The organism is Pseudomonas sp. zfem003, from assembly GCF_032621675.1.
In the GTDB taxonomy this organism is placed as follows: domain Bacteria; phylum Pseudomonadota; class Gammaproteobacteria; order Pseudomonadales; family Pseudomonadaceae; genus Metapseudomonas; species Metapseudomonas otitidis.
Map to the genome: position 1 here is coordinate 1 of NZ_JAVYJG010000004.1, position 106,491 is coordinate 106,491.

Here is a 106,491-nt window from a genome sequence, read left to right on the forward strand (position 1 = left end):
CGGAGCACTATCTACGGTGCAGGCTCGCGGCCTAAGGGTGGGCACGGCTTCCTATCCCTCCCCCGATGATCAGTCGGGGACTATGCCCCTGGGGAGGGGCAGTAGTCGAGATACAAGGGTGGGCTTCAGCCCACCGTCTTGAAGCCCGCGTCATACCAAGGGTCAGGAGCGTTTCAGGTAATAGAGGATGTACCCCGAGTACACCAATTCATCGCGCTCCACTGCCGCCTTGAAGCAGGCGATCAAGGCGCTTTCATCGTCGAATCCGTAATCCCGAAGCCGTGAGCCAGCAAAGCCCGCCAGACGCCACGCTTCTACACCGTCGATTTCACCGTTGTCGCCAAAATCGAAATCCACGGCGATTCCGGATGGCAGCCGAGCCGCGCAGCCGTACCCGTGTTTGAAGTAGGGAATGCCACCGGCCAATTCGCCCCGTTGCTCCATGTCGTTGCCGGCCCAGTCGTCATTGGAGGCTGGCAGTTGAAGGCCAGAGCGTTGCATCGCGTCGATCACTTCACGAACGGCGGCCTGGTAGTCGGCGATCAAGCGGGTAAGTCGAGTGTCCATGTGCTTCCGAGGCAGGAATGAAGGCGGAGCGGGAGTCTACCAATCAGTTGCCCGCCTGTATGGCGCTGACTGGCTGACTCCCATGGTTCAGCCAGTCGTTGCCATGTTCCTACGGCTTCACTCCGTCCCCGTCCTGTGCAACCCCATTCCGCTCATGCCGATACGCACTCACCGCCTCATACACCGCTTTGCGCAGGCGGTTGATGCCGCCGATGGGGCGGTGTTCGGGGAGGGCGTGCCAGGGGTTGAAGGAGAGGTTGTCGCAGAATTCGTTCTGCTCGCGGCTATCGAAGTCCTGGGCGGGGACCTTGATGGTGGCGACGGTCTGGAACGGGGAGATCTTCTCGCTCCATTCCACGCTGGTGTCCTCGATGGGCATGTAGTGCTGCGGGTTCTGCACCTGCACCTGGAGGGCGAAGCAGGCCGGTACGCGGTCGAGGGAGAGGCGCTGGTAGAGGGCGTTGCGCAGGAAGTTGGGCAGGTCGGTGTTCTGCTTGGGCAGGGTGTATTCGGGGCAGGCCTGCGGGTCGGGGATGACGCGGTACTTGATGTTGGCCTGGCCCAGCTTGTACGGGGAGACGGAGCTGTAGACGGTGTCGGTGGGGCTGTCCGGGGCCGGGGCGAGGGTCTGCAGGGCGATCAGCATGTGGCGGATCTCCCAGGTGCGCGGGTCGAGGCTGGGGAAGAAGGCGCCGACCTTCTGGCCGTTGGCCTGGGCTTCGAAGTTGCTGCGGTACTCGGCCACGTCGCGGATGAAGAACACCGGGTGGTTGAACATGACGAAGTCCTGCTCGTTGGCGTGGGCCGGGCTGGGCATGAGCTTCTGGCCGGGCACGTCGAGCAGCTTGATGGCCATGCCGCGTGCGTCGCGGGTGCTGTCGAACTGCGGGTAGGCGTTGCCGTTGGAGAGGCGCATCCAGGCCTGCCAGGTCTTGCCCGGTTCGGCGAGCACGCCGGCGCGCAGGTCGGCGGCCAGGTCGGGCACCACGGTGACCTCGGCCTTTACGCAGCCGTGGGCCTTGGCGTGGGCGTCCCGCAGGACGCGGGTGTTGTCGCGGTGCTGCTCCACCACGCGCATGGCGTCTTCGATGATGGCGCGGGCATCGGCCGCTTCGGTGGGCGGGATCTGCTCCTCGGTGGAGACGGGGCCGGAGAACTTCCAGCTGTAGTAGAGGCTGCCGATGCCCCAGCCGATGAGGCCGACGGCGGCGGTGATGAAGAGGAGCCTGCCGAGCAGGCGTCCGAGCCAGAGCCATAAACGTTTGAGCATGAGCGCTTGGTCCTTGTTGTTGGCTTGCCCGCAGGCGGGTGGTTCTGGGTGGGCGCAGGCCCGCCGGTGGCGGGCCCTGGCTCAGCCCTGGCAGTTCGGCCCGGGCGTCCAGGGGCGCACGGGCTCGGGGGGGAGCTGCGATTCGAGGCGTTCGTTGCCCAGCACCTTGAGGTATTCGATCAGCGCCAGGCGCTCGTCCGGCGAGAGGGCACGGCCGATCACCCCGTTGCCCCGGCAGCCGTCGCGGAATTCGTGGCCGCTGTTGTGGTTGCCGGTGATGCGGGTGTCGAAGAGGAAGCCGCCGGGGAAGGCTTCGGTGCGGAAGCCGGCGAACTGCGGGTCGTACTCGAAGTTGCCGACGTAGAAGGTGGTGGCGCGCTCGTACACCGGGGAGAGCAGCTGGAAGATCGTCGGCACCGAGCCGTTGTGCAGGAAGGGCGGGGTGGCCCAGATGCCGTCCAGCGGGCGGGCCTTGTAGGCGCGCAGCTCACGCACGCCGATGGGCAGGCCGTAGCCGTCCATCTGCTTGCGCTCCTCGCCGCTGATGCCGGCCTGTTCGTAGGCGCGGTTCTCGACGTAGGCGGTGAGGTAGGCCAGGCCCTTGGCGCTGGAGATCTTGGCGAAGTCGATGTCCTTGAGGTCGGCGCCGAACAGGCGCACGTCGAGTTGGGCGAGCTGCTCCTTGGTCCAGCCGAGCTTGGTGACGTCGAAGCGGTGGTCGGCGATGTTGTCGGCGGTGGTGGGGTCGGTGCCGATCTCCTGGGTGCTGATCATGCGCATCTTCCACTCCGGGTCACGGGCGGGGGCCAGGCGCTTGTCCTCCGGCTGCGGGTTGGGGGCGTGGCAGTAGGCGCAGTTCTCGGCGAACAGGGCGCGGCCCTTGCTGGCGCGGGGCAGGTCGATCTTGCCGAGCACTTCTTCCGGCCAGGTCGGCGGTTTGAGGCGCTTGAGGGTCTCCTCCAGGGTGTACAGGTCACGCACGCGGGTGCTGGAGCTGTAGCGCTGGTCGAGGGGCACGGGCTGGCCGTTCTCCTCGTGCAGGGTGAGGCTGGCGCCCACGCCGAGGGATTCGCCGATGTTGCGCGCCATGGGCTGCATGGCGGAGCCGTTCCACTGCACCCAGTCGAACTTCCAGATGTCCCACACCTGCGGGTAGCTCACCGGGGCGTTGGCGATGCGGTAGTTGGACGGGTCGATGGCGTCGCCGAACACGCTGTTGGCGATGCGGCCGAAGGCGTCGGTGCGGCCGAAGCCTTCCTGGGTGGGGTAGAGGCCGCGGTGGGTGTCGTTCCAGGCGGTGCCCAGCAGGCGGTCGAGCACGTCCTTGAAGTCGCGGCGCAGTTCGTCCTTGCCCTTGGGGTACTCCTCGCCGAGCACGGTCTTGGCGAAGCGGTTGAACTTGAGCGGGTTGTAGTAGGTGAAGGCCATGCTCATGCCCAGCGCCTGGCCGAAGCCGCCGCCCTTGAGGGTGGGCACGGTGGAGGCGAGGGAGTGCAGGGCGGCACCGCCGTCGATGCGGATGGCCTGGCCCTTGTAGTGCAGCTCGCCGGTGTGGCAGGCGGAGCAGGTGATGTCCAGGTACTGCTGGCCGGTGTCGTTGTCTTCATGCCGGGCGAAGCCCACGGGCAGGTTGCCGGGGTTCAGTTCGGTGGGCTGCTGCTGCGGGTCGACGAGGAAGCCGAAGCGGGCGAGGTAATCGGGGCGGGCGAACTTCTCGCTGGAGAAGGGCAGCTCCAGCGCGGTGAACCAGTCGTAGCGCAGGCCCTTAACCGTGGTGCCCTGGGGTGTGTAGTAGTAGGTCTGGCGGGATTGCGCGTCCCATTGGTCGAGGTAGTTGACCTTCTCCGGCGCCTGGTAGGCGGGGAGGTTGGGGTTGGCGATGTAATAGAGGACGACGGCGAGCCCCGCGAGCAGGAGCAGAACCAACAGGATCAGTGCACGGCGGAGAATGCGCATTCGATACTTCCTTGTACGCTTGTTGGAATTTCGTACGTTATGCCAATCAATTCCTAGGTTGGCAAGGTGCTATTACCTTCGTTTGTAAGGCCTATTTCCTGTGGGTATTCACGGCTCTTTCCTTCATAGCTTTTCGCGATAGCAGTTATGGAGAAGGGTTCCATGACGCGTCAAAGTTCTTGCTAGCGTTACGGATAGACGCGCCAACACGTTGTTTTTATTGAATAATTCAAAAAATTGGCGCCAAGGACGGGATATGTTGGAAAACATCACCCAGACCCCGAAACGCCTTCTCCTGATCGACCCCTGCGACGAGTGCCAACGGCTGATGCCCAGGCTCCAGGCCAGCGGCTGGACGGTGGAAAGCCGAGAGCTGCGCCAAGGCTCCGAGCCGGGCTGCGACGTGGGCCTGGTGCGCCTGCGCCGCGAGCACCTGGATCACCCGGAACGCATCCGGGCGCTCATCAGCCGCAGCGGCACCGAGTGGATCGGCCTGCTCGGGCCGGACATGGCCCGCCAGGAACAGGCCGAGGACTTCGCCGGGGAGTGGTTCTTCGACACCCTGCCGATGCCGGTGGATGCCGGCCGCTTGCAGGGCCTGCTGGGGCGGGCATTCGGCATTGCGCGGCTGCGCGGGCAGGTGGGGCGCCCGCGCGGCGAGCCGGAGCTGGTGGGCCAGAGCCGGCCCCTGCGGGAGCTGCGCAAGCAACTGGCGCGACTCGCCGGGCAGGAGCGCCCGGTGCTGGTGCTGGGGGAAAGCGGCACCGGCAAGGAGCTGGTGGCGCGCACGCTGCACCGCACCTCGCGGCGGGCCGAGGCGCCGTTCGTGGCCTTCAGTTGCGGGGTGCGCGGCGAGCCGGAGGAGGAGCGCGCGCTGCTGGGGGAGGGCGGCGCGGTGGAGGCGGCCAACGGCGGCTGCCTGTTTCTCGACTCGGTGGCGGAGCTGCCGCTGCTGACCCAGCAACGCCTGCTGCTGGCCCTGCGCAGCCATCGCCTGCGCCGGGCAGGCGGTTGGCTGAGCCTGGATGTGCGCCTGCTGGCGGCCACCGACCAGGACCTGGAGCTGCTGGCCGAACAGGGCCGCTTCCTGCCGGAGCTGTACCAGTGGCTGTCCAGCCACACGGTGCGGCTGACCCCGCTGCGCCGCCGCCAGGGGGACATCGCCCTGCTGGCCGAGCACTTCCTGGCGCAGTACGCCATGGCCACCCACGGCCGCCCCCGGCACTTCAGCGAGGAGGCGCTCACCGCGCTGGTGCGCCACCACTGGCCGGGCAATGTGCGTGAGCTGGCCGGGCGGGTGCGCCGGGGCTATGCACTGGCGGAGGGCGTGCAGGTGGAGGCGGCGGACCTGGGGCTGCACAGCGCGCCGGCCGATGGCGGGGTGATCGGCACGCTGGAAGACTACAAGCGCCGCGCGGAGTACCAGGCGCTGTGCGACGCCCTGGCGCGCTACGGCAACAACCTGAGCCTGGCGGCGCGTGTGCTGGGCATCTCCCGCCCGACCTTTTATCGGCTGCTGCACAAGCACCAGTTGCTGTAGGGCACTTCAGTCCAGCGGCAGCAGCTGCAACTCGCTCTCGAACTGCAGGTCGCGGCCGCTCAACGGATCGCGGAAGGCCAGGGCGCGGGCCAGCAGTTGCAGGGGGCGGGCGTGGTCGTCGTGCTGGTCACGGGCGTCCAGCAACTCGGGGTAGAACAGGTCATGGAGGATGCCGGCGCCCAGCCCGGCCATCTGCACCCGCAGCTGGTGCTTGCGCCCGGTGACCGGGTAGAGCGCATAGCGCCAGTGCCGGCTGCCGCGTTCGATCACTTCCAGGCGGGTTTCGCTGTTGGGCGGTCCGTCCGTTTCGCACATGCGGAAGAATGGCTCGCCCGGCTCCAGGCGCGTACGCCGCACCAGGGGGAAGTCCAGCTGCGGCAGGGGCGCGGCCACGGCCTCGTAGCGCTTGTGCACCTCGCGTTCGCGGAACAGCGCCTGGTAGGCGCCCCGCGTGCTCGGCTCGCAGGAGAACAGCACCAGCCCGGCGGTGTGTCGGTCGATGCGGTGGATGGGCACCAGGTGCGGGTTGCCCAGGCGCTTGGTGAGGCGCGCCTGGAGCGTCTGCTCGACGTATTCTCCGGCGGGCATCACCGGCAGGAAGTGCGGCTTGTCGGCCACCACCAGGTGATCGTCCTGGTAGAGCACGCGCTCCTCGAAGGGGATGTCGCGCTCCTGGGGCACCTCGCGGAAGTAGCGCACCAGCTCGCCGGCCCGGTATGGCGTATCGGCATCCAGCGCGTGGCCGTCGGCATCGGTCACCCGGCCCCGTGCCAGGCGGTCCAGCCAGGTGGCGCGGTCGATGGCGGGGAAGCGCGCGCACAGCCCGTCCAGCAGCGTCGACCAGGGGCCGGGCGGCAGGCGCAGGGTGCTGGGGCGTACGTTGGGGCTGGGCATGGCCGTCTCGGGGCGTCGGGGCGGGCGCGCATTAGGCCGCAGCCGCCGGCGCCGGTCAAACCCGGCGGACGGGCGCCGGGCGTGGGCTGCAGGGCGCGCCGGCCGTGGGCCGGGTGTGATGGGCTGCGGTATTTCGCCCAAGGGGCTCCCGGCAGGGCGCCGGGCTCAGGCTACAATGCCCGACCCGCCGGGGAACGGCGGCCGTCGCAGCAGGTCGGATGCTCGCGCTCGGCGCCCGTCCCGGCCACCCGGATTCGGCTTTGCCTTCAACAAGAGGAACGCAGTATGTCTCGCACTTCCATCACCCTCGGCCTGGCCCTGGCGGCGGCCCTGCTGGCCGGTTGCAGCTCCACCAGCGCCCCGACCGACAAACCTGCCGAGACCAAGGCCGCCCCGGCCACCACCCAGGCGGACCCGACCACTGACGGCCGCTGCTCCTCGGCCCCGGCCCGCGCCCTGATCGGCCAGGCCGCCACCCCGGAGCGCGTCGAAGAAGCCCGCCGTGCCGCCGGCGCCGCCGACGTTCGCGTGCTGAAGCCGGGCAGCGTGATGACCCTGGAGTACAACTCCCGTCGCCTGAACCTGGACACCGACGACGCCAACCTGATCAAGGGCGTCAGCTGCGGCTGACACCGGGTGGCCCTGCACTGCGGGGCCGCTACCCCAGCTTCATCACCACCACGCCCATCGCGATCACCCCGCACGCCAGCAGCCGTACCGGCGGCATCGGTTCCTTGAGGAACACCCGCCCGATCAGCAGGGCGAACACCACGCTGGTTTCCCGCAAGGCCGAGACCATCGCCACCGGCGCCAGGGTCATCGCCCAGATGACGATGCCGTAGGCCAGCAGCGACATCGCCCCGCCCGCCAGCCCGCTGCGCCAATAAGGCCCCAGCTGCCGCAACACCCCCGGCCCGCGCTGCACCACGATGGCCACCGCCATCACCGCCCCGTTCACCGCGAACAGCCACACCGCGTAGGACAGTGCATCGCCATTGCTGCGCGCGCCCTGGGCATCGGCCAGGGTGTAGCCGGCGATGAAGGCGGCGGTCAGCAGCGAGCAGGTCAGCATGCCCCGGCTCAACCCCACGCCGGTGCGCCCACCGCGCCAGGCCATCAGCCAGATGCCTGCTACCAGCGTCAGCAACCCGGCCAGCTCCGGCAGGCCGAGGCCATCGTTGAGGAACAGCAGCGAGAGCAGCGCCACCAGCAACGGCGAACTGCCCCGGGAGATGGGGTACACCTGGCCAAGGTCGCCGTATTGGTAGGCGCGGGCGAGGAAGTTGTTGTAGCCGATATGCAGCAACGCCGAGAGCGCGATCCACGGCCACGCCGCCGCCTGGGGCACGGCGACGAAGGGCAGGGCGCAGAGCGAGATCAGCCCGGCGGCGAGCTGGATCAGCGTGGCGGTGAGCAGGCGATCGAGGCCGATCTTCAGCAGCGCGTTCCAGCCCGCATGCAGCGCAGCGGCGGCCATCACCACCAGGAATACCGAGGTGTCCAAGCGCGATCTTCCTTGTACCGACGAAGACGCAACGCCCACCGGGGCGCCGCCAGGGAGGCGCGATAGTGACACAGCACCCCAGCCCCTGTGAAACCGCCCCCGGCCTGATGGGCACCCTCCGTAGGATGCGGTGAGCTCAGCGAACCGCATCGCGCCGATGCCCTGCGCTGGCACGCATGTCGCCTCGGAGCGTGGCGGGGCGCTCCCCGTAGCCCGGGCTTCAGCCCGGGAAATCGGCGTTAGACGGGGCCCCGATGGTGGATGGAAAGAGCGCTATCCACCCTACACCACGGTCGCGTCCGTAGGATGCGGTGAGCTCAGCGAACCGCATCGCGCCGATGCCCTGCGCTGGCAGCACTCGGAGTGCGGGGCGCTCCCCGTAGCCCGGGCTTCAGCCCGGGAAGTCGGCATCAGGCGGGGCCCCGATGGTGGATGGAAAAAGCGCCATCCCCCCTACCGGAGCGGGCCACGGCACCCGGCCTGATGGGTACGAACCGCATCACGTCCATGGCCCGGCATCCCGTCTACTTGATCGGCAGCGCCACCGGGCGGATCGGGGCGGCGTCGGCGCCGCGGAACTTCAGCGAGGCGCCGATGAAGGCGAATTCGTAGACCTTGTCCCGCGACAGGCCTTCCAGGTCCACCAGCTCCATGATCGGCGCGCCCTGCTGGGCCAGCAGGTAGGTGTGCACGGGGATGTAGTTGTCCGGCACCTCGGTGGGGAAGGTCTCGAAGCTGAGGTTGTCCGCCCCCACCACCATGGCGCCGCCGTCCTCGACGAGGAATTTCGCCGCGTCCAGGCTCAGGCCCGGCGGGTTGGTCATGTAGCGCTGGGCGTCCTCGTAGGCGCGCATGCGCCCGGTGCGGATCAGCACCACGTCGCCCTTCTGCAGGTGCACGCCCTGCTTGTTCAATGCCTGCTGCAGGTCCTGGCGGGTGACGCGGTAGCTGTCCGGCAGCAGCTCCACGCCCTTGGCGGCAGGGATGTCGATCAGTACGCCACGGGCGACGATGGGCGGCAGCTTCTCCGCGCCGGTCACGTTCCAGCCGCGGTCACCCAGGTGGTCGGCGGCGGCGTAGCCGTTCCAGATCTTGCCCTCCAGGCCGAAGTGGTTGAGCGCGTCGATGTGGGTGCCCATGTGGGCGTACATCGACACCGCCGAACCGGTGTAGCTGACGTGGCGGTTCATCGCCTCGCCGACGCCCATCGGGTCGGCCAGCAGGTTGCCGTGGGGCGTGTGGGTCATCCACATCTGGTATGGCGGGTCGCCCGCCGCCTGCCAGCTGGGCATGCCGATGAAGTACTCCACGGCCAGGTCGTAGGCCTTGCCGCCGCTGAGGCGGCCGAGGATGGCGGCGCGGGACTCGGGGGTGATCAGGTTGAGGCGGCCGATCTCGTCCTTCGGCCCCCAGGGGCTCTTGCCGACTTCCTCGGCGGCGAGGGCGCCCTGGGCCAGGGACAGCAGCAGGGGCAGAGCGGCGAGGCGGGAAAGGGGGAGTGGCAGGTGCATGGCGGTATTCCTTGTGGGTGATGGATGCCGCGATGGTATTTGTCAGCCCTGAAGAGATAATCTCCGCCTCCGCTGAAAGACATTCAACCCAAGGGAAAATATGGACCTGCTCGTTGCCATGCGGACCTTCCGCCGCGTCGTCGAACTCGATGGCTTCAGCAAGGCCGCCGTCGACCTGGGCCAGTCCACCGCTGCGGTGAGCAAGCAGGTGCGCCAGCTGGAGGCGCGCCTGGGCAGCCTGTTGCTGCAACGCACCACCCGGCGCATGAGCCTCACCGACACCGGGCGTGCCTACTTCGCCGAATGCTGCCGCCTGCTGGACGAGCTGGATGCCCTGGAGAACGCCACCGCCCTGGGCACCGGGGAGGTGAGCGGGCGCCTGCGGGTCAACGCGCCGCTGTCGTTCAGCCTCAAGGTGCTGTCGCCGCTGCTGGTGGAGTTCATGGCGCTGTACCCGCAACTGCACGTGGAGCTGACCCTGGACGACCACCTGCTGGACCCGGTCTCCGAAGGCTTCGACGTGTCACTGCGCATCCGCTCCAGCCTGCCCGACTCCAGCCTCATCGCCCGGCGCCTGGGCGAGGTGGAGCAGGTGATCTGCGCCGCCCCCGGCTACCTCGCGGCGCGGGGCACGCCCCAGCAGGTGGAGGACCTGTGCGGCCACGACTGCCTCGCCTACCGCCTGGCCGACAACCCCGGCGGCTGGCGCCTGGACGGCCCCAAGGGGCGCGGCGTGGAGCTGCGTACCCGGCTTTCGGCGGACAACAGCCTGATGCTCGGCGAGATGCTGGTGGCGGGCCTCGGCATCGGTGCGCTGCCGTCCTTCATCGCCAACCCGCTGCTTGCCAGCGGCCAGTTGCAGCGGGTGCTCCCGCAACAGCAACTGGCCCGGCGCACCATCTACGCCCTGTACGCCAGCAACCGCCACCTGCAGCAGAAGGTGCGGGTGTTCGTCGACTTCCTCGCCGAACGCCTGGCAGGCGAAACGTAGCCCGGGCTTCAGCCCGGGAAGTCGGCGTTAGACGGGGCCTCGATAGTGGATGGATAAAGCGCCATCCCCCCTACCGGAGCGGGCCACGGCACCCGCCTGATGGGCACGCCCCGTAGGATGCGGTGAGCTCGGCGAACCGCATCGCGCCCATGCCATGCGCTGGCACCGCATGTCGCCTCGGAGTGCGGGACGCTCCCCGTAGCCCGGGCTTCAGCCCGGGAAATCGGCGTTAGACGGGGCCTCAATGATGGATGGAAAAATCGCCTTCCACCTTACCGGAGCGGGCCACGGCACCCAGCCTGATGGGCACGCTCCGTAGGATGCGGTGAGCTCAGCGAACCGCATCGCGCGATGCCCTGCGCTGGCACCGCATGTCGCCTCGGAGCGTGGCGGGGCGCTCCTCGTAGCCCGGGCTTCAGCCCGGGAAATCGGCGTCAGGCGGGGCCTCGATGTACCGGTACAGGCGCCACGGCGCGATGCGGTGGTGTGCCGTCAGGCGTGACCGAGCAGGAGGAAGACGCCGAGGGCGAGCCCCAGCAGGGCGATGCCGAAGTTGATCAGCGGGCCGGAGTTGACGCTGTAGCCCTCGGGGATCTCGATGGGCCTGAGGGTGCGCAGCACCTTGCGGTACTGCAGCGAGGACCAGCAGGCGCACCAGGCGCCGAGCAGCAGCAGGGCCAGGCCGACCCAGTAGGACGCGCGGTTCTGCAGGCTTTGGGCGTGCTCGGGCTGCAGCAGGTGCAGCAGCAGGCCGGTGCGCTCGATGGCGAAACCGAAGGCCATCAACGCGAGGCTGGTGCGGTTCCAGGCGAGCAGGGTGCGCTCGGCGGCGAAGAAGACGCGGGGGTCGTTGAGGTCGGACATCGTCACTCCAGGGCAAGACGGGACCGGGCAAGCCTGCCATGTCCGGGCCGCCACGGCGACCCGGCCGGCTTCAGCGCCGGTGCAGCCAGCTGAGGAAGCCGCCCTTGCGGATGGCGGTGGGTTTCTCGGTCAGCAGGGACTGGCTGGCCTGGGTGCGGAAGGCCTGCAGCTTGTCGAGCGCGGTGCGCACTTCGCTGCGTTGCGCCAGGCAATCGCGGATCTCCGCTGCGTCGATGCGGTACAGCCGGCAGGAGGTGAGGGCGGTGAAGCGGGCGCTGGAGGGCGCGTCGCCGTTGATGCCTTCCTCGCCCATCACTTCGCCCGGGCCCATGCGCCCGGCCTCCAGCCAGCCGTCGCCGTCGGGCAGGGCGGCGGACACCACGCCGCTGCCGATCACCAGGAGCTGCCCGGCCACGTCGCCGCGCTCCAGCAGCACCTGGCCGGCGGGGTGGTCGCTGACGGTCATCAGCCGGGCCAGGCGCTCCTTCTCCTCGTCGCCCAGGGCGCGGAAGACCTTCACCTCGTCCAGCAGCAGGCGCTCGCGCGAGCGCGGGTGTTCGGCCGCTTCGCCCACCCGCTGCAGGCCGGCGGCCTCCAGGTTGCGGTGGGCCAGGTCGAACAGCAGGTTGCGCACGTCCACCTTGCTGGCGCCGGCGCCGATGAAGCCGCTGATCTCGTACTGGTTGACCTCCACGCCGGCGCTTTTCATCGCCACCTTGGGTGCGGGGGTGGCCAGCAGGTCGCGGCAGCCGCGCAGGGTGCGCTCCAGGGCGTCCAGCACCCGGCGCGGGCGGATGCTGGCGGGCACCTCCAGGGTGATGGCCACGCCATGGATCTCCCGGGGGCGGCTGTTGTTGATGATCTTCGCCTTGGCCGCCAGGGAGTTGGGGATCACGGCGGTGCTGCCCTGGCTGGTGAGCAGGTGGGTGGCGCGCCAGTCGATCTCGATGACCTTGCCTTCGAGGCCATCGATGGCGATGGAGTCGTCCAGTTGGTAGGGGCGGGTGGTGTTGAGGATGATCCCGGAGAACACATCCGCGAGGGTGCTTTGCAGCGCCAGGCCGACCACGATGGCCATGGCGCCGGAGGTGGCCAGCAGGCCCTTGACCGGCAGCTGCAGCACGTAGGCCGCCGCCGCCACCAGGGCGAGCAGGAAGATCAGCGCGCCGAGCACGTCCTGCAGCAGGCGCCCGGTGTGGCCGCTGCGGCCGATCAGCACCAGGCCCAGTACCACGGTGAGGGTGCGGGCGCCGTACAGCCACCAGAGGATTTCCAGCGCGGTGCCGGCCAGGCCTTCGGCGCTGTCGGCCCCCGGAGGCGGCAGCAGCGGGCTGAGGCCGGCGCTGATCAGCACCCAGCTGTAGAGCAGGAACAGCCCCAGCCGTGCGGCCACGCGCCAGGGGCGCGGGCTGGCCGGCAGCAGGCGCCAGGCGAGGATGTCGAGCAGCAACAGGGCGAGGCCGGCGATCAGCGGATGGCTGGCGATGAGGGTGGGCATGGAGGTCTCGGGGCGATGGCGGCGGTGCGCCAAGATAGCAAGGGCGCCGGGGGTGACGGCAAGGGGCCAGCGTTTGACGTTGCCGGTGGGCTCCCCCAAGCTGCGCGCTTCTTTTTGCCAGCCAGGAACCCGACGTTTGATCCAGTCCCTTTCCCGCCTGCGCCGCCTGTGGCCCTTCGCCCTGGCTCCCTTCCTGTTGCTCGCCGGTTGCGACGACACCCCGAAACCCGAAGCCCCGGCGCTGCCGCGCTACCAGGGCGTGGCCTGGAGCGATCTGCCGCCGGTGAGCGATGCCGACCTACTGGCCGGCTTCACTACCTGGCGCTCTGCGTGCGAGCGCCTGGCCCGCGACCCGGTATGGGGCCCGGTGTGTGCCGAGGCCGTGGGTGTCGCGGACGACCCGGCTGCGGTGCGCGCCTTTCTGCAGGCGCGCCTGTCGCTCTACAGCCTGCGCTCCGGCGAGGGCGAGCGCGGGCTGATCACCGGCTACTACGAGCCCGTCTACCCGGGCAGCCTGGCTCGCTCCGAGCAGATGACGGTGCCGGTGCTGGGCGTGCCGGACGACCTGATCGTGGTGGCGCTGGAGTCCCAGTACCCCGAGCTGAAGGGCAAGCGCCTGCGTGGCCGCCTGGAGGGGCGTGTGCTCAAGCCCTACGACGATGCCGCCACCCTGCGCGAGAAGCCCGATGCCGGCCCGGTGCTGGCCTGGCTGGGTGACCCGATGGATCTGCAGTTCCTGCAGATCCAGGGCTCCGGGCGCATCCGCCTGGAGGATGGCAGCCAGATCCGCGTCGCCTACGCCGACCAGAACGGCCACCCGTACCGCCCGGTGGGGCGCTGGCTGGTGGAGCAGGGCTACCTGAAGAAGGAAGAGGTGAACATGGGCGCCATCCGCGACTGGGCCCGTGCCAACCCGACGCGGGTGCCGGAGCTGCTGGCGAGCAACCCCAGCTACGTGTTCTTCGTCACCCGCCCGGACAGCCCCGAAGGCCCCCGTGGTTCGTTGAACGTGCCGCTGACCGCCGGCTACAGCGTGGCCATCGACCGCAAGGTGATTCCCCTCGGCAGCCTGATGTGGCTGGAGACCACCCGCCCGGACGGCACCCCGGTCATCCGCCCGGTGGCGGCCCAGGACACCGGCGGTGCCATCGTCGGGGAAGTGCGTGCCGACCTGTTCTGGGGCACGGGGGATGAGGCGGGCGAGCTGGCCGGCCACATGAAGCAGGACGGCCGCCTGTGGCTGCTCTGGCCCAACGGCGTGCCGTTGCCCGAGGTGAAATAGACGCGGTAGGTAGAGCGAGCGCCCCATCCCGCGCCAGGCAGGATGGGGCTGGTCTCAGAGGATGCGGCCGCGGCACTCGCCGAAGCCGATGCGGGGCAGGCCCTCGCGTTCACACCAGGCCTTGAGGATCACTTCGTCGCCTTCCTGCAGGAAGGTGCGCTGCTCGCCGCCGGGCAGGGTCAGCGGCTGCTTGCCGCCGAAGGTGCTCTCCAGGAGGCTGCCGAAGGCATCCGGCTCGGGGCCGGACAGGGTGCCGGAGCCGAACAGGTCGCCCGCTTGCAGCTTGCAGCCGCCCACAGCGTGGTGGGCCACCAGCTGCGCCACGGTCCAGTACATGTGCTGGGTGTTGGAGAGGGCCAGGCGCACCGGGTCGATGCCCTGCTCGCGCATGGCGGCGCTCTGCAGCAGCACTTCCAGCTTGATGTCGAAGGCGCCGTTGGCCTGGTCGGCCGCGTCCAGCAGGTAGGGCAGCGGCTGCGGGTCGCCGGCCGGGCGGGCCGGTTGCGGGGTGCGGAAGGGCTCGAGCGCCTCGGCGGTCACCACCCAGGGCGAAACCGTGGTGGCGAAGTTCTTCGCCAGGAAGGGTCCCAGCGGCTGGTATTCCCAGGCCTGCAGGTCACGGGCGGACCAGTCGTTGAGCAGGCAGAAGCCGGCGATGTGCTCGGCCGCGCGGCCGATCTCGATGGCCTCGCCCATGGCGTTGCCCTGGCCGATCCAGATGCCCAGCTCCAGTTCGTAGTCCAGGCGCTTGCTGGGGCCGAAGCTCGGCACTTCGGCGCCCGGTGGCAGGGTCTGGCCGTTGGGGCGGTGCACCGGGGTACCGGAGACGCACACGGTGGAGGCGCGGCCGTGGTAGCCGATGGGCACGTACTTGTAGTTGGGCAGCAGCGGGTTGTCCGGGCGGAACAGCCGGCCGACGTTGTTGGCGTGGTGGATGCCGACGTAGAAGTCGGTGTAGTCGCCGATGCGTGCCGGCAGGTGCAGCTGGCAGTCGGCGGCCAGCGGCAGCAGCTCGGCGCCGAGGGCCTCCAGGCGGGCCTGGGCGGGGCTGCCTGCGGCGAGCAGCTCCTGCAGCTGGCGGCGCAGGGCGCGGCGGGCGTTGGCGCCGAGGGCGAAGAAGGCGTTGAGGTCTTCGCCGGCGGCGACGCGGGCGGCTTCGGCGGCCTCACCGTCGAACAGGCCGGCCGTGCTGGCGATCTTCAGGTCGAAGATGTGCGCGCCGATGGCAACGCCGCCACGTGGGGTGCCGCCGGCCGGGCTGAAGATGCCCAGCGGCAGGTTCTGCAGGGGGAAGTCGGGGTGGCCGTTGGCCGATTCGATCCAGCTGGTGCGGGTGTCGTGTGAAGTCATCGATCAGATCCTGCCCTTGTCGAAGGTCTTGGCCATGCCGTCCCAGCAGGCATCGTAGTCGCTCTGCAGGGCGGCGCATTCGAGGGCGTAGCGGCTGGGGCGCAGCACGCGGCCGGTCTCGAACATGAAGGCCATGGTGTGGTCGAGCTTGTGGGGCTTGAGCTCGGCGGCGATGGCGGCGGCGGTGCTGGCGTTGTCAGGGCCGTGGGCGCTCATGCAGGTGTGCAGCGAGGCACCGCCGGGGGCGAAGCCGTCGGCCTTGGCATCGTACGCGCCCTGGATGAGCCCCATGAACTCGTTCATCAGGTTGCGGTGGAACCACGGCGGACGGAAGGTCTTCTCGGCCACCATCCAGCGCGGCGGGAAGATCACGAAGTCGACGTTGGCCATGCCGGGGGTGTCGCTGGGCGAGGTGAGCACGGTGAAGATCGACGGGTCCGGGTGGTCGTAGCTGACCGTGCCGATGGTGTTGAACAGGCGCAGGTCGTACTTGTAGGGCACGTTGTTGCCGTGCCAGGCGACCACGTCCAGCGGCGAGTGGCCGAGGGTGGTGGCCCAGAGTTCACCGAGGTACTTCTGCACCAGCACGGTGGGGGCTTCCAGGTCTTCGTAGCGGGCCACGGGGGCGAGGAAGTCGCGGGGGTTGGCCAGGCCGTTGCTGCCGATGGGGCCGAGGTCGGGGATGCGCAGGGCCGCGCCGTGGTTCTCGCAGATGTAGCCCCGGGCGCTGGCATCCAGCAGCTCGACGCGGAACTTCATGCCACGGGGGAGGACGGCGATCTCCAGCGGCTCCACTTCCAGCACGCCCAGTTCGGTGACCAGGCGCAGGCGGCCCTGCTCGGGGACGATCAGCCATTCGCCGTCGGCGTTGAAGAACACCCGCTCCATGGAGGCGTTGGCGCAATAGAGGTGCACGCTGACACCGCTGGCCTGCTCGGCATCGGCGGTGGCGACCAGGGTCAGCAGGCCGTCGAGGAAGTCGGTGCGGGCCTGGGGAATGGGGTGGGGGTTCCAGCGCAGGCGGTTGGGGTTGACCGGGCCCATCTCGCGGCCGGGAATCTGCCGCTCCAGGCGCTCGAAACGCGGGTGCGCGGCAGAAGGTCGGATGCGGTACAGCCAGGTGCGGCGGGCTTCGGCGCGCGGCACGGTGAAGGCGGTGCCGGAGAACTGCTCGGCATACAGGCCATAGGGCGCGCGCTGCGGGGAATTCTGGCCGACGGGCAGGGCGCCCGGCAGGGCCTCGCTGGCGAACTCGTTGTTGAAACCGCTCAGGTAGTGCAGGTCGGAGGAGGGCAGCGCGGATGACATGGATGGCCTCTGGTTTTTGTAATTTAATTACGGATAACGTAATTTGAAAGGCGGAAGGGGTCAAGCTATAACAGCGGCCTCCTAAGCGAAGCGGGGCAGTGCATGGCCATCCAGAAGGACGACGCCGAGGCGTCCAAGCGACAGAAGGTGCAGGCGGCGGAAGTCGGCACCGAGATCCTCAAGGGGCTGGCCCAGCTGGCGCCGGCCACGTCGCTGTCACGGCTGGCAGAGCACCTGGGCATGCCGGCGGCCAAGGTCCATCGCTACCTGCAGGCGCTGATCGCCAGCGGTTTCGCTGCCCAGGACGCCACCACCAACCACTACGGCCTGGGGCCCGAGGCCCTGTTCGTCGGCCTGGCCGCCATCGGCGGGCTGGATGTGGTGCGTGCGGCCACACCGACGTTGTCGGCCCTGCGCGATGAACTCAACGAGACCTGCTTCCTGGCCGTGTGGGGCAACAAGGGCCCGACGGTGGTGCATGTGGAGCAGCCGCTGCGCGCGGTGACCCTGGTGACCCGCGTGGGCTCGGTGCTGCCGCTGCTGGGCTCCTCCACCGGGCTGGTGTTCGCCAGCTACCTGCCGGAGGCGGAGTTCGCGCCGCTGCGGGACGAGGAAGCGCACCTGCCCGGCGTACCTGATGCCAAGGCCCTGGCGGCCCAGGTCGCGGAGATCCGCGCCAGCGGCCTGCACCACGTGCACGGTTTGCTGATGCCGGGGGTCAACGCGCTGTCCGCGCCGGTGTTCGCGGTCGGCGAGCAGATCGCCGGGGTGATCACGGTAGTGGGCGCCGCCAGCGGCTTCCATGCCGAGACCAGCGGCCGCGCGGCAGCGTTGCTGAAGCAGGAGGCCGAAACCATCACCGCGCGGATGGCGGGGTTTCGTCCGGCGTGAGCGAGAGCGCCGAGTAGGCCTCGTGCAGTTGTAAGAGCGAAGCGCTTTCGCGGTTGAAACCGCCCCCACAAACCGGCGCGGCGCCGTTCGGGGTGTAGGGGTTGTGCCTGGATGGCCGCCATGAAAAAGCCCGCTTGATGCGGGCTTTCTCGTTAGGGCGATGACTCACTCGGTGGTGAGCACGCCCCGGCGGATCTGGTCGCGTTCGATGGATTCGAACAGGGCCTTGAAGTTGCCCTCGCCGAAGCCGCTGTCGCCCTTGCGCTGGATGAACTCGAAGAACACCGGGCCGAGCAGGGTCTCCGAGAAGATCTGCAGCAGCAGCCGGCGTTCGCCGCCTTCGGAGGTGCCGTCCAGCAGGATGCCGCGTGACTGCAGGGCGTCTACCGGCTCGCCGTGGTTGGGCAGGCGGCCTTCGAGCATCTCGTAGTAGGTGGTGGGCGGTGCGGTCATGAAGCGCATGCCCAGGGCCTTGAGGTTGTCCCAGGTGCTGATCAGGTCGTCGGTGAGGAAGGCCACGTGCTGGATGCCCTCGCCGTTGAACTGCATCAGGAACTCTTCGATCTGCCCGGCGCCCTTGGAGGATTCCTCGTTGAGCGGGATGCGGATCATGCCGTCCGGCGCGGTCATGGCCTTGGAGGTCAGCCCGGTGTACTCGCCCTTGATGTCGAAGTAGCGGATCTCGCGGAAGTTGAACAGCTTCTCGTAGAAGTCCGCCCAGTAGGCCATGCGGCCGCGGTACACGTTGTGGGTGAGGTGGTCGATGATCTTCAGGCCCGCGCCCTTGGGGTTGCGGTCCACGCCTTCGATGAATTCGAAGTCGATGTCGTAGATCGACGAGCCTTCGCCGAAGCGGTCGATCAGGTACAGCGGCGCACCGCCGATGCCCTTGATCGCCGGCAGGCGCAGTTCCATCGGCCCGGTGGGAATCTCGATGGGCTGGGCGCCCAGGGCCAGTGCACGGGCATAGGCCTGGTGGGCGTTCTTCACGCGGAAGGCCATGCCGCACACGGAGGGCCCGTGTTCGGCGGCGAAGTAGGCGGCCTGGCTCTTGGGCTCGTTGTTGAGGATCAGGTTGATCTCACCCTGGCGATACAGGTGCACGTCCTTGGAACGGTGGGTGGCCACCTTGGTGAAGCCCATGGCGGCGAACACCGGCTCAAGGACGTTGGGGGTGGGGGAGGCGAGTTCGATGAACTCGAAACCCATCAGGCCCATGGGGTTTTCAAAGATGTCGGCCATGGCATGGCTCCTCGGATCAGGTTGCGGTCGCGCCGCGAAAGTTTGAAGGCGTCTGTCGGTCGATCAAACGCTTCGCGGCGGCGCGCAGGACACCCCGCGCACGCTGCGCGCGAGGTGGTCGCCGATGGTGACCTTGAAAGCGAGGCTCTGCATGGGTGCGCTCCTCAGGCCGGCTTGTCGGCCTGGGCGTCCGGGTGGGCGGCGCGGAAGGCGGGGTGCTCCAGCGCCAGGCGTTCGACCCTCAGGATACGCGGGTAGCCGGAGAGGTCCACGTTGAAGCGGCGGGCGGCGTACACCTGCGGCAGCAGGTAGACATCAGCCATGCCCGGTGCATCGCCGAAGCAGTAGCCGGTGTCGCCGATCAGCGCTTCCACCGCCGCCAGGCCCTCGCCGATCCAGTGGGCGATCCAGTCGTTGACGGTGGTTTCATCGGCGCCCATTTGCCGCAGGCGGTTGAGCACGGCCACGTTGTGCAACGGGTGGATGTCGCAGCCGATCAGCGCCGTGACCTGGCGCTGGCGGGCGCGCTGCAGCGCATCGCCGGGCAGCAGGGTGGGCTCGGGGTAGTGTTCGTCGAGGTATTCGAGGATGGCCGGGGACTGGATCAGCACCGCGCCTTCGTCGGTACGCAGCGCGGGCACGCGGCCCTGGGGGTTGATGGCGCGGTAGGCCGGCTGGCGGTGTTCGCCGCCGTCCTTGATCAGGTTGACCGGGAGCATGTGGACCTCCAGCCCCTTCAGTGCCAGGGCGATGCGTACCCGGTAGGAGGAGGTGGAGCGGTAATAGGTGTAGAGGTCCATGGCGGGCTCTCGCAAGGTCACGCGCCAGTCGGGGAGGCCGCCGACGCTGTTGTTTTCATAATCTATTTACACTCTGCGTAATTTTTCCCGTGACGGCAAGCCCGACGTTGCACCGATTGCCAGGCTTGCCGCCCCGTCCTCATTCGAGGTTCACGCGCTGGCGATGTTCCGCCACCGAGGCCGACCAGCCCAGCTCCTGGGAGATGCGCCGGCGCAGGCAGTCGGCGGCGTCCGGTTCACCGTGGACCACATAGGTGTGCTTCGGCGGCTTGGGCAACTGGCGCAGCCAGTCGAGGATCTCGTCGGCATCGGCGTGGGCGGAGAGGTTTTCCAGCTGGACCACCTCGGCGCGGATGGGCACGTCCACACCGTGGATGCGCACCTTGTCGGCGCCACCGGCGATCAGCGCGCCACGGGTGCCGCCGGCCTGGTAGCCGGACAGCAGGATGGTGTTGCGCGGGTCGGGCGCCAGGGACTTCAGGTGGTGCAGCACCCGCCCGCCGGTGGCCATGCCGCTGCCGGCGATGATCACCGAGGGCGCGCGCATGTCGTCCAGGCGCTTGGATTCGTCCACCGAACGCACGATGTGCGCCACCTTGCACATGCCCAGGCAGTCCTCGGCGTTGAGCCGGTGCAGGTCGCAATAGCGCTGGTAGAGCGCGGTCACGTCGGTGGCCATGGGGCTGTTGAGGTAGATCGGCAGATCGGGAATGCGCCCGGCGCGCTTGAGCTTGTCGATCAGGTGCAGCAACAGTTGCGCGCGGCCCACGGCGAAGGCCGGGACCACGGTGATGCCCCGGCGCAGGGCGGTGCGGGTGATGACCTCGGCCAACTGGTCCTCGGCCATCGTCGGGGTGTGGTGGCGGTTGCCGTAGGTGGACTCCACCAGCAGGTAGTCGGCGGCCTGCAGCGGCTGCGGGGGCAGCATCAGCGCATCGTCGGGGCGGCCGACATCGCCGGAGCAGCCCAAAGTGATGTCGCCGGCACGCAGCTCCACACTGGCCGCGCCGAGAATGTGGCCGGCCGGGCGCATGGTCACCCGCAGGTCGCCTAGGATGTCCACGCTGCGGTTGAAGGGCAGGGGGCGCAGCAGGCGCAGGGTGCGCTCGGCGTCCTCCTCGGTGTACAGCGGCAGCGCCGGGGCATGCCGGGAGAAGCCGTGGCGGTTGGCGAACTCGGCTTCCTCTTCCTGCAGCCGCCCGCTGTCCAGCAGGAGGATGCGCGCCAGCTCGCAGGTCGCCTCGGTGGCGTAGATCGGCCCCCGGTAGCCGGCCTTCACCAGCACCGGCAGGTAGCCGCTGTGGTCCAGGTGGGCGTGGGTCAGCACGATGGCGTCCAGGCGCTGCGGGCGCACCGGGAAGTGGTCCCAGTTGCGCTCGCGCAGCTGCTTGTAGCCCTGGAACAGCCCGCAGTCCACCAGCAGTCGCTTGCCGTTGTGGTCCAGCAGGTACTTGCTGCCGGTCACCGTCCCGGCTCCACCCAGAAAGAACAGGCGCATGGTTTGCCTCCTTGTCGTTGATGCGCTGATTCTGGGGAAGCATAGGTGCTGCGGCGCTGCGCTGGATCAAGGCCGGGCAATGCTTGAAGAGTTGAGTGGTTTGCTGCACGGTGCCGCCCACCGTCGGCCCGTTCGACGCCCCTGGCACCCCGGAGACCCCATGCTGACCCTCACCCTCGGGCCTTTCACCCTGGCGCTTTCGCACCTGCTGATCCTCGCCAGCCTGCTGCTGGCCACCGTCGTTGGCGGGTGGCTGGGGCGGCGCAGCGGGCACAACCCCGAAGCGGTGCTGTTCAACCTGCTGCTGGTGGCGCTGGTGGGCGCGCGCCTGGCGTTCGTCGTCGCCTATGCCGAGCACTTCCGCGAGGCCCCCTGGCAGGTGCTGGACATCCGCGACGGCGGCTTCATCGCCTGGCCCGGCGTGCTGGCGGCCCTGGTGCTGGCCGGCTGGCTGCTCTGGCGGCGCCCGCCGCTGCGCCGGCCCCTGGGCGTCGCGCTGCTCAGCGGGCTGCTGCTGTGGGGCATGGGGCAGGCGCTGATGCAGGCCCTGGAGCGCGGCACCCGCCTGCCGCCGGTTGCCCTGCAGGACCGCGACGGCCGGCCGGTGCGGCTGGAGGACTACCAGGGCCAGCCGCTGGTGGTGAACCTCTGGGCCACCTGGTGCCCGCCCTGTCGCCGCGAGATGCCGGTGCTCGCCAGCGCCGCGCAGCAGCATGCCGACGTGCTCTTCCTGTTCGTCAACCAGGGCGAGGACGCCGAAACGGTCCGCCACTACCTGGCCAAGGAGGGGCTCAGCCTCGGCCACGTGCTGCTGGACGGCGGCACCCGGCTGGGGCAGCGGGTCGGCTCCCGCGCGCTGCCCACCACGCTGTTCTTCGATGCCGAGGGGCGCCAGATCGGCAGCCACCTGGGCGAGTTGTCCCACGCCAGCCTGGTCCAGGCCCTGGGCGTGCTGAAGCGCGACATCCCCCCCGCCGACGCCGCGCCGTAGCGGCACAACGCCATTGAGTTTTGCGCCCTGAATCCGCACCATGCGCGCCGGGTTTTCAGGCCTGGTGGTCGGTGGCGATGGTGCAAGGCAGTGGACGGACCGAGGGCAGGGCAAGGGGGTGGCGCACGCTGGCGCTGGCCGCGCCATGCCTGCTGGCGTTGCTGGCCGGTGCGCTCCACGCCGATTGGGATTTCGCCCTCATCAGCCGCCGTGCCGAAGCCCTCTATGGCCCCCTCGGTCCCGGCAAGGCCCGGGTCGATGAATGGCAGGCCCTGCTGGGCCGCCTGGCCGGCGCCGACGAGAAGAAGCAGCTGGAAGAGGTGAACCGCTTCTTCAACGCCAGGCTGCGCTTCACCGACGACCTCGCCACCTGGGGCCAGGTGGACTACTGGGCCACCCCGGTGGAGGCGCTGCGCAAGGGCGCCGGCGATTGCGAGGACTACGCCATCGCCAAGTACATCAGCCTGCGCCACCTCGGCGTACCCAGCGAGAAATTGCGCATCACCTACGTCAAGGCCCTGCGCCTGAACCAGGCGCACATGGTGCTGACCTACTACGCCCGGCCCGACGCCGTGCCCCTGGTGCTGGACAACCTGGTGGGCGGCATCCTGCCGGCCAGCCAGCGCAGCGACCTGCTGCCGGTGTACGCCTTCAACGCCGAGGGCCTGTGGCTCGCCGGCAAGGGCGGCAAGCAGGTGGGTGATTCCAAGCGGCTGTCACGCTGGCAGGACCTTTTGAAGAAGATGAAAGCCGAAGGCTTTCCCACGAGCGAATAGCGGAGTCCGGATGTCCCTGTTCAAACAACTGTTGATCGCCATCTGCCTGTTTCTGGTCGTCGCCTTCAGCGGCAGCTTCATGGTCAGCCTGGAAAGCTCCCGGGAGCAGTACGAGAACCAGCTGCGTTCCCACGCCCAGGACGCCGCCACGGCGCTGGGCCTGTCGCTGACGCCGCACATCGACGACCCGGCGATGGTGGAGCTGATGGTCAGCTCGATCTTCGACAGCGGCTATTTCGAGCGCATCCGCGTGGTCGACACCGCCACCGGCCAGGTGATGGTGGAGCGCACCGGCGTGCCGGACGCGGTGGCGGCCAACGTCCCGCAGTGGTTCGTCGCCCTGGTGGGGCTGCAGTCCGCCGGGGGGGACGCCATCGTCAGCCGTGGCTGGACCCAGGCCGCACGGGTCGAGGTGCAGAGCCACCCGATGTTCGCCATCGCCAAGCTCTGGCAGACCGCCCTGGGCACCCTCGGCTGGCTGCTGGTCTGCGGCCTGGCCAGCGCCGGCCTGGGTGCCGTGCTGCTGCGTCGCCAGCTCAAGCCGCTGGACTACATGGTCGAGCAGTCCCACGCCATCGCCCGCCGCGAGTTCCTCAGCCTGCCGCAACTGCCGCGCACCCCCGAGCTGCGCCGGGTGGTGCAGGCCATGAACCAGATGGTGGAGAAGCTCAAGGCGCTGTTCCAGGAACAGGCCGAACGCAGCGAGCGGCTGCGCGACGAGGCCTACCAGGACAGCCTCACCGGCCTCGGCAACCGCCGCTATTTCGAACTGCAGCTGCAGGACCGCCTGGGCAGCGACGAGCGCGCCTGCAACGGCTACCTGCTGCTGCTGCGGGTCAACGACCTCGCCGGCCTCAACCAGCGCCTCGGCGGCCCACGCACCGACCAGTTGCTCAAGGCCGTGGCCGAACAGCTCAAGCGTGCCGGTGCCGGCTTCCCCCTGGCCCGCAGCCGGGGTGGCGAGTTCGTCCTGCTGGGCGCGGGGCTGACCCGCGAGGAGGCCGAGCACCTGGCCGAGCGCCTCGATGCCGCGCTGGTCAGCCTGGGCGAGACCGGCGCCACCGACAGCCTGCCGGTGGCCCACATCGGCCTCGCGCCCTTCGCCCCGGGCGAGGCCCAGGACGAGCTGATGCGCCTGGCCGACGAGGCCCTGGCCCGCGCCGAGCGCGAAGGCGGCCAGGCCTGGGCCTGCGTCGAGCACAGCGACGCGGCACAGGGCGGTGAAGACCGCCACACCTGGCACCGCCTGCTGGACGAGGCGCTGGCCGCCCGGCGTTTCGAGCTGTACTTCCAGCCGGTGGTGGACAGCCGCGATCCCCAGCGCGTGCTGCACCACAAGGTGCTCTCGCGCCTGCCGGACGGGCAGGGCGGCAGCATCGCCGCCGGCCGCTTCCTGCCCTGGCTGGAGCGCTTCGGCTGGTCCGCCCGGCTCGACCTGGTGATGCTGCAGCGGGTGCTGGAGCAGATGGCCGGGCATGATCGCCCGCTGGCCCTGAACCTCTCTGGCGCGCTGCTGCGCGACCGCGCCGCCCTGGAGCGCGCCTTCGAGCTGCTGCGCCAGCACCCGCAGCTGGGCCCGCGCCTGACCCTGGAGCTGGAAGAGGACCAACTGCCCGACCAGGCCGTGCTGGAAAGCCTCACCCGGCGCCTGCGCGAACTGGGCTTCGCCCTCAGCCTGCAGCACTTCGGTGGGCGCTTCAGCATGATCGGCAACCTCGCCCGCCTGGGCCTGGCCTACCTCAAGGTGGACGGCAGCCACATCCGCGCCATCGACCAGGAGAACGACAAGCGCCTGTTCATCGAGGCCATGCAGCGCGCGGCCAACAGCATCGACCTGCCGCTGATCGCCGAGCGCGTGGAAACCGAAGGGGAACTGGCGGTGCTGCGTGAAATGGGCATCCAGGGCGTGCAGGGCCGGCTCTTCGGCGAACCGGCGCCCTGGGCCTGACAGGGCTCAGGGCAGTTGCACCTGCCCCGGGCCCGTCACCTTCGCCTCCAGCGGCTTGCGGCTGGAGGTGTTGCGCAGCTTGATGCGCTCGCCCTGGCGGCCATCCTCCAGCGCCTCGGCCTCCACCGAGGCGTTCAGCCCGCCCACCGCCGCCGCCACCGTCACCCGCTGCCCACGGCGCACCAGCACCGGCGGCGCCAGGCTCGCCGGGCCGATCACCTGGCCCGCGCGCAGGCTGCGCCGGGCGCTCTGGCCGACCACCTCTGCCGGGGTCTGGTAGAAGCCCCGGCGCAGGCGCTCCAGCGGCATGACCTTGCGCTCCAGCTGGCGCGCCTCCAGCGTCGCGTTGCGCTCGATGGCGACGCGGCTGACCAGTACCGGCAGGCGCACGCTGGCCTGGCTCACCACCACCCGCTGCCAGCCTTCCGGGCATTTCACCCGGTAACGCTGGCGTGCCAGCGGGTCGGGCAGGGCCGCTTCCGCCGTCACTGACAGGGGCCCGCTGCAGGGCTTCAGCGACGCGGTTTCTCCCAGCACCTGGCTTTCCAAGGTGTGCTCCAGGCCTTGCCAGCCCTTGCTGAGTGCGAGCGCGTCGAGGCGCGCGTCCTGCTGCTGGGCGACCGCTTCCAGCACCTGGCTGGCGACCTTGGTGTCGGCCTGGGTACAGGGCGCGACCACGCCCGCGAGCACGAGGAAGAGGGCGGAAGCGAGCCTTCCCGCGCGGGCACGGGTGGCGTTCGAAAGCGGAAGCCCGGGACGATTCTGGTTGGCTGATGAATTCATTCAACTGACTGAAAAACAAGAGGATTTTAGGGTGTGCCCGAACCCGGCACGCTTCCTGCGATAGGGCATCCGTCCCCATCCGTGAGGAGGCCGAGGGCCCATGAGTATACGAATCGAAGACAGCCTGAGGGTTCACGCCCAGGCGCTGGAATTGCGCATGCAGCGCAGCGAAATCCTCTCGTCGAACCTGGCGAACGAGTCCACCCCCGGCTTCCGGGCCCGGGATTTCGACTTCGCCGAGCAGATGCGCCAGGGCGCCGAGTACCGCCTGCCGGGCCTGGAGGACCAGGCGCCGAGGTTGAAGTACCGCGTGCCGTTCAACCCCTCCCTGGATGGCAACAGCGTGGAGCAGGGCGTGGAGCAGGCGGAATTTTCCCGCAACGCCATGGATTTCCAGACGAGCCTGACCTTTCTCACCATGAAGTTCCGAGGCCTCAAGCAGGCCATCGAGGGCCGTTGACCATGTCCTTCGACGCCATCTACCGCATCGCCGGCTCGGCCATGAACGCCCAGACCGTGCGCCTCAACACCATCGCCAGCAACCTGGCCAACGTCGAATCCGCTGCTGGCAGCCGCGAGGCCGTGTACCGGCCGCGCAAGCCGCTGTTCGCCGCCATCTACGAGAACGGCGAGCTGTCCCGCCCGGCGGGCCTGGGCGGTGCCCGGGTGCAGGTGCTGGACGTGATCGCCAGCCAGGCCGAGCCGCGCCGGCGCTACGAGCCGGGCAGCCCGCTGGCCGACCGCGACGGCTACGTGTTCTACCCGGACGTGAACCCCATCGAGGAGATGACCGACATGCTCTCCGCCTCGCGCGGCTTCGAGACCAACGTCGAGGTCCTCAACCGCGTCAAGAGCATGCAGCAAGGCCTGTTGCGCCTGGGAGAAGCCTGATGAACCGCATCGACAACGAAACCGCCAGCCGTACCCCGGCCGGTCGCGAGGTGCAGGCCAACCCGGCCTTCGACCTGCGCGACGTGGCCCAGATGGAGAACACCTTCATCACCCTCATGAGCGCGCAGATCCAGAACCAGGACCCGACCAACCCCGCCGACAGCAGCCAGTACATCAACCAGTACGCCAACCTCGCCCAGGTGCGCAGCATGGCCAACCTGACCCGGGTCGCCCAGGGCAGCCTGGTGCTGGTGGACAACCTGCAGACCCTCACCGCCGCCGGGCTGGTGGGCCAGCAGGTCAAGGTCGCCAGCGACAGCGTGACCCTCGCCGGCCGCGTGATCGAAGGCGAAATACGCCTCACATCCCCCTCGGGCAGCACCCAGCTGGAGCTGGTCAGCGAGAGCGGCCGGCGCACCACGCTGCAGCTCGGCCCCCAGCAGCCCGGCCGCGTGCCCGTGCGCATCGACCCCGCCGCCCTCGGCCTGCCCGAGGGCCGCTACCGCCTGGAGGTGCGCACCGACAGCGGCGAGATGCCGCCGGTGGAGCTGGCCGGCCGCGTGGTGCAGGTCCGCACCAGCGCCACCGGACCAGTGCTGGAGGTGGCGGGCCTTGGCCAAGTGCCCTTCTACAACGTCGTCGAATTCGGCGGCGCCTGATCGTCCCTGTGAGGTAGACCATGAGCTTCAACATCGCCCTGACCGGGCTGAATGCGGTGAACCAGCACCTGAACGCCGTCAGCCACAACATCGCCAACTCCGCCACCACCGGCTTCAAGTCCTCCCGCGCCGAGTTCGCCAGCCTGTATTCCTCCGGCCAACCCATGGGCGTGGAGGTGCAGGCGGTGACCCAGAGCATCAGCCTGCGCGGCTCCATCAACGCCAGTGGCCGTGACCTGGACCTTGCCATCGGCGGGGGCGGCTTCTTCATCACCCGCAGCGCCGGTGGCGAGACCCGCTACACCCGCGCCGGCATGTTCGGTACCGACGAGCAGGGCTACCTGACGGCGGGCAGTGGCCGGCTGCAGGGCTACCCGGTGGATGCGGCCGGCGTGCTGCAGGCGGGTGTGCTCGGTGACCTGCAGCAGAAGACCGGCAACCTGCCGGCCCAGGCCAGCAACCGGGTGGACTTCGCCGCCAACCTCGACGCCAACGCCACCCCGCCCAAGGTCACCCCCTTCGACCCGAGCAACCCGGATACCTACACCTGCACCCAGACCACGCCGGTGTATGACTCCCAGGGGAAAAAGCACAGCCTCACGCAGTACTTCATCAACACCGGCAGCAACCAGTGGGACGTGCGCTATTTCATCGACGGTGCCGGTGTTGGTCCCGCCCAGCCCCTGAGCTTCAGCACCAGCGGCACCCTGGCCGCCCCCGTGGGGCCGGTGACCATCACCCACCCACTGCCCGGCGTCGAGCCGCTGAACCTGGCCCTCAGCTACGCCGGTTCCACCCAGTACGGCTCGCCCTTCGTCATCGGCACCAACCGTGCCAACGGCTATGCCACCGGCGAGCGCACCGGCATGGCGGTGGAGAAGGATGGACGCCTCTACGCCACCTTCAGCAACGGCCAGCGCCTGCTGGAAGGCCAACTGGTGCTGGCGGGCTTCACCAACCCCGGCGGGCTGGCCAACCAGAACGGCACCAGTTGGAGCGAGACCAGCGCCTCCGGCACGCCGCTGCTGGGCACGCCCAACAGCGGCCAGTTCGGCCCCGTTAGCAGCAAGGCCTTGGAGGGCTCCAACGTCGACCTCACCCGCGAGCTGGTGGGGCTGATGGAAGGGCAGCGCAACTACCAGGCCAACACCAAGGTGGTGAGCACCAACAAGGAACTCATCCAGGCGCTGTTCGCCGCCGTCTGAGGAATACGCCATGGACCGACTGGGCTACACCGCCATGACCGCCGCGTACCGCACCCAGGCCGCCCTGGACGTACGCGCCAACAACCTCGCCAACGTCAGCACCCCGGGGTTCCGCGCCGACCTGGAGCGGGCCGAGGCCGTGGAGGTGCCGGGCACCGGTTACGCCAGCCGCCACCTCGCCCGGCTGCAGCCGAGCGGCCTCGACCTCAACCCCGGCCCGCTGATGGCCACCGGGCGCGACCTGGACCTGGCCATCCGCGGCCCCGGCCTGATCGCCGTGCAACTGGAGGACGGCCGCGAGGCCTACACCCGCCAGGGCAGCCTGGCCGTGGACGCCGAAGGCCGCCTGAGCCTCGGCGGCCGGCCGGTGCTGGGGGACGGCGGCCCGCTGCAGCTGCCCCCCTACGACCGGCTGTCCATCGGCAGCGACGGCACCGTCTCGATCCAGCCGCGCGGCGACTACCTGATGGCCGAGGTCGGCCGCATCAAGCGTGTCGACATCCCCGCCGCCGGCCTGCGCAAGGACGCCACCGGCTTGCTGGTGACCGTCGACGGCACCCCGGCCGCCGACAGCGAGACGGTGCAACTGGCTGCCGGCTACCTGGAGGGCAGCAACGTCTCGGCCATCGAACAGCTCACCGGCACCCTCGGCCTCAGCCGCCTGTTCGAGACCCAGGTGAAGCTGCTCAAGGCCGCCGACGAGCTCGCCGCCAACGGCAACCGCATGATCCGCGGCGCCTGAGCGCGCCGCCCCCACACCAAGGAGAACCCCCATGAGTTCCGCCCTCTGGGTCAGCAAGACCGGGCTCGCCGCCCAGGACACCGCCCTGGCGGCGGTGGCCAACAACCTGGCCAACGTCAACACCGTCGGCTTCAAGAGCGACCGCGTGGTCTTCGAGGACCTGTTCTACGCCATCGAACTGCCCCCCGGCGCCCAGGCCGACCAGGTCAACACCGTGCCCTCGGGCATCCAGCTCGGCAGCGGGGTGCGCGTGGCCGGCACGCAGAAGGTGTTCACCGAAGGCAACATGCAGCCCACCGGCCAGCCGATGGACCTGGCCATCGTCGGGCCCGGCTTCTTCCAGGTGGAGTCGCCCAACGGCGAGACCTGGTACACCGAGAACGGCCAATTGCAGCTCAACGGCGAGGGCATGCTGGTGACCGCCCAGGGCCTGCCGCTGCTGCCGGCCATCCAGGTGCCCGCCGGGGCCACCCAGTTTACCGTCAGCCGCGACGGCCTGGTCACCGCCGTGCTCCCCGGGGCCGCCCAGCCCAGCGAGCTGGGGCAGATCATGCTCGCCAACTTCACCAACCCCGGCGGCCTGGAGGCCCTGGGCGGCAACCTCTACAAGGAAACGGTGGCCAGCGGCGAGGCGGTGGAGGGCGTGGCCGGCCAGGAGGGCCTTGGCGACATCAAGCAGAAGGTGCTCGAAGGCTCCAACGTGCAGGTGGTGGAGGCCATGGTCAGCATGATCGCCATCCAGCGTGCCTACGAGGCCAACGCCAAGGTGCTGGACGCCGCCTCCGGCATGCAGCAGTTCCTGAACCAGACCGTATGAGCACCGTGATGCGCGTCCTGCTGTTGTTGCTGCTGCTGATCGCGACGCTGGTCTCGGGCGGCTGCCAGAGCGCCCGCGAGCTGCTGCCCGACGAGGACTCCTCCGCCTTCCAGCCCCCGGAGCTGGACTACGCCCGGCAGCCGGCCACCTCCGGCGGGCTGTTCCGGTCCGGCTACGGCGGCTCGCTGCTGCGCGACAAGCGCGCCATCGGCGTCGGCGACATCGTCACCGTGGTGCTGGACGAGTCCACCCAGTCCAGCAAGAGCGCGGGCACCAGCTTCGACAAGAGTTCCTCGCTGAACATCCCCCTGCCGACCCTGCGCAACCGGCCCTACAACCGGCTGAACAACCAGGCCAGTGCCGAGCGCGACTTCTCCGGCTCGGCCAAGAGTTCCCAGCAGAACACCCTGCGCGGCGCCATCGCCGTGACCGTGCACCGGGTGCTGCCGGGCGGGGTGCTGCTGGTCAGGGGCGAGAAGGCCCTGCGGCTCAACCAGGGTGACGAGTACATCCGCCTCACCGGCCTGGTGCGCATCGACGACATCGACCGCGACAACCGTGTGTCCTCCCAGCAGGTGGCCAACGCGCGGATCTCCTACGCCGGGCGCGGCGTGCTCAACGACAGCAACAGCGCCGGCTGGCTGACCCGCTTCTTCACCTCCCCCCTGTTCCCCCTCTAACGGAGTGCCCCCATGCGCATCCCCGCCACCCTGTTGCTCGGCCTGCTCGGGCTCGCCTGGCAACCCGCCAGCCTCGGTGTCCCGCTGATGGACCTGGTGGACGTCGAAGGCGTCCGCGACAACCAGCTGCTCGGCTACGGCCTGGTGGTGGGGCTCGACGGCACCGGCGACAAGAACCAGGTGAAGTTCACCAACCAGTCGGTGGCCAACATGGTCAAGCAGTTCGGCGTCAACCTGCCGCCGGGCACCGACCCCAAGCTGAAGAACGCCGCTGCGGTGATGGTCACCGCCAGCGTGCCGCCCGGCTACGGGCCGGGGCAGACCCTGGACGTGACCGTGTCGTCCCTGGGGGATGCCAAGAGCCTGCGCGGCGGGCTGCTGCTGATGACGCCGCTGCAGGGCATCGACGGCGAGGTCTACGCCGTGGCCCAGGGCAACCTGCTGGTGGGCGGCGTCAAGGCCGAAGGCCAGAGCGGCTCCAGCGTTACCCTCAACAGCCCCACCTCCGGGCTGATCCCCAATGGCGCCAGCCTGGAGCGCAGCATCCCCAGCGACTTCGCCGAGCGCCCCGAGGTGCTGCTGAGCCTGCGCGAGCCCGGCTTCCAGAGCGTCAACCGGGTGGTGGAGTCGCTCAACCAGACGTTCGGCGACAACACCGCCAGCGCCCTGTCCTCGGCGCGGGTGGCCGTGCGTGCGCCGGTATCCGCCAGCGCCCGGATGGCTTTCATGGCCCAGCTCGAAGCGCTGGAGGTGGACCCCGGACGCATCCGGCCCAAGGTGGTCTTCAACAGCCGCACCGGTACCGTGGTGGTGGGGCAGGGTGTGCGGGTCAAGGCCGCCGCCGTGGCCCATGGCACCCTCAGCGTCACCATTACCGAGAACCCCCAGGTCAGCCAGCCGGCACCGCTCTCCGGCGGGCGGACCACGGTCACCCCCAACTCCGAGGTGGGTGTGGAGCAGCAGACCAATCCGATGTTCCAGTGGCCCGAAGGCACGAGCCTGGAAAGCATCATCGACACCGTCAACCGCCTGGGCGCCACACCCGACGACATCATGTCCATCCTCCAGGCGCTGCAGCGCGCGGGGGCCCTGAACGCCGAGCTGGTAGTGATCTGAGGAGGCCCCATGGCATCGACCCTTCCCCCTTCGCTGGCGCTGCGGGCCGGCCGGGACCTGAACCCGGCCCGTGCACCGCGCAGCCAACTGCAGGCCGCCTCGGAGGACTTCGAGGCGCTGTTCCTCCAGCAACTGCTCAAGGAGATGCGCAAGGCCGGCGATGTGCTGTCCGAAGGCAGCCCCCTGCGCAGCCGTCAACTCGACACCCTGCGCGACCTGCATGACGAGGCCCTGGCCCGGCACCTGGCCGGCAGCGGCCAGGCCGGTATCGCCGGGCTGCTGGTCAGCCAGCTCGGCGGCGAGCCGCCCGAGCCTGGCGCGGTGCCTGCTGCACCGGCCGGGCACCTGCCGCCCCCCATGCCGACCCCGGCGCAACCTGCCCGCAGCCGGGCCATGGGCACCTGGCTGGCGGGGGCCGCCGGGCTCGCCGCCAGCGCTGCCACGCCGCTGTCGACCCTGGCCCGGGGCAGCGCAGGGCTCCGCGCACTGGTGGGCAGCGTGGTCCGCCACGAGTCCGCCGGCGACGCGCGAGCGGTCTCGGCCAAGGGCGCCCTGGGCCTGATGCAGCTGATGCCGGACACCGCCCGGGACATGGCCCAGGCCCTGGGGCTGCCGTTCGACCCGCAGCGCCTGCTGGACGACCCCGGCTACAACCTGCGCCTGGGGCGCGCCTACCTGGAGCAGTTGCTGGCGCGCTACGACCAGCAGCCGGCCCTGGCCCTGGCCGCCTACAACGCCGGGCCCGGCCGGGTGGACGAGTGGCTGCAGCGCTTCGGCGACCCGCGCCTGGGCGAGGTGTCCACCGAGGCCTGGGTGGAGTCCATCCCCTTCGCCGAGACCCGCGCCTACACCCGCAGCATCCTCCGCGACCTTAACGGCCCGAGCCGGCCGGTCGCCCCTTCTCCCGTAAGGGGCAATCCGCCGGCCCACTCGGCGGCCTTCGCCCCTGGCATCCGAACCGGGCACGAGGAGAACGACGCGTGAGCCTGATCAGCCAGATCGCCCTGACCGGCCTGCAGGCGAGCCAGATCGCCCTGGCCGCCACGGCGCAGAACACCGCCAACCGCAACACCGCCGGCTACAGCCGCCTGGACCCGGTGCTGCAGTCGCGGGTCGGGCAGGGCACCTCTCCAGGTGCCGGCGTCGACGTGGCCGCCATCCGCCGCATTGCCGATGCCTTCCAGAATCGCCAGCTGTGGCGCGCTGGTGCCGAGCAGCAGCTGCAGGCGGGCGCACGGCCTTACTTCCAGGCCGTGGAAAGCCTCCTGGCAGGCGAGGGCTCCAACATCAGCAAGGGCCTCGACCAGTTCTTCGCCGCCGTCAGCGAGGCCAGCGCCACCCCGTCGTCCCAGGCCCTGCGCCAGCAGTTGCTGACCGAGGCGGGCAACCTCGCGCAGCGCTTCAACAGCCTTTCCAACGGGCTCCAGGCCCAGCTCGACGGTCTGGCTGCCCAGCGCGAGGCAGTGGTGGTGGACATCAACGCGCTCACCGCCAACCTGGCCCTGATGAATCGCCGCATCACCGAGGCGAAGGCCGTGGGCGGCGACATCGCCACCCTGCAGGACCACCGCGACGAGATGGTCAAGGCGCTCGGCCAGCATGTACGCCTGCAGGTCCGCGAGAGCGCCGAGGGTGCCTACGACATCGCCCTGGACAGCGGCCAGCCGCTGGTGATCGGCGGCACCCCCAGCCGGTTGGAGGTGGTGCGCGACGGTGGTGGCCGCCAGCGCATCGAACTGCAGTTCGCCACCACCCGTGCCGGCCTCTCTCCCAATGGCCTGGGCGGCACCCTGGGGGCGCTGCAGACCAGCGAAACGCAGCTGTTGCGGCCCAAGCAGGCGCTGCTGCGGGAAATGGCCGGAGCCTTCGCCAGCCGCGTCAACGACGTGCTCACCACCGGCTATGACCGCAACGGCGACCCGGGCCAGCCCCTGTTCCGCCACCAGCCGGGCAGCATCAGCCAGCTGCTGGTGCTGACCGGGATCACCCCTGACCAGTTGGCGTTCTCCGACACCCCCGGCGAGGCCGGCAACAACCGCACCCTGCTGGCGCTGTTCGAGGTGCGCCGCCAGCCGGTGCAGCTCGGTGGCTCGTCCACCACCTTCAACGAGGCCTACGCCGGCCTGCTCGGCCAGGTGGCCAGCGCCAGCCGGCAGAACCAGGACGACCTCGCCGCCGCCATCCAGGTCACCCGGCAGGCCCAGGCGCTGCGTGACGGCACCAGCGCGGTCAACGACGACGAGGAGGCCGCCAACCTGATCGCCTACCAGCAGGCCTACCAGGCCAACATGAAGGTGATCGCCACTGCCAACACCCTGTTCGACGCCATGCTGGCGAGCTTCTGAGGAGATCCCCATGCGTGTCACCAATGCCCAGACCCGCGCACTGATGGGCGAAGCGCTCAACCGCAATGGCCTGGAAGTGGGGCGGCTGATGCGGCAGGTCTCCAGCAACCGGCGCATCCTGCAGCCCTCCGACGACCTCATCGCCAGCGTCCGCCTGCTGCGCAACGCACGGGAGGAGGCGGGCCTGGCCCAGTACCGGCTCAACATCGGCAGCGTCTCCTCCAGCCTCGGCGCCCAGGAGACCCAGCTGCGCTCGACCTCGAATGCCTTGCTCAGCATCCGCGACATGCTGCTCTGGGCTCGCAACGGCACCCACTCCGAGCAGGACCTGGGCGCCATCGCCGCGGAGATGAAGACACTGGAAGGTCTGCTGGCCGGCCTGCTCAACAGCCGCGACGAGTCCGGGCGGTACCTGTTCTCCGGCACCCGCATCGACCAGCCGGCCCTGCTGCAGGACCCGGCCACCGGGCGCTACAGCCCCGGCGGCAATGCCGGCGTACGCCAGGCCGTGGTGGGCAGCGGCGTGTTGCTGGACGAGAACGTCACGCTGCTGGCCATGCTCGGTCCCGACCTGCCGGTGCTCAATGGCTTGCACGCGTTGCAGCAGGCCTTCCTCGCCCCCGGCATGCAGAGCGGTGACCCGGCCCTGGTGAAGCAGACCGGTGAGCTGCTGGATGTGCTCGACCGCAGCCTCGACGGCGTGCTCGCCGCCATCACCGAGCTGGGAGGGCGGCAGGGAACCCTGGACCTGCTCACCCAGGCCAACGAGGACCGCTCGCTGGTCAACCAGCGGCTCGAGTATGACCTTTCCCACCTGGACTACCCCAGCGCCACGCTTGACCTGGAGAACTACAAGCTGTCGATCAAGGCCAGCCAGAAGACCTACCTGGCGATCCAGGACCTGTCCCTGTTCAACCTGCTCTGACCGAGGCCGAACCATGAAGGTCGACCCCACCGCACTCTCACCCACCACATTGCCGCCCCCCCGTGAGCGGCAGCAGACGCCGGCAGCCCAGCCCACCAGCGCCCCGTCGCGCACGGTGGCGCCCGACCGTTCGACGCCGCGCAGCCCGGCCCAGCGCTCGCCCGGCAAACCGTCCAGCTTCAACCTGCAGCTCAACCAGCAACTGAGCCAGATGCAGGCCGCTGACCAGTACCTGGGCGAGCTGGCCGGACGCCTCGACCACCTCAAGCTCAACCTCGGCCGCGAACTGGCCGCCTCGCGCCCCGCCGACCGCGAAACCCTGCGCCAGGCCACCCGCGAGGTGAATGCCCTGCTGCAGCAACGCGGTGCGCGCACCGCGCAGTCCCTGGACGCCGACCTGCGGCTGCGCCTTGGCGAGCCCGTGCGCAGCCGCTTCCGCCTGGAGGGGCTGGACTCCCTGGAGGCCATCCGCGCCGCTGGCCGCGAAACCCTGGTGTTCAGCTTCACCCGTCAGCCGGGCGAAGCCCTGGCCGTGGCCCTGGATGAAGGGCTGGCCCCGGAACAGGTGCTGCGCCGCTTCAATCAGGGCCTCGGCGCCGCCGGCCTGCGCGCCGAGCTGGACAGCGACGGCGCCCTGCGCTTCAGCGCCCCCGAAGCCCAGTGGCGCACCCTGCAGGACCAGTTGCAGGTGCAAGGGGAGGGCGGCCTGTTCCCCCGCGAGCGGCGTGGCCTGGCCAGCCGTGAAGAGGGCCTGCAGGCCCTGTCCGAACCCCACGGGCAAAGCCCCCGGGAACTGCGCAGCCTGCTCGACTCCGTGCTCGGCGTGCTGGAGCGCATCGACACCCTGCGCGACCAACTGGCCCAGCGGCAGGAGGACATCCGCGAATTCCTCGCCCAGGCCGACGCCCGGGACGAACGCCAATGGGCCCAGGCCTTCGCCCGCTCCCTGTACGACCTGATGGGCCAGGGCCCGGACGCCTACGGCGCACTCGCCCAGGCCGTGATCGCCCAGGCCCAGCTCTCGCGCTTCACCGTGGTCAGCCTGCTGGCCTGAGGTTGCTCCTTGCCCGCCCCGGTGTCTGAGCCGCTCCGGGTGCGGGCTTTTTTATGCCCCCGCCAGACTCGTCAGCCTGCCCAGCTTCCTCGCCCTCGTTCCTTCTGCATCTGCTGCTTCTGTTCGCGCCGACAGGCGCTGCGTCGTTCTCGTCCATTTGCCAGGGGCGCCTCCGCACGTGCGACTTTGCTGCCGACCTGCTTCCTGGGAGAACCCGTCAGCACGTCCGCCAGTGGTTGGCGGATAGACGCCGAAACAGGAAACAAGCGGAAACCTGCATTCCTCAGGGGACGTGCGCCCGCCTTGCCGAGCTTCCTCCGCAAAAGGCTGAAAGCCCCGTGATCCGTGGCTTTCAGCACTTGGCATCGGCCTTGCTCCGGCGCTGGACACCATTGCCAGTTCCAAGGAGCCATCCCGATGAACATCGATACCGAATACGCCCGCCAGCAGGCCACCCAGCTGGCCACCTTCGAGGTGCAGGCAGCCCGGGCGCGGGCCAATCGCAGTCAGCAGGCCTACCGTGCCCAGGGCGATGCGCTGGCGAACCTCGACAAGGCGCTGCGCACCTTCAGCACGTCGATCCGCGAGTTCAAGAGCGAGACTCGGCCGATCCTGGCCAACGAGGCCGTGTTCAGTCAGGAGGGCCGGGCGACGGCCCAGGTCGGGGCGACTGCCAGCACGGGGCGCTACAGCTTCTTCGTCGAGCGCCTGGCCAGTGCCCACCAGGTGGCCCTGGAAGGGCTGACGGCGGACGGCATCGGCACCCAGGGGGTGCTGACCCTTCAGCAGGCCGGCAAGTCCTACAGCCTGGACCTGGCCAGCGTCGACCGCGACGGTGATGGCCGCAACAGCCCCGAGGAGCTGCAGCAGGCGCTGGCCACGACCCTGGCCGGCAGTGGCATCAGCACGACGCTGGTACGGGCGGACGGCAAGCTGTCCCTGGTGCTCAGTGCGCGGGAGAGCGGTGCCGCCCAGGCGATCAGCCTGTCCCTCCAAGGTGGCTCCGGCCCGCTGGCAGCCGCTGTTGCCAGCCCGCGGACCCTGGCCGAGGCCCGGGACGCCCAGGTCCGCCTGGGGGGCGAGGACGGCCTGTTGCTGACGCAGCCGACCAACCGATTCGACGGTGTGGTGGAGGGGGTTTCGCTGACCTTCACCCAGGCCCACCGCCCGGGGGAAAGCCCGCTGCAGGTCACCGTGCGCCGGGACGAGAAGGGCACCCGCGAGCGCGTGCAAGGCTTCATCGATGCCTTCAATACCTTGCTGGGCAGCTTCGACAGCCTCACCGCGAGCGGCGGAAGCGACGGCAGCGGTCGCGGGCCGCTGGCCGGTGACGCCACCGTGCGCAGCATCGAAAACCGGCTCAATGCCGTGCTGCGCAGCGGCTTCGGGGGGCGCAGCCTGGTGGAGTACGGCGTCAGCGCCGACCGCAACGGCAAGCTCACGCTGGACACCAAGCGCCTTGAGAAGGCCCTGGCCGAGCAACCCGGGGAGCTGGACAAGCTGTTCCGCGAACCCGGGCGCCTGGTGGAAAGCCTGGAGCGCAGCCTCACGCCCTACATCGGCAGCACGGGTCAGCTGAAGAGCCGCCGCGATGCCATCGCCAGCAACATCCGTCGCATGGATGGCGTGTTCGAGAGCCTGCAGCGGCAGTACGACACCTCCTACCAGCGCTACCTGCGCCAGTACACGGCGATGACCCAGGCCCTGGCCTCGATGCAGCAGACCGGGGGGCTGTTCGCATGAACGGGTTCAACCTGGACGACAGCTACGGCGGCTACCGCGCCGTGGACCTGGAGGCCCGCACTGCCGCCGCGGCCCCCTACGAGTTGGTGCTGGTGCTGTTCGACGGCCTGCTGGACGAGCTGGCCCGCGCCCGTGGCCACATCGAGGCGCGCCAGTACCAGCAGAAGGGCCAGTCGCTGGAGAAGTGCCTGAACATCCTCAACGGCCTGTCCAGCGCCCTCGACTACGAGGCCGGCGGCGAGCTGGTACAGGGCCTGGCGCGGCTCTACGACTACTGCATCTATCGCCTCTCCGAGATCAGCGTGTCCCTTTCCCTGGAGGGGCTGGACGAAGTGGTGCGCCTGCTGGGCGTGCTGCGCGAAGGCTGGGAGGGGGTCAATGCCACTCGCCGCTGAACACCGCCGCCTCGCGGCGCTGGCCGATCGCCTGGTGCAGGTGCTCACCGGCCACGAATGGGAGGCCCTCGCGCCCCTGGATGCCCAGATCGCCCGCTGCCTCCATGCACTGCGCCAGCAGGGGCACGTCGGCGTCGCCGATTGCCTGGTGTGCCGCCGCATGCGCCGCCTGCACCAACAGGCCCAGCGGGATTGCCGCGCGGAGCTGCGCCGCCTGGAGCGCCAGCTCAGCCATGACCTGGACGCCGCCGAGGGCCGCCAGGCCTACCTGACCACGGATTGCCAAACCGGAGCCTGACCCATGGACATCAACACCCTGGCGCCGCCCCCCGGCGGGGCGGAGCAAGCCCCCGCCTTGCCGAGCGCCGCCCGTGCTGCCGACGAGAGCTCCGAGGCCGTGGAGGCCTGGGACCCGATCCTGGCGCTGCTCGCCCAGGAGGCGCCACCCCCGATGGCACCCGTCGTGGACGAGGCAGCGGGTAGCGCCCAACCCGCCGAGCTGATCGACCCGACCTCGCTGCTGGCCCTTGCCCAGGGCCAGCGTGACCTGCAGGTAACCCTGCGGGACCCGGTACGCCATGACATGCCGGAGGGGCTGAACGAGCGCCTGGCCTTGCCGCGACAGCGCCCGACCCGGGCAGGGGAGGCCATGCCTGCCCAGACGCTGCTGCCCGAGGGTGAGCCCGTACCCGTTCAGTTGGAGCCAAGCACCCGCGAGCGGCAGGGCTCGGCCCCCGGGCGCCTGCCCGTCGAGGCCAGCCTGCGCGAACCGCTGCTGGAGCTGCCTCGGTTTGCCCCCTCGCCCGGGCGGCCGACCCAGGTGGCCGAGACCACGGCGGAACGACCGCTGGAGCGCACGGTGCACCTGCCCGGCCCCCAGGCGCGCTGGGGCGAGCAGATGCTGCAGGCCCTGCGTGACAGCGTGGAGCTGCAGCTGGGCCAGCGCAGCCAGAGTGCCCGGCTGCGCCTGGACCCGGCCGAGCTGGGCAGCCTGGAGATCGTCCTGCGCCAGGAAGGCGGCCAGCTCAGCGTGCAGATCGCCGCGTCCCAGGGCGACGTCGCGCGCCTGCTGCAGCAGGGCAGCGAGCGCCTGCGCCAGGACCTGGCCGGGCAGCAGGGCCTCCCGGTCAGCGTCTCGGTTTCCACCGAGGGCGGCTCCGGGCAACCGGGCCGCGAGCGGCAGGGGCGCGATGACGGCCCCGCCGTGCTGGCGATCCACGCCAACCCCCTCGACACCCAACGCCAGAGCGCCCGCCACGATGGCCGGGACGACGTGCTGGTAACCGTCTGATTCACCGAGTGAGGTCCCATGTCCACCAACCGCCTGATCCTGCTGATCTTCGTGCTCAACGCCGTGGCCGTCGCCGCCGGCGTTGCGGTCAACCACCTGCTGGTGCAGTCGGCCCTGGCCGCGCTGCCCCTGGGTGGCGAGCCCCGCGAGGAGGCCGAGAAGAAGTCCGAGCCCTCCGTCGAATTCGTCTTCCTGCCGGTGGAGAAAATCATCCTCAGCCTGCCGGGGCGCGAGCGCGAGCACTACTTCGTGCTCGACGTGGTGCTCCAGGGCCCGGCCGGCACCGACAAGAAGAAGCTCGAGCAGGTGGTGCCGATGGTGCGCAGCTCGGTCGCCGCCAACCTCTCCACCCTCCAGGCCGACGAGTTGCGCGCCCTGGGCTTCGAGGCCCTGCGCCAGCGCCTCGAAGAGGGACTCAACGCCGACTTCGCCGCGCGCAATGCCGCCAAGCCCTTCGACAACCTGCTGGTCAGCAAGCTGATCGCCCAATGAGGTCGCCCCCATGCACGCCATTCTTCCGCTCGATACCGACCAACCCGATTTCACCGCCGGCCCGCGCCGGCACTCCGCCGAGGCGGAACAGCGCTGGTTGCTGCAGTACCTGCCGCTGGTCAAGCGCATCGTCCGCCAGCTCTCGCTCCAGGCCAGCCAGGTGATGGACCGCGAGGACATGGAGCAGATCGGCCTGATGGGTCTGCTGGAGGGGCTGCGCCGCTACGGCGAGCCGGATGCGCAGTTCCCGCGCTTCGCCTCCCTGCGCATCCGTGGCGCCATCCTCGACGAACTGCGCCGCCTGGACTGGCGGCCGCGCCAGCTGCGCCAGCAGACCCACCGGGTGCGCGATGCCATCCGCGCCCTGGCCCGGCAACTGGGGCGGGTGCCCCGCGAGGCGGAGATCCTCGCCGCCACCGGGCTGGATTGCGCGGCCTACCAGGAGCACCTGCGCGCCGAGTGCGGCGAGGCCATCGAGAGCCTCGACGTGCTGCTGCAGGAGCAGCACCTGCAGTTCGCCGGCGAGACCCCTGGCCCGGAGGCCCGCGTGTTGCAGGAGCGTCTGCTGAGCCAGGCCCTGGCCCAGCTCAGCGAGCGCGAGCGCCTGGTGCTGACGCTGTACTACCAGCAGGACCTGAGCCTGAAGGAGATCGCCCTGGTGCTCGAAGTCACCGATGCGCGGGTCTGCCAGCTGGTCAAGCAGGCGCTTGGCCGGGCCTGCCAGTTCCTCACCGAAGCCGCCTAGGTCCCGACCATGCAGAAGATCATTGGAAGCCTGATCATCGTGGCCTGTGTTCTCGGTGGCTACGCCATGGCCCACGGCGACATGCGGGTGCTCTGGCAGCCGTCGGAGATGGTGATCATCCTCGGCGCCGCGCTCGGTGCGCTGATCGTCGCCAACCCCAAGGACGTGCTGGTGGAGATGTTCGCCCAGCTGAAGACGGTGTTCACCCAGGGACCTCGCGGCGAGGAGTTCCAGCGCCAGTTGCTGATGCTGCTGTACGAGCTGCTGGAGATGGTCGACGCGGGTGGCCTGAAGGTGCTCGACGAGCACATCGAGGCCCCGGAGCAGAGCGAGCTGTTCGCCCGCTACCCGCTGATCCTGCGGGAGGAGCACCTGATGTTCTTCATTGCCGACAACTTCCGCCTGATGGCCATGGGCAAGATCAGCGCCCACGAGCTGGAGGGCTTCCTCGAACAGGAGCTGGAGGCGATGGAGCACGCGTTGCTGCAGCCCTCCAAGTCCTTGCACAAGGTCGGTGAGGCGATGCCGGGCTTCGGCATCCTCGCCGCGATCATGGGGATCATCATCACCATGGGCAGCATCGGCGGTTCGGTGGCCGACATCGGCAACCACGTCGCTGCTGCCCTGGTGGGCACCTTCCTCGGCATCTTCTTCTGCTACTGCCTGATGGACCCGCTCAGCAACGCCATGGGCCAGCGGGTGAAGACCGAGCTGTCGGCCCTGGAATGCGTGCGCACCACCCTGGTCGCCCATGTCGCCGGCAAGCCCACGCTGCTGGCGGTGGACGCCGGGCGCAAGCTCATCGAGCAGGACGTCAAGCCGCCCTTCAAGCAGCTGGAAACCTGGGTCAACCAGTACGAAGAGGAGCGCAGCAAAGCATGAGCCGCAGCGGCGACAAGGCCCACGGCCATGAAGTGATCATCAAGCGCAAGGGCAAGAAGGGGCATCACGACGAGCATGGTGGGGCCTGGAAGGTGGCCTTCGCCGACTTCACCCTGGCGATGATGGCGCTGTTCATGGTGCTCTGGATCGTCCAGCCCCAGGCGCGCTCCCAGAGCCCCAGCGCCGGGGAGCTGATGCTCAACCCGATAGTGGATGGCGGTGCCGGCGTGTTCGACGGCACCAGCCGGCTGCCGCTGGACCTGGAAGGCCGTCCGGCTTCCCTGGCCCCGCGCCGCGAGCCACCGAAGAAGCCCGAGGACTTCCCGGCGCCCCGGGCCGAGGCTGCTCCTGCCGAACGCAAGGTGGCCGAACGCCGCCCTGAAAACCCAGTGGCGAAGGGCAAGGATGCGTCCAGGTCGCCCCAGCTGTTCCGCACGGTGGAGGACCTGGAGCGCCTGGCGCAGATGATCCGCGACATGGCCGGCGAGGTGGATGCCCTGGCCAACCTGGAGGTGGACGTGGTGCCCCAGGGCCTGCGCATCCTCATCCACGACGACCAGCGCCGGGCCATGTTCGCCCGTGGCAGCGCACGGCTGGAGCCGCACTTCACCGGCCTGCTGCAGGCCCTGGCGAAGGTGTTGGCGGGGGTGGAAAACCGCCTGATCCTCAGCGGTCACACCGATGCGGTGCCCTATCGGCAGTCCGGCTACGACAACTGGAACCTCTCGGGGGACCGGGCCCTGCAGGCGCGCAATGCGCTACTGGGCGGCGGGCTGCCAGCGCAGCGGCTGCTGCAGGTCGCTGCCCAGGCCGACGTCATGCCGGTGCGGCCCGAGGCACCGGAGGATGGCGCCAACCGCCGCATCGAGATCCTGCTGCTGACCGAACACGCGGAGCGGCTCTATCGGGAGCTGTTCGGCGACAGCTATGCCCAGGCGCGTGTCGGCGCCGGAGGCGTGCGCTATCAGGGGCCTGCCAGCCCCTCCACCGAAGTCATGGGGGGCGGGGTGGGCGAGTCCACCCGGTAGGGGCAGATGACCCGATGGGTCTCGATGCCATAGAAACAACCGGCCACGGGCAGCACATGGACACGTGCCCCGGGCTGGGTATGACGCAGCAGGGTATAGGCCAGCTGGCCGTCCACCCCGTGTGTGTCCCCGGCCACGCCACCGTGCTCGACCTTCACTTCGATCGCCCCCAGCCAGTCCACTTCCACCCGCCCGGCCACCACCAGCACGCCGGTGCGGTCCTGCTTGATCGTCGAGTAGAAGCGCCCGTCGTGCAGCATCGAGGTGTGGGTGATCGGCATCACCCGGCCATCGGCCAGCACCGCCTCGCCCTGGACCTTGAAGCAGCCGGTGGCGGGCAGGTTGGGCTGGCGCTGCCAGGCGACCAGCCCGGTGCCGGCGAGCAGGGCCAGTGCCACCAGCGGCACGCCCCGTAACAGGGTGCGGTCGAGACGCCGGATCATTGCAGGCACCTCCGCCACTGCTGGTCGGAGACCCGTCCCACCTGGTCCTGGTGGACCATCAGCCAGTTGGCGCGGCCGTCCGGCTGCAGGCAGATCACCTCATAGAAGTCGGCGCTGCTGTACATCAGCAGGTCCGCCGGGCGACGTGCCACGCGCGCGAGCTGGTCGCGAAAGATCAGGGCATTGCGCTTGAGCTCCGCCAACTGCTGGGCGTTGTCCTCCACCAGGAGGATGTCCAGCTGGCCCAGGCGCAGCGTCTCCGTGGCCATCGCCCGCAACTCCGGCGGCTGGTACACCTGCACCGCACCGATCAGTGACAACCCCAGTACACCGGCGCCCAGTGCCACGGGCAGGCGTTGCCGCCAAAGGCGGAGCGCCGAGCGTGCATGCGCGAAGCGGGGCGGGCGGGGTGGCAACGAGGGGGGCGGGTCTTCCCGTGTCGGCAGGGGGGCAGGGACGGACGCGAGGGGCGCGACCACAGCCACGGTCGGCTCCTCGGCGGGGGCAGGCACAGGCTCGGTTTCGTGGGTGATCTGCAGCAGGTAGCCGGGGTTGAACATGTAGCCCCGGCGCGGCAGCGTCTGGATGATCTCCCGCTGGCGCTCGTCGTGCAGGAGCTGGCGCAGTGTGTAGATCTGCTGGTTGAGGCTGCCCTGGCTCACCACGCGGTCGTGCCAGGCGTATTGCAGCAGCTCGTCCCGGGAGACCACCTCGCCAGGGGACTGCAGCAGGCGCTCCAGCACCTTGCTGCCGGAGAACCCCAGTTCGATCCGCTCCTCCTGGTCGGCCTGGATCAACGAAAGCTGAAAACGCAGCGGATGGAAGCGGACCTGGCAGTCCGTACGACCGGTTCGCAAGTAGATGCAAGACATGTGGCCTCCACTCATTTTCTTGTTCTTTCCATGGGTAAGCAAAATCCGACATCTCGGTCAGAATTTCGGGGAAGGGCCGGGATGCGGGTGCGATTATTGAGGGTGGAGTCAGGTTTTTGGGGGGTGGTGGCGAGTATTGTCTTTGGCGAAATTTCCTATTGTCAGGTCAGCCTTTAAGGCTGCTTCCTCGGAATGCGAGAAGTAGCGGGTATGTGCGGCGAAATTCGCCAACTGGAAAGGTTTCGTGAAGGCTTCGTTGTGGCGGCTGGAGCGTCTTTGCAATGAGGTGCGTCAGGGCGTAATCGCTCTGAATAAGTCCTTTTGACGGGGGAGGGGCGCAGGGAGGAGGACGTTGCATTCAGGACGGAGGGGGGTGAAGCCGGGGAAGACGTGGCTTCTACAGAGTTTGCGATTTTTGTTGTCGGTTTTTTCTCTGGTTTTTGCGGTTGTGCCGGAATCATTCCGTGCCAAGGGTTTGCGTAACCGGGTTCGGCGCGGATGAGGGCATAAACCGTCCAGCAGGCTCATCCGCCGCCAAAGTAAAAAAGACGCCCCGGTTTCCCGAGGCGTAAAGCCAGGCTCTGCTGGACAGCGCAGGCTGGAGGGGGAGGAACCGGTCAGCCGAGCAGCGACATCACCAGGGAGGGCATCTGGCCGGCCTGCTTGAGCATGGAGATGCCGGACTGCATGAGCATGGTGTTCTTGGTCATGTTGGCGCTTTCGGTGGCGATGTCGGCATCGAGGATGCGGCCGCGCGCCAGGTCAGTGTTGTCCTTCATGTTGGCCAGGTTGTTGGCGGTGTGGTTCAGGCGGTTGATGTTGGCGCCGAAGGAGGCACGCATGCTGCCGATGGCGTCCAGGGTGCTGTCCAGGGCAGTGATGCTGGCGGTGGACTTGGTGTTGTCCTCGAGTGTCAGCTTCGACAGCTCTTCGGTCAGGGTTTTCTTCAGGGTGGCCATGTTGGCGCTGACGTCCAGGGTCAGGGTCTCGGCGGCGGTGGCGCCGATCTGGAAGTTGACCGCCTTGGAGAATTTGCCGGCGTCGGAGAACAGGTTGTCGCCGGCGTAGGTGGTGTTGCCGAAGATGTTTTCCACTTCCTTGGCCAATTGGTCGAACTCGGCCTGGATGGAGGTGCGGTCCTTGGCGCTGTTGGTGTCGTTGGCCGACTGGGTGGCCAGGTCCTTCATGCGCTGGACGATGCTGGTGATTTCGTTGAAGGCGCCCTCGGCGGTCTGCAGCAGGGAGATGGCATCGCCGGTGTTGCGGTTGGCGACGCCCATGCCGCGGGTCTGGGCATTGAGGCGGGTGGCGATCTGCAGGCCAGCGGCGTCGTCGGAGGCCGAGTTGATGCGCAGGCCGGTGCCCAGGCGTTGCTGGTTGAGGGCCAGGGTGCTGTTGGTGCGGTTCAGGCTGCTCTGGGTGACCAGCGCGGAATAGTTGGTGTGAATCGACAAAGCCATGGGTACTTCCTCTGCAAGTTGCCTGTGGGGCTGGCTGAACTGCCTGCCTGTGTCTGGAAAGCGACCGGCCCGGGAAGCGCCTTAAACATCGATTTCCAGACGCCTTGCTCAACCCAGGGTGCCCACCACCTTGAGCCCCACGCGCTCGGGAATCTCGTTCTGCGAGAGCACGTGCAGCCCCGGGCTGAACACCCGCGCGTAGCGCGCCAGCAGCGGGCGCAGCTGTGGCATCACGGTGAGGATCGGTGGGTGGCCCTCGCGGCGCAGGCGCTCCTTCACTGCCGGCATGGCGCCTTGCAGCTGGTTGAGCAGGGCCGGTTCCACGGGGATCGCGTCCAGGCTCACCGGCCCGGCCTGCTGCGCCAGGCTCAGGGCGCCGAGCAGGGTGTTCTCCAAGGCCGGATCCAGCAGGAACACCCCCAGCTCGCCGCGCTCCCCGGCGATCTGCGCAACGATGGTGCGGCGCAGCGCGTAGCGCGCATCCGCCGCCAGCAGCAGCGGGTCCTTGGTGCTCTCGCTGCCCTCCAGCAGGGCGGTGGCCAGGGTCACCACGTCGCGCAGGGGCACCTCGTCCTGCAGCAGGTGGCGGCAGGCGCGGTGAATGGGGCCGAGGCCCAGCTGGGCGCGCAGGGTCTCGGCCAGCTTGGGTGCCTCCAGGGCCAGGCGCTGCAGCAGCAATTCCACGTCGTCCAGGCGCAGCAGGTCCGGCAGGTTCTGGCGGATCACCTTGTTCAGGTGGGTGGCGATCACGCTGGCGCAGTCGATCACCTGGTAGCCCAGGTTCAGGGCGCGGGCCTTCTCGGTGGGCTCGATCCACACCACCTGCATGCGGTACGCCGGGTCGGTGGCGAGGATGCCGTCGATCTCGCCGTACAGCTCGGGGGAGGGGATGGCCATCAGCCGGTCGGCGTGGATCTCGGCGGACTCGATGGTCTGGCCGTTGATCTGGATGCTGTACTGCGAAGCCTTCAGCCGCAGGTTGTCGCGGATGCGCACCTCCGGCAGGAGGAAGCCCAGGTGCTCGGACAGCGACTGGCGCACCCCGCGCACCCGCTGCGGCAGCGGCGCGCCGCCGGCCTCGTTGACCAGCCCCACCAGCTTGTAGCCCAGGGACAGCCCCAGGCGCTCGACGCCGGGCAGGTCCTCCCAGCCCAGCGGCGCGTTGTGCGGGCTGTCCATGGCCAGGGCCAGGGCCTCGGTACGCTCCAGGGTGTGTGCCTCTTTCGGGGGCGCGCTGCGTGCCACCCGCCAGGCGACGAAGCCCACCAGCGCGGCGAAGGCCAGGAAGGCCAGGTGCGGCATGCCCGGCACCAGCGCCAGCACCACCAGGATGCCGGCCACCGTGGCCAGCAGCGAAGGCGAGGCCAGCAACTGGCGTTGCACCAGCGCGGTGATGTCGGCGGACTCGTTGACCCGGGTGACGATGATCGCCGCCGCCGTGGACAGCAGCAGCGCCGGGATCTGCGCCACCAGGCCGTCGCCGATGGTCAGCAGGGCGTACTGGCGGAAGGCGTCGCCACCGCTCATGCCGTGCACCAGCATGCCGATGGCGGTGCCGCCGAAGAGGTTGATCAGCAGCACCAGGATGCCGGCGATGGCGTCGCCCCGGACGAATTTCGAGGCCCCGTCCATGGCGCCGTAGAAGTCCGCCTCCTTGGCCACCTCGCGGCGTCGCTCGCGGGCCTGTTCCTGGTTCAGCAGCCCGGCGTTGAGGTCCGCGTCGATGGCCATCTGCTTGCCCGGCAGGGCGTCCAGGGTGAAGCGCGCGGTGACCTCGGAGATGCGCTCGCCCCCTTTGGTGATGACCATGAAGTTGATGATCATCAGGATCACGAACACCACCAGGCCGACGATGAAGTTGCCGCCGATCACCACCTCGCCGAAGGCCTCGATCACCTTGCCCGCCGCGCCGCTGCCGGTGTGGCCGTCCAGCAGCACCACGCGGGTGGAGGCCACGTTCAGTGACAGGCGCAGCAGCGTGGTGACCAGGATCACCGTCGGCAGCAGGGAGAAGTCCAGCGGCCGCTGGGACGAGACGCTGACCATCAGCACCAGGATCGCCAGGCCGATGTTGAAGGTGAACAGCGCGTCCAGCAGCAGCGGCGGCAGCGGCAGGATGATCATCGCCAGCACGCTGAGGATCACCAGCGGGATGCCGATCCGCCCGCTGCGCAGGCTGGCCAGGAAATGGGACAGGGTGGGCATGGGTCAGCCTCGTTTCAACAGGTCGTCGGGAATCGGGAAATGCTGCGGCGGCACCGGCCGCGCGCGGCGGCCTTGGCGCCAGGCGCGCAGTTGCAGGATGTAGTGCAGCACCTGGGCTACCGCCCCATAGAGCGGTGCCGGGATCTGCTGGTTGACCTGGGTGGTGAAGTACAGCGCCCGCGCCAGCGGCGGCGCCTCCAGCACCTCCAGGCCCCGGGCGGTGGCCAGCTGGCGGATGTACAGCGCCGTCTCGTCCACGCCTCGGGCGATCACGTAGGGCGCTCGTGCCCGTTGCGGGTCGTAGCGCAGCGCCACGGCGTAGTGCTCGGGGTTGACGATGACCACGTCGGCCTGGTCGATCACCCGGGTGATTTGGCGCTGGGCCATCTGCCGCTGCAGTTGGCGGATGCGCCCCTTCACTTCGGGGTGGCCTTCCTGCTGCTTGTGCTCTTCCTTGCGCTCCTGGCGGGTCATGCGCTGCTTGCGCAGGAAGAAGAAACGCTGCAGCGGCACGTCCAGCACGGCGAACACCACGAACACCGCCACCAGCGCCAGCGCCGTGTCGCCCATCAGCCGCAGTGCCCCGGTGATGGCCCCCAAGGTGTCGCCGTGCTGCAGCGCCAGCACCTCCGGCAGGCGCAGGGCGAAGGTGAACCAGGCCACTGCGGCCAGCACCGCCATCTTCGCCAGGGACTTGAGCAGCTCCGTCCAGTTCTGCCAGGCCACCAGCCGGCCCAGGCCCTTGATCGGGTTGAGCCGCGAGCCCTGGGGCTGCACGTTGCGCCAGGCGAACATCCAGCCCCCGGCCAGCAGCGAAAGCGGCACCACCAGCAGCGGCACCACCAGCAACGGCAGCAGCACCCCCACCAGGGTGGCGATGGCGCGGCCGGCCAGCGCCTTGAGGTCGTCCGCGCCCTGGTGGCCGGGCGCGGGCAACTGGTGCACCTCGCGGAACAGCTGCTCCAGGCCGTCGAGCATGCCCGGCAGTGCCGAGCGCAGTGCCAGCACCGCCACCAGCAGGGTGGCGCCGGTGGCCAGGTCGCGGGAGCGGGCCACCTGGCCCTCCCGGCGGGACTTGCGCAGCTTGTGCTCGGTGGCCTCCTCGGTGCGGTCCTGGGCGCTGGACTCAGCCATCGCGGGCCTCCAGCAGCAGGTTGCCGAGGCTGTCGAGGGTCGCCCGGGTCAGCTCCAGGTAGTTGCCCGGCAGGCTCGCCAGGGTCAGCGAGAGGCAGGCCAGGCCGATCACCACCGCAGCGGGGAAGCCCAGGGAAAACAGGTTGAGTGCCGGCGAGATGCGGTTGAGCAGGCCGAAGCCGAACTGCACCAGGCTCATGCACACCACCATCGGCAGGGCGATCAGCAGGGCGGCGGCGAACATCCAGCCGAGGCCGCCCAGCAGCGCATCCATGCCGGCGTAGTGCAGGCCGCTGCCCACCGGCCAGTAGAGGAAGCTCTTGTACAGCACGCTGACCACCAGCAGGTGCCCGTCGATGGCCAGGAACAGCAGCATCAGCAGGATGAAGTAGAGCTGGTAGATCGCCGAGCTGGAGGACACGCCGTTCAGCGGGTCGTTGTACACCGCCATGCTCAGCCCCAGCAGGGTCGAGACCAGGTCGCCCACCAGGCTGAACACCGCGAACACCAGTTGCAGGCTCAATCCCAGCAGCACGCCCACGGCGATCTGCTCCAGGGTCGCCAGCACCCCGGGGGCCGACAGCGGCTCCAGCGTCGGTGCAGGCGGTAGCACGCCGCCCAGGGCCCCGGTCAGCACCAGTGCCAGCAGCACCCGGGCGCGCACGCCCAGGGCGCGGTGGCCGAAGCCCGGTGCCGTGGCGAACAGCGCCAGGGTCCGGCACAGCGGCCACCAGTAGCGGGCCAGGCCTTCCAGGGCGGCGGTGGCCTGCAGCAGGGGATCGCCAGCCATGTTCAGCCCACCAGCCGCGCGGCCTGGCGGAAGGACTCGATGAACAGGTCGCCGAGCCGGGTGAGGATCCAGTGCCCGGCCAGCACCAGCATCCCCAGGGTGATGAGCAGGCGCGGCAGGAAGCTGAGCATCTGCTCGTTGATCTGCGTGGCGGCCTGGAAGATGGCCACCACCAGCCCGCCCAGCAGGCTGGGCACCACCAGCACGCAGACGATCAGGGCGATCACCTCCACGGCGTGGGCGATGATGGCGACGGCGGTATCGGGGGTCAGCATGGCGTGCTCCTCGTCCGTCAGTAGGGCTGCACGCTGCCGGCGAGGGTGCCCACCGTCAGCGCCCAGCCATCCACCAGCACGAACACCATCAGCTTGAACGGCAGCGAAACCATCATCGGCGACAGCATCATCATGCCCATCGCCATCAGCACGCTGGCCACCACCAGGTCGATGACCAGGAACGGCACGAAGAGCATGAAGCCGAGCTGGAAGGCGGTCTTCAGCTCGCTGAGCACGAAGGCCGGCAGCAACAGCAGGAAGTCCACCTCCTCGCGGCGCTCCGGCAGGGTCTCCCCGGCCAGCCCGGCGATGGCCTCCAGGGAGGCCTCGTGGGTCTGCGCCAGCATGAAGCGGCCGAGGATGTCGCGGCCCTTGCCAAGGGTTTCCTGCAGGGTCAGCCGGTCCTCCTCGAAGGGCAGGTAGGCCTCGTCGTGCAAGGCCTGCCACACCGGCCGCATCACCAGCAGCGTGAGCACCAGGGCGATGCCCACCAGCACGTTGTTCGGCGGGCTCTGCTGCAGGCCCATGGCCTGGCGGAGGATGGACAGCACGATGATGAAGCGGGTGAAGCAGGTCATCAGCATCAGCATGGCCGGCAGCAGGCCGAGCAGGCTCATGAGGATCAGCACCTGCAGCTTGACGCTGAAGTCCTGCCCGCTGGGGGTGTTCTCCAGGCTGAACAGCGTCAGTTCGCCGCCGGCCGCACCCGCCAGCCCCGGCATCATCGCCAGCACGGCGATCAGGGTGCGCAGCCAGCCGCTCATGCAGTCAGCCCCTGGAGCGGGTTGCCGGCCAGTTCGAGAATGCGCAGGCCGTAGTTGCCGTTCATCACCACCACTTCGGCCTTGGCGAACAGCGCGCCGTTGACCTTCACGTCCAGCGGTTCGCCAGCGAGCTTGTCGAGGATGATCACGCTGCTGGCGTCCACATCCAGCAGCTCGTTCAGGGCCACCTCCACCGAGGCCACCTCCAGGGTGACGTTGACCGGGATCTTGCCGAAGAAGCGCAGGTCCGGCGCGGTGGCGGCGGCGGTCACCGGAGTGACGTCGTCCAGCGGGCCCAGGGCCAGGGCATCGTTCGCCAGCAGGGCGCCGTCGTCGTTGTCGAGCGGGGTGTCGTTCATGCGGATTTCTCGCTTTCCAAGAAGGTGAGGAAGAGGGTGCCCTGGTCATCGAACAGGGCGCCGCGGAACAGCTTCTGGCGGTTGATGCAGACGTCGACCCGCTCCTCCATGCGGATCAGCATCACATCGCCCACCTGCAGCCCCAGCACGTCGGCCAGGGACAGGCGCGCCCGCGCCAGCACGCAGTCCAGGCGCACCGGCAGGTGCTGGATGGCCCGGGCCGGGTCGCCCAGCTGGCGCGTTGTGGTCGGTGCCGAGACCCGGCGGATCAGCTCGTCCGTCCAGGCCGCGTCCAGGTAAAGGCGCAGATCGCCGGGGCGCTGGCTGAGGTGGCTCAGGTAGCGCAGGGTCACGACGTACTCCCAATGCACCTCGGCGTAGCTGTCGTGCTGGCGCTCCAGCGGGCCCGGTGCGTCACCGGCCAGCAGTGCCTGGCCGAGGCGCGACAGCACCTGGCCGCCGATCCGCTCGCGCATGCGCGCCTCCGAGCTGCTTTCCGGCGGCAGTTCCTGGTTGGCCGGCGGCGTGCCGCCGTAGTAGCTCTCCAGCACCTCGCCCAGCAGGCTGCGGTCGATGCCGAAGCCCAACTGGCCGATGGGGGACTGGTAGATGCATTCGGGCGGCGTCTCGACCTGCTCCTCCACCTGCACCTCCTGCAGCTCCAGGTTCAGGCGGTAGTGGCCGAGGAAGTAGTCGCTGACCAGGCGCGGGTAGCGGAAGGCGGTGTCCCGCACGTAACCCGGGATCCGGTGGTAATGCCGACCCAGCTTCTGCGGCTGCAGGGTCGTGATGCATTCGGCAGGCACGTCGTTATGGATTTTTCGGCTTGTGTTCATGGGCATCCTCTGCGGCCGTTCGGGCGCCAGGTTCTTTAGGAAACCTGGCAGAGCGTTGTCGGTCCTTTCGCAGCGGATGCCTGGATCGCAGGTCGCGGCCCGGTTTTATCCGGGCGTTGCAGTAAAGAAGGCTCCTGCATCCGCGTGCGATTCGGATACTAGGAGCCGGCGAAGAAGGCTTTAAATCAATTGATCTCAAAAACCCCGCATTGATGAATTCTTGTCGTAGCTGACAGGAAATAAGGCCATTTGTGTGTGGACTTTTCCGATGCGGTGCTAGCGTCGTTTCCAGGCCAACGAGTCGACGCCCTTGCGTCCTCCCGAGCCCTCCGATCCATCACCTACCAACAACAGGCGAACACGCCCGGCGTCGATCCGACGCCAGGGCGCGGGGACGACTGCGCCCCGAGGTTTCGCGAACAGGACGTTTCGAATGGGGGTTACCACCGTGAACATGATGAGCGCTCTCCGCTTTCCCGGGGCCGACCCGCTGCCGGGGCTGGACCGGCCCGATGCCGCCGCCTGGCGCCAGGCACTGGTGATCGGCATGCCCTGGAGCGAGCACCACGCACCGCTGCTGGAGGCTCTGTGCCTGGGCGGCTGCGAAGTGCGCACCGCCCTCGACCTGGCCCAGGCCCGCGACCAGCTGCGCGACGGTGGCCTGGCCTTCCTGCTGCTGGGCGACCTGCCCGTCGAGCAGACCTGCCAACTGGCGGGCGAGCTGCTGCAGCGCCACCCGAACCTGACCCTGGTGCCGGTGGTGGGCTATGCCGACCAGGAGCGCGCCGCGGCTCTGCTGGAGCTGGGTTGCACCGACTACCTGCTGGCGCCCTTCGGCGATGGCCAGGTGGAGGCGCTGCTGTGCCGCCTGGCGCGTGCCGCGCGGGCCGACCAGGGCTTCGTCACCCGCTCGCGCACCGGCCGCCGCCTGCTGGCCCTGGCCCAGCGCATGGCGCTGTCGCGCACCCCGGTGCTGATCACCGGCGAGACCGGCACCGGCAAGGAGCTGATGGCGCGTTACGTGCACCGTTTCTCCGCCACCCCGGATGCCCCCTTCGTCGCGGTCAACTGCGCGGCGATTCCCGAGTCGATGCTCGAATCCATCCTCTTCGGTCATGAGCGTGGCGCCTTCACCGGCGCCGTCAGCGCCCAGCCCGGCAAGTTCGAACTGGCCAACGGCGGCACCCTGCTGCTGGACGAGGTGGGCGAACTGCCCCTGGCGTTGCAGGCCAAGCTGCTGCGGGTGCTGCAGGAGCAGCGCGTCGAACGCCTGGGCGGGCGCCGCGAGATCGAGCTGGACGTGCGCATCATCGCCGCCACCAACCGTGACCTGCAGACCGAGGTGGCCGCCGGGCGCTTCCGCGCCGACCTGATGTTCCGCCTCGACGTCCTCGCCCTGCACATCCCGCCGCTGCGCGAGCGCCCCGAGGACGTGCTGCCCCTGGCCCAGGCCCTGCTGGCCAAGCACGCGCCCCAGGACGCCGGCCGCGAACTGCTCACCGCCGAAGCCAGCCGCCTGCTGCTGCAGCACGACTGGCCGGGCAACGTACGCGAGCTGGAGAACTGCCTGCAACGCGCCCTGGTGCTGCGCAACGGCCTCTACATCCAGCCCGGCGACCTGCGCCTGCAGGGCGCCCAGCCGGTGCCCCGGGATGCCCTGCGCGGGCTCGGCCTCGACGAGGGCGGACGCGCGGCCCTGCGGGCCAGCGCCAAGCTCGCCGAGTACCAGCACGTGATCGACACCATCCGCCGTTGCGGCGGCCACAAGAGCAAGGCGGCGGCCAGCCTTGGCATGACGTCCCGGGCCCTGCGCTACCGCCTCAGCGCCATGCGCCAGCAGGGCGTGGTGCTTTGAACCGGAAGGAGACCGCCATGCCCAGCATCGCCAGCGTCCAGCAGCACCTGCTGGACCTCCAGCACACCCTGGCCGAGGCCAGTCGCGGCGGGGTGTTGCCTGCCAGGCCCTTGCCCGGGGGGCTGCCCCCCGGCCCGGCGGACAGCTTCGCCGCCGCCTTGCGCGCAGTGGACGCCCAGCAGCACGCCGCCAGCCAGGCCATGGCGGCGGTGGACAGCGGCCGTAGCACCGACCTGGTGGGCGCCATGTTGCAGAGCCAGCGGGCCAGCGTGTCCTTCAGCGCGCTGCTGCAGGTGCGCAACAAGCTGGCCACCGCCTTCGACGACATCATCCGCATGCCGGTGTGATCCGGACTGGGAGTTCTAGCGTGCTCGACAACATTCGCGACAGGCTGCCCGCCGGTGGCCTGCGACTCGACCCCCGCCTGGGCATGGCCGGCCTGGCCGCCGCTGCCGCATTGCTGGCGGCAATGGTCGTCTACTGGCTGTGGCGCGACAGCGTCGGCTACCGCGCGCTGTACGGCGCCCACGAGGCGTTTCCCGCCGCCGATGTGCTGCAGGTGCTCGACGGCGAAGGGGTGGACTACCGCCTGCACCCGCAGACCGGCCAGGTGCTGGTGCGCGAGGCCGACCTGGCCGCGACCCGCCTGCTGCTCTCGGCCAAGGGCGTGCAGGTGGCGGTGCCCCCCGGCTACGAGCTGTTCGACCGCGAGGAGCCCCTGGGCAGCAGCCAGTTCGTCCAGGACGTGCGCCTGCGCCGCAGCCTGGAAGGCGAGCTGGCGCGCACCATCGCCGAGCTCAAGGGCGTCGACCAGGTGCGCGTGCACCTGGCCCAGGAGCCCAGCCATTCCTTCGTCATCGGCCGCCGCGAGCCGGCCAAGGCCTCGGTGATGCTGCGCATGGCCGCCGGCCAGCGCCTGGCCCCGGAGCAGGTGGCGGCCATCGTCAACCTGGTGGCCGCCAGCGTGCCGCAGCTGGCCCCTGAGGCGGTCAGCGTGGTGGACCAGAACGGCGTGCTGCTGTCGCGCCAGGGCGTGGTCAACGGCGCGCTGCAGGACAGCCAGGTGGCCGAGGGCTACCGCCAGCAGGCGCTGGCCAACCTCGATGCGGTGCTGGCCCCGGTGCTGGGGGCCGGCAACTACCGGGTCAGCGTCAGCCCCGACTTCGACTTCAGCCAGAAGGAGGAGACCATCCAGGCCTACGGCGACACCCCGCGCCTGCGCAACGAAGTGGTGCGCAGCGAAAACACCCTGGACCAACTGGCCCTGGGTGTGCCGGGCTCCCTGAGCAACCGCCCGCCGCCGGCCCAGCCCGCCCCGCCGGCCGCGCAGAAGCCGGCCGCGCAGAAGCCGGCCGCCGGCACCCCGCCGCCGACGGACAACCCGGCCTCCACCAGCACCCGCAGCGAGAGCACCCGCCAGCACGAGCTGGACCAGCGCATCACCCACGTGCGCCACCCCTCGTTCCAGTTGCGCCGGCAGAGCGTGGCGGTGGTGCTCAACGCCGCCGCCGCGCCGGAGGGTGGCTGGAGTGATGCCGCACGCAAGGAGCTGGAAGAAACCTTGCGCGGCGCCGTGGGCTTCGATGCCGAGCGCGGCGACCAGCTGATCCTCAGCGTGATGCCCTTCGTGGCCCTCAAGACGCCCGAGGAGCCGGAGGTGGCCTGGTGGGAGAGCCCGCAGCTCTACGAATACGCCCGCTTCGGCGTGGTGGTGGTACTCGCCTTGCTGCTGCTGTTCCTGGTGCTCCGGCCGGCCCTGGCCGGGCTGCGCCGTCGCCAGGACGCGCCGCCAGCGGCCCTGGCGGACGGCTTGCCGACAGGGGAGCAGGGGTTATTGCCCGGCCGTGGACCGGGCCAGGCCTTGGGCGGGGGGGTGTTCGGCGAAGCCAACCCTTTGGCCGAGGTGCGCCTGCCGGCGCCCGGCTCGGGCCTGGAGATGCAGGTGGAGCACTTGCAGCTCCTGGCCAGGAACGACCCGGAACGGGTTTCGGAAGTCATCAAGCATTGGATAGGTCGTCATGAACGAGACAACGACTCCGCCTGAAGAAGGCGCGACCCAGGCGGTACGCAAGCGCGTGCCCCCGGGGCGCGCCATGAGTTCCCTGGAGCAGGCGGCGATTCTTCTGCTGAGCATGGGCGACGACATGTCGGCCAGCGTGCTGCGGCAGTTCGGCCGGGAAGAGATCGTCGCCCTCAGCCAGGCCATGGCGCGGCTTTCCAACGTCAAGCAACCCATGGTGTCGGAGGTGATCGGGCGTTTCTTCGACGACTACCGCGAGCAGAGCAGCATCAAGGGCGCCTCCCGCCAGTACCTGTCCGGCATGCTCGGCAAGGCCCTGGGCGGGGACATCACCCGCAGCCTGCTGGACAGCATCTACGGCGAGGAGATCCGCGCCAAGATGGCCCGCCTGGAGTGGCTCGACCCGCGCCAGTTCGCGGCGCTGATCGCCAAGGAGCACGCGCAGATGCAGGCGGTGTTCCTCGCCTTCCTGCCGCCGTCCATGGCCACCGACGTGCTGGAGTCGATGCCGGCCGAGCGCCAGGACGACCTGCTGCTGCGCATCGCCAACCTCACCGAGATCAACGCCGACGTCATCGCCGAGCTGGAGGCGCTGATCGAGCGCAGCCTGGCGGTGCTCGGCACCCAGGGGTCCCAGGTGCGCGGGGTCAAGCAGGCCGCCGACATCATGAACCGCTTCAAGGGCGATCGCGGGCAGATGTTCGAGCTGCTGCGGGCCCGCAGCGAGTCGCTGGTGAGCCGCATCGAGGACGAGATGTACGACTTCTTCATCCTCTCCCGGCAGAACCCGGCGGTGCTGCAGACGCTGATGGAGAGCATCCCGCTGGAGGACTGGGTGGTGGCGCTCAAGGGCGCCGAGGCCGAACTGGTCAAGGCGGTGCAGGGCGCGCTGCCCAAGCGCCAGGCGCAGCAGATGGAATCCATCAGCCGGCGCCAGGGCCCGGTGCCGCTGAGCCGTGTGGAGCAGGTGCGCAAGCAGATCATGGGCGTGGTGCGGGAAATGGCCGCTGCCGGTGAGCTGCAGATCCAGCTGTTCCGCGAAGAAACCGTGGAGTGAGTGATCCATGAACAGCCGAGTCATCAAGGGAGACAGTGCGGGATGGCGGCCTTACCGCTTCCCGCCGCGCAGTCGTCTGGCCGGGGTCATCGGCGAACGGGAGGCCGGCCTGGGTGGCCAGGCGGGCCTGTCCAACGGCTACCAGGCGGCCGTGGAGCAGGGTTACCAGGAGGGCTGCGAGCAGGGGCGCGCGGCCGGCCATGCCGAAGGCGTGGCGCAGGGCCTGGCGGAGGGGCGGCGCCAGGCCCGGGAGGAGATCCGGGCGGCCGCCCAGCAGCGCTTCGAGGAGGCCAGCGCGCCCCTGCAGCAGTTGATCGAGGCGCACCGCACGCTCAATCGCGACCTGGAGCGGCGGCGTCGCGAGGAGTTGCTGGAGCTGGTGCGCAAGGTGGCCCAGCAGGTGATCCGCTGCGAGCTGACGTTGAGCCCCATGCAGCTGCTGAGCCTGGCGGACGAGGCCCTGGCCGGGCTGCCGGGGGACCCGGGGGAGGTGGAGCTGCGCCTCAACCCCGAGGAGTGCGCGCGGCTGCGGGACCTGGCCCCCGAGCGCACCGCCGCCTGGCGCCTGGTGCCGGACGAGAGCCTGGGGCAGGGCGAGTGCCGCCTGGTCACCGCCCAGGCCGAGGCGGACATCGGTTGCCAGCAGCGCCTGGAGGCCTGCCTGGAGACGCTTTCCGACCACCTGATCAAGGAGCATTGAGGTGATGGGACTGGATGAACGATTCGACCTGGACCAGGCATTGCGCTCCCTGGACGGCGTCCAGCTGGCCACCGTCAGCGGCCGCCTGGTGCGGGTCTCCGGCATGCTGCTGGAGAGCCTCGGCTGCCGCCGCATGACGGGCCAGCGCTGCCGGGTGGAGACCGCCGACGGGCGCGGGCTGGAGGCCCAGGTGGTGGGCTTCGACCGCGACATCACCTACCTGATGCCGTTCAAGAAGCCCGAGGGGCTGATGGCCGGCTCGCGGGTCTTCCCGGTGCGCGACGGCCAGCGCGTGGGCATCGACGACAGCTGGTTGGGGCGGGTGGTCAACGGCCTTGGCGAGCCCATCGACGGGCGCGGGCGGCTGGCCGGGCGCGACCCGCTGCCGCTGGGGCTGCCCAGCGTCAACCCGCTGCTGCGCCGGCCGGTGACCGAGCCGCTGGACGTGGGCGTGCGCGCCATCAACGGCCTGCTGACCCTGGGCAAGGGCCAGCGGGTGGGGCTGTTCGCCGGCAGCGGGGTGGGCAAGAGCGTGCTGCTGGGGATGATCACCCGCCAGACCAAGGCCGAGGTGGTGGTGGTCGGGCTGATCGGCGAGCGTGGCCGCGAGGTGCAGGAGTTCATCCTCCACGCCCTGGGGCCCGAGGGCCTGCGGCGGGCGGTGGTGGTGGTAGCGCCGGCCAGCGAATCGCCGCTGATGCGCCTGAAGGCCACCGAGCTGTGCCACACGGTGGCGGGCTACTTCCGCGACCAGGGCCATGACGTGCTGCTGCTGGTGGATTCGCTGACCCGCTACGCCATGGCCCAGCGCGAGATCGCCCTGGCCCTGGGCGAGCCGCCGGCCACCAAGGGCTACCCGCCGTCGGTGTTCGCCCTGCTGCCGGAGCTGGTGGAGAGCGCCGGCAACGGCGCGCACGGGCAGGGCAGCCTGAGCGCCATCTACACCGTGCTGGCCGAGGGCGACGACCAGCAGGACCCGGTGGCGGACTGCGCCCGGGCGATCCTCGACGGGCACATCGTGCTGTCGCGGCGGCTGGCGGACATGGGCCACTACCCGGCCATCGACGTCGCCGCTTCGGTCAGCCGCTGCATGGCCCAGGTCACCAGTGCCCGCCACCAGGGCGCCGCGCGGCAGTTCAAGGAGCTGCGCGCGGTGTACGAGCGCATCCGCGAACTGATCCCCCTGGGCGGCTACACCCCGGGGCAGGACCCGCGCACCGACCGGGCGGTGCAGCTGGCGCCCAGCCTGGAGGCCTACCTGCGCCAGGACACCCATGAAGCGGCCGAACTGGAAACCACCCTGGACAACCTGTTGCACCTGCTGGGAGGCCTATGAAGCAGCGCATCGAATCCCTCGACCGTCTGGCCCTGTTGCGGGCCGGCAAGGTCCGCGACGTGCAGGCACGGCTGGCCCACCAGGCCGACCTGTGCCAGCGCTGCCGGGCCAACATCCAGGCCCTTGAGCAACTGGCGGCCGCGTCCAGCGGCGGTGCCTCGCCCCTGGAGCGCGACAACGCCCAGCGCTACAAGCTCACCCTGCACCGGGCCCTGGCCTGGCAGCGCCGCGAACTGGCCACCTTCGAACAGATGCGGGAGCGGCTGCAGGCCGAGCTGCAGCAGGCGCGCTTCGACGAGCTGCGCCTGGCCCATGTACGGGATGACCAGCTGGCTCAGTGGCACCAGTTGCAAGCCCGCCAGGAACAACGCCAGCAGGACGCCATGGCCACGCAGAGCTGGCTGCGCGGCCGGTATTGACGGGGCCGTCTGCCCGGCGGTGCGCGTACCCGTCCCGGGCTGAAGCCCGGGCTGCGCCGTGCGCGCGATTCGCGGCGGCGTTTAAGCGGGGGGCGATGCGGGTCGCCCAGTGGGAGGGAACCCGTTTGCCCCACTGGAGGCCCCATGGAAATCAACCGAACCCTGCCCGCAGCCCCTGTGACACCGCTGGAGGCGACGTCCCGTCATGATCGGGAGCCGTCCTCGGTGCCGGCAGGCGTGGCGAGCCTGCGTGCCCGGGAGGCGTCGATGCCGCTGGAGGCGCTGCAGGAGGCCCTGCGGGAGCTGCCGGAGATCGACCTCGACCGGGTGCTGGCGCTGCGTGAGCTGCTGCGGGAGAAGGGCCTGGACACCCGGCCCGATAGCCTGGCCCGGGCCATGCTCGGCCACCACCGGGGCCAGGAGGGGTGAGCGCGGCGAAGCGCCAGCAGGTGCTGGCCACCGTGGAGGCAGACCTGTTGGCCGATCACCGTGCGATGCCGGCGCTGCTGGAGCACCTGCATGCGCTGCATGCGGCCCTGGGGCGGCACAACCAGGGCCAGGTGGACGCGCTCAACGGTTACATCCAGCAGGCGGTGGACGCCATGGCCGAGCGCGCGCAGCGGCGCAACCGGGTGTTGCGGGCCAATCGCCTGGCCGAGGGGCGCGGTGGCATGGCGCGGCTGCTGGCCTGCTACCCGAAAGAGCGCGCACAGGCCCTGCGGGTGGTCTGGGAGGAGCTGGGGGAGATGCTGCAGCAGTGCCGCCGCCTCAACGAGCGCAACGGGCGCCTGCTGGCCGCACAGTGCGAGCTGATGGACCGGTGGCTGGAGCCGTCGCTCTACACGCCGGCCTGAGGCGTGGGGCGGCGCTGTCGGCGGCAGCGCTCGGAGCAGTAGCGCACCTCGTCCCAGCAGCGCGCCCATTTGCGCCGCCAGGCGAAGGGCAGGCCGCAGGTGGCGCAGGTCTTCTGCGGCAGGTGGGCCTTCTTCACAGCGCCTCCCCGGCGTCGAGCCGGGCCAGCAGGGCTTCGCCCCGGGCCCAGAGGGCGTCCTGCTTGGCCTCGTCCATGCGCTCCAGGCTGCGGTAGATCATGCCCAGGCGGTGGTTGCCGCGCAGGCGGTCGCGGTGGCGCATGAGGAAGTGCCAGTACAGGGCGTTGAACGGGCAGGCCCGCTCGCTGGTGCTCTCGCTGACCTTGTAGTGGCAGCTGCCGCAGTAGTCGGACATGCGCTTGATGTACTGGCCGCTGGCGCAATACGGCTTGGAGCCCAGGTAGCCGCCGTCGGCGTGCATGACCATGCCCAGGGTGTTGGGCAGTTCGACCCAGTCGAAGGCGTCCATGTAGACCGCCAGGTACCAGTCGCAGATGGCCGGCGGGGCGATCCCGGCCAGCAGGGCGAAGTTGCCGGTGACCATCAGCCGCTGGATGTGGTGGGCGTAGGCATGTTCCAGGGTCTGGCCGATGGCCTGGCGCATGCAGTTCATGCGGGTGTCGGCGGTCCAGTAGAAATCGGGCAGCGGACGCCGGTTGCCGAAGGCGTTGCGCTGGGCGTAGTCGGGCATCTGCAGCCAGTAGATGCCGCGCACGTACTCGCGCCAGCCGATGAGCTGGCGGATGAAACCTTCGGCGGCGTTCAGCGGAACGTCGCCGCGCCGGTAGGCGCTTTCCACGTCGTCGCAGAGGCGGCGCAGGTCCAGCAGGCCGATGTTCAGCGCGGCGCTGATGCGCGCGTGGAAGAGGAAGGGCTCGCCTTCGGCCATGGCGTCCTGGTAGTCGCCGAAGGCGGCCAGGCCCTGGTCGAGGAAGCATTGCCAGAGGCGCTCGGCCTCGGCGTGGGTGACGGGGTAGTCGAAGCCCTCCACCTGGCCGTAGTGGTCGCTGAAGCGCTGGCGCACCAGGTCGATCACCGCCGTGGTGGTGGCGTCCGGCGGGAAGCGTGCCGGCAGCGGGGCCTTGACGCCCTTGGGCAGGGCCTTGCGGTTCTCGGCGTCGAAGTTCCAGGCACCGCCCAGCGGGGTGCTGCCATCGGGCTCCATGAGCAGCCCGGTGCGCTTGCGCATCAGCCGGTAGAACAGCTCCATGCGCAGTTGCTTGCGGCCTTCGGCCCAGCCGGCGAAGGTGGCGCGGCTGCAGAGGAAGCGGTCGTCCTCGTGCCACACCTGGGGCAGGTCGACGGCGCGCAGGGCCTGCTCCAGGCGCCACTCGCCGCATTCGGTGAGGTGCACTTCCCGCGCCTGCAGCTGCGTGGCCCAGCGGCTGAGTTCGCCGGGCAGGCTGCCGCTGTTGGCGGGGTCGTCGAGCTGCACGTAGTGCACGGTGAAGCCGCGTTGGCGCAGGGCCTCGGCGAAGTGCCGCATGGCGCTGAGGATCAGCACGATCTTCTGCGGGTGGTGCGGCACGTAGCGGGTCTCTTCCTGCACTTCGGCCATCAGCACCGCGTCCTGCGCGGGGTCGAGGGCGCGCAGGGCGGCGAGGTCGAAGCTCAGCTGGTCGCCGAGGACCAGCGCCAGGCGGCGTACGGGCATGGCGTTACCAGGCCGATTGCAGGGAGATCGGCAGGCGCATCGGCTCCTGCGGGCCGCCGCCGAGGCCGCAGGCTTCGTCCTGCACCACCTGCTGCACGAGGTGGAAGGGCACCGGGGTGATGCCCTGGAGCACGTCGCGGGCCTGGGTCATGGAGCGCAGGTGGAGCACCTTGCCCTGTTCGTCGAGCACCGGCTCGCAGCGCTGTGGGGTGATGGCGTGGAGGACGTAGTTACCGCCTTCCAGGGCGATCAGTTCGAGGCTGTTGAGCTGCTGGGACTGGGCGAGGTTGAACAGCTGCTGCAGGTTCATGGCACGTTCCTCTCGTGGGGTGGTTCACCAGGGCAGGGGCTCGCCGGTGTAGGCGTAGAAGCCGCCGCTGGCCTCGGGGCCGGTGCGGTCGATGACCGCCAGCAGCTGCTCCGCGGCATCGGCCGGCGGGCGGCCCGTCTCCCCGCCCCGGAAGGGCTGCGAGAGGCGGGTGTTCACGGTGCCGGGATGCAGCGCCAGGACCACGCTGGCCGGCTGCCGGCGGGCGAGTTCGATGGCGGCTGTCTTCACCAGCATGTTCAGGGCGGCCTTGGAGGCGCGGTAGCTGTACCAGCCGCCGAGGCGGTTGTCGCCGATGCTGCCGACCTTGGCCGAGAGCAGCGCGAGGACGCTGCGGCGGCGGTCCAGCAGGCCGCTGAAATGGCGCAGCACCAGGGCGGGGCCGAAGGTGTTGGCCTGGAAGGTGGCCAGCAGTTGGGCGTGGTTCAGGTCGCCCAGTTTCTTCTCGGGCATGAACTGCTCGGTGTGCAGCAGCCCGGCGGCATTGATGATCACCTGGAACGGCCCGAGGGCCTCCACGGTGCGGGCGGCGGCTTCGATGCTGGCCTCGTCGGTGAGGTCCAGCCGGGGCGTGCTGGTGCGGCCCAGGCCCAGGGCGAGGCCGCAGCGCGGGTCGGCGGCCAGGGCGTCGAGCAGGGCGCCGCCGATGCCGCCGCTGGCGCCGATCACCAGGGCGCGGTAGCCGTCGGGGAAGCTGGGCAGGGTCATGGTGGGTTCAGTCCCGCTTGCGGAAGAACAGGGTGACCTGGCCCAGCTCGACGCCGAACTTGGTCATGAAGGAGCGGTTGGCCAGGGTGCGGTCGTCCAGCAGGTACATCCAGTCGTCGAAGTTGACGTGGTAGGTGGTGCCGTCCACCGGCAGCTCCAGCACGTAGCGCCAGCGCAAGGCGTTGCCGGCGACTTCGCCCTCGGCCACGCCGACCACGTCCGGGGCGGTGCCGCGCCAGTGGTTGGGGCCATCGGGGCGCAGGGTCCAGACCCGCTGCTGGCGGGTGCCGTCGCTGTAGGTGAAGCGTTCGTCGAGGATCAGCCGGCCGGCTTCCTCGCGGCCCTGGATGTCGACGTGGAAACGCTTGATCACCTTGCCGGAGCGGTCCTGGAACATGCCCCAGGCGTCCACCCCGCCGACGAAGTAGCGGCGCAGGTCCAGGGTGGGGTTCTCGTCCTTGTAGTCGCCCACTTCCACCTGGCTGCAGGCGCTGAGCAGCAGGCAGAAGAGCAGGGCCAATCGCGATTTCATGGTGGGCTCCGTAAAAAGTTGTACATGGATGGAGTGAATGTACAAGAAAATCTGTATTTGTCGAGTGTTTGTATAGGATTTTGGGCGGCACGGGACAGCCGGCCGCCCGAGGAGGGCAGCCGGTGGGGATCGGGTGAGGGAGAGGGGCGGAGCGGTGGGTGCGGTGCGGATCAGTCGAGGACGACGTGGGGCAGGAAGCGGCTGGTGTCCTTGGTGATCAGGCTATCGTCCTCGCGGATGCCCATGCCCGAGGCGGTGTCGCCGATGACCCAGGAGCCGATCAGGGTGTAGCTGTCGCCGAACTTCGGCAGCGGGGCGAACTGCTGGAGGATGTAGGGCGCGTCGGTGTAGGGGCCGTCTTCGGCGATGCGTTCGTCCCCTTCGGTGCGGATCTCGATGTTGGCGCCTTCGCGGGAGAAGAACGGCTTGCGCACCCAACCCTTGGGCACCGGGGCGCGCGGGTCGGCGTCGAGGTGGCTGGGCAGCAGGTTGGGGTGGCCCTCGTTGAACTTCCACAGCAGCGGGAGGATGCCCTTGTTGCTGATGATGGATTTCCACGCGGGCTCGACGAACTGGGTGTCGCAGCGCGGCACGGCTTCGCCGAAGGGCTCGCGGAAGATGTGCTCCCAGGCGTGCAGCTTGAACAGCCGGGGAATCCAGTTGCCCTGCAGGTCGACGAAGCGGCCTTCGGCGGTGAGGCCGATGTCTTCGATGTCGATGTGCCGGGCGTCGATGCCCGCCAGCCCGGCCATGCGCCCGAGGAAGTCGGTGGTGCCCCGGTCTTCCACCGAGCCGGCGATGGCGGAGAAGTAGAAGGGGGTGTCCTTGGCGAAGGTGTCGAAGGCGCGGATCAGGTCTTCGGCCAGGGTGTTGAACTGGTCGGCCTCGGCGGGCAGGACGCCGCGGCGGATCTGGTCCTCCAGCCAGAGCAGTTGCACCGAGGCGCACTCCAGCAGGGAGGTGGGGGTGTCGGCGTTGATCTCCAGCAGCTTGGCCGGGCCGCGCCCGTCATAGCTGAAGTCCATGCGCCCGTAGAGGTGCGGGTGGCCTTCCTTCCAGGAGGTGCGGACCAGATCGAAGAACGCCGGCGGAATCGCCAGGCCGCTGAGCAGCTCCTCGCTCTCCACCACGCGCTCGACCACGTCCAGGCACATCTGGTGCAGCTCACGGGTGGGCTGCTCGATGTCCTGGGTGACCTGTTCGCGGGTGAAGCGGTAGTAGCCGCTTTCGTCCCAGTAACGCTCGCCGTCGATGGTATGGAAGGCGAAGCCTTCGCGCTCTACGCGCTCACGCCAGTCGGGGCGTTCTTCGATGCTGATCTTGTGCATGGCCTTTCCTTAGCCGCCGAAGCCGAAACCGCCGGTCTTGCCGCCCCAGCCACCGCGTGCGTTGGCTTCGCTGCCGAAGCCGCCACGGGAGATGGTGGAACCCACCGCTGAGCTGGTGCTGCCGGTCTTGCTGCTCAGGCTCTTGCCCAGGGTCTGCTGGGTGTAGGTGGAGGAGGGGCTGCTGCGGGCCTGGGTGGAGCGGCTGAAGGTCTTGCCCTGCTCGATCTGCCGGGACAGCGTTGAGGTGGAGTAGCCACCCCGGGTGTCGCGGTACTGGTAGATCGGCTGGGAATAGTAGTGGTTGCCGCTGTTGCCCATCATGTGGCCGATCAGCAGGCCGGTGAGCAGGCTGTTGTCGCTGTGGCCGGTGCTCTGCACCACCTGCTGCTGGGCCTGCTCGTAGGTGTCGCGGCTGACCTGGTTGGTCATGGACAGCTCGAAGCCGGCCAGGCGCGGCATGAACTTGCCGTCCGAGGTGGCCTGGCAGTAGCCGGGCACGAAGTCGGCATCGCAGGCGTCCTTGCTGTCGTAGGTGGGGGCGATGGCGCGGTGGTCGGCCATGGCGGTCATGTAGGCGTCGGAGCAGACGTCCACGGGGAACTTGTCGGCGACGCAGGCCTGCACGTTCTTGAAGGTCTTGGTGGCGGTGACCTGGACCGTGTCCTGGGGCTTGCTGCAGCCGGCGATGGCCAGCGGCAGGGCGCCGGCCAGGACCAGCTGTACGGAGTTACGCTTTCTCATCGGGGTGTCCTCGCGTCGCCGTCTCAGGTCGAGGGGGTCATGCAGGCGGAGTTGAGGAAGCCGATGCTGATGGCCACCGAGGCGGAGTAGATGGCAGCGGCGTGCTCGCCACGGGCGATGCGCCCCGGCAGGTCCTTGAGCACCAGGCTGGCGACGAAGAAGGCCAGCAGCTGGACGATGGCGGCGATCACCACCCAGACCACGAAGTCCAGGACGCTGACGCTGTAGGCGATGATGTTGCTGGCCGGCAGGGCGAAGCCCACCAGGGAGCCACCCAGGGCAACGGCGGCGGCGCTGTTGCCTTCGCGGATCAGGGCGAATTCCTTGTGCGGGGTGATGCGCGTGTAGACGAACTGGAACAGCGCGAACAGGGCGGCCGCCACCAGGATGTACACGGCGAAGCCGAGTACGGCCGGGGCGTTGAGGGACATGCGCAGGGCGTCGAGCATGTGGGGTCTTCCTTGGTCAGAGAACGTTGATGTCGGTGATCTGCAGCGTCACGCCCACCGCGGTGGTGAGGCTGATGACGCCGTCTTCGTCTTCCTCCACCGAGAAGAGCAGGAACTCCCTCCGGTTGAGCAAGCCGATCTCGCGGGCATAGAGCATGCTGTGGTGCTCGATGCCATAGCTGGCTTCGGGGCTGACGACGAACTCGCGCAGGGGCACCAGTTCGGTCTGGCCGTCCTCGCTGCCCCACTGGCGGATGTATTCCTCACCCTCCAGCTCGTACAGCGGCATGCCGATGCGGGCGTTGGGGCCGGCCAGGCGCATCAGCTCGTCGCGGCTGTTGATGGCCGTCACCTGGTGGTAGCCGAAGAGGATGATGGACTCGATGTCGCTGTCGTCCGGGCCGTTCATCAGCACCTGGAGGAAGTAGTCCTCGTCGTCCAGGTAGAAGCGTTTGATGCGGGTGGACTGGCCCAGTTCCAGGGTGCCGACGGCCCAGACCTTTTCGTCGCCGGGGATCTCGACCCCGGTCTGGCCGTCCAGCAGGGCCTTCAGGGAGCGGTCCAGGCACAGCATGCGGCCGGCGGCCAGGCCCAGGGGCTGGCTGTCGCTGACGTGGCGGGTGCCGGTGTTGCTGGGCAGGGGCGGCTCCAGGCCGAGCCAGCGCTTGAGGGTGCTCACAGGGCGTCTCCTTGCAGGCGGTCAGTGGCGATGTAGAAGATCTCGCCGCCTTCGACGTTCAGCTCGTTGGCGGGGTTGATGGCGAACTGGGTGGCGCCCGGCGCGCGGTAGCCGATCAGCGTGGCGCCGTGCTCCTGGCGCAGGCGGATGTACAGCTCGCCGCAGGTGGTGCGCAGGCTGGCCGGCAGCACGTGGCGGTACTGGGTGGCGCCTTCGCCGACACACAGCAGCTCGGTGACCACGGCACTGGAGCCCGGGTCCTGGGAGGCGCGCACCAGCATCTCGATGGCCATGTTGGAGGTGCACTCCAGCTCCGGGGCGTAGCGGCGGGCGAGGGCGGCGCGCTCGGAGTCGGTGAAGTGGGCGACCACGTGGCCGGAGGTGCCGATGGCCTTGAGGGTGAGGACGATGGCCAGGGTCAGGCTGTCGGAGCGGGTGTGCACCAGGATCCGCTCGGCCCCTTCGACCCCTGCACGGCGCAGCAGGGCGGGGGTGTCGAGGGAGTCGCCACGGACGAAGGAGGCGCGGCCGGGCAGCGGGTTCTCTTCGAGCAGGGCATCGCAGATCACCAGGTTGTCGTCACGGGTGATGGCGTCCTGGTAGAGCAGTTCGACGATGCGCTCGCTGGCTTCGCCTTCCCAGCCGATCAGTACGGTGTGGCCCTTGAGGGTCGAGTAATCGCCCAGTCCCTTCATGTTCTTTCTCCAGAGTTCGCCGACGGAGGTGGATGCCTTGCCGATCACGGCGGTGAGCAGGGCGATGCCGCCGAGCATGATCCACAGGGTGGTGACCAGCTTGCCGGGCGCGGTCTTCGGCGAGAGGTCGCCGTAGCCCACGGTGGTGGCGGTGGTCAGGTAGAAGTAGGTGAAGTCGATGCCCTGGGTCAGGTGCTCTTCACCGGCCAGGGTCAACAGCAGGTAGGACAGGCTGTAGTGGCCTGCCAGCAGCATGCCGATGCCGGCCCAGCCGAAGCGCTGGAAGAAGGCCGAGGTGTGGTAACGCAACAGCAGCATCAAGGACATGGCATCCACTCCAACAATCTGTCCATTCGGGGCCGGGTGATGATCCCGGCGCGCCGTTTCAGTTTCCTTGCACGTCCAGCCGCTTCGAGTGCATCAGCCAGGCCACTAGCACACCGGCGACGGCACCGGCGATGTGGGACTCCACCGACACGCCCGGCACCGGGATGAACCCGTACACCAGGCCGCTGTAGCCGGCCAGGGCCGCCAGGGCCACCAGCAGGCTGGCGAAGCTGCGCTGGAACCAGGCCCGTGCCAGCAGGTAGGTCCAGAGGCCGAAGATCAGCCCGCTGGCACCGACATGCACGCTGGTTCGCCCGAATACCCACACCAGTGCGCCGCCGAGCAGGGTCACCAGCAGCGCGACGCGCAGGTAGCGGCCCAGGCCTTCGGTGCTGACCAGCCAGCTGAGGACGATAAAGGGAACCAGGTTACTCAAAAGGTGACGGAAAGATCCGTGCAGGAACGGGGCGAAGATTACACCCTGCAGGCCGTAAATGCTGCGGGGAATGATGCCATGGCGTACGAGACTGTCGCCGGTGACGCTATTGACGATCTGGATGACGACCATGAGGGCCGCCAGGACGAGGATGACGCGGATGCGCTTGCCGGACTCCATGGTGGCGTCCCGAACTCCATGCGAAAGGGGGCGGGGCGGGCGGTTGCCCGCCCCGCAGGGGTGTTACTGGGCGCTGTCCGAGGACTGCTTGGCCTTCAGGCGGGCCAGCACGTCGGCGGCGCTGCCGCTCTGGGCGCCGATGCCGGCTTCCTGCAGGCGGCGCTCCAGGTCGCCACCGTTGGCGGCGGTCTGCATTTCCTCGGCGGCGGCCAGGCGGGCGTCCTGCTCGTCCTGGCGCTGGCGCAGGCGGTTCAGGCTGTCCAGGGCGGACTCCACCTTGCCGTTGGCGCCACCGGTGGCTTCGGCGGTGGCGACGCGGGCGCGCTGCACCACTTCGCGGGCCTTGGCCATCTCGATCTGCTGCTTCAGGCTCTTCAGCTGGCCTTCGGCCTTGTTGACCTGGGCGTGCAGCATGTCGGCCTGCTTGCCGAACTGCTCGGCCTGGTTCTTCTCCTGGTCACGCTGGGCTTCCAGTTCGGCGATCTTGTTGGCGCACTCCAGGGCCAGGCCTTCTTCGCCCTTGTTCAGCGCGGCGGTGGCCTTGCCTTCCCAGTTGGCGATGTCGTTGCCCAGGCTTTCCAGGCGCTGCTGGGACAGCTTCTGCTTGGCCTTGATGTCCACCAGGCCGTTGCGGGCCTGCAGCACGGCCTTGTCGGCATCACGCATTTCCTGCTCGAGGATGCGGATGGCGTTGGCGTCGACGATGGCTTCGCCGACTTCCGAGGCACCGCCACGTACGGCGGTGATGATTTTTTTCCAGATGCTCATGGGGCTTCTCCTGCGGGGGAATTCGGTCAGGCCTTGAAGTGGTCTTCGAAGGCTTCGACGGCGCGGATCACGTTCTCGGCCAGGGTGAAGACCTCCTGCACGATGACGGTCAGCGACGAGGCGGCGCTGAGGGCGCCGAACATGGAGTACACCTCCTGCCCGTCGATCACTTCGACCCCGACCGAGGACAGCGGGAACAGGTCGCGGGTACGCAGTACCAGGGCGTTGAAGTAGTGCGGGTCCTTCACGTCGCTGACCGGTACCAGGGTGGCGTCGACCATGATGTGGTCGCCTTGCACCGCCAGGTAGATCGGCAGGTCGCCGTATTCGGTCATGGTCAGCTTCAGGCCGGCCTGCTCGCCCTCGGCGACGCTCAGCAGGATTTCACCCGCGGCCACCAGTTCCAGTTCGGCCAGGGCGCTGTGAAGCGAGCTGAGGGTCCAGTTGCTGTTCTCGGTCATGTAGTCCTCCAGTTTGACTCGGTCGCCCAGAAAGGGCTGCCGTAACGCTCTCTCGATGCCTTTAAGGGCGTTCACGTTTTCGGGAAGGATCCAGAATTCGCGCTTCACCAAACCCGCATCGCGAAGTCGGTTCCTCATATCGCGGACATAGTCGGCAGAAGTCTTGCCCTTGGGCGAAGTAGCCTTCCGTTCGGTCGTATCCGTGGTCTTCTTGCGAGGCATTTCGCTCCTCCTCAAGTGCAACGGAGCGAACATTACGCCGGTCCGAGCGGTTGCGCAATTCCTTACATGAAAGATTTTATGAATCTTTCATGTAAGTATTTTTTGCGGCTCTTTACGGTCCTGCGCAAAGGCCCGGCACAGGGCCGGGCGCGTGGCATTGCAGAGGGGAAGGGGCTTCAGCGGGTGCGGATCTCGCCGTTGGCGAGGCTGTGGGCGTCGTTGCCCATGGCGTCCTTGAGGTCCAGGTCCGCGCCCTTGCGGCGCAGGGCTTCAAGCAGCTCGGTGCGCTGGAACAGGGCGGCGTACATGGCGGCGGTCTGCCCGGCGGCGTTGCGCTGGTCGGTGGGGCAGTCGGCCTGCATCAGGCGCCGGGCGATGCCCAGTTCGGCCTTGAAGATGGCGCCCATCAGGGCGGTGTTGCCGCGTTGGTCCTGCAGGCAGGGGTTGGCGCCAGCGGCCAGCAGGGCGTCCACGGCTTCGGCGTGGCCATGGTAGGCCGCGAGGATCAGGGCGCTGTAGCCCTTGGCGTCCTGGGTGTCGAGGTCGTAGCCGGCCTCGATGAAGGTGGCGAGCATGTCGGTGCGGCCGTTGCGCGCGGCCTCGAAGAAGTAGTCGGCCAACTGGGCCTTGATGGCGGCCTCGTCCGGTTGCGCGGCGACCGCCAGGCTGCTGGCCAGCAGTAGGGTGCAGAGTAGGGCTTTCATCGGGCTATGTCCCAGTACCGTGTTGGGAAGGCAAGTTGGTTATCGAGTTCTGCTGATGTCTCCTGTTTCGCCTTGCCAGGCGAGTTTCTTTTTTCAATCGCCAAAAAAGAAACCAAAAAGGCTCGCCCCTGCATCCGGGTCCCGCTTCGCGGGACTCCCCTCGCTCCATCGTTGCTTCGGGGGGCGGCGCGATGGGCCATCCATGGCCTGGCGCGCCTCTCGCGGCATCCATGCCGCTCGCTCCCCTGCACAACGACTGCACTCGGCCTCCTGAAGGGGCAGCTTCCCTGCCTCAGCTTCACGACCAGGCGTGAGCCCGGTGTGCGCTCAAGGCCTGCCCGCTCTCCCATCAAAGGAAGAGGTTGGCTGAACGACCTTGGAGCGTTGCAACACAGGAAAGAAGTACGGCAGTTCATCGCGGACTCCAGGGGCCGGCCCGCATGAAGCGGGCCGGCGGTTGGGTCAGTCGGAGAGTTTCGCGGCCAGGGCCTTCACCTTGGCCAGGTCGCCACCGGCCACCTGGGTGACGCGGGTGCCGTAGTCGGCATCGGCCTTGTAGAGGAAGGACAGCATGATGTGCTTGCTCTCGCTGTCGGTGCCGGCCAGGGACTGGCCGAAGCTGTTCACCAGGTCCTGCTTCTCCTTGCGGCTGTAGGAGCGGTACAGGTCACCGGCCTGTTTGAAGTTCTGCTCGCGCTGGATGCGGCGCTGCTGGGTGGTGCCTTGCAGCGGGGTTTCCACGTAGCGGGCGGCGGTCGTCTCTTCACGCGGCTCCAGGCGGCTCGGCTGGTAGTTCACGCCGCTCAGGCTGTGGCCGGCGTTCATCGCGCCGTCCTGGTTGCCGTTGTTGACCGGGACCTTCGGGCGGTTGACCGGCAGCGACAGGCCGTTGGCGCCGACGCGGTAGAGCTGGGTGTCGGCGTAGGCGAACACGCGGCCCTGCAGCAGGCGGTCTTCGGAGGGCTCGATGCCGGGCACCAGGTTGGACGGTGCCATGGCCACCTGCTCGGTCTCCTGGAAGAAGTTGTCGACGTTGCGGTTCAGCACCATCTGGCCGACCTTGCGCTCCGGCACGTCAGGCCAGACCTTGGTGGCGTCCAGCGGGTCGAACTCGAAGCGCGCCAGGTCCTCGGGCTTGAGCACCTGCACGTAGAGGTCCCACTTCGGGTAGTCGCCCTTGGCGATGGCGTTCACCAGGTCGTTGGTCATGTGGCTGTAGTCCTTGCCCTGGACGGCCTCCACTTCCTTCGGGTCGAGGTTGCGGATGCCCTGCAGGCTCTTCCAGTGGAACTTCACGTAGCTGACCTCGCCCTTGGCGTTGACCAGCTTGTAGGCGTGCACGCCGTTGCCGTCCATGAAGCGGTAGCCGGCCGGGGTGCCCTCGTTGGAGTAGAGCAGGGTCAGGGTGCGGATGGCCTCGGGGTGGTGGGAGAAGAAGTCGAAGCGGCGCGAGTCATCGTCCAGGTTGGTGCGCGGGTCCGGCTTGAAGGCGTGGACCATGTCCGGGAACTTGATGGCGTCGCGGATGAAGAAGGTGGGGAAGTTGTTGCCCACCAGGTCCCAGTTGCCGTCAGCGGTGTAGAACTTGGTGGCGAAGCCGCGCGGGTCACGCAGGGTTTCCGGCGAGTGGTTGCCGTGCACCACCGAGGAGAAGCGCACGAACACGGGGGTGCGCTCGCCGTTGCGGAACAGCTTGGCGACGGTCAGGTCGGCGAGGTCCGCTGTGGCGGTGAACTCACCGTGGGCGCCGGTGCCCCGGGCATGCACCACGCGCTCGGGAATGCGCTCGCGGTCGAAACGCTGCAGCTTCTGGATCAGTTGCACGTCCTGCAACAGCACGGAGCCGTTGGGGCCGGCGGTCTGGGAGTTCTGGTTGTCACCCACGGGGGCGCCGTTATCGCGGGTCAGCGGGGCGGCTATCGCGGTGGAGAGGTTGAGCATGAAGGCCGATGCCAGGCCGAGGGCCAGGCCGTTGCGGCTATGAATGGACATTTTCGTCTCCTGATGTCTCTGGTTCGGGTTACTGCCGGGCAGACCTTAGGAACATCAGGGCGCTGTTAATAATGAATTTTGGGCAGTCGCCCGATTAAGAAATATGAACGGGGAAGCCCGCGCGCGCTCGCTACAGTACCCCGGCCTTCACTGACTGGAGCCATACCGCGATGCCCTGGGGCATTGTCGAGCCGGGAAGCCTATGACCTTGACCGAACTGCGTTACGCCGTGGCCTTGGCCGATACGCAACACTTCGGCCGCGCCGCCGAGCGCTGCCACGTCAGCCAGTCCACCCTCTCGGTGGGCATCAAGCGGCTGGAGGACGACCTGGGGGTCGCCCTGTTCGAGCGCGCCCGGGGCGCGGTGCAGCTCACCCCCATCGGCCACAGCATCGTCGAGCGTGCCCAACGCGTGCTGGTGGAAGCCAATGGCGTGCTGGAGCTGGCCCACGTCGGCCGCAACCAGTTGGGGTCGCCGCTGCGTATCGGCGCCATCTACACCATCGGCCCGTACCTGTTCCCGCACCTGGTACCGCAGCTGCACACCGTGGCGCCGCAGATGCCGTTGTACATCGAGGAGAACTTCACCCACGTGCTGCGTGATCGCCTGCGTGCCGGCGAGCTGGATGCGCTGATCGTCGCCATGCCCTTCAGCGAGCCGGACGTGCTGACCAAGGTGCTCTACGACGAAGCCCTGTACGTGGCGATGCCGGCCGACCACCCGCTGGCCGACACGCCCCGGGTGGAGGCACGCCATCTGAGCGATGAGCCGCTGTTGCTGCTGGGGGAAGGGCACTGTTTCCGCGACCGGGTGCTGGAGACCTGCCCCTCGGCCCAGCGCGAGGCGAGAGGCCGCGCCACGCACCTGGAGGCCAGCTCCCTGGAGACCATTCGCCACATGGTGGCGTCCGGGCTGGGGGTTTCGGTGTTGCCGCATTCGGCGCTGGATGGCCATGCCACGGGCAACCTGGCGATCCGCCCCTTCGCTCCGCCGGCGCCGTTCCGCCAGGTGGCCATCGCCTGGCGCGCGAGCTTTTCTCGCCCGCGCGCCATCGATGTGCTGGCCGATTCGGTCAGGCTGTGTTCGGTGCGCCCGACCTAGGCTGGGCTCACCAGCCGCAGGCCGCCTCGAAGCTGTCGGCGCGGGCCATGGCCCACATGCGGGCGTAGAAGTCGGCTTTGAGGTCGTCCCGCAGCAGGTCGCCCGGCTTGAGGAAGACGTGGAGCTGGGAGAACAGGCGGATCTCCCGGTCGGACACGCGCCGCACCAGGTGGCGCGGTTCGAGCTGGGAGGGGTGCTCCAGGCCGGCGGCGGCGAGCATCTCGGCCAGGGCCTTGAGGGTGTTGCGGTGGAAGTTGAACACCCGCTCGGCCTTGTCCGGCACCACCAGGGCGCGCTGGCGCAGCGGGTCCTGGGTGGCCACGCCGGTGGGGCATTTGTTGGTGTGGCAGCTCTGGCTCTGGATGCAGCCGATGGCGAACATGAAGCCCCGTGCGGAGTTGGCCCAGTCGGCGCCGATGGCCAGCACGCTGGCGATGTCGAAGGCGCTGACGATCTTGCCGCTGGCGCCCAGGCGGATCTTGTCCCGCAGGTTCAGCCCCACCAGCACGTTGTGCACGAACAGCAGCCCTTCGCGCAGCGGCACGCCGATGTGGTCGGTGAATTCCAGGGGCGCCGCGCCGGTGCCGCCTTCGGTGCCGTCGACGACGATGAAGTCCGGCAGGATGCCGGTCTCCAGCATGGCCTTGGCGATGCCCATGAACTCCCAGGGGTGGCCGATGCACAGCTTGAAGCCCACCGGCTTGCCGCCGGAAAGCTCACGCAGGCGCTCGATGAACTGCAGCATCTCGATGGGGGTGGAGAAGGCGCTGTGGCGGGACGGGGAGATGCAGTCCTCGCCCATGGGCACGCCGCGGGTGAGGGCGATTTCCTCGGTGACCTTGTGCTTGGGCAGGATGCCGCCGTGGCCGGGCTTGGCGCCCTGGCTGAGCTTGATCTCGATCATCCGCACCTGCGGGCTGGCGGCCTGGGCGGCGAAGCGCTCCGGGTCGAACTGGCCGGTGGCGGTGCGGCAGCCGAAGTAGCCGCTGCCCAGCTCCCACACCAGGTCGCCGCCGTGTTCGCGGTGGTAGGGGCTGATGCTGCCCTCGCCGGTGTCGTGGTAGAAGTTGCCGCGCCGGGCACCCTGGTTCAGCGCGCGGATGGCGTTGGCACTGAGGGAGCCGAAGCTCATGGCGGAGATGTTGAACACCGAGGCGGAGTAGGGGTGCTTGCACTGCGGGCCGCCGATCACCACGCGGAAGCTGGACGGGTCGCTCAGCGGCGCCGGGCGCATGGAGTGGCCGATGAACTCGAAGCCGGGCTGGTACACGTCGATCAGCGTGCCGAAGGGCTTGTCGGCGCCCTCGTTCTTGGCGCGGGCGTAGACCAGCGAGCGCTGGGCGCGGGAGAAAGGCAGCTGTTCGCCATCGCCCTCCAGCAGGTACTGGCGGATCTCCGGGCGGATGCCCTCCACCAGGTAGCGGATGTTGCCCAGGATCGGGTAGTTGCGCCGTACGGCGTGGCGGTCCTGCAGCAGGTCGACGATGCCCAGCAGGCTGAGCAGGGCGGTGAGCAGGGTCAGCGGCCAGAGCCACTCGTGGTGGATGAAGGGCAGGGTGACCAGGGTGAAGAGCACGCAGAAGGCGAAGAACGCATAGCGGCTGAGAAGCGACAGGTTCATGCGGGTTCCTTGTGGGGAGAGTGCGCGGCACAGCTTAGCGGAACGCAGCGGCGCCGGGTCCGAAGCGGCTCAGGGAAGCGGACGGGATCGGGCGTCGAATTGCCGCCACAGGGCGGCCTCGCGGCCGTTTTCGCGCAGTTGCGCCAGGCCCCGGTCGAACGCGGCCCTCAGTTCGGCGACGCCCGGTGCCGGGCCGAACAGGAGGAAGTAGTCCCAGCGTTGCAGGACCGGCGTGGTGGCCAGCCGTGCGCCTTCCTCGGGCGTCAGGCGGGTGCTGATGAGCCAGCGGCCGGTGCCCTTGACCATGTCCACGGCATCGATGCGTCCGGCGGCGAGCTTGCGCAGGTTCTGCAACTCGTCCCCGCTCACTTCGTAGCGCAGCAGGCCACGGCGCTCGGCGGTTTCCAGCACCGGCGTCTTCGCCGAGCCGAGCGGCAGGCCAATGGTGAGGCCGCGCAGGCGCTCGATCTGTTCGGCGCTGCCGTTCCAGTCCACCGGGTGGGCCTGGTTGTAGAACAGCACCACTTCATCGCTGTAGACCCGTTGCGAGTAGCTGCAGCAGGCGTCGCGCTCGGGGCTGTGCCCCCAGACGGCGGAGGCCTGCCAGTGGCCCCGGCGGACCTCCTCGAAGGCGCGCTTCCAGGGGAAGAACCCATAGTCGACGCGGATGCCCTGGGTGGCGAAGGCCTCGCTGATGAGGGTGGGGATCACCCCGTAGCCGGGCTGGCCGGCGCTGATAAGAGGGGGCCATTCGCCGATGGCAATGCGGATCTGGCCGTCAGCCTGTACAGGGCCGGCCAGCAGGGCGCAGAAGAGGGACAGCAGGACCCGCGAACGGCGCATCGGAGCTTCCTCGGCTGGATACGCCCCGGGTGGGGCGCTCGTTCAGCCAAGCACAGGCCGTACGGGTCTGCCAGCCGGCCTAGCGGGCCAGCAGCGGTCGCTCCAGCAACTGGTGGCGCTGCTCGGCAGGCAGCCGTTCGGCGATCTCCAGCAGCATGGCCTGGGCGGCGGCCTGCAGTTCGCCCGTGGCCTGGCGCTGGCGGGCGAAGCCGTTTTCGATGGCGCTGCGGTCCAGGGGATCGGCGGCCAGTTGCTTCAGCAGCTGCCGGCGGTTGTCGCGGTTGGTGCTGGCCAGTCGGCGCAGCTCCGGCGCATGGGTGCTGATGATGGCGCTGACTTCGCTGCGCTGGGCGTCAGGCAGGGCCTCCACGCGGGCCATGAGCTGGCGCATGGGCTGGCTCTGCAGGCCGAAGGTGAGGGCCGGCGTGGTCGGGCGGGCGATCAGCCAGCCGACCAGGAAGGCGTTGGCCGCCAGGGAAAGCAGCAGGGCAGTGGCAAGGAGTCCGGTTCGTTTCATGGCTCGTCCGTCCACAGCAGTTGATCCACGGCCTGGGCCGCGAGGGCCAGGTCATCGTCGGCCGGTGGGCTGGCCAGGTGGCCGCCGAGCAGGCCCAGCAGGCCGCACAGCACGAGGCTGGCGAGGCTCGCCTGCCAGCCGGGTTGCCAGTGCGCCAGGGCGCGACGCAGGCGCAGGTGCCAGGGCAGCCGCTGCGGCTGGGCGGTGGCGTGGGCAACGATGCGCGCGGCCAGGTCGGGCGCCGGGCGGGGCGCGGGCTGGTCGGCCAGGTGGCGCAGGTCCGGGTCTTGGTTCATGGGGATTCCTCCTCGTTGCGGCGGCTGGGCAGCCAGCGCCGGAGCTGGGCGCGGGCACGGCCGAGCAGGCCCTCCAGCGCTTTCACATGCAGGCCCATGGCGGCCGCCGCCTGGGGGTTGCTGTGCGCCTCGAAGTAGCAGAGCACCACGGCCATGCGTTGCCGGTCCGGCAGGCGCTGCACCACCCGGTGCAGCTCGGCGGCCTCGCGGGCCTGTTGCAGCTGCTGGTCGGCCGGGGTGTCGGGGTCGAGCAGTTCGTCCAGCAGGGTGTCGATGTCGGTCTCCGGACGGCGCTTGCGTCGCCGCAACTGGTCCAGGCACTGGTGCACCAGGATGCTGTGGAACCAGGTGGTGAAGCGCGCCCGTCCGGGTTGCCAATCACAGGCGTGGGTCCACACGCGGGTGAAGGCTTCCTGGGCGGCGTCCTCGGCGTCGGCCTGTTCCGGCAGTACGCGCCGGGCAATGGCATAGGCGCGCGGCAGGTGCCGCTGCACCAGCGTCGAGAAGGCCCGCTCGTCACCCTCGGCCACCTGGGCCATGAGCTGTTCGTCGTCGAGTGGCATCCGTTGCGTTCGCCTGGCCTCAGGAACAGGGGCTGCCGGGCGCTTCGGCCCGCGTGGAGCGGAAATGCGGGGACATGCCGGGCACCTTTCAGGGGTTGGGGGTGAGGGTGACGCTGCCGGTGCGGGTGTTGCCCTGCGGGCCGGTGACGCTGCGGCTCAGGGTGCCGCTGTCGCGGTCGAGACTGTAGCGGGTGGAGCGCTCTGCCGTCTCGCCGTTGGCGCCGGTGACCTGCACCTGGTGGCTGAGGCTGCCGTCGTCGGCGCGGCTGGTCTGCTGGGTGAAGGTGCCGTTGTTGCCGGCGGCGTTGCTCCAGGTCCCGCTGGTCTGGCCGTCTTGCCGGGTGGCCTCGATGCTGCGCGAACGCCCGTCGGCCCCCGTGGTGGTGCGGCTGAGCTGGCCGCTGGTGGCGTCGTAGCGGGTGGTGCTGCTGGTGCTGGCGGTGCGGCCGTTCTCGCCGGTGACGCTGCGCTGGCGGGTCAGGCCGTCGGCCAGGGTGCCGCTGCGCTGGGTCTGCCAGGTGCCGCTGTGGCCTCGGCCGGTGCTGAAGCCGCCGGCGCGCTGGCGCTCGCCGGCATCGACACCACCGGCCAGGACGACGGCCAGGCAGAGCAGGGGAAGCAGGGCGGAGCGGGGAGACGGGTGCATGCTGAACCTCGTTTCAGGGTGGGGTTGCCGGTGTTACGCCGGCCCAGGCTCGCCCCCTGCGTTTTTTTGCGTGGGCCCCGGAGTAAACTGCGCGCCTCTTCAAGGCCGGGGTGGTGCGGTGAACTGGGACATCTTCTGCAGCGTGGTGGACAACTACGGCGACATCGGCGTGACCTGGCGCCTGGCCCGCCAGCTGGTGGCCGAGCACGGGCTGGCGGTGCGCCTGTGGATGGACGAGCCGGCGGCCTTCCAGCGCCTGCACCCGGCGGCTGATCCCCAGGCAGACCGGCAGGTCTGTGCCGGGGTGGAGGTGTGCCGCTGGCACCGGGAGTGGCCTGACGTAGCCCCGGCCGATGGGGTGATCGAGGCCTTCGCCTGCGAGTTGCCGGCGGCCTACGTGGCGGCGATGCAGGCCCGTGAGCGTCCGCCGCTGTGGTTGAACCTGGAGTACCTGAGCGCCGAGGACTGGGTCGGTGGCTGCCACGGGCTGCCGTCGCTGCAGGCCAATGGGCTGAACAAGTTCTTCTTCTTCCCCGGGTTCCGTGCCGACACCGGCGGCCTGCTGCGCGAGGCCGACCTGCTGGCGCGGCGCGAGGCCTGGCAGGCGGACCGGGCGGCACAAGACGCCTTCCTGGCTTCCCTGGGCGTGGTGCGCGAAGCCGGTGCGCGGCTGGTCTCGCTGTTCGCCTACGAGAACCCGGCGCTGGCGAGCTGGCTGCAGGCACTGGCCGAGGACGCCCGGCCGACCTGCCTGCTGGTGCCGGAGGGGCGCATCCTCGGTGACCTGGCGGCCTGGGCGGGGCAGGACGGGCTGGTGGCGGGGGATCGGCTGCAGCGCGGCAACCTGTCGCTGGTGGTGCTGCCCTTCGTGCCCCAGGACGACTATGACCGCCTGCTGTGGTGCTGCGACTTCAACGCCGTGCGCGGCGAGGACTCCTTCGTGCGGGCGCAGTGGGCGGGGCGTCCGCTGCTGTGGCACATCTACCAGCAGGCGGAGGACGCCCACCTGGAGAAGCTGGAAGCCTTCCTGTCGCTGTATGGCGAGGGGTTGTCGAGCGAGGCGGCGCAGGCGTTGCGTAGTGCCTGGCTGGCCTGGAACCGGGGAGACGACATGGGCGGGGCGTGGCGTGCGCTGGTTCGCCACGAGGCGGAGCTGCAGGTCTGGGCCCAGCGCTGGTGCGGTCTGCAGGGTTCGCGGCAGGACCTGGCCGCAGGGATGGTGCATTTTTATACAAATTGGATATGATACGCGGCCTGTTTTTAGTCACCCATCCAAATCGGATATTCGTATGAAAACCGCTCAAGAGTTCCGCGCCGGCCAAGTCGCCAACATCAATGGCGCTCCCTGGGTCATCCAAAAGGCCGAATTCAACAAGTCCGGCCGTAACAGCGCCGTCGTCAAGATGAAGCTGAAGAACCTGCTGACCGGCGCCGGTACCGAGACCGTGTTCAAGGCCGACGACAAGCTGGAGCCGATCATCCTTGAACGCAAGGAAGTGACCTACTCCTACTTCGCCGACCCGCTGTACGTGTTCATGGACACCGAGTTCAACCAGTACGAGATCGAGAAAGCCGACCTGGAAGGCGTCATGACCTTCATCGAAGACGGCATGACCGACGTTTGCGAAGCCGTTTTCTACAACGATCGCGTGATCTCCGTTGAACTGCCGACCACCATCGTTCGCCAGATCGCCTACACCGAGCCGTCCGTCCGTGGCGACACCTCCGGCAAGGTGATGAAGACTGCCCGCCTGCACAACGGTGCTGAGCTGCAGGTTTCCGCCTTCTGCGAAATCGGTGACTCCATCGAGATCGATACCCGCACCGGCGAGTACAAGTCCCGCGTCAAGGCCTGAGCCTGAACCGCGTGTGACAGAAAAGCCCGGCATTTGCCGGGCTTTTTCGTTTCTGCCGTTTCGCTCAGAGCGCCTTCTGCAGGTTCTGGCGCAGGGCGACGAGCTCCTCCTTCAATGTGCCGAGGTCGCCCAGGGTCATCTCGCTGGCAGCGAGGATGCAGCCGGGGATGCGCTGGGCCTCCCGGTGCAGGGCGCGGCCCTTGTCGGTCAGGCGCAGTTCGACCACGCGCTCGTCGGCGCTGCTGCGGGTGCGGGTGATCAGGCCTTCGGCCTCCAGGCGCTTGAGCAGCGGGGTGAGGGAGCCGGGGTCGGTGAGCAGGCGGGCGCTGATTTCGCCGACGGTGATGCCATCGCCCTCCCAGAGCACCAGCATGGCCAGGTACTGCGGGTAGGTGAGGCCCAGCTCCTGCAGCAGAGGCTTGTAGACCTTGGTCATCAGCAGCGAGGTGGAATACAGGGCGAAACACAGCTGGTTATCCAGCTTGAGGGCTTCGCAGGGCTCGATGGGTTCGCTCATGGCCACCTCCGGGTTGGACAAGTGCGCAATTTAGCGCACAAGCCTTTCGCGGGCAAAACAGCGTGCAGGCGGTTTGCAGCCCGGCTGGAAGCAGCCACACTTGGCGCTTTCCCACGTTCGCCAAGGAGTGCGAGATGACCGACCCGCAGAACAACCCCTACCAGGCGCCCCAGGCTCCGCTCACCCAGGAAACCGTCGGCGGCCTGCCGCTGGCGCCCCGTGGCACCCGCCTGGGCGCTGCGATCATCGACAGCCTCATCCTGATCCTCGTCTGCCTGCCCCTGGGCTTCGTCTTCGGGATCTATGACGGCATCACCTCGGGCGTGCAGCCTGGCTTCGGGCAGCAGGCGGTGGGCGCCGTGCTGGGGATCGTCGCCTTCCTCGCGGTCAACGGGGTGTTCCTCAGCCGCTACGGCCAGACCGTGGGCAAGCGCCTGCTGAAGATCGCCATCGTCGACCAGGACGGCCACAAGCCGGAGTGGATCCCGATGTACCTCAAGCGCTACCTGCTCTGGGGGCTGGTGGCCTACATCCCGCTGCTGGGTGGGTTGGTGCTGCTGGTGAACTACCTGTTCATCTTCCGCGGCGACCGCCGCTGCCTGCATGACCTGACCGCCGGCACCCGCGTGGTCCAGTTGCCGGCCTGAGTCAGCCGCGACCGAGGCCGCCCCGCAGGGCCAGGTCCCAGGGCGGCTCCGGGCCGAAACGGTCCTTGAGGAACTCCAGCAACAGCCGGCTCCGCGAGCTGGCTTCCCCTTCCAGCCGTAACGCGTAGATGCCGCTGGGCTCCGGCGGCGGCAGGCCGTCGTCGCAGAACAGCGGCACCAGTTCGCCGCGCACCAGGTAGTCGCTGATCAGCCAGGTGGGCAGGTGGGCCACGCCGAGCCCGGCCACGGCGGCGAACAGCAGGGTCTCGGCATTGTTGGCGGTCATCCGCATGCGCTTGGGGCGGACGATCTGCAACCGGCCGTCCAGCTCGAAGCGCCAGGCGTAGGGCGGTGCCAGGGCGTCCCAGTCGAGGCCTTCGTGCTCTTCCAGTTCACGGACGCTGCGGGGTACGCCGCGCCGTTTCAGGTACTCCGGGCTGGCGCAGAGGATGCGCACCATCGGCGCCAGCGGGGTGGCCACCAGGCGGGTGTCGGCCAGTGGGCCGATGCGCAATATCAGGTCGACCTCGCCCAGGTGGGTGCCGTGCATGTCGACGAAGCTGTCGATCAGGCGCAGCTGCACGTCCAGCCCGGGGTAGGTGACCAGGAACTCGGCGATGGCCGGGGCCAGGTGGCGGCGGCCGAACGGGGCGGGGGCGTCGATGCGGATCAGGCCTTCCGGGGCGCTGCTCAGGGACACGGCCTCGGCCCGGGCCAGGCGCAGCTCGGCGAGGATGCGCTTTGCCCGTTCGGCAAAGGCCAGGCCGGCGGGCGTGGCGCGCACCGCGTGGGTGCTGCGGATGAACAGGGTGCTGCCCAGGGCCTTCTCCAGCCCGTCGATACGGCGGGCCACGGCCGAGGGTGTCAGGGGGTGGCGGCGCGAGGCGGCGGAGAAGCTGCCGGCGTCGAGTACATCGAGGAACAGCGCCAGCTGTTCGGTGAGGGCATCGGGGTACATGGGGTTGCCTGTGCGAATTGCGCAAAGCCATTGTGCGCCGCTGTGCGTTTCCCCACCAGCCAGGGCTGCGTAGCATGCGCGCCAATTCGGATGGGAGGTTCCATGGATCTGTTGTCGATTGCGATGTATGTGGCGCTGGGGGCCTGCCTGGGTACGGTGGGCGGTGTGTTCGGCATCGGCGGTGGGCTGATCGCCATCCCCGCGCTGGGGGTGCTGTTCGGCCTGGACCAGCAACTGGCCCAGGGTACGGCGCTGGTGATGGTGGTGCCCAACGTGCTGCTGGCGCTGTGGCGCTACCACCAGCGCAACCGCATCGACCCGCGCCACGCACTGCTGCTGGCGGCCTCCAGCGTCGGTTTCGCCTGGCTGGCCTCGCTGGTGGCGGTGCAGCTGGACGCCCAGAGCATGCGCCTGGCGTTCGTGGTGTTCCTGCTGGCCCTGGCGGCCTACAACTTCGCCCGCATGTTCATGGCCAAGGCCGCGCCCAGCGCCGAGCTGCGCCACCCCTGGCCGTGGCTCGGCGTGCTGGGCGGCGTGGCGGGTGCCATGGGCGGGATGTTCGGCGTGGGCGGCGCGGTGATCGCCACGCCGGTGCTCACCAGCGTGTTCGGCACTACCCAGGTGGTGGCCCAGGGCCTGTCGCTGACCCTGGCGGCGCCGAGCACCGCCGTGACCCTGCTCACCTACGGCCTCAATCACCACGTCGACTGGGCCATGGGCGTGCCCCTGGCCCTGGGCGGCCTGCTCAGCATCAGCTGGGGCGTGCGCCTGGCCCATGCCCTGCCCGAGCGGGTGCTGCGCACGGCGTTCTGCGTGTTCCTGCTGGTCTGTGCCGTGTTGCTGGCGATCAAGTGATCGGGCCTACAGGCGGAACCCCTCGATGATGTGTTCGGCCAGCGTATCGGTCACCGGCGAGGTGCTGCGTGGATTGCGCATCAGCACGATGCTGCAGCTGGGCAGCAGGGGTAGGCCTTCCGCCTCGCCGAGGATGCGCATGTCGGCGGTGATCAGGCTCTGCAGCTGGGCCGTGACCGCCAGGCCGGCGCTGACCACGGCCATGATCGCCGACAGGCTGGGGCTGGTGTACGCCACGCGGTAGGCCCGGCCCAGGGTGTCCAGGGCGTTGCAGGCCCAGGCCCGGCAGAAGCAGTCGGTGTTGAACATCGCCAGCGGCATCTGCGCCTGCTCGTGGGGGCTGTGGCCGACGGCCTCGGCCCAGACGAAACGCTCCTGGCGCAACAGCTCGCCGATCTCGGTGCCTGGCGCGCGGGTGAGGATGGTCAGGTCCAGGTCCTGGCGCTGCATGAGCTGCGAGGACGAGTCGCAATGCACCTCCACCTGCACTAGCGGGTAGGCCTGGGCGAAACGCGAGAGGATGCCGGGCAGGAAGCGCATCACGTAGTCGTCCGGCGTGCCGATGCGCACGGCACCGACCATGTGCGGCTCGCGCAGGGTGGTCATCACCTCGCCATGCAGCTTGAGGATGCGCCGGGCATAGCTGAGCAGGATCTGCCCTTCGGCCGTCAGCCGTACATTGCGCCCCTCCCGCTCGAACACCGTGCGCTCCAGCACGTCCTCCTCCAGCCGCTTCATCTGCATGCTCACCGCCGACTGGGTGCGGTTGACGGCTTCCGCCGCGCGGGTGAAGCCGCCGTGGTCGGCAATGGCGACGAAGGTACGCAGCAGTTCCGTGTCGATGGCGGGGTAGCTCATTCATCAATTCTCAAGATGCGATGCATAAGAAACATTCGTTGGATTGATGTTAGCTGCGGCCGGAAACTGGCGCCACCCCACAAGGAGGGCCACGCGATGAAAAGTCCAACCCTGCATGCCGCCATTCCACTGCCGCACTCATCGCGCCTGTCGATGACGGGGCGCACGCTGCTGGCTCGCCTCCAGCGCTGGGCCCAGCTGTACCAGCAGCGCCGCGACCTGGCCCGTGCCAGCGACGCGATGCTCAAGGACCTGGGCCTGTCCCGCGCCGATGTCATGCGCGAATCTGAACGGCCTTTCTGGGATGATCCCCTGGCCAAGTAACCCACCAACGCACACGACCACCGAACAAGGAAGCCCCATGCACGTAGAAGTCAGGATCGTCAACGCCTTCACCGATGGCGCGGCGGGTGGCAACCCGGCCGGCGTGGTGCTGGACGCCGACGCGCTCAGCACCGCCCAGAAACAGGCCATCGCGGCCCGTGTCGGTCTGTCCGAGACGGCCTTCGTCTCCGCGTCCGAGGTGGCGCCGTTCAAGCTGGAGTTCTTCACCCCCAACCGCCAGGTGGCCCATTGCGGCCACGCCACGGTGGCCACCTTCTCGCTGCTGCGGGAGCTGGGACGGGTCGCTCCCGGCGCGTCGGCGAAGGAGACCATCGACGGCCGGCGCTCGGTGTTCGTGGAGCGCGAGCAGGTCGTCATGGAGCAGGCTGCGCCGCGTTACCAACTGCTGGATGACGGCCAGCGGGCGCAGCTGTTGAAGGCCCTGGGCCTCGTGCCGGCACAGCTGGTCGATGGCCTCCCGGTGGAGCGGGTGAGCACCGGGCTGGGCTTCGTGATCGTGCCGCTGCGCAGCGAAGCCGACGTGGCCGCCATCCGCATCGACACGCCTGCCCTGGAGCAGCTCAGCGAAGCGCTGGACCTGGTGGGCGTGTACGCCTTCTCGCAGCAGACCCGCCAGCCGGACCGGCACGCCGGGGCGCGGATGTTCGCGCCGCGCTACGGCATTGCCGAGGAGTCGGCCACCGGCATGGCGGCCGGGCCGCTGGCCTGCTACCTGCACGACCGCGTCGGGCTGAAGCAGCCGGTGCTGCGCATCGAGCAGGGCCACCTGATGCAGCCGCCGTCGCCGAGCCTGATCACCGTTGAGTTCGACCTGGAGCGCGACGCCATCCTGAGGCTGATGGCCGGTGGCGCTGCCCAGGTCATGCAGACCCTGACGCTGGACCTGTGAGGACCCGCCCATGACGCATCACCTGGCACAACTGAACATCGCCCGCATGAAAGCCCCGCTGGATTCGCCGGTGATGGCGGATTTCGTCGCCAACCTGGCCCGCATCAACGGCCTCGCGGAAGCTTCTCCCGGCTACCTCTGGCGGCTGCAGGACGAGTCGGGCGATGCCACCGCGCTGCGTCCGTTCGGCGATGACGTGGTGGTGAACCTCTCGCTCTGGCGGGACCTGGATTCGCTGAAGACCTTCACCTACCAGGGCGCCCACACCGAGATGCTCAAGCGCCGGGGCGAGTGGTTCGACCGCCTCGGTGAGGCCCACCAGGTGCTCTGGTGGGTGCCGGCGGGCCACCTGCCGGACGTGCACGAGGCCGCCCGGCGCCTGGCCCGGCTGCATGAGGAAGGCGCAGGGCCGGAGGCCTTCACCTTCCGTCACGCCTACCCTGCGCCGGCTGCCGCGAGCCCCGTGGCATGAGTGGAGCGACGCTGGCGCTGAGCGCGAGCGAGGCACGGCGCCTGGTGCTCGCGGCCCAGGGCTTCACCCGGGCGCCCCGTGGCGCGGTGCGGCCCCCGCACCTGGCGTCGCTGGCCGAGCGGCTGGGCGTGGTGCAGATCGACTCGGTGAATGCTCTGGTGCGTTCCCATTACCTGCCGTTCTTTTCCCGCCTGGGCGGCTACGACGCCTCGGCGCTGGATGCGCTGGCCTGGAGCGGCGGGCGTCAGCGGCGCTTCTTCGAGTACTGGGGGCACGAGGCGTCGCTGTTGCCGCTGTCCTTCTACCCGCTGATGCGCTGGCGCATGGCGCGCTCGGCCGCCGGGCAGGGCATCTACGCCATGCTGGCGCGTTTCGGCCGCGAGCGGCAGGACGTGATCCAGCGGGTGCTGCAAGCCATCCGCACGGACGGCGCAAGCGGAGCCGGTGCACTCAGCACTCGCACCGAGCGGGCCGGCCCCTGGTGGGACTGGAGCGACGAGAAGAACGCGCTGGAGTGGCTGTTCGCCGCTGGCGAGGTGACGGTGGCCGGCCGGCGCGGCTTCGAGCGCCTGTACGACCTGCCGGAGCGGGTGATTCCCGCGCAATGGCTGAACACCCCGGAGCCGACGCCCGATGCGGCGATGCGCGCGCTGCTGCTGCACGCCGCACGCGCCCTGGGCGTGGCGACGGAGAAGGACCTGCGTGATTACTTCCGCCTGGAAGTGGCCGATGCCCGGCGGGCCCTGGCGGAGCTGGTGGAGGCCGGCGAACTGTTGCCGACCCAGGTACGCGGCTGGACACAGCCGGCTTACTGCGCCGGTGAGCCGGTCATCCCCCGGCGGGTTCGCGCAGCGGCGTTGCTGTCGCCCTTCGATTCGCTGATCTGGGAACGCAGCCGCACCGAGCGGCTGTTCGGCTTCCACTATCGGCTGGAGCTCTACACCCCGGCTGATCGCCGGCGCTATGGCTACTACGTGCTGCCGTTCCTGCTGGGGGATCGCCTGGTGGCGCGGGTCGACCTGCGTGCTGACCGGCAGGGCGGCAGCCTGAAGGTGCTGGCGGTGCACGAAGAACCCGGCGGCCTGCCGGAGCCGGCGCTGGCCGAGCTGGGGCGCTGCCTGGTGGAGATGGCGAGCTGGCTGGGGCTGGACAGGGTGGACCTGGCCTGCGTGAGGCCGGTTTCGCAAGGGCTGGGGCGCTGGCTGCAGGCATAGCGGGGGCCGCGTAGCGACCCCCGCAAGGTCTCAGCGGACCTTGAGCACCAGCTTGCCGAAGTTGCCGCCGTCGAACAGCTTGGACAGGGTCTCGGGGAAGGTCTCCAGGCCTTCCACCACGTCTTCCTTGCTCTTCAGTTGGCCGCTGGCCATCCAGCCGCCCATTTCGCGGGCAGCGTCGGCGAACTTCGCTGCGTGGTCCATCACCACGAAGCCTTCCATGCGGGCGCGGTTGACCAGCAGCGACAGGTAGTTGGCCGGGCCCTTGACCGCTTCCTTGTTGTTGTACTGGCTGATGGCGCCGCAGATGACGATGCGGGCCCTGGGGGCGAGGCGGGTCAGCACGGCGTCGAGGATGTCGCCGCCGACGTTGTCGAAGTACACGTCCACCCCTTTGGGGCACTCGCGCTTGAGCGCTTCGGCGACGTTCTCGGCCTTGTAGTCGATGGCTGCGTCGAAGCCCAGTTCGTCCACCAGGAAGCGGCACTTGTCGGCGCCACCGGCAATGCCGACCACGCGGCAGCCCTTGATGCGGGCGATCTGCCCGGCGACGCTGCCCACCGCACCGGCGGCGCCGGAGAGCACCACGGTCTCGCCGGCCTTGGGCGCGCCGACGTCCAGCAGGGCGAAGTAGGCGGTCATGCCGGTCATGCCCAGGGCAGAGAGGTACAGCGGCAGCGGCGCCTTGCTCGGGTCGACCTTGTAGAAGCCGCGCGGCTCGCCGAGGAAGTAGTCCTGCACACCCAGGGCGCCGTTGACGTGGTCGCCCACGGCGAAGTCCGGGTGGTTGGAGGCGATCACCTTGCCCACGCCGAGGGCGCGCATCACCTCGCCGATGCCCACCGGGGGGATGTAGGACTTGGCGTCGTTCATCCAGCCACGCATGGCCGGGTCGAGGGACAGGTAGAGGTTTTCCACCAGCACCTGGCCGGGTCCGGGTTCGCCAACGGCCGTCTCGACGAAGTTGAACGTGTCGCGGGTGGCGGGCCCGATGGGGCGCTTGGCGAGCAGGAACTGGCGGTTGATCAGGGACATGGCAGGGGACTCCGAATGAGTGAGACCCACCGGTTTAGTCGGGCAGGCCGGCCAGGGCAAGGTTCGTTGTCGCGAGGAATGCCACGGCATGAATCTGGATGATCCACGGGGGTGGCCTTAATCATCCGCCTGGATGCTGCCCTCTCCAGCGGCCTGATGATGCTGACGCCGTTCCGGTGCGACTGGCTAGACTCCGGGCGATTTCCACAGCATCCGAGGTTGCATCATGAGCACGAGATTCTCCGGCCAGGTCGCCCTGGTCACCGGCGCCGGCAATGGCATCGGCCGCGCTACTGCACAGGCCTTTGCCGCTGAAGGCATCAAGGTGGTGGTGTCCGACGTGGACGTGGCCGGCGGCGAGACCACCGTGCAGCTGATCCGCGAGGCGGGTGGCGAGGCCACCTTCATTCGCTGCGACGTGACCCGGGATGCCGAGGTGAAGGCGCTGGTAGAAGGCACGGTCGCGGCCTACGGTCGCCTCGACTACGCGTTCAACAACGCCGGTATCGAGATCGAGAAGGGCAAGCTGGCCGACGGCAACGAGGACGAGTTCGACGCGATCATGGGCGTCAACGTCAAGGGCGTGTGGCTGTGCATGAAGCACCAGATCCCGCAGATGCTGGCACAGGGTGGCGGCGCCATCGTCAACACCGCTTCGGTGGCGGGCATTGGCGCGGCACCGAAGATGAGCATCTACGCTGCCTCCAAGCACGCGGTCATCGGCCTTACCAAGTCGGCCGCCGTGGAGTACGCGAAGAAGAAGGTGCGGGTGAACGCGGTATGCCCGGCGGTGATCGACACCGACATGTTCCGCCGTGCCTACGAGGCGGACCCGAAGAAGGGCGAGTACGCCGCCGCCATGCACCCGGTGGGGCGCATCGGCAAGGTGGAGGAGATCGCCGGTGCGGTGCTCTACCTGTGCAGCGACGTGGCGGGCTTTACCACCGGGCATTCGCTGGTGGTGGACGGTGGCGCGACGGTGGTCTGAGCCGTCGAGCGGTCACACGGAAAAGGCGCCCTTGGGCGCCTTTTCCATTTCGGGGCAGGTCAGTCCCGCCCGGTCCTGACGTTGAGGATCAGCAGGGTCAGGACGCCGGCCACCAGGCCCCAGAAGGCCGAGCCGATGGACAGCAGCGTCATACCGGAGGCGGTGACCATGAAGGTCACCAGTGCGGCCTCGCGCTCCTTGGGCTCCTGCATGGCCACGGTGAGGCCGTTGCTGATGGAGCCGAACAGCGCCAGGGCCGCCACCGAGAGCACCAGCTCCTTGGGGAAGGCGGCGAACAGCGCGGCCAGGGTGGCGGCGAAGGTGCCGGCGATGCCGTAGAAGACCCCGCACCACATGGCGGCGGTGTAGCGCTTGCTGCGGTCCTCGTGGGCGTGGGGGCCGGTGCAGATGGCGGCGCTGATGGCGGCCAGGTTGATGCCGTGGGAGCCGAAGGGCGCCAGCAGCAGCGAGGCGAAGCCGGTGGCCGAGACCAGGGGCGAGGCCGGCACCTGGTAGCCGTCGGCGCGCAGCACGGCGATGCCGGGGATGTTCTGCGAGGCCATCGCCACGATGAACAGCGGCAGGCCGATGCTGATGATGGCGGTGAAGGAGAAGGTCGGGGTGGTCCATACCGGTTGCGCCAGGTGGAAGTGGAAGCCGCTGAAGTCCAGCAGGCCCAGGGCACCGGCGGTGACGCAGCCCACCAGCAGCGCGGCGAGCACCGCATAGCGCGGCTGCAGGCGCTTGAACAGCAGGTAGCTGAAGAACATCGCCAGGACCAGGGCGGTGCGGTGCTGGGCGGCGATGAAGATCTCGCTGCCGATCTTGAACAGGATGCCGGCCAGCAGCGCAGCAGCGAGGGAGCCCGGCAGTCGCCGCATCAGCCGCTCGAAGCCGCCGGTGAGCCCCACCAGGGTCAGCAGGATGGCGCAGACGACGAAGGCGCCGATGGCGTCGGAATAGGGCACGCCGGGCAGGCTGGTGATCAGCAGTGCCGCGCCCGGGGTGGACCAGGCCACGGTGATCGGCGTGCGGTAGCGCAGCGAGAGGCCGATGCTGCAGATGGCCATGCCGATGGACAGGGCCCAGATCCACGAGGCGATCTGCCCGCTGGAGAGGCCGGCGGCCTGGCCGGCCTGGAACATCAGCACCAGGGAGCTGGTGTAGCCGGTGAGCATGGCGATGAAACCGGCCACCACCGCCGAAGGCGAGGAGTCGGCCAGCGGGCGCAGGCGGGGCAGGGCGGTGCCGGTGTCGGAGGCACGGGTCATCAGAGCGTTCCCTTGAAGTCGACGAGGATGGGGTAGAGCGAGGCCACCAGCAGGACGGCCATGCCGATATTGAACGCGCGGAGCACCCGTGGCGAGGACAGCCAGTGGCGCAGCAGGCTGCCGGCAACGGTCCAGAGGCCGACGCTGGGGCAGTTGATCAGCGCGAACAGGGCGGCGATCAGCAGGGCGTTGGTGACGAAGTTCTCCTGCGGGGTGTAGGTGGTGATGGCGCCGATCGCCATCACCCAGGCCTTGGGGTTGACCCACTGGAAGGCCGCCGCCTGGAGGAAGGTGAAGGGGCGCGCCTCGCCCTTGGCGTCGTCGGGGGCGCCGGAGCCGGCGATCTTCCAGGCCAGGTAGACCAGATAGGCCGCGCCGCCATAGCGCAGCAGGCTGTACAGCAGGGGAACCTGCTCGAAGACCTGGTGCAGTCCCAGGCCCACCGCAGCGACCATCACCATGAAGCCGATGCTGATGCCGAGCATGTGCGGCAGGCTGCGGCGGATGCCGAAGTTCACCCCGGAGGCGAGCAGCATCATGTTGTTGGGGCCGGGGGTGATGGAGGTGACGAGGGCAAACAGCGCAAAGGCGAGCAACAGTTCCAGGCTCATGGCAGGTCTCTCTTCTTGGAGGGAGAAAGCCTACGGCGTGGCGCTTCGCCGCGCCCCGTACAGCGATGTGCGCAAAAAGCGATACAGTCGCGTGACGTCTCCCGTGTGCACCGTTACTGTGCCGGTCAGTTGAATCAGGAGCCCCGTCATGGACGAGAACCCCTACGCACCCCCTCAGGTCGAACTGCTCCAGCCGGAGGCGCCGCGCCCGTTGCCGGAATGGAGCGCTGGCCAGCTCAGGCTGTTGGGCTGGCTGTCCCTGGTCGGCTTCCTGGGCAACCTGGTGTTGTTGCTGGGTGTGGTGTCGATCGGCTGGTTCGGAATCGAGCTGCCGGTGGCCTACACCGACTGGTCGGGTCTTTCCCTGGTGCTACTGGGCAGCTATGTCTCCCTGCGCTTCAAGGTCTTCGCCGAGGCGCGTTTTGCTGCCACCGGCCTGACCTGGCCCACCTGGGTCGTGGTGGTCACCAGCGTGCTGCTGCAGGTGATGCTGATGACGGTGGGCGACCAGTTGGGGAGCCTGGGGTGGGAGATGGCCCTGTACGGCTCCGGTCTGGTGCTGTGCGGGGCGGGATGCATCTGGCTGGGCGTGCGCCTGGTGAAGGTGCCGGACACCTATTCGTCTTTCCGGGTCGTGGCCGGTGCCATCCTGGTGACGGGTGTGATGCTGGTTTCGCTGCTGCTGGCGGCGTTCAGTTCGCTGCCGGCGCTGGTGTCGGTGGTGGCCACGGCGCTGGTGTTCTTCCGGGGTGCGCGGGAGCTGGAGGGCGGGCGCTGAGGCGCCTCAGGTGCCTTCCGGTTCGTCCTGGCGGGCGCCGCCCAGGGTCTGGTTGACCTTCAGCCAGCCTTCCACCGCATCGGCTCCGGCCTCGCCGAAGGCCCGCTCCAGCAGGCGGGCCTGCTCCCGACGCAGGCTTTTCTCCAGCTTCGAGCCTTCTGCCGTCAGCCCCAGCTGGCGCTTGCGCTTGTCGTCGTCGGCGGTGCTGCTCTGCACCAGGTCCATCTCCATCAACTGGCGCAGCGGCGTGTTCAGCGCCTGCTTGCTCACGCCGAGGTAGCCGAGCATTTCCTTCACGCTCAGCCCCGGGTACTTGGCGATGAAGAACAGGATGCGGTGGTGCACCCGCGACAGCCCGCGACGGGCGAGCATTTCGTCGGGCTTGCTGGTGAAGGCCTGGTAGCCGAAGAAGAAGGCTTCCATGGCGGCGTGCTGGACGGCGGGGTTTTTCAGGTCAAGCATATTGACGTATCCATCCCGGGCATCGTAGTTTCGGTCAAGCAGTTTGACTCAATTCTCACGCCTTCGCACCCGGTGACATCCATGGCCTTCTCCGAACGCATCGCCCGCCTGAAAAGCTCCCTGATCCGTGAAATCCTCGCTGCGGCGCAGCGCCCGGAAGTGATGTCCTTCGCCGGTGGCCTGCCGGCCGAGCCGATGCTGCCGAAGGTGGAGTGGGCGGACATGCCGGCGAGCATGGGCCAGTACGGCATGAGCGAGGGCGAACCGGCCCTGCGTGAGGCGGTGGCTGCCGAGGCGCGCGCCCTGGGTGTGCCCTGCGATGCCAGCCAGGTGCTGATCGTCAGCGGTTCCCAGCAGACCCTGGACCTGGCGTCCAAGCTGTTCATCGACCCGGGCACCGAGGTGCTGCTGGAGGCGCCGACCTACCTGGCCGCGCTGCAGGCGTTCCAGCTGTTCGGTGCCGACTGCATCGCCGTGGCCCAGGAGGCCGATGGCCCCGAGCTGGCCTCCCTGCGCCAGCGCCTGGAGCAGCACAAGCCGGCCTTCGCCTACCTGATCCCGACCTTCCAGAACCCCTCGGCGGTGCGCTACAGCGAGGCCAAGCGCGACGCCGTGGCGGCGCTGCTGGACGAGTTCGGCGTGACCCTGATCGAGGACGAGCCGTACCGCGAACTGGTGTTCGACGGCGGCAGCGCCACCCCCATCGTCAGCCGCTTGAAGAAGGCCAGCTGGATCTACACCGGCACCGTCTCCAAGACCCTGCTGCCGGGCCTGCGCGTGGGCTTCCTGATCGCCAGTCCGGACCTGTTCCCCTACCTGCTGCGCCTGAAGCAATCCGCCGACCTGCACACCAACCGCATCGGCCAGTGGCAGGCCCTGCAGTGGCTCGGCAGCGAGCAGTACCGGGGCCACCTGGCCGAGCTGCGTGACTTCTACCGCGTGCGCCGCGATGCCATGCAGGCGGCGCTGGAAGAACACTTCGGCGACCTGGCCACCTGGGAAGTGCCCCAGGGCGGGCTGTTCTTCTGGCTGGCCCTCAAGCAGCCGCTGGATACCCGCACCCTGCTGAAGCCGGCGCTGGACCAGAACGTCGCCTTCATGCCGGGCGAGCCGTTCTTCATCGATCCGGACAACCACCCCGGCTACCTGCGCCTGAACTTCAGCCACGTGGCGCCGGAGCGCCTGGGCGAGGGGCTGCGCCGTCTGGCCAGCGTGGTACGGGAAGCCCAGGCCGCCCAGGCCGTCTGATCGAGGAGCAGGCGATGTACAAGGTTTACGGTGATGTGATTTCCGGCAACTGCTACAAGGTCAAGCTGATCCTCGAGCTGCTCGGGCAGCCCTATCAGTGGGTGCCGGTGGACATCCTCAAGGGCGAGACCCAGAGCGAGGCCTTCCTGGCGCTCAACCCCAACGGCAAGATCCCGGTCCTGGAGCTGGAGGACGGCACCACCCTGTGGGAGTCCAACGCCATCCTCAACTTCCTGGCCGAGGGCAGCGACCTGCTGCCCACCGAGCCGCGCCTGCGCACTCAGGTGCTGCAGTGGCAGTTCTTCGAGCAGTACAGCCATGAGCCCTATGTGGCGGTGGCGCGTTTCATCAAGCGTTACCAGGGCATGCCGGCCGAGCGCGCCGAGGAGTACCAGGTGTGCCTGGTGCGCGGCTACAAGGCCCTGCGGGTGATGGAGCAGCAGCTCTCCCGCACGCCGTACCTGGTGGGTGACACCTATTCCATCGCGGACATCGCCCTGTACGCCTACACCCATGTGGCGGAAGAGGGCGGCTTCGACCTCTCCGGCTTCCCCGCCATCCAGGCCTGGATGGCACGGGTGGCGGCTCATCCGCGTCACGTCAGCATCGGCTGAGGCGGCACGTCGCCGCCATGGCGCGCACGGCAGCCCTGGTCTAACGTCCTCCGGGTCCATTCCGGGCCTGGAGGCGTGCAGATGAAATACCGGGGAGGCTGCCATTGCGGCCGTATCGCGTTCGAGGTCGAGGGCAGCCCCATCACCGAGGTGATGGCCTGCAACTGCTCGCTGTGCAGCAAGCGTGGCTACCTGCTGTGGTTCGTCCCGCGCGCCCAGCTGGCGCTGGAGACGCCCGAGGTCGACCTGTCCACCTATCGCTTCAATCGCATGCAGATCGCCCATCACTTCTGCGGCACCTGTGGCTGCGCGCCGTTCGGCGAGGCTTCCGATCCCCAGGGCAACGCCATGGCGGCGGTGAACGTGCGCTGCCTGGAGGGCGTCGATCCGGATGCGCTGCAGGTGCGCAAGGTGGATGGGCGCAGCTTCTAGCGGGTCGTCTTCCGGGGCGCCAAATAAAAAAACCGGCCCTGGGCCGGTTTTTTCGTGGGCGATCCCTCAGCGGATCAGGTTGAGGAACTCGCTGCGGGTCGCGGCGTTGTTGCGGAATTCGCCGAGCATCACCGAGGTGATCATCGAGGAATTCTGCTTCTCCACGCCGCGCATCATCATGCACATGTGCTGGGCCTCGATCACCACGGCCACGCCCAGGGCGCCGGTGACCTGCTCCACCGCTTCGGCGATCTGCCGGCTCAGGTTCTCCTGGATCTGCAGGCGGCGGGCGAACATGTCGACGATGCGCGCCACCTTGGACAGGCCCAGCACCTTGCCGTTGGGTAGGTAGGCCACGTGAGCCTTGCCGATGAAGGGCAGCAGGTGGTGCTCGCACAGGGAGTACAGCTCGATGTCCTTGACCAGCACCATCTCGCTGTTGTCGGAGGTGAACAGGGCGCCGTTGATCACCTCGTCCAGTGTCTGCTCGTAGCCGCGGCAGAGGTACTGCATGGCCTTGGCAGCGCGCTTGGGGGTGTCCAGCAGGCCTTCGCGGTTCACGTCCTCGCCTAATTGGCCGAGGATCGCGGTGTAGTGGCTTGCCAGTTTGTCGGGGCTAGAGTCCATGGTGCTTCCAGAATCGAGTGGATGTAGGCGGACCATTGGCATGCCCATCGGGCCCGGTCGTTGCCGGGGCAGCCCTTACGGCTGCATCGCACGCGGTGGGGGCGGGACGCTCTGGCGGCGGCTTCCGCACGGCCACCCGGCACATGGTCGCGTTTCGTTCGGCGGCGATTGTACTGCGCCTGCCCGTGCTTGCCGAACTTCTTTGGCCTCCCCGCCGTCTGATGGCAGTCGGCTATCGCGGCGATAGCAAGCTTCGATTGCCCATCGCTTCAGCCAATCCCTAGGCTGCCGATACCTGTGTCGTCTTTCTTATCCTCATGCCGTTTTCGAGGTCCTGCCCGATGTTCCAGTCATCCCTCAAGCGCGAACTGGCCGAGTGCCAAGCCCAGCTCACGCAGGCCCTGGCGCGCCGTAGCGCCGTCGATCGCTCCATGGCGGTCATCGAATTCCTGCCGGATGGCACCATCGTGTCCGCCAACGAGAATTTCCTGTCTGCGGTCGGTTACCGCCTGGAGGAGGTGCAGGGACGGCACCACCGGATGTTCTGTGATCCGGCCTATGCCAATAGTGCCGAGTACCGCCGCTTCTGGGAGCGCCTGGCGGCGGGCGAGTTCATCCGCGACCGCTTCCGTCGCCAGGACAAGCAAGGGCGCGAATTGTGGCTCGAGGCCAGCTACAACCCGGTGCGTGACACGGCTGGGCGGGTGGTCGGGGTGCTCAAGCTGGCCACCGACATCACCGCCCAGGTGGTGCGTGAACAACAGCAGGAAAGCCTGATCAGCGCCATCGACCGTTCCATGGCGGTGATCGAGTTCAACCTCAAGGGCGAGGTGCTCACCGCCAACGAGAATTTCCTCAGCCTGATGGGGTATCGCCTGGACGAGATCCGCGGGCGCCATCACCGGCAGCTGTGTACCCGCGAGGATGGCGCTTCGCCCGAGTACGCACAGTTCTGGGAGCGCCTGAACCGCGGTGAGTTCTTCTCCGGCCGCTTCAAGCGGGTCAACAAGCGCGGGGATGTGGTCTGGCTGCGTGCCACCTACAACCCGGTGTTTGACGCCAATGGCACCCTCTACAAGGTGGTGAAACTGGCCTCGGACGTGACTGAGCAGGTGCTGCACCAGCAGGCCGAGTCCGAAGCGGCGCACCTGGCCTACGAGATATCCCTGCAGACCGACGGTGGTGCGCAGCGTGGTGCTGAAGTGGTCCAGCGCACGGTGGACGTGGTGCAGGGCATCGCTGGCGAATTGAACCGGGCGGCCAGCGGCATTTCGGCCGTGAGCCAGCAGTCCGACCAGATCAGCAGCATCGTCCAGACCATCCGCGGCATTGCCGACCAGACCAACCTGCTGGCGCTGAATGCTGCCATCGAGGCGGCACGCGCCGGCGAACAGGGGCGCGGGTTCGCCGTGGTAGCCGAGGAGGTGCGCAACCTGGCGGCGCGCACGGCCCAGGCGACGGTGGAGATCGTCGACGTGGTAAGGCGCAACCATGAGCTGTCCCAGGAGGCGGTGCAGAGCATGGAAAGCAGCCGCGAGAAGGTGGAGCAGGGGGTGCAGCTGGCCAGCCAGGCGGGCCAGGCGATCCTGGAGATCCAGGAAGGTGCCCAGCGGGTGGTGGAAGCCATCCGCCAGTTCAGTTCCACGCTGGAACGTTGAATCAAGTGGCCGCCCGGTGCCGGGCGGCCCTGGTCACGGTTACTCGTCGCGGCCTTCGAGCATGGTGCGGCGCAGCATCACGTAGAGGGCGCCGGTGCCGCCGTGGCGCGGCAGGCAGGAAGTGAAGCCGAGCACCTGGGGATGCTGGCGCAGCCAGGTGTTGACGTGGCTCTTGATCAGCGGGCGCTTGCCATCCAGGCGTGCGGCCTTGCCATGGGTGATGCGCACGCAGCGGATTTCCAGCTTGGCGGCTTCGGCGAGGAAGTCCCAGAGTGTCTCGCGGGCTTTTTCCACGGTCATACCGTGCAGGTCGAGGCTGCCCTCGAAGGCGATCTGGCCCTGCTTGAGCTTGCGCATCTGGCCTTCCTGGACGCCGTCGCGGGCCCAGTTCAGTTCATCCTCGGCACCCACATCGATCACGAAGAGGTCGGACAGGCCGTCCACTTTGGTGCTGGTGCCCGCCTGGGTGGCGTTCTGCCGGCGGCTGACGACCTGCTGGCGGTCGGCACGCGGCTTGCCGACATCCGCGCGGTCGTGCTGGATGCGTTTGACGCCACGCATCTGCTGGCTGAACAGGGAAAAATCGTCGTCTTGCATGAGGGCCTCCACAGCGGCCGCTCAGTTTACCCGCGAGGCGGGGCGACGTCAGTGGTGTTTCTTCATCAACCGGGGTGACAGGTCCAGGTTGCTGCGCCGACGGAAGCGCCGCCGTGCATGGCGCCAGAGCCCAACGCCGAAGGCCAGCAGCAACAGGCCGCTGACCAGCAGGGTCAGCGCGGCGCCGGTGCTGTCGTTGAGAGGGCCCAGTGCCGGCGGACGGCCGAGCAGGGTGGCCGAGCCGGCCATCGCCAGGAGGATGCCCAGGGTGGCGATCAGCGCCGCACAGCCGGCCAGCAGCCGCCAGCCCAGGTGCCGGGGCGCATGGGGGCGAAGGCGGCGGGCGTCGAATCCATCGGGTTGTCTCATCCGGTCTTCCTCGTCTTGATCGGGCGTATGACCGGAACCAGCGGGTGGGGTTCCTGCCATTCGCCCGATAGGAGAGGGCCGGCTTTGCGGTGAGGCGTTGCCTCAGGCGAGGGCGCGTGCGTTGGGTACGACGCTGGCGAAGTTGTCGGCGAGGGCGATGACCTCGACGCGGTGCATCTCGTCGGCGCTGATCACGCCGCCGTCAGGAGTGGGTAGGTCACGGGTGGCACAGGCGGCGGCGACCAGGGTGCAGCGGTAGCCGTAGTCCTTGGCGGCGCGCACGGTGGTGCTGACGCTGGAATGGGTCATGAAGCCGCAGACGATCAGGTCCAGGTGGCCGATCTCCTGCAGGCGGTCGTGCAGGTCGGTGCCGGCGAAGGCGTTGGGCAGGCGTTTCTCGACGACCACCTCGCCAGGCAGCGGGGCGGCTTCGGGCATCTGCTGGCCACGTTCGCCCTGGGGGTCCAGCAGGCCACCCGGAACGCCCAGGTGCTTGACGTGTACGACAGGAGTGCCTGCTGCGCGAGCGGCGGCCAGCAGGGTCGCGATCTCCTCCAGTGCCGCGTCGAGGCCGGGCAGGGCCAGGACGCCGCTGCGGTACTCCTCCTGGACGTCGATGATGACCAGCGTGGCGTTGCTCAGGGTGGTCGGCGGGTAGCCCCGGCCGCTGAGTTGGAACATGGATTTGGGAGCAGACATGCGAATCTCCGGTACGACGTAGGCCGCTATTGTCCGCCGTGTGACGCGATAAGTGAACCATGTCGCGCAATCCTCTTGCGGGAACCTTCCCGCCCGGCGCACCATCGAAGCCCTTCGGATGGAGTCGAAGTCGCCGTGTGCAAGGAGTTGCCGCATGAATGGCCTGTCTGATCTTCCCCCTTCTTTCTGGTTGCTGTTCGCCTGCGCCGTGGCCATCGCCGTGTTGCGCGAATTGCGTCGTGAGCGCCGGGAGGACCCCTAGGTGCGTCGCAAGCCCTGAGCGGTCGGGTGTAGAATCCGCATCCCGTTCCAAGAGGTAGAGCGTCGTGTCCGAATCCCGCCTGCGCACCCTGCGCGACCACATCCGCTGGGCCGTTAGCCGTTTCCATGGGGAGAACCTGTTTTTCGGCCATGGCACCGACAACGCCTGGGATGAAGCCCGCCAGCTCGTCCTCGGCGCCCTGCACCTGCCCTACGAGATCGCCGACAGCTACCTGGACTGCAGCCTGGAGGACGACGAGCGCGAGCATGTCCAGGCCCTGCTGAAGCGCCGCATCCATGAGCGCGTACCGGCCGCCTACCTGCTGGGCGAGGCCTGGTTCTGCGGCCTGCCGTTCGTGGTCGACGAGCGCGTGCTGGTGCCCCGTTCGCCCATCGGCGAGCTGATCGAGCAGGGCTTCGAGCCCTGGCTGCCGAACATGCCGGCGCGCATCCTCGACCTCTGCACCGGCTCCGGCTGCATCGGCATTGCCGCCGCCCACGCCTTCCCCGAGGCAGAGGTGGTGCTGGCCGACCTGTCCTTCGACGCGCTGGAAGTGGCCAACCAGAACATCGAGCGCCATGAGCTGGAAGACCGCGTCTACACCGTCCAGGGCGACGGTTTCGACGGCCTGCCCGGCCAGCGCTTCGACCTGATCCTGTCCAACCCGCCCTATGTCGATGCGGAAGACTTCGCCGACATGCCCGAGGAGTACCACCACGAGCCGGCCATGGGCCTGGCCTGTGGCGATGATGGGCTGGACCTGGTGCGGCGCATGCTGGCCGAAGCCGCCGACCACCTGACCGAGCAGGGCACCCTGATCGTCGAGGTTGGCAACAGCCAGGTGCATGTGGAGGCGCTGTATCCGGAAGTGGACTTCACCTGGCTGGAGTTCGCCCGGGGCGGGCATGGCGTGTTCCTGCTCAGTGCCCGCCAGTGCCGCGAGCACCAGGCCCTGTTCCGCGCCCGCCTGGCGGGCTGAAGAGGGCCTCCCCGCTCAGGGCACCTCTGAAAATCGGGGCGTGCCCGTCAGTGGGTGGCGATCCAGATCAGCAGGCCGGCCTGGAACACGGCGAAGACCACCAGGCAGGTGATGGTGAAGCGCAGGCCGCTGTCGTCGCGCTTGAGCTCGGCGACGCGGTCCTCCAGCTTGCGGATCTGGATTTCCTGCTGGTGCAGGTTGTGGTCGGCCTGCTGCAGCATGTTGGCCGCGTCCAGCAGGCCGATGACCTGCACCTTCTCCTTGTTCCAGTCATCCAGCAGCTCGCTGACGCGACCGGCGCCGTAGTGGGCGTGCAGTTGCAGCGGGTCCTGGTAGGTGACTTCGAATCCCTGGGCCTTGAGTACGTGGTCGCGGCGCTGGCGAATGTCTTCCGAGACGGCCAGCGTGTTCGGCAGTGCGCCGCCTTCGACCCGGTAGTGCGCCCACTGGCGTCGCGCCCAGTGGATGCCTCGGGCCAGCAGGAAGCGCCCCAGGCCACGGTTCTGGGGCTCCAGCCGCAGGCCGTCGTCGGGGCCGAAGCGGACCTCCTTGCTGCGGTGGTCGGCCCAGACCTCCAGGCGGTTCTGTTCCTTGCGCATGAGTTGCCCCGGCAGGTGCAGGCTGAGCACCAGCAGGCTGTGGTCGGGGCTGTGTCGTTCCACCTCGCCCAGCTCGATGAAGCGCAGTGGCCGGGGCCCCGTGGCGGCGTCGGCAGGCAATGGCGCGAGCCTCAGCAGCAGGTGGTTCTCCGGCGCCAAGTCGGCCCAGGGATGCGGTGGCACCACCACGGGCGTGGGGTCCAGGGCCTCGGGGTGCTGGGTGTCGGTGTCGCTCATCGGGCTTTCCTGTTACGGGCGCGGTGTGATCCGGTTATCGGCCGCCAGGCGGCGGGCTGGAGGGCAGGGCGGCGATGAACGCCAGCAGATGCTGGCCCAGCTCGCGAGCCAGGGGCAGCTCGGCGGCATTATAGGAGCCCAGCTGCTCCTGGATACCGGCCGGCGTGATGCGCAGGATGTGGTTCATGCTGCCGATGACCGCCAGCTCGGCATCGGGCTTCGCGGCCTTCAGGGCCTCGGCATCGGCGACGCCGACCTGGATGTCGTGGCTGCCCTGCAGGATCAGTGCGGGGACTTTCACCGCCGCGAAGGCCTCGACCGGGTCGTGGGCCAGCAGCGAGATCAGGTAAGGCTGCACGCTGGGTCGGAACAGCACCATCAGCGGTGGCGGCACCTCGTCCACGGTCCGGCCGTTGCGCAGGGCCGCGAGGATCGCGGCGCTCCGTGCCAGGAGCGGAGGCGGCAGGCGCTGGCGCAGCTGTTCCACCAGCAACTGGTCGAAGGGCCGGCCGCTGCCGGCGATCACCACCAGGGCTGCGGCTTCGGTACGTGGCGCGGCCAGGCTGGCGATCAGCGCCCCTTCGCTGTGTCCGATCAGGATCAGTCTGGAAAACCGGGGGTCGGCCCTGAGCTGGCGTGCCCAGGCGACGGCGTCGTCCACGTAGCCGTCCAGGCTCAGCTGGCGTTCGTCCGGCCCGGCGTCGTGGCTGGCGGCAATGCCGCGCTTGTCGAAGCGCAGGCTGGCGATGCCGTTGCGGGCCAGCAGCTCGGCGAGCTTCTTCAGGCTGTCGTTGCGCCCGCCCATGGGGTTGTTGCCGTTGCGGTCGGTGGGGCCGGAGCCGGCCACCAGCAACGCAACGGGGGCCGGCCCCTCGCCACCGGGCAGCAGCAGGGTGCCGTGGAGCACGCCGGTGCCGGTGTCCAGGTCCATGGGGCGCTGCAGCACGGTCTGGGCGGCGAAGCCGGTGGCGGGTGGGAGCAGGCTGCAGAGCAGCGGGGCGAGCAGGGTGTACAGCAGTCGGGGCATGGGGGAATCCGTGTGGGAGTGCCAGGCTTGGATGCCGGCACCGGCGCAAGGTTCGTGGGTGAACTGGTCGGGCGCCGCAGGTATACTCCTCGGCCTTTCTTCGAGGCCCATTTCAGCGGAGCACTGTGCATGTCCGGCAACACCTACGGCAAGCTGTTCACCGTCACCACGGCTGGCGAAAGCCACGGCCCGGCGCTGGTCGCCATCGTCGACGGCTGCCCGCCCGGGCTGGAGCTTTCCCTGGAGGACCTGCAGCGTGACCTCGATCGCCGCAAGCCGGGCACCAGCCGCCACACCACCCAGCGCCAGGAGGCCGACGAGGTGGAAATCCTCTCCGGCGTCTTCGAAGGCCGCACCACCGGCTGTTCCATCGGCCTGCTGATCCGCAACACCGACCAGAAGTCCAAGGACTACTCGGCGATCAAGGACCTGTTCCGCCCGGCCCACGCCGACTACACCTACCACCACAAGTACGGCGTTCGCGACTACCGCGGCGGCGGCCGTTCCTCGGCGCGCGAGACTGCCATGCGCGTCGCCGCCGGCGCCATCGCCAAGAAGTACCTGGCCACCCTGGGCATCAGCGTGCGCGGCTACATGAGCCAGCTCGGCCCGATCGAAATCCCCTTCAAGACCTGGGATTCGGTGGAGCAGAACGCCTTCTTCAGCCCCGACCCGGACAAGGTCCCGGAGCTGGAGGCCTTCATGGACCAGTTGCGCCGTGACCAGGATTCCGTCGGCGCCAAGATCACCGTCGTCGCCGAAGGCGTGCCGCCCGGCCTGGGCGAGCCGATCTTCGACCGCCTGGACGCGGAACTCGCCCACGCGCTGATGAGCATCAATGCGGTGAAGGGCGTGGAGATCGGCGCCGGCTTCGCGTGCGTCGCCCAGCGCGGCACCGAGCACCGCGACGAGCTGACCCCGGAAGGCTTCCTCAGCAACAACGCCGGCGGCATCCTCGGCGGCCTTTCCTCGGGCCAGCCGATCGTCGCCCACCTGGCGCTCAAGCCCACCTCCAGCATCACCACCCCGGGCCGCTCCATCGACGTCGACGGCAACCCGGTGGACGTCATCACCAAGGGCCGTCACGACCCCTGCGTCGGCATCCGCGCCACGCCCATCGCCGAAGCCATGATGGCCATCGTGCTGATGGACCACCTGCTGCGCCACCGCGGGCAGAACGCCGATGTGCGCGTCACCACCCCGGTGCTCGGCCAGCTGTGACCGGCGGCGCGCTGCCGTACTGGCGGCTGTCCGGTTTCTACCTGTTCTACTTCGCCCTGCTGGGCGCCACGGCGCCCTTCCTCGGGCTCTACTTCGCCCACCTGGGCTTCTCCGCCGCGCGCATCGGCGAGCTGGTGGCCATCCCCATGCTGATGCGCTGCGTGGCGCCCAACCTCTGGGGCTGGCTGGGCGACCGCAGCGGCCGGCGCCTGGCCATCGTGCGGCTGGGCGCGCTCTGCACCCTGTGCACCTTCGCGCTGATCTTCGTCGACAAGAGCTACGCCTGGCTGGCGATGATCATGGCCCTGCACGCTTTCTTCTGGCACGCGGTGCTGCCGCAGTTCGAAGTGATCACCCTGGCCCATCTCAGGGAGCAGGCCGCGCGCTACAGCCAGATCCGCCTGTGGGGCTCCATCGGCTTCATCCTCACCGTGGTCGGCCTGGGCAAGGCGTTCGAGGTGTTCAGCCTGGACGTCTACCCGGTGGCGCTGGTGGTCATCATGGCCGGCATCGTGCTCAGCAGCTGGTGGGTGCCCAATGCCACGCCGGTGGCCCGGGAGGGAGGCGCCACCGGCGGCTTCCTCGACCAACTGCGGCAACCCGGCGTGCTGGCGTTCTACCTGTGCGTGGGGTTGATGCAGCTGTCCCACGGCCCGTACTACACCTTCCAGACCATCTACCTGGAAAGCCTCGGCTACCCGCGCGGCTTCATCGGCCAGCTGTGGGCGCTGGGCGTGGTGGCGGAGGTCTTGATGTTCCTGGTGATGGCGCGCATCCTCTCGCGCTTCCCGGTTCGCCAGGTGCTGGCCGCGAGCTTCCTGCTCGCGGCGTTGCGCTGGCTGCTGCTGGGGCATCTCGCCGACAACCTCGCGGTGCTGCTGTTCGCCCAGGTGCTCCATGCCGCGACCTTCGGCAGCTTCCATGCGGCGGCCATCCATTTCGTGCAACGCCAGTTCGGCCCGCAGCAGCAAGGCCAGGGCCAGGCGCTCTACGCGGCACTCGCCGGCACCGGCGGCGCGCTCGGGGCCCTGTACTCCGGTTACAGCTGGAACAGCCTGGGCGCCTCCTGGACCTTCGTCATCGCCAGCCTGGCCGCCATGGCCGCTGCCGTTATCATTGCCACTCAATTGAAAGAGGAGCGGGCATGAACCGCGAAACACTCACCCGTGAAATCATCGAGGCCGGCCGCTTCCTCTATGGTCGCGGCTGGTCCCCGGCCACCAGCAGCAACTACTCGGCGCGGCTGTCGGCCGACCAGGCGCTGCTGACCGTCTCCGGCAAGCACAAGGGCCAGCTCGGCGAGGACGACGTGCTGGCCACCGACCTCGACGGCATCAGCCTGGAGCCCGGCAAGAAGCCCTCCGCCGAGACCCTGCTGCACACCCAGCTGTACCGCTGGCAGCCCGGGATCGGCGCCGTGCTTCACACCCACTCGGTGAACGCCACCGTTCTCTCGCGGCTGACCCTGAGCGACTCGCTGGTGTTCGCCGACTACGAACTGCAGAAGGCCTTCAGCGGCGTGTCCACCCATGAAAGCCAGGTGGAAGTGCCGATCTTCGACAACGACCAGGACATCGCCCGCCTGGCAGCCAAGGTCCAGCCCTGGCTGGACGCGCACCCCGAGTGCGTCGGCTACCTGATCCGTGGCCACGGCCTCTACACCTGGGGCCCGCGCATGAGCGACGCCCTGCGCCAGGTCGAAGCCTTCGAATTCCTGTTCGAGTGCGAGCTGAAGGTTCGCGCCCTGCAGGCCCGCTGACGCCACCCTCCGCCGAGGGAGCCTTGACCCAGACCGCCCGTGCGACCGGCCAGCAGAGCCGGAGCCGGCGACCAGGAGTACACCGATGAGCAGCCTTTCCGTTTACCACGAGTCCAGCCCCGACCTGCCGAACAAGGTGCTGACCCATGTCGACGACATCGCCTCCACCCTTGCGGCCGTGGGCGTGCGCTTCGAGCGCTGGCAGGCCAGCGCGCCGCTGACCCCAGGGGCGAGCCAGGACGAGGTGATCGCCGCCTACCGCCCGCAGATCGACGCGTTGATGAAGGAGCGCGGCTACGTGACGGTGGACGTGGTCAGCCTCGACCGCAGCCACCCGCAGAAGGCCGAGCTGCGTGCCAAGTTCCTCGACGAGCACCGCCATGCCGAGGACGAAGTGCGCTTCTTCGTCGCCGGACGCGGCCTGTTCACCCTGCACATCGATGACTACGTCTACGCCGTGCGGTGCGAGAAGAACGACCTGATCTCGGTGCCTGCCGGCACCCGCCACTGGTTCGACATGGGCGAGGAGCCGCACTTCGTCGCCATCCGCCTGTTCAACAACCCCGAGGGCTGGGTGGCCCAGTTCACCGGGGACGACATCGCCAGGCGCTTTCCGCAGTTGGAGGATTGAGGCCGTAGGCGGGGCAGGGAGCGTGGTGGGCTGAAGCCCACCCTATGCCCACCTGGTACACCCGCCTGATACGTCTGTCTGCGCCCATCCAGCCCTGCGATTGCGCCGGGTCCTGTGAATATCGAAATACCGGAGTCCGCATGCCCATCAAGGCCATCCTCACCGACATCGAAGGCACCACCAGTGCCGTGAGCTTCGTCTTCGACGTGCTGTTCCCCTATGCCGCCCGCCACCTGCCGGGCTTCGTCAGCGAGCACGCCGCCGAGCCGGCCGTGGCGGAGCAGGTGGAAGCGGTGCGTCGCGAGAGCGGCGAGCCCGAGGCCAGCGTCGAGCGTGTGGTGGCGATCCTGCTGGATTGGATTGCCGAGGACCGCAAGGCCACCCCGCTCAAGGCGCTGCAAGGCATGGTCTGGGAGCAGGGCTACCGGACCGGGCAGCTCAAGGGCCATGTCTACCCGGATGCGGTCGAGGCGCTGCGCCGCTGGCACGCCGAGGGCTATCGGCTGTACGTCTACTCCTCGGGCTCGATCCAGGCGCAGAAGCTGATCTTCGGCTGTTCCGAAGCGGGTGACCTGAGCCCGCTGTTCTCCGGCTACTTCGACACCACCAGTGGCCCCAAGCGGGAGGCCGGGTCCTACCGCCGTATCGTCGAGGCCATCGGGCTGCCGGCGGAGGAGGTGCTGTTCCTCTCCGACGTGGTGCAGGAACTGGACGCGGCGCGCGAAGCCGGCCTGCCCACCATCGGCCTGGCCCGCGAGGGCGGCGAGCTGGCCGGGCATCCGACCGTGGCCAGCTTTGCGGTGATCGACCCGGCACACACCTGAGTCGACCCTCTCGTCAGTAGTCCAGCCACACCGCGCGGTGGTCGGAGCCTTGCCAGGGCAGGGCGCCCACCGCCTTCACCGTGCGGTCGCTGCGCAGCAGAATCAGGTCCACGCCCAGCAGCCCCGGCCACCAGGTGGGGCGCACGCGCTGGGCGGTGAGGCGCAGACCGGCATCGGCCAGGAAGTCCTGCAGGCGCGGTGAGAACGCCGTGCTGTTGAAGTCACCCATCACCACTACTTCACGACCTTCCAGGGCGATCTGCTCGGCCAGCTGGCGCAGGCTTTCGTCCCGGGCTGCCGCCAGTTCCGGCCCCAGGGGCGGCGGCGGGTGGATGCCGTAGAGCACGGTGCCGTCATCCAGTTCGGCGCGGATATAGGGGTAGGCAGCCAGGCCGCGTGGCTCCAGCACCTGGCAGCGGCGCACCGGTTGGCGGGTGAACAGCGCCAGGCCGAACGGGCCGTCCTGGTAGCGGGCGCAGGCTTCCCGGGCCTTCAGCAGGGTCAGGCGTTCGCCCCAGGCAGGGGTGGCTTCGGTGAGGAACAGGGCATCGGCCGGCAGCGCGTTGAGCCAGGCGGCCTCGGCGTCGGCGCGGGGGTTGTCCAGGCGCAGGTTGTAGGCCATCACCCGGCGCTCCTGGCCGGTGCTGCCCGGCGCGTCGTGCGGCCAGGGGGTGAGGCCCCAGCCGATCACCCCGGCACCCGCGAGAACGAACAGCAGCGACGAGGCATTGCGCGGGTTGGCAAAGGCCCCTACCAGCATCAGGCCGGCCTGCAGCGGGGCGAAATGGCTGAACAGCTCCAGCACCCAGTGGAAGCGACCGAACTGGCCGAGCACGAGGGTGACCAGGCCAAGCCAGGCAAGCTGGTTGAGGTGGAAGCGCAGGGCCTTGAGCACGGAAACATCCTGATGGCGGCGGGTGGGAGATTGTAGGGCATCCACCGATGGACGGAACCTTGCCCGCCGCCATCTGCCCAACCAGCTGTTCACCTGAGGCGGCAGGGGCGCGATGCCCCCGTCACAATCCTGTGCATGGGAGGGCGCCATGAGCGGAGCGGCAATTGCTTTCTACGGCGGGCTGGGCGCACTTTACCTGCTGCTGACGGCCTGGGCGCTGTACAACGTGGTGACCAGCAACGTACCGCGCCAGCTGCGCTGGCTGTGGGTGGCGCTGCTGGTGCTGTTCCCCGTGCTCGGGCTGTTCAACTGGGCCTGGATGGGCCCGCGCAGGCGGCGCCCGGGCGCCGCCTGATCCGTCTTTCCCCCAACAGGAGCGTTGTCATGGGTTCGC

At 68.9% G+C, this 106,491-nt stretch carries 118 protein-coding genes and 2 pseudogenes (1 of these 120 only partly in view); 61 read left to right on the plus strand and 59 right to left on the minus strand.

All coding sequences use genetic code 11. The annotated features are described in order from the left end of the window. Positions 1 to 162 precede the first annotated feature (162 nt). From RTK35_RS09020 to RTK35_RS09030, 3 genes are all read right to left on the minus strand, one after another. Positions 163 to 546, minus strand: a complete 384-nt coding sequence (locus tag RTK35_RS09020; RefSeq protein WP_232060724.1) for a DUF6896 domain-containing protein — start codon at positions 544 to 546, stop codon at positions 163 to 165. Between the two features lie 130 nt (positions 547 to 676). Next, positions 677 to 1,837, minus strand: coding sequence for a catalase family protein (locus tag RTK35_RS09025; RefSeq protein WP_316907819.1), 1,161 nt, complete (start codon positions 1,835 to 1,837; stop codon positions 677 to 679). 81 nt (positions 1,838 to 1,918) lie between these two features. Beyond that, a complete protein-coding gene (locus tag RTK35_RS09030) occupies positions 1,919 to 3,793 on the minus strand; it encodes a di-heme-cytochrome C peroxidase (RefSeq protein WP_316907820.1) in 1,875 nt (624 codons plus the stop codon). Positions 3,794 to 4,049: 256 nt separating this feature from the next. Between RTK35_RS09030 and RTK35_RS09035 the strand changes: the two genes are divergently transcribed. Continuing rightward, positions 4,050 to 5,333, plus strand: coding sequence for a sigma-54-dependent transcriptional regulator (locus RTK35_RS09035; RefSeq protein WP_316907821.1), 1,284 nt, complete (start codon positions 4,050 to 4,052; stop codon positions 5,331 to 5,333). A 6-nt stretch (positions 5,334 to 5,339) separates the two neighbouring features. Here RTK35_RS09035 and RTK35_RS09040 read toward each other — a convergent pair whose 3' ends face one another. After that, positions 5,340 to 6,227 carry a pseudouridine synthase gene (locus tag RTK35_RS09040; protein WP_044407069.1) on the minus strand — a complete coding sequence of 296 codons (888 nt, stop codon included), beginning with the start codon at positions 6,225 to 6,227 and terminating at the stop codon, positions 5,340 to 5,342. 285 nt (positions 6,228 to 6,512) lie between these two features. Here RTK35_RS09040 and RTK35_RS09045 point away from each other — a divergent pair, with 285 nt between their 5' ends. Continuing rightward, positions 6,513 to 6,857: an I78 family peptidase inhibitor gene (locus tag RTK35_RS09045; RefSeq protein ID WP_044407066.1), complete on the plus strand. Its 345-nt coding sequence runs from the start codon at positions 6,513 to 6,515 to the stop codon at positions 6,855 to 6,857. 28 nt (positions 6,858 to 6,885) lie between these two features. On the opposite strand, the gene RTK35_RS09050 is transcribed toward RTK35_RS09045, so the two are convergent. Both RTK35_RS09050 and RTK35_RS09055 read right to left on the minus strand, forming a co-directional pair. Continuing rightward, positions 6,886 to 7,731, minus strand: coding sequence for an EamA family transporter (locus tag RTK35_RS09050; RefSeq protein ID WP_044407063.1), 846 nt, complete (start codon positions 7,729 to 7,731; stop codon positions 6,886 to 6,888). A 524-nt stretch (positions 7,732 to 8,255) separates the two neighbouring features. Further along, a complete protein-coding gene (locus RTK35_RS09055; protein ID WP_316907822.1) occupies positions 8,256 to 9,242 on the minus strand; it encodes a cyclase family protein in 987 nt (328 codons plus the stop codon). 100 nt (positions 9,243 to 9,342) lie between these two features. Between RTK35_RS09055 and RTK35_RS09060 the strand changes: the two genes are divergently transcribed. Continuing rightward, on the plus strand, positions 9,343 to 10,233 hold the full coding sequence (locus RTK35_RS09060; protein WP_236209983.1) for a LysR family transcriptional regulator: 891 nt from the start codon (positions 9,343 to 9,345) through the stop codon (positions 10,231 to 10,233). A 492-nt stretch (positions 10,234 to 10,725) separates the two neighbouring features. Here RTK35_RS09060 and RTK35_RS09065 read toward each other — a convergent pair whose 3' ends face one another. Then, a complete protein-coding gene (locus tag RTK35_RS09065) occupies positions 10,726 to 11,097 on the minus strand; it encodes a YidH family protein (protein ID WP_074967919.1) in 372 nt (123 codons plus the stop codon). A 70-nt stretch (positions 11,098 to 11,167) separates the two neighbouring features. Further along, a complete protein-coding gene (locus RTK35_RS09070; RefSeq protein WP_044407098.1) occupies positions 11,168 to 12,595 on the minus strand; it encodes a mechanosensitive ion channel family protein in 1,428 nt (475 codons plus the stop codon). 136 nt (positions 12,596 to 12,731) lie between these two features. On the opposite strand from RTK35_RS09070, the gene RTK35_RS09075 reads away from it, so the two are divergent. Then, positions 12,732 to 13,877 (plus strand): murein transglycosylase A, encoded by a 1,146-nt coding sequence (locus RTK35_RS09075; RefSeq protein WP_316907823.1) that lies wholly within the window; start codon positions 12,732 to 12,734, stop codon positions 13,875 to 13,877. 54 nt (positions 13,878 to 13,931) lie between these two features. Here RTK35_RS09075 and fahA read toward each other — a convergent pair whose 3' ends face one another. Together fahA and hmgA are read right to left on the minus strand one after the other, a co-directional pair. Continuing rightward, complete coding sequence (gene fahA, locus RTK35_RS09080) at positions 13,932 to 15,227, minus strand: fumarylacetoacetase (RefSeq protein WP_236214752.1); 1,296 nt, start codon at positions 15,225 to 15,227, stop codon at positions 13,932 to 13,934. A gap of 3 nt (positions 15,228 to 15,230) precedes the next feature. Then, on the minus strand, positions 15,231 to 16,535 hold the full coding sequence (hmgA, locus tag RTK35_RS09085) for a homogentisate 1,2-dioxygenase (RefSeq protein WP_316907824.1): 1,305 nt from the start codon (positions 16,533 to 16,535) through the stop codon (positions 15,231 to 15,233). Between the two features lie 102 nt (positions 16,536 to 16,637). On the opposite strand from hmgA, the gene RTK35_RS09090 reads away from it, so the two are divergent. Beyond that, the gene (locus RTK35_RS09090) at positions 16,638 to 17,426 is read left to right on the plus strand and encodes an IclR family transcriptional regulator (RefSeq protein WP_316907825.1); all 789 of its coding nucleotides are present in this window, start codon (positions 16,638 to 16,640) and stop codon (positions 17,424 to 17,426) included. A 165-nt stretch (positions 17,427 to 17,591) separates the two neighbouring features. Here RTK35_RS09090 and hppD read toward each other — a convergent pair whose 3' ends face one another. The 3 genes from hppD to RTK35_RS09105 form a co-directional block, all read right to left on the minus strand. After that, entirely contained in the window at positions 17,592 to 18,668 is a 1,077-nt protein-coding gene (hppD, locus tag RTK35_RS09095; RefSeq protein ID WP_044407042.1) for a 4-hydroxyphenylpyruvate dioxygenase, read from the minus strand. Between the two features lie 164 nt (positions 18,669 to 18,832). Then, positions 18,833 to 19,468 carry a maleylacetoacetate isomerase gene (gene maiA, locus RTK35_RS09100; protein WP_316907826.1) on the minus strand — a complete coding sequence of 212 codons (636 nt, stop codon included), beginning with the start codon at positions 19,466 to 19,468 and terminating at the stop codon, positions 18,833 to 18,835. A 139-nt stretch (positions 19,469 to 19,607) separates the two neighbouring features. Then, positions 19,608 to 20,966: an MBL fold metallo-hydrolase RNA specificity domain-containing protein gene (locus RTK35_RS09105; protein WP_208274534.1), complete on the minus strand. Its 1,359-nt coding sequence runs from the start codon at positions 20,964 to 20,966 to the stop codon at positions 19,608 to 19,610. Positions 20,967 to 21,126: 160 nt separating this feature from the next. Between RTK35_RS09105 and RTK35_RS09110 the strand changes: the two genes are divergently transcribed. From RTK35_RS09110 to lapD, 3 genes are all read left to right on the plus strand, one after another. Next, positions 21,127 to 21,957 carry a TlpA disulfide reductase family protein gene (locus tag RTK35_RS09110; protein ID WP_316907827.1) on the plus strand — a complete coding sequence of 277 codons (831 nt, stop codon included), beginning with the start codon at positions 21,127 to 21,129 and terminating at the stop codon, positions 21,955 to 21,957. A 77-nt stretch (positions 21,958 to 22,034) separates the two neighbouring features. Next, positions 22,035 to 22,733 carry a cysteine protease LapG gene (gene lapG / locus RTK35_RS09115; RefSeq protein WP_316908047.1) on the plus strand — a complete coding sequence of 233 codons (699 nt, stop codon included), beginning with the start codon at positions 22,035 to 22,037 and terminating at the stop codon, positions 22,731 to 22,733. 10 nt (positions 22,734 to 22,743) lie between these two features. Beyond that, entirely contained in the window at positions 22,744 to 24,681 is a 1,938-nt protein-coding gene (lapD, locus tag RTK35_RS09120; protein WP_279804237.1) for a cyclic di-GMP receptor LapD, read from the plus strand. 6 nt (positions 24,682 to 24,687) lie between these two features. Here the strand turns inward: lapD and flgA are convergent, their stop codons facing one another. Further along, positions 24,688 to 25,359: a flagellar basal body P-ring formation chaperone FlgA gene (flgA, locus tag RTK35_RS09125; RefSeq protein WP_316907828.1), complete on the minus strand. Its 672-nt coding sequence runs from the start codon at positions 25,357 to 25,359 to the stop codon at positions 24,688 to 24,690. A 205-nt stretch (positions 25,360 to 25,564) separates the two neighbouring features. Between flgA and flgB the strand changes: the two genes are divergently transcribed. The 20 genes from flgB to RTK35_RS09225 all read left to right on the plus strand — a co-directional run bounded on the left by flgB (position 25,565) and on the right by RTK35_RS09225 (position 42,474). Next, on the plus strand, positions 25,565 to 25,924 hold the full coding sequence (gene flgB, locus RTK35_RS09130) for a flagellar basal body rod protein FlgB (protein ID WP_044407025.1): 360 nt from the start codon (positions 25,565 to 25,567) through the stop codon (positions 25,922 to 25,924). Positions 25,925 to 25,926: 2 nt separating this feature from the next. Beyond that, positions 25,927 to 26,355, plus strand: a complete 429-nt coding sequence (gene flgC / locus RTK35_RS09135) for a flagellar basal body rod protein FlgC (RefSeq protein WP_044407022.1) — start codon at positions 25,927 to 25,929, stop codon at positions 26,353 to 26,355. Then, on the plus strand, positions 26,355 to 27,014 hold the full coding sequence (locus RTK35_RS09140) for a flagellar hook capping FlgD N-terminal domain-containing protein (RefSeq protein WP_160482095.1): 660 nt from the start codon (positions 26,355 to 26,357) through the stop codon (positions 27,012 to 27,014). Before flgC ends, RTK35_RS09140 begins: the two co-directional genes overlap by 1 nt. A 20-nt stretch (positions 27,015 to 27,034) precedes the next feature. Continuing rightward, complete coding sequence (gene flgE / locus RTK35_RS09145) at positions 27,035 to 28,219, plus strand: flagellar hook protein FlgE (protein WP_316907829.1); 1,185 nt, start codon at positions 27,035 to 27,037, stop codon at positions 28,217 to 28,219. A 10-nt stretch (positions 28,220 to 28,229) separates the two neighbouring features. After that, positions 28,230 to 28,961 (plus strand): flagellar basal body rod protein FlgF, encoded by a 732-nt coding sequence (locus tag RTK35_RS09150; protein ID WP_316907830.1) that lies wholly within the window; start codon positions 28,230 to 28,232, stop codon positions 28,959 to 28,961. 31 nt (positions 28,962 to 28,992) lie between these two features. Further along, the gene (flgG, locus tag RTK35_RS09155) at positions 28,993 to 29,778 is read left to right on the plus strand and encodes a flagellar basal-body rod protein FlgG (RefSeq protein ID WP_044407011.1); all 786 of its coding nucleotides are present in this window, start codon (positions 28,993 to 28,995) and stop codon (positions 29,776 to 29,778) included. An 8-nt stretch (positions 29,779 to 29,786) separates the two neighbouring features. Beyond that, positions 29,787 to 30,458 (plus strand): flagellar basal body L-ring protein FlgH, encoded by a 672-nt coding sequence (gene flgH, locus RTK35_RS09160; protein WP_074968064.1) that lies wholly within the window; start codon positions 29,787 to 29,789, stop codon positions 30,456 to 30,458. Between the two features lie 12 nt (positions 30,459 to 30,470). Beyond that, positions 30,471 to 31,574 carry a flagellar basal body P-ring protein FlgI gene (locus RTK35_RS09165; RefSeq protein ID WP_182850302.1) on the plus strand — a complete coding sequence of 368 codons (1,104 nt, stop codon included), beginning with the start codon at positions 30,471 to 30,473 and terminating at the stop codon, positions 31,572 to 31,574. Positions 31,575 to 31,583: 9 nt separating this feature from the next. Then, positions 31,584 to 32,558, plus strand: a complete 975-nt coding sequence (locus RTK35_RS09170) for a transglycosylase SLT domain-containing protein (protein WP_316907832.1) — start codon at positions 31,584 to 31,586, stop codon at positions 32,556 to 32,558. Beyond that, complete coding sequence (flgK, locus tag RTK35_RS09175; protein ID WP_316907833.1) at positions 32,555 to 33,919, plus strand: flagellar hook-associated protein FlgK; 1,365 nt, start codon at positions 32,555 to 32,557, stop codon at positions 33,917 to 33,919. Before RTK35_RS09170 ends, flgK begins: the two co-directional genes overlap by 4 nt. Before the next feature lie 10 nt (positions 33,920 to 33,929). Beyond that, the gene (flgL, locus tag RTK35_RS09180) at positions 33,930 to 34,844 is read left to right on the plus strand and encodes a flagellar hook-associated protein FlgL (RefSeq protein ID WP_316907834.1); all 915 of its coding nucleotides are present in this window, start codon (positions 33,930 to 33,932) and stop codon (positions 34,842 to 34,844) included. Positions 34,845 to 34,857: 13 nt separating this feature from the next. Next, positions 34,858 to 35,898 carry a hypothetical protein gene (locus RTK35_RS09185; protein ID WP_316907835.1) on the plus strand — a complete coding sequence of 347 codons (1,041 nt, stop codon included), beginning with the start codon at positions 34,858 to 34,860 and terminating at the stop codon, positions 35,896 to 35,898. Between the two features lie 417 nt (positions 35,899 to 36,315). After that, a complete protein-coding gene (fliD, locus tag RTK35_RS09190; protein ID WP_316907836.1) occupies positions 36,316 to 37,641 on the plus strand; it encodes a flagellar filament capping protein FliD in 1,326 nt (441 codons plus the stop codon). Further along, positions 37,638 to 38,036, plus strand: coding sequence for a flagellar export chaperone FliS (gene fliS / locus RTK35_RS09195; protein WP_316907837.1), 399 nt, complete (start codon positions 37,638 to 37,640; stop codon positions 38,034 to 38,036). The genes fliD and fliS overlap by 4 nt, the downstream gene beginning before the upstream one ends. Then, complete coding sequence (locus RTK35_RS09200; RefSeq protein ID WP_160483280.1) at positions 38,020 to 38,334, plus strand: hypothetical protein; 315 nt, start codon at positions 38,020 to 38,022, stop codon at positions 38,332 to 38,334. The genes fliS and RTK35_RS09200 overlap by 17 nt, the downstream gene beginning before the upstream one ends. A 3-nt stretch (positions 38,335 to 38,337) precedes the next feature. Then, complete coding sequence (locus RTK35_RS09205) at positions 38,338 to 39,327, plus strand: flagellar hook-length control protein FliK (RefSeq protein WP_316907838.1); 990 nt, start codon at positions 38,338 to 38,340, stop codon at positions 39,325 to 39,327. 18 nt (positions 39,328 to 39,345) lie between these two features. Then, positions 39,346 to 39,819, plus strand: a complete 474-nt coding sequence (locus RTK35_RS09210; RefSeq protein WP_107331272.1) for a flagellar basal body-associated FliL family protein — start codon at positions 39,346 to 39,348, stop codon at positions 39,817 to 39,819. 10 nt (positions 39,820 to 39,829) lie between these two features. After that, positions 39,830 to 40,564, plus strand: coding sequence for a FliA/WhiG family RNA polymerase sigma factor (locus tag RTK35_RS09215; RefSeq protein WP_074967963.1), 735 nt, complete (start codon positions 39,830 to 39,832; stop codon positions 40,562 to 40,564). 9 nt (positions 40,565 to 40,573) lie between these two features. Further along, entirely contained in the window at positions 40,574 to 41,446 is an 873-nt protein-coding gene (gene motA / locus RTK35_RS09220) for a flagellar motor stator protein MotA (protein WP_044406983.1), read from the plus strand. After that, complete coding sequence (locus RTK35_RS09225; protein ID WP_316907839.1) at positions 41,443 to 42,474, plus strand: OmpA family protein; 1,032 nt, start codon at positions 41,443 to 41,445, stop codon at positions 42,472 to 42,474. The genes motA and RTK35_RS09225 overlap by 4 nt, the downstream gene beginning before the upstream one ends. Here RTK35_RS09225 and RTK35_RS09230 read toward each other — a convergent pair. From RTK35_RS09230 to RTK35_RS09275, 10 genes are all read right to left on the minus strand, one after another. Continuing rightward, positions 42,411 to 42,917 (minus strand): hypothetical protein, encoded by a 507-nt coding sequence (locus RTK35_RS09230; protein WP_160483282.1) that lies wholly within the window; start codon positions 42,915 to 42,917, stop codon positions 42,411 to 42,413. The two genes, RTK35_RS09225 and RTK35_RS09230, sit on opposite strands and share 64 nt — an antisense overlap. Then, positions 42,914 to 43,789 (minus strand): transcriptional regulator, encoded by an 876-nt coding sequence (locus RTK35_RS09235; protein WP_316907840.1) that lies wholly within the window; start codon positions 43,787 to 43,789, stop codon positions 42,914 to 42,916. Before RTK35_RS09235 ends, RTK35_RS09230 begins: the two co-directional genes overlap by 4 nt. Before the next feature lie 617 nt (positions 43,790 to 44,406). Further along, positions 44,407 to 45,249, minus strand: a complete 843-nt coding sequence (lafA, locus tag RTK35_RS09240; protein ID WP_316907841.1) for a lateral flagellin LafA — start codon at positions 45,247 to 45,249, stop codon at positions 44,407 to 44,409. 108 nt (positions 45,250 to 45,357) lie between these two features. Continuing rightward, positions 45,358 to 47,454 carry a flagellar biosynthesis protein FlhA gene (locus RTK35_RS09245; RefSeq protein WP_253123047.1) on the minus strand — a complete coding sequence of 699 codons (2,097 nt, stop codon included), beginning with the start codon at positions 47,452 to 47,454 and terminating at the stop codon, positions 45,358 to 45,360. A 3-nt stretch (positions 47,455 to 47,457) separates the two neighbouring features. Further along, entirely contained in the window at positions 47,458 to 48,588 is a 1,131-nt protein-coding gene (locus tag RTK35_RS09250; protein WP_316907842.1) for a flagellar type III secretion system protein FlhB, read from the minus strand. Next, a complete protein-coding gene (fliR, locus tag RTK35_RS09255; protein ID WP_107331397.1) occupies positions 48,581 to 49,378 on the minus strand; it encodes a flagellar biosynthetic protein FliR in 798 nt (265 codons plus the stop codon). The genes RTK35_RS09250 and fliR overlap by 8 nt, the downstream gene beginning before the upstream one ends. A 2-nt stretch (positions 49,379 to 49,380) precedes the next feature. Next, complete coding sequence (locus tag RTK35_RS09260; RefSeq protein WP_044399931.1) at positions 49,381 to 49,653, minus strand: flagellar biosynthetic protein FliQ; 273 nt, start codon at positions 49,651 to 49,653, stop codon at positions 49,381 to 49,383. Positions 49,654 to 49,670: 17 nt separating this feature from the next. Next, entirely contained in the window at positions 49,671 to 50,417 is a 747-nt protein-coding gene (gene fliP / locus RTK35_RS09265) for a flagellar type III secretion system pore protein FliP (RefSeq protein ID WP_044399928.1), read from the minus strand. Further along, on the minus strand, positions 50,414 to 50,776 hold the full coding sequence (locus RTK35_RS09270; RefSeq protein ID WP_044399925.1) for a FliM/FliN family flagellar motor switch protein: 363 nt from the start codon (positions 50,774 to 50,776) through the stop codon (positions 50,414 to 50,416). The genes fliP and RTK35_RS09270 overlap by 4 nt, the downstream gene beginning before the upstream one ends. Continuing rightward, positions 50,773 to 51,612, minus strand: coding sequence for a FliM/FliN family flagellar motor switch protein (locus RTK35_RS09275; protein ID WP_160483202.1), 840 nt, complete (start codon positions 51,610 to 51,612; stop codon positions 50,773 to 50,775). The genes RTK35_RS09270 and RTK35_RS09275 overlap by 4 nt, the downstream gene beginning before the upstream one ends. 433 nt (positions 51,613 to 52,045) lie before the next feature. Between RTK35_RS09275 and RTK35_RS09280 the strand changes: the two genes are divergently transcribed. The 9 genes from RTK35_RS09280 (at position 52,046) to flgN (ending at position 59,853) form a co-directional block, all read left to right on the plus strand. Further along, on the plus strand, positions 52,046 to 53,467 hold the full coding sequence (locus RTK35_RS09280) for a sigma-54 dependent transcriptional regulator (protein WP_316907843.1): 1,422 nt from the start codon (positions 52,046 to 52,048) through the stop codon (positions 53,465 to 53,467). Between the two features lie 17 nt (positions 53,468 to 53,484). Then, complete coding sequence (locus tag RTK35_RS09285; protein ID WP_282886388.1) at positions 53,485 to 53,814, plus strand: flagellar hook-basal body complex protein FliE; 330 nt, start codon at positions 53,485 to 53,487, stop codon at positions 53,812 to 53,814. Positions 53,815 to 53,834: 20 nt separating this feature from the next. After that, the gene (gene fliF, locus RTK35_RS09290; RefSeq protein WP_316907844.1) at positions 53,835 to 55,511 is read left to right on the plus strand and encodes a flagellar basal-body MS-ring/collar protein FliF; all 1,677 of its coding nucleotides are present in this window, start codon (positions 53,835 to 53,837) and stop codon (positions 55,509 to 55,511) included. After that, positions 55,486 to 56,544, plus strand: a complete 1,059-nt coding sequence (locus tag RTK35_RS09295) for a FliG C-terminal domain-containing protein (protein ID WP_044399912.1) — start codon at positions 55,486 to 55,488, stop codon at positions 56,542 to 56,544. Before fliF ends, RTK35_RS09295 begins: the two co-directional genes overlap by 26 nt. A 7-nt stretch (positions 56,545 to 56,551) precedes the next feature. Next, positions 56,552 to 57,244, plus strand: a complete 693-nt coding sequence (gene fliH / locus RTK35_RS09300) for a flagellar assembly protein FliH (RefSeq protein ID WP_044399909.1) — start codon at positions 56,552 to 56,554, stop codon at positions 57,242 to 57,244. Between the two features lie 4 nt (positions 57,245 to 57,248). Continuing rightward, positions 57,249 to 58,580 carry a flagellar protein export ATPase FliI gene (gene fliI, locus RTK35_RS09305; RefSeq protein ID WP_044400008.1) on the plus strand — a complete coding sequence of 444 codons (1,332 nt, stop codon included), beginning with the start codon at positions 57,249 to 57,251 and terminating at the stop codon, positions 58,578 to 58,580. After that, the gene (locus tag RTK35_RS09310; protein WP_074967993.1) at positions 58,577 to 58,999 is read left to right on the plus strand and encodes a flagellar FliJ family protein; all 423 of its coding nucleotides are present in this window, start codon (positions 58,577 to 58,579) and stop codon (positions 58,997 to 58,999) included. The genes fliI and RTK35_RS09310 overlap by 4 nt, the downstream gene beginning before the upstream one ends. Before the next feature lie 144 nt (positions 59,000 to 59,143). Continuing rightward, positions 59,144 to 59,428, plus strand: a complete 285-nt coding sequence (locus RTK35_RS09315; RefSeq protein ID WP_316907845.1) for a flagellar biosynthesis anti-sigma factor FlgM — start codon at positions 59,144 to 59,146, stop codon at positions 59,426 to 59,428. Next, positions 59,425 to 59,853, plus strand: a complete 429-nt coding sequence (flgN, locus tag RTK35_RS09320) for a flagellar export chaperone FlgN (protein ID WP_316907846.1) — start codon at positions 59,425 to 59,427, stop codon at positions 59,851 to 59,853. The genes RTK35_RS09315 and flgN overlap by 4 nt, the downstream gene beginning before the upstream one ends. On the opposite strand, the gene RTK35_RS09325 is transcribed toward flgN, so the two are convergent. The 15 genes from RTK35_RS09325 to katB all read right to left on the minus strand — a co-directional run bounded on the left by RTK35_RS09325 (position 59,838) and on the right by katB (position 72,024). Next, complete coding sequence (locus RTK35_RS09325; RefSeq protein WP_222899642.1) at positions 59,838 to 59,990, minus strand: DUF2256 domain-containing protein; 153 nt, start codon at positions 59,988 to 59,990, stop codon at positions 59,838 to 59,840. The genes flgN and RTK35_RS09325 overlap by 16 nt on opposite strands. Continuing rightward, positions 59,987 to 61,525: a cryptochrome/photolyase family protein gene (locus RTK35_RS09330; RefSeq protein WP_316907847.1), complete on the minus strand. Its 1,539-nt coding sequence runs from the start codon at positions 61,523 to 61,525 to the stop codon at positions 59,987 to 59,989. Before RTK35_RS09330 ends, RTK35_RS09325 begins: the two co-directional genes overlap by 4 nt. A 4-nt stretch (positions 61,526 to 61,529) precedes the next feature. After that, positions 61,530 to 61,835 (minus strand): DUF6482 family protein, encoded by a 306-nt coding sequence (locus tag RTK35_RS09335; protein WP_044399893.1) that lies wholly within the window; start codon positions 61,833 to 61,835, stop codon positions 61,530 to 61,532. Between the two features lie 24 nt (positions 61,836 to 61,859). Beyond that, positions 61,860 to 62,561 carry an SDR family NAD(P)-dependent oxidoreductase gene (locus tag RTK35_RS09340; protein WP_142008488.1) on the minus strand — a complete coding sequence of 234 codons (702 nt, stop codon included), beginning with the start codon at positions 62,559 to 62,561 and terminating at the stop codon, positions 61,860 to 61,862. Positions 62,562 to 62,568: 7 nt separating this feature from the next. Next, positions 62,569 to 63,093 (minus strand): DUF3833 domain-containing protein, encoded by a 525-nt coding sequence (locus RTK35_RS09345; RefSeq protein WP_069560526.1) that lies wholly within the window; start codon positions 63,091 to 63,093, stop codon positions 62,569 to 62,571. A 170-nt stretch (positions 63,094 to 63,263) separates the two neighbouring features. Then, complete coding sequence (locus tag RTK35_RS09350) at positions 63,264 to 64,421, minus strand: glutathionylspermidine synthase family protein (protein ID WP_316907848.1); 1,158 nt, start codon at positions 64,419 to 64,421, stop codon at positions 63,264 to 63,266. A 9-nt stretch (positions 64,422 to 64,430) separates the two neighbouring features. Continuing rightward, entirely contained in the window at positions 64,431 to 65,162 is a 732-nt protein-coding gene (locus tag RTK35_RS09355) for a DUF1190 domain-containing protein (protein ID WP_044399880.1), read from the minus strand. A gap of 23 nt (positions 65,163 to 65,185) precedes the next feature. Further along, on the minus strand, positions 65,186 to 65,611 hold the full coding sequence (locus tag RTK35_RS09360) for a DUF350 domain-containing protein (RefSeq protein WP_044399877.1): 426 nt from the start codon (positions 65,609 to 65,611) through the stop codon (positions 65,186 to 65,188). A gap of 16 nt (positions 65,612 to 65,627) precedes the next feature. Continuing rightward, positions 65,628 to 66,290, minus strand: coding sequence for a DUF2491 family protein (locus tag RTK35_RS09365; RefSeq protein ID WP_142008490.1), 663 nt, complete (start codon positions 66,288 to 66,290; stop codon positions 65,628 to 65,630). Beyond that, positions 66,287 to 67,312: an ion channel gene (locus tag RTK35_RS09370; protein ID WP_316907849.1), complete on the minus strand. Its 1,026-nt coding sequence runs from the start codon at positions 67,310 to 67,312 to the stop codon at positions 66,287 to 66,289. The genes RTK35_RS09365 and RTK35_RS09370 overlap by 4 nt, the downstream gene beginning before the upstream one ends. Before the next feature lie 58 nt (positions 67,313 to 67,370). Then, positions 67,371 to 67,928: a rhomboid family intramembrane serine protease gene (locus RTK35_RS09375; RefSeq protein WP_142008494.1), complete on the minus strand. Its 558-nt coding sequence runs from the start codon at positions 67,926 to 67,928 to the stop codon at positions 67,371 to 67,373. A 63-nt stretch (positions 67,929 to 67,991) separates the two neighbouring features. After that, positions 67,992 to 68,696 carry a PspA/IM30 family protein gene (locus tag RTK35_RS09380; protein ID WP_142008496.1) on the minus strand — a complete coding sequence of 235 codons (705 nt, stop codon included), beginning with the start codon at positions 68,694 to 68,696 and terminating at the stop codon, positions 67,992 to 67,994. A 26-nt stretch (positions 68,697 to 68,722) separates the two neighbouring features. Beyond that, entirely contained in the window at positions 68,723 to 69,379 is a 657-nt protein-coding gene (locus RTK35_RS09385; RefSeq protein WP_044399862.1) for a YjfI family protein, read from the minus strand. A gap of 176 nt (positions 69,380 to 69,555) precedes the next feature. Further along, entirely contained in the window at positions 69,556 to 70,083 is a 528-nt protein-coding gene (locus RTK35_RS09390; RefSeq protein ID WP_107330592.1) for an ankyrin repeat domain-containing protein, read from the minus strand. A 462-nt stretch (positions 70,084 to 70,545) separates the two neighbouring features. Then, positions 70,546 to 72,024, minus strand: coding sequence for a catalase KatB (katB, locus tag RTK35_RS09395; protein ID WP_371320895.1), 1,479 nt, complete (start codon positions 72,022 to 72,024; stop codon positions 70,546 to 70,548). A gap of 253 nt (positions 72,025 to 72,277) precedes the next feature. Between katB and RTK35_RS09400 the strand changes: the two genes are divergently transcribed. Then, complete coding sequence (locus RTK35_RS09400) at positions 72,278 to 73,177, plus strand: hydrogen peroxide-inducible genes activator (protein WP_316907850.1); 900 nt, start codon at positions 72,278 to 72,280, stop codon at positions 73,175 to 73,177. Positions 73,178 to 73,184: 7 nt separating this feature from the next. Here RTK35_RS09400 and RTK35_RS09405 read toward each other — a convergent pair whose 3' ends face one another. From RTK35_RS09405 to RTK35_RS09430, 6 genes are all read right to left on the minus strand, one after another. Beyond that, on the minus strand, positions 73,185 to 74,798 hold the full coding sequence (locus RTK35_RS09405; RefSeq protein ID WP_316907851.1) for an FMN-binding glutamate synthase family protein: 1,614 nt from the start codon (positions 74,796 to 74,798) through the stop codon (positions 73,185 to 73,187). Positions 74,799 to 74,867: 69 nt separating this feature from the next. After that, positions 74,868 to 75,641 (minus strand): substrate-binding periplasmic protein, encoded by a 774-nt coding sequence (locus RTK35_RS09410; RefSeq protein WP_316907852.1) that lies wholly within the window; start codon positions 75,639 to 75,641, stop codon positions 74,868 to 74,870. A 79-nt stretch (positions 75,642 to 75,720) separates the two neighbouring features. Then, a complete protein-coding gene (locus tag RTK35_RS09415; protein ID WP_316907853.1) occupies positions 75,721 to 76,158 on the minus strand; it encodes a periplasmic heavy metal sensor in 438 nt (145 codons plus the stop codon). Continuing rightward, the gene (locus tag RTK35_RS09420) at positions 76,155 to 76,454 is read right to left on the minus strand and encodes a hypothetical protein (protein WP_074968018.1); all 300 of its coding nucleotides are present in this window, start codon (positions 76,452 to 76,454) and stop codon (positions 76,155 to 76,157) included. The genes RTK35_RS09415 and RTK35_RS09420 overlap by 4 nt, the downstream gene beginning before the upstream one ends. Next, positions 76,451 to 77,017 carry a sigma-70 family RNA polymerase sigma factor gene (locus RTK35_RS09425; protein ID WP_044399843.1) on the minus strand — a complete coding sequence of 189 codons (567 nt, stop codon included), beginning with the start codon at positions 77,015 to 77,017 and terminating at the stop codon, positions 76,451 to 76,453. The genes RTK35_RS09420 and RTK35_RS09425 overlap by 4 nt, the downstream gene beginning before the upstream one ends. An 88-nt stretch (positions 77,018 to 77,105) precedes the next feature. Continuing rightward, on the minus strand, positions 77,106 to 77,663 hold the full coding sequence (locus RTK35_RS09430; RefSeq protein WP_316907854.1) for a hypothetical protein: 558 nt from the start codon (positions 77,661 to 77,663) through the stop codon (positions 77,106 to 77,108). Between the two features lie 118 nt (positions 77,664 to 77,781). Between RTK35_RS09430 and earP the strand changes: the two genes are divergently transcribed. Both earP and efp read left to right on the plus strand, forming a co-directional pair. Then, on the plus strand, positions 77,782 to 78,909 hold the full coding sequence (gene earP / locus RTK35_RS09435) for an elongation factor P maturation arginine rhamnosyltransferase EarP (protein ID WP_316907855.1): 1,128 nt from the start codon (positions 77,782 to 77,784) through the stop codon (positions 78,907 to 78,909). A 43-nt stretch (positions 78,910 to 78,952) separates the two neighbouring features. Next, positions 78,953 to 79,519, plus strand: a complete 567-nt coding sequence (gene efp / locus RTK35_RS09440; RefSeq protein WP_044399835.1) for an elongation factor P — start codon at positions 78,953 to 78,955, stop codon at positions 79,517 to 79,519. A gap of 64 nt (positions 79,520 to 79,583) precedes the next feature. Here efp and RTK35_RS09445 read toward each other — a convergent pair whose 3' ends face one another. Then, the gene (locus tag RTK35_RS09445; RefSeq protein ID WP_044399831.1) at positions 79,584 to 80,036 is read right to left on the minus strand and encodes a MarR family winged helix-turn-helix transcriptional regulator; all 453 of its coding nucleotides are present in this window, start codon (positions 80,034 to 80,036) and stop codon (positions 79,584 to 79,586) included. 134 nt (positions 80,037 to 80,170) lie between these two features. Here RTK35_RS09445 and RTK35_RS09450 point away from each other — a divergent pair, with 134 nt between their 5' ends. Then, positions 80,171 to 80,683, plus strand: a complete 513-nt coding sequence (locus RTK35_RS09450) for an RDD family protein (protein ID WP_044399828.1) — start codon at positions 80,171 to 80,173, stop codon at positions 80,681 to 80,683. Between the two features lies 1 nt (position 80,684). On the opposite strand, the gene RTK35_RS09455 is transcribed toward RTK35_RS09450, so the two are convergent. Beyond that, positions 80,685 to 81,641 (minus strand): LysR family transcriptional regulator, encoded by a 957-nt coding sequence (locus RTK35_RS09455; protein WP_074973968.1) that lies wholly within the window; start codon positions 81,639 to 81,641, stop codon positions 80,685 to 80,687. A 102-nt stretch (positions 81,642 to 81,743) separates the two neighbouring features. Between RTK35_RS09455 and RTK35_RS09460 the strand changes: the two genes are divergently transcribed. Beyond that, entirely contained in the window at positions 81,744 to 82,496 is a 753-nt protein-coding gene (locus tag RTK35_RS09460) for a sulfite exporter TauE/SafE family protein (RefSeq protein WP_410478640.1), read from the plus strand. A 6-nt stretch (positions 82,497 to 82,502) separates the two neighbouring features. On the opposite strand, the gene RTK35_RS09465 is transcribed toward RTK35_RS09460, so the two are convergent. Then, a complete protein-coding gene (locus tag RTK35_RS09465) occupies positions 82,503 to 83,354 on the minus strand; it encodes a LysR substrate-binding domain-containing protein (protein ID WP_044399821.1) in 852 nt (283 codons plus the stop codon). A 153-nt stretch (positions 83,355 to 83,507) separates the two neighbouring features. Here RTK35_RS09465 and RTK35_RS09470 point away from each other — a divergent pair, with 153 nt between their 5' ends. From RTK35_RS09470 to RTK35_RS09485, 4 genes are read left to right on the plus strand one after another with little or no spacing between them, the layout of a single operon-like run. Then, positions 83,508 to 83,678, plus strand: a complete 171-nt coding sequence (locus tag RTK35_RS09470; protein ID WP_074973976.1) for a DUF1127 domain-containing protein — start codon at positions 83,508 to 83,510, stop codon at positions 83,676 to 83,678. Between the two features lie 37 nt (positions 83,679 to 83,715). Beyond that, entirely contained in the window at positions 83,716 to 84,588 is an 873-nt protein-coding gene (locus tag RTK35_RS09475) for a PhzF family phenazine biosynthesis protein (RefSeq protein WP_316907856.1), read from the plus strand. A 10-nt stretch (positions 84,589 to 84,598) separates the two neighbouring features. After that, a complete protein-coding gene (locus tag RTK35_RS09480) occupies positions 84,599 to 85,060 on the plus strand; it encodes a DUF3291 domain-containing protein (RefSeq protein WP_316907857.1) in 462 nt (153 codons plus the stop codon). Continuing rightward, positions 85,057 to 86,274 carry a winged helix-turn-helix domain-containing protein gene (locus tag RTK35_RS09485; RefSeq protein ID WP_301153848.1) on the plus strand — a complete coding sequence of 406 codons (1,218 nt, stop codon included), beginning with the start codon at positions 85,057 to 85,059 and terminating at the stop codon, positions 86,272 to 86,274. Before RTK35_RS09480 ends, RTK35_RS09485 begins: the two co-directional genes overlap by 4 nt. Positions 86,275 to 86,304: 30 nt before the next feature. On the opposite strand, the gene RTK35_RS09490 is transcribed toward RTK35_RS09485, so the two are convergent. Beyond that, positions 86,305 to 87,309 (minus strand): NADP-dependent oxidoreductase, encoded by a 1,005-nt coding sequence (locus tag RTK35_RS09490; protein WP_316907858.1) that lies wholly within the window; start codon positions 87,307 to 87,309, stop codon positions 86,305 to 86,307. Between the two features lie 226 nt (positions 87,310 to 87,535). Between RTK35_RS09490 and RTK35_RS09495 the strand changes: the two genes are divergently transcribed. Then, positions 87,536 to 88,297 (plus strand): SDR family oxidoreductase, encoded by a 762-nt coding sequence (locus tag RTK35_RS09495; protein WP_107330275.1) that lies wholly within the window; start codon positions 87,536 to 87,538, stop codon positions 88,295 to 88,297. A gap of 59 nt (positions 88,298 to 88,356) precedes the next feature. Here the strand turns inward: RTK35_RS09495 and RTK35_RS09500 are convergent, their stop codons facing one another. Together RTK35_RS09500 and RTK35_RS09505 are read right to left on the minus strand one after the other, a co-directional pair. Next, positions 88,357 to 89,568: a benzoate/H(+) symporter BenE family transporter gene (locus RTK35_RS09500; RefSeq protein WP_074973957.1), complete on the minus strand. Its 1,212-nt coding sequence runs from the start codon at positions 89,566 to 89,568 to the stop codon at positions 88,357 to 88,359. After that, positions 89,568 to 90,179 carry a LysE family translocator gene (locus RTK35_RS09505; RefSeq protein WP_074973955.1) on the minus strand — a complete coding sequence of 204 codons (612 nt, stop codon included), beginning with the start codon at positions 90,177 to 90,179 and terminating at the stop codon, positions 89,568 to 89,570. Before RTK35_RS09505 ends, RTK35_RS09500 begins: the two co-directional genes overlap by 1 nt. Positions 90,180 to 90,327: 148 nt before the next feature. Here RTK35_RS09505 and RTK35_RS09510 point away from each other — a divergent pair, with 148 nt between their 5' ends. After that, positions 90,328 to 90,957: a hypothetical protein gene (locus RTK35_RS09510; RefSeq protein ID WP_222899628.1), complete on the plus strand. Its 630-nt coding sequence runs from the start codon at positions 90,328 to 90,330 to the stop codon at positions 90,955 to 90,957. Positions 90,958 to 90,963: 6 nt separating this feature from the next. On the opposite strand, the gene RTK35_RS09515 is transcribed toward RTK35_RS09510, so the two are convergent. Continuing rightward, positions 90,964 to 91,419: a MarR family winged helix-turn-helix transcriptional regulator gene (locus RTK35_RS09515; protein ID WP_044399797.1), complete on the minus strand. Its 456-nt coding sequence runs from the start codon at positions 91,417 to 91,419 to the stop codon at positions 90,964 to 90,966. A gap of 81 nt (positions 91,420 to 91,500) precedes the next feature. Here RTK35_RS09515 and RTK35_RS09520 point away from each other — a divergent pair, with 81 nt between their 5' ends. The 3 genes from RTK35_RS09520 to RTK35_RS09530 all read left to right on the plus strand — a co-directional run bounded on the left by RTK35_RS09520 (position 91,501) and on the right by RTK35_RS09530 (position 93,713). After that, positions 91,501 to 92,667: a PLP-dependent aminotransferase family protein gene (locus tag RTK35_RS09520; protein WP_044399794.1), complete on the plus strand. Its 1,167-nt coding sequence runs from the start codon at positions 91,501 to 91,503 to the stop codon at positions 92,665 to 92,667. Positions 92,668 to 92,681: 14 nt separating this feature from the next. After that, positions 92,682 to 93,281, plus strand: a complete 600-nt coding sequence (locus RTK35_RS09525; RefSeq protein WP_044399791.1) for a glutathione S-transferase family protein — start codon at positions 92,682 to 92,684, stop codon at positions 93,279 to 93,281. Between the two features lie 81 nt (positions 93,282 to 93,362). After that, on the plus strand, positions 93,363 to 93,713 hold the full coding sequence (locus RTK35_RS09530; protein ID WP_142008530.1) for a GFA family protein: 351 nt from the start codon (positions 93,363 to 93,365) through the stop codon (positions 93,711 to 93,713). A gap of 66 nt (positions 93,714 to 93,779) precedes the next feature. Here RTK35_RS09530 and folE read toward each other — a convergent pair whose 3' ends face one another. Then, entirely contained in the window at positions 93,780 to 94,340 is a 561-nt protein-coding gene (gene folE / locus RTK35_RS09535; RefSeq protein ID WP_044399785.1) for a GTP cyclohydrolase I FolE, read from the minus strand. A gap of 341 nt (positions 94,341 to 94,681) precedes the next feature. Here folE and RTK35_RS30500 point away from each other — a divergent pair. Together RTK35_RS30500 and RTK35_RS30505 are read left to right on the plus strand one after the other, a co-directional pair. Next, positions 94,682 to 95,455: pseudogene (locus RTK35_RS30500) on the plus strand (PAS domain-containing protein); the annotation flags it as partial. A 126-nt stretch (positions 95,456 to 95,581) separates the two neighbouring features. Further along, a pseudogene (locus RTK35_RS30505) lies at positions 95,582 to 95,998 on the plus strand (methyl-accepting chemotaxis protein); the annotation flags it as partial. Between the two features lie 39 nt (positions 95,999 to 96,037). Here the strand turns inward: RTK35_RS30505 and RTK35_RS09545 are convergent. The 3 genes from RTK35_RS09545 to RTK35_RS09555 form a co-directional block, all read right to left on the minus strand. Next, entirely contained in the window at positions 96,038 to 96,595 is a 558-nt protein-coding gene (locus RTK35_RS09545; protein WP_074973945.1) for a Smr/MutS family protein, read from the minus strand. A gap of 48 nt (positions 96,596 to 96,643) precedes the next feature. Then, positions 96,644 to 96,964 (minus strand): hypothetical protein, encoded by a 321-nt coding sequence (locus tag RTK35_RS09550; protein ID WP_316907859.1) that lies wholly within the window; start codon positions 96,962 to 96,964, stop codon positions 96,644 to 96,646. A gap of 102 nt (positions 96,965 to 97,066) precedes the next feature. Next, positions 97,067 to 97,663 (minus strand): cysteine hydrolase family protein, encoded by a 597-nt coding sequence (locus RTK35_RS09555; RefSeq protein ID WP_044399773.1) that lies wholly within the window; start codon positions 97,661 to 97,663, stop codon positions 97,067 to 97,069. Between the two features lie 326 nt (positions 97,664 to 97,989). On the opposite strand from RTK35_RS09555, the gene prmB reads away from it, so the two are divergent. Further along, positions 97,990 to 98,904 (plus strand): 50S ribosomal protein L3 N(5)-glutamine methyltransferase, encoded by a 915-nt coding sequence (gene prmB / locus RTK35_RS09560; protein ID WP_107330266.1) that lies wholly within the window; start codon positions 97,990 to 97,992, stop codon positions 98,902 to 98,904. Positions 98,905 to 98,951: 47 nt separating this feature from the next. On the opposite strand, the gene RTK35_RS09565 is transcribed toward prmB, so the two are convergent. Both RTK35_RS09565 and RTK35_RS09570 read right to left on the minus strand, forming a co-directional pair. Continuing rightward, positions 98,952 to 99,740: a hypothetical protein gene (locus tag RTK35_RS09565; protein WP_142008532.1), complete on the minus strand. Its 789-nt coding sequence runs from the start codon at positions 99,738 to 99,740 to the stop codon at positions 98,952 to 98,954. A 34-nt stretch (positions 99,741 to 99,774) separates the two neighbouring features. Further along, positions 99,775 to 100,767: an alpha/beta hydrolase gene (locus RTK35_RS09570; RefSeq protein ID WP_316907860.1), complete on the minus strand. Its 993-nt coding sequence runs from the start codon at positions 100,765 to 100,767 to the stop codon at positions 99,775 to 99,777. A 129-nt stretch (positions 100,768 to 100,896) separates the two neighbouring features. Between RTK35_RS09570 and aroC the strand changes: the two genes are divergently transcribed. The 5 genes from aroC to mtnC all read left to right on the plus strand — a co-directional run bounded on the left by aroC (position 100,897) and on the right by mtnC (position 105,202). Further along, positions 100,897 to 101,988, plus strand: coding sequence for a chorismate synthase (gene aroC, locus RTK35_RS09575; protein WP_142008536.1), 1,092 nt, complete (start codon positions 100,897 to 100,899; stop codon positions 101,986 to 101,988). Continuing rightward, the gene (locus tag RTK35_RS09580) at positions 101,985 to 103,136 is read left to right on the plus strand and encodes an MFS transporter (protein ID WP_142008538.1); all 1,152 of its coding nucleotides are present in this window, start codon (positions 101,985 to 101,987) and stop codon (positions 103,134 to 103,136) included. The genes aroC and RTK35_RS09580 overlap by 4 nt, the downstream gene beginning before the upstream one ends. Next, positions 103,133 to 103,747: a methylthioribulose 1-phosphate dehydratase gene (locus RTK35_RS09585; protein ID WP_142008540.1), complete on the plus strand. Its 615-nt coding sequence runs from the start codon at positions 103,133 to 103,135 to the stop codon at positions 103,745 to 103,747. Before RTK35_RS09580 ends, RTK35_RS09585 begins: the two co-directional genes overlap by 4 nt. A gap of 85 nt (positions 103,748 to 103,832) precedes the next feature. Then, positions 103,833 to 104,378, plus strand: a complete 546-nt coding sequence (locus RTK35_RS09590) for a 1,2-dihydroxy-3-keto-5-methylthiopentene dioxygenase (protein ID WP_044399754.1) — start codon at positions 103,833 to 103,835, stop codon at positions 104,376 to 104,378. 140 nt (positions 104,379 to 104,518) lie between these two features. Then, complete coding sequence (gene mtnC / locus RTK35_RS09595; RefSeq protein WP_142008542.1) at positions 104,519 to 105,202, plus strand: acireductone synthase; 684 nt, start codon at positions 104,519 to 104,521, stop codon at positions 105,200 to 105,202. 13 nt (positions 105,203 to 105,215) lie between these two features. Here mtnC and RTK35_RS09600 read toward each other — a convergent pair whose 3' ends face one another. Further along, complete coding sequence (locus tag RTK35_RS09600; protein WP_316907861.1) at positions 105,216 to 106,097, minus strand: endonuclease/exonuclease/phosphatase family protein; 882 nt, start codon at positions 106,095 to 106,097, stop codon at positions 105,216 to 105,218. Positions 106,098 to 106,245: 148 nt separating this feature from the next. Here RTK35_RS09600 and RTK35_RS09605 point away from each other — a divergent pair, with 148 nt between their 5' ends. Next, positions 106,246 to 106,452, plus strand: coding sequence for a PLDc N-terminal domain-containing protein (locus RTK35_RS09605; protein WP_044399745.1), 207 nt, complete (start codon positions 106,246 to 106,248; stop codon positions 106,450 to 106,452). A 29-nt stretch (positions 106,453 to 106,481) separates the two neighbouring features. Continuing rightward, positions 106,482 to 106,491 carry the start of a PLDc N-terminal domain-containing protein gene (locus RTK35_RS09610; RefSeq protein ID WP_044399742.1) on the plus strand. 182 nt of this gene lie beyond the right edge of the window, so 10 of the gene's 192 nt are visible here — the first part of the coding sequence; it begins with the start codon at positions 106,482 to 106,484; the stop codon falls past the right edge of the window.

Bases quoted from the DNA above. Each gene is read 5' to 3' on its own strand.
- RTK35_RS09445 (WP_044399831.1), bottom strand. From the start codon at position 80,036: ATGAGCGAACCCATCGAGCCCTGCGAAGCCCTCAAGCTGGATAACCAG.
- RTK35_RS09105 (WP_208274534.1), bottom strand. From the start codon at position 20,966: ATGCGCCTGTTCTTTCTGGGTGGAGCCGGGACGGTGACCGGCAGCAAG.
- RTK35_RS09355 (WP_044399880.1), bottom strand. From the start codon at position 65,162: ATGAGAAAGCGTAACTCCGTACAGCTGGTCCTGGCCGGCGCCCTGCCG.
- RTK35_RS09545 (WP_074973945.1), bottom strand. From the start codon at position 96,595: ATGCAAGACGACGATTTTTCCCTGTTCAGCCAGCAGATGCGTGGCGTC.
- RTK35_RS09520 (WP_044399794.1), top strand. From the start codon at position 91,501: ATGGCCTTCTCCGAACGCATCGCCCGCCTGAAAAGCTCCCTGATCCGT.
- RTK35_RS09250 (WP_316907842.1), bottom strand. From the start codon at position 48,588: ATGGCTGAGTCCAGCGCCCAGGACCGCACCGAGGAGGCCACCGAGCAC.
- mtnC (WP_142008542.1), top strand. From the start codon at position 104,519: ATGCCCATCAAGGCCATCCTCACCGACATCGAAGGCACCACCAGTGCC.
- katB (WP_371320895.1), bottom strand. From the start codon at position 72,024: ATGCTCAACCTCTCCACCGCGATAGCCGCCCCGCTGACCCGCGATAAC.
- RTK35_RS09315 (WP_316907845.1), top strand. From the start codon at position 59,144: ATGGAAATCAACCGAACCCTGCCCGCAGCCCCTGTGACACCGCTGGAG.
- RTK35_RS09045 (WP_044407066.1), top strand. From the start codon at position 6,513: ATGTCTCGCACTTCCATCACCCTCGGCCTGGCCCTGGCGGCGGCCCTG.
- flgC (WP_044407022.1), top strand. From the start codon at position 25,927: ATGTCCTTCGACGCCATCTACCGCATCGCCGGCTCGGCCATGAACGCC.
- RTK35_RS09225 (WP_316907839.1), top strand. From the start codon at position 41,443: ATGAGCCGCAGCGGCGACAAGGCCCACGGCCATGAAGTGATCATCAAG.
- RTK35_RS09360 (WP_044399877.1), bottom strand. From the start codon at position 65,611: ATGCTCGACGCCCTGCGCATGTCCCTCAACGCCCCGGCCGTACTCGGC.
- RTK35_RS09480 (WP_316907857.1), top strand. From the start codon at position 84,599: ATGACGCATCACCTGGCACAACTGAACATCGCCCGCATGAAAGCCCCG.
- RTK35_RS09550 (WP_316907859.1), bottom strand. From the start codon at position 96,964: ATGAGACAACCCGATGGATTCGACGCCCGCCGCCTTCGCCCCCATGCG.
- RTK35_RS09210 (WP_107331272.1), top strand. From the start codon at position 39,346: ATGTCCACCAACCGCCTGATCCTGCTGATCTTCGTGCTCAACGCCGTG.
- RTK35_RS09515 (WP_044399797.1), bottom strand. From the start codon at position 91,419: ATGCTTGACCTGAAAAACCCCGCCGTCCAGCACGCCGCCATGGAAGCC.
- RTK35_RS09490 (WP_316907858.1), bottom strand. From the start codon at position 87,309: ATGTCCCTGATCAACCGCCAGTTCCTGCTCGCCAAGCGCCCCATCGGG.
- maiA (WP_316907826.1), bottom strand. From the start codon at position 19,468: ATGGACCTCTACACCTATTACCGCTCCACCTCCTCCTACCGGGTACGC.
- RTK35_RS09070 (WP_044407098.1), bottom strand. From the start codon at position 12,595: ATGCCCACCCTCATCGCCAGCCATCCGCTGATCGCCGGCCTCGCCCTG.
- RTK35_RS09525 (WP_044399791.1), top strand. From the start codon at position 92,682: ATGTACAAGGTTTACGGTGATGTGATTTCCGGCAACTGCTACAAGGTC.
- RTK35_RS09030 (WP_316907820.1), bottom strand. From the start codon at position 3,793: ATGCGCATTCTCCGCCGTGCACTGATCCTGTTGGTTCTGCTCCTGCTC.
- RTK35_RS09280 (WP_316907843.1), top strand. From the start codon at position 52,046: ATGGGGGTTACCACCGTGAACATGATGAGCGCTCTCCGCTTTCCCGGG.
- RTK35_RS09035 (WP_316907821.1), top strand. From the start codon at position 4,050: ATGTTGGAAAACATCACCCAGACCCCGAAACGCCTTCTCCTGATCGAC.
- flgH (WP_074968064.1), top strand. From the start codon at position 29,787: ATGCGCGTCCTGCTGTTGTTGCTGCTGCTGATCGCGACGCTGGTCTCG.
- RTK35_RS09450 (WP_044399828.1), top strand. From the start codon at position 80,171: ATGACCGACCCGCAGAACAACCCCTACCAGGCGCCCCAGGCTCCGCTC.
- RTK35_RS09260 (WP_044399931.1), bottom strand. From the start codon at position 49,653: ATGCTGACCCCCGATACCGCCGTCGCCATCATCGCCCACGCCGTGGAG.
- RTK35_RS09230 (WP_160483282.1), bottom strand. From the start codon at position 42,917: ATGATCCGGCGTCTCGACCGCACCCTGTTACGGGGCGTGCCGCTGGTG.
- RTK35_RS09215 (WP_074967963.1), top strand. From the start codon at position 39,830: ATGCACGCCATTCTTCCGCTCGATACCGACCAACCCGATTTCACCGCC.
- RTK35_RS09405 (WP_316907851.1), bottom strand. From the start codon at position 74,798: ATGAACCTGTCGCTTCTCAGCCGCTATGCGTTCTTCGCCTTCTGCGTG.
- fliP (WP_044399928.1), bottom strand. From the start codon at position 50,417: ATGAGCGGCTGGCTGCGCACCCTGATCGCCGTGCTGGCGATGATGCCG.
- RTK35_RS09510 (WP_222899628.1), top strand. From the start codon at position 90,328: ATGGACGAGAACCCCTACGCACCCCCTCAGGTCGAACTGCTCCAGCCG.
- RTK35_RS09465 (WP_044399821.1), bottom strand. From the start codon at position 83,354: ATGAGCTACCCCGCCATCGACACGGAACTGCTGCGTACCTTCGTCGCC.
- RTK35_RS09475 (WP_316907856.1), top strand. From the start codon at position 83,716: ATGCACGTAGAAGTCAGGATCGTCAACGCCTTCACCGATGGCGCGGCG.
- RTK35_RS09370 (WP_316907849.1), bottom strand. From the start codon at position 67,312: ATGTCCTTGATGCTGCTGTTGCGTTACCACACCTCGGCCTTCTTCCAG.
- RTK35_RS09485 (WP_301153848.1), top strand. From the start codon at position 85,057: ATGAGTGGAGCGACGCTGGCGCTGAGCGCGAGCGAGGCACGGCGCCTG.
- RTK35_RS09425 (WP_044399843.1), bottom strand. From the start codon at position 77,017: ATGCCACTCGACGACGAACAGCTCATGGCCCAGGTGGCCGAGGGTGAC.
- RTK35_RS09605 (WP_044399745.1), top strand. From the start codon at position 106,246: ATGAGCGGAGCGGCAATTGCTTTCTACGGCGGGCTGGGCGCACTTTAC.
- flgG (WP_044407011.1), top strand. From the start codon at position 28,993: ATGAGTTCCGCCCTCTGGGTCAGCAAGACCGGGCTCGCCGCCCAGGAC.
- fliI (WP_044400008.1), top strand. From the start codon at position 57,249: ATGGGACTGGATGAACGATTCGACCTGGACCAGGCATTGCGCTCCCTG.
- RTK35_RS09025 (WP_316907819.1), bottom strand. From the start codon at position 1,837: ATGCTCAAACGTTTATGGCTCTGGCTCGGACGCCTGCTCGGCAGGCTC.
- RTK35_RS09555 (WP_044399773.1), bottom strand. From the start codon at position 97,663: ATGTCTGCTCCCAAATCCATGTTCCAACTCAGCGGCCGGGGCTACCCG.
- RTK35_RS09565 (WP_142008532.1), bottom strand. From the start codon at position 99,740: ATGAGCGACACCGACACCCAGCACCCCGAGGCCCTGGACCCCACGCCC.
- lapD (WP_279804237.1), top strand. From the start codon at position 22,744: ATGTCCCTGTTCAAACAACTGTTGATCGCCATCTGCCTGTTTCTGGTC.
- flgB (WP_044407025.1), top strand. From the start codon at position 25,565: ATGAGTATACGAATCGAAGACAGCCTGAGGGTTCACGCCCAGGCGCTG.
- RTK35_RS09330 (WP_316907847.1), bottom strand. From the start codon at position 61,525: ATGCCCGTACGCCGCCTGGCGCTGGTCCTCGGCGACCAGCTGAGCTTC.
- RTK35_RS09380 (WP_142008496.1), bottom strand. From the start codon at position 68,696: ATGAGCATCTGGAAAAAAATCATCACCGCCGTACGTGGCGGTGCCTCG.
- RTK35_RS09410 (WP_316907852.1), bottom strand. From the start codon at position 75,641: ATGCGCCGTTCGCGGGTCCTGCTGTCCCTCTTCTGCGCCCTGCTGGCC.
- RTK35_RS09165 (WP_182850302.1), top strand. From the start codon at position 30,471: ATGCGCATCCCCGCCACCCTGTTGCTCGGCCTGCTCGGGCTCGCCTGG.
- RTK35_RS09415 (WP_316907853.1), bottom strand. From the start codon at position 76,158: ATGAAACGAACCGGACTCCTTGCCACTGCCCTGCTGCTTTCCCTGGCG.
- RTK35_RS09310 (WP_074967993.1), top strand. From the start codon at position 58,577: ATGAAGCAGCGCATCGAATCCCTCGACCGTCTGGCCCTGTTGCGGGCC.
- RTK35_RS09400 (WP_316907850.1), top strand. From the start codon at position 72,278: ATGACCTTGACCGAACTGCGTTACGCCGTGGCCTTGGCCGATACGCAA.
- RTK35_RS09185 (WP_316907835.1), top strand. From the start codon at position 34,858: ATGAAGGTCGACCCCACCGCACTCTCACCCACCACATTGCCGCCCCCC.
- RTK35_RS09590 (WP_044399754.1), top strand. From the start codon at position 103,833: ATGAGCAGCCTTTCCGTTTACCACGAGTCCAGCCCCGACCTGCCGAAC.
- efp (WP_044399835.1), top strand. From the start codon at position 78,953: ATGAAAACCGCTCAAGAGTTCCGCGCCGGCCAAGTCGCCAACATCAAT.
- RTK35_RS09335 (WP_044399893.1), bottom strand. From the start codon at position 61,835: ATGAACCTGCAGCAGCTGTTCAACCTCGCCCAGTCCCAGCAGCTCAAC.
- fliR (WP_107331397.1), bottom strand. From the start codon at position 49,378: ATGGCTGGCGATCCCCTGCTGCAGGCCACCGCCGCCCTGGAAGGCCTG.
- RTK35_RS09455 (WP_074973968.1), bottom strand. From the start codon at position 81,641: ATGTACCCCGATGCCCTCACCGAACAGCTGGCGCTGTTCCTCGATGTA.
- RTK35_RS09420 (WP_074968018.1), bottom strand. From the start codon at position 76,454: ATGAACCAAGACCCGGACCTGCGCCACCTGGCCGACCAGCCCGCGCCC.
- flgL (WP_316907834.1), top strand. From the start codon at position 33,930: ATGCGTGTCACCAATGCCCAGACCCGCGCACTGATGGGCGAAGCGCTC.
- fliD (WP_316907836.1), top strand. From the start codon at position 36,316: ATGAACATCGATACCGAATACGCCCGCCAGCAGGCCACCCAGCTGGCC.
- RTK35_RS09245 (WP_253123047.1), bottom strand. From the start codon at position 47,454: ATGCCCACCCTGTCCCATTTCCTGGCCAGCCTGCGCAGCGGGCGGATC.
- fliS (WP_316907837.1), top strand. From the start codon at position 37,638: ATGAACGGGTTCAACCTGGACGACAGCTACGGCGGCTACCGCGCCGTG.
- fahA (WP_236214752.1), bottom strand. From the start codon at position 15,227: ATGACTTCACACGACACCCGCACCAGCTGGATCGAATCGGCCAACGGC.
- RTK35_RS09055 (WP_316907822.1), bottom strand. From the start codon at position 9,242: ATGCACCTGCCACTCCCCCTTTCCCGCCTCGCCGCTCTGCCCCTGCTG.
- aroC (WP_142008536.1), top strand. From the start codon at position 100,897: ATGTCCGGCAACACCTACGGCAAGCTGTTCACCGTCACCACGGCTGGC.
- RTK35_RS09585 (WP_142008540.1), top strand. From the start codon at position 103,133: ATGAACCGCGAAACACTCACCCGTGAAATCATCGAGGCCGGCCGCTTC.
- fliH (WP_044399909.1), top strand. From the start codon at position 56,552: ATGAACAGCCGAGTCATCAAGGGAGACAGTGCGGGATGGCGGCCTTAC.
- RTK35_RS09295 (WP_044399912.1), top strand. From the start codon at position 55,486: ATGAACGAGACAACGACTCCGCCTGAAGAAGGCGCGACCCAGGCGGTA.
- hppD (WP_044407042.1), bottom strand. From the start codon at position 18,668: ATGGCCGACATCTTTGAAAACCCCATGGGCCTGATGGGTTTCGAGTTC.
- lafA (WP_316907841.1), bottom strand. From the start codon at position 45,249: ATGGCTTTGTCGATTCACACCAACTATTCCGCGCTGGTCACCCAGAGC.
- RTK35_RS09150 (WP_316907830.1), top strand. From the start codon at position 28,230: ATGGACCGACTGGGCTACACCGCCATGACCGCCGCGTACCGCACCCAG.
- RTK35_RS09170 (WP_316907832.1), top strand. From the start codon at position 31,584: ATGGCATCGACCCTTCCCCCTTCGCTGGCGCTGCGGGCCGGCCGGGAC.
- RTK35_RS09460 (WP_410478640.1), top strand. From the start codon at position 81,744: ATGGATCTGTTGTCGATTGCGATGTATGTGGCGCTGGGGGCCTGCCTG.
- RTK35_RS09340 (WP_142008488.1), bottom strand. From the start codon at position 62,561: ATGACCCTGCCCAGCTTCCCCGACGGCTACCGCGCCCTGGTGATCGGC.
- RTK35_RS09470 (WP_074973976.1), top strand. From the start codon at position 83,508: ATGACGGGGCGCACGCTGCTGGCTCGCCTCCAGCGCTGGGCCCAGCTG.
- RTK35_RS09390 (WP_107330592.1), bottom strand. From the start codon at position 70,083: ATGAAAGCCCTACTCTGCACCCTACTGCTGGCCAGCAGCCTGGCGGTC.
- RTK35_RS09205 (WP_316907838.1), top strand. From the start codon at position 38,338: ATGGACATCAACACCCTGGCGCCGCCCCCCGGCGGGGCGGAGCAAGCC.
- RTK35_RS09110 (WP_316907827.1), top strand. From the start codon at position 21,127: ATGCTGACCCTCACCCTCGGGCCTTTCACCCTGGCGCTTTCGCACCTG.
- RTK35_RS09235 (WP_316907840.1), bottom strand. From the start codon at position 43,789: ATGTCTTGCATCTACTTGCGAACCGGTCGTACGGACTGCCAGGTCCGC.
- RTK35_RS09505 (WP_074973955.1), bottom strand. From the start codon at position 90,179: ATGAGCCTGGAACTGTTGCTCGCCTTTGCGCTGTTTGCCCTCGTCACC.
- RTK35_RS09430 (WP_316907854.1), bottom strand. From the start codon at position 77,663: ATGCACCCGTCTCCCCGCTCCGCCCTGCTTCCCCTGCTCTGCCTGGCC.
- RTK35_RS09090 (WP_316907825.1), top strand. From the start codon at position 16,638: ATGGCCATCCAGAAGGACGACGCCGAGGCGTCCAAGCGACAGAAGGTG.
- folE (WP_044399785.1), bottom strand. From the start codon at position 94,340: ATGGACTCTAGCCCCGACAAACTGGCAAGCCACTACACCGCGATCCTC.
- RTK35_RS09140 (WP_160482095.1), top strand. From the start codon at position 26,355: ATGAACCGCATCGACAACGAAACCGCCAGCCGTACCCCGGCCGGTCGC.
- RTK35_RS09345 (WP_069560526.1), bottom strand. From the start codon at position 63,093: ATGAAATCGCGATTGGCCCTGCTCTTCTGCCTGCTGCTCAGCGCCTGC.
- RTK35_RS09060 (WP_236209983.1), top strand. From the start codon at position 9,343: ATGGACCTGCTCGTTGCCATGCGGACCTTCCGCCGCGTCGTCGAACTC.
- RTK35_RS09040 (WP_044407069.1), bottom strand. From the start codon at position 6,227: ATGCCCAGCCCCAACGTACGCCCCAGCACCCTGCGCCTGCCGCCCGGC.
- RTK35_RS09530 (WP_142008530.1), top strand. From the start codon at position 93,363: ATGAAATACCGGGGAGGCTGCCATTGCGGCCGTATCGCGTTCGAGGTC.
- lapG (WP_316908047.1), top strand. From the start codon at position 22,035: ATGGTGCAAGGCAGTGGACGGACCGAGGGCAGGGCAAGGGGGTGGCGC.
- RTK35_RS09275 (WP_160483202.1), bottom strand. From the start codon at position 51,612: ATGAACACAAGCCGAAAAATCCATAACGACGTGCCTGCCGAATGCATC.
- RTK35_RS09065 (WP_074967919.1), bottom strand. From the start codon at position 11,097: ATGTCCGACCTCAACGACCCCCGCGTCTTCTTCGCCGCCGAGCGCACC.
- RTK35_RS09285 (WP_282886388.1), top strand. From the start codon at position 53,485: ATGCCCAGCATCGCCAGCGTCCAGCAGCACCTGCTGGACCTCCAGCAC.
- RTK35_RS09270 (WP_044399925.1), bottom strand. From the start codon at position 50,776: ATGAACGACACCCCGCTCGACAACGACGACGGCGCCCTGCTGGCGAAC.
- RTK35_RS09570 (WP_316907860.1), bottom strand. From the start codon at position 100,767: ATGCCCCGACTGCTGTACACCCTGCTCGCCCCGCTGCTCTGCAGCCTG.
- RTK35_RS09350 (WP_316907848.1), bottom strand. From the start codon at position 64,421: ATGCACAAGATCAGCATCGAAGAACGCCCCGACTGGCGTGAGCGCGTA.
- RTK35_RS09375 (WP_142008494.1), bottom strand. From the start codon at position 67,928: ATGGAGTCCGGCAAGCGCATCCGCGTCATCCTCGTCCTGGCGGCCCTC.
- RTK35_RS09495 (WP_107330275.1), top strand. From the start codon at position 87,536: ATGAGCACGAGATTCTCCGGCCAGGTCGCCCTGGTCACCGGCGCCGGC.
- RTK35_RS09200 (WP_160483280.1), top strand. From the start codon at position 38,020: ATGCCACTCGCCGCTGAACACCGCCGCCTCGCGGCGCTGGCCGATCGC.
- hmgA (WP_316907824.1), bottom strand. From the start codon at position 16,535: ATGTCATCCGCGCTGCCCTCCTCCGACCTGCACTACCTGAGCGGTTTC.
- flgE (WP_316907829.1), top strand. From the start codon at position 27,035: ATGAGCTTCAACATCGCCCTGACCGGGCTGAATGCGGTGAACCAGCAC.
- RTK35_RS09385 (WP_044399862.1), bottom strand. From the start codon at position 69,379: ATGCCTCGCAAGAAGACCACGGATACGACCGAACGGAAGGCTACTTCG.
- motA (WP_044406983.1), top strand. From the start codon at position 40,574: ATGCAGAAGATCATTGGAAGCCTGATCATCGTGGCCTGTGTTCTCGGT.
- RTK35_RS09500 (WP_074973957.1), bottom strand. From the start codon at position 89,568: ATGACCCGTGCCTCCGACACCGGCACCGCCCTGCCCCGCCTGCGCCCG.